The sequence below is a fragment of the Pseudomonas floridensis genome (assembly GCF_002087235.1).
GTDB classification, from domain to species: Bacteria; Pseudomonadota; Gammaproteobacteria; order Pseudomonadales; family Pseudomonadaceae; genus Aquipseudomonas; species Aquipseudomonas floridensis.
The window spans coordinates 1-115,343 of sequence record NZ_MUIO01000012.1; the positions used below are offsets into that span (position 1 = coordinate 1).

96 protein-coding genes and 9 pseudogenes (1 of these 105 running past the window's edge) are annotated in these 115,343 nt (G+C 60.1%); 49 read left to right on the forward strand and 56 right to left on the reverse strand.

All coding sequences use genetic code 11. The features are described from left to right. Window positions 1-303 precede the first annotated feature (303 nt). Together BZK31_RS03865 and BZK31_RS29670 are read left to right on the forward strand one after the other, a co-directional pair. Window positions 304-978, forward strand: a complete 675-nt coding sequence (locus tag BZK31_RS03865) for a hypothetical protein (RefSeq protein ID WP_083181387.1) — start codon at window positions 304-306, stop codon at window positions 976-978. After that, window positions 972-1,364 (forward strand): hypothetical protein, encoded by a 393-nt coding sequence (locus BZK31_RS29670; RefSeq protein ID WP_167377837.1) that lies wholly within the window; start codon window positions 972-974, stop codon window positions 1,362-1,364. Before BZK31_RS03865 ends, BZK31_RS29670 begins: the two co-directional genes overlap by 7 nt. On the opposite strand, the pseudogene tnpC reads toward BZK31_RS29670, so the two are convergent. The 14 genes and pseudogenes from tnpC to BZK31_RS03930 form a co-directional block, all read right to left on the reverse strand. Beyond that, window positions 1,364-2,515, reverse strand: a pseudogene (gene tnpC / locus BZK31_RS30455) (IS66 family transposase); the annotation flags it as partial. The gene BZK31_RS29670 and the pseudogene tnpC overlap by 1 nt on opposite strands. Before the next feature lie 61 nt (window positions 2,516-2,576). Beyond that, window positions 2,577-2,765 carry an IS66 family insertion sequence element accessory protein TnpB gene (tnpB, locus tag BZK31_RS30460; RefSeq protein ID WP_208617174.1) on the reverse strand — a complete coding sequence of 63 codons (189 nt, stop codon included), beginning with the start codon at window positions 2,763-2,765 and terminating at the stop codon, window positions 2,577-2,579. After that, window positions 2,746-2,934: a hypothetical protein gene (locus BZK31_RS29675; RefSeq protein WP_167377839.1), complete on the reverse strand. Its 189-nt coding sequence runs from the start codon at window positions 2,932-2,934 to the stop codon at window positions 2,746-2,748. Before BZK31_RS29675 ends, tnpB begins: the two co-directional genes overlap by 20 nt. A gap of 61 nt (window positions 2,935-2,995) precedes the next feature. Beyond that, on the reverse strand, window positions 2,996-3,223 hold the full coding sequence (locus BZK31_RS29155; RefSeq protein WP_102136503.1) for a transposase: 228 nt from the start codon (window positions 3,221-3,223) through the stop codon (window positions 2,996-2,998). A gap of 230 nt (window positions 3,224-3,453) precedes the next feature. Continuing rightward, window positions 3,454-4,428 carry a peptide ABC transporter ATP-binding protein gene (locus tag BZK31_RS03885; RefSeq protein ID WP_083181388.1) on the reverse strand — a complete coding sequence of 325 codons (975 nt, stop codon included), beginning with the start codon at window positions 4,426-4,428 and terminating at the stop codon, window positions 3,454-3,456. Continuing rightward, window positions 4,428-5,396: an ABC transporter ATP-binding protein gene (locus BZK31_RS03890; RefSeq protein WP_083181390.1), complete on the reverse strand. Its 969-nt coding sequence runs from the start codon at window positions 5,394-5,396 to the stop codon at window positions 4,428-4,430. The genes BZK31_RS03885 and BZK31_RS03890 overlap by 1 nt, the downstream gene beginning before the upstream one ends. Window positions 5,397-5,406: 10 nt before the next feature. Next, window positions 5,407-6,318, reverse strand: a complete 912-nt coding sequence (locus BZK31_RS03895) for an ABC transporter permease subunit (RefSeq protein ID WP_083181391.1) — start codon at window positions 6,316-6,318, stop codon at window positions 5,407-5,409. A gap of 10 nt (window positions 6,319-6,328) precedes the next feature. Continuing rightward, complete coding sequence (locus tag BZK31_RS03900) at window positions 6,329-7,339, reverse strand: ABC transporter permease subunit (protein ID WP_083181393.1); 1,011 nt, start codon at window positions 7,337-7,339, stop codon at window positions 6,329-6,331. A 71-nt stretch (window positions 7,340-7,410) separates the two neighbouring features. Next, on the reverse strand, window positions 7,411-9,006 hold the full coding sequence (locus BZK31_RS03905; RefSeq protein ID WP_083181394.1) for an ABC transporter substrate-binding protein: 1,596 nt from the start codon (window positions 9,004-9,006) through the stop codon (window positions 7,411-7,413). A 66-nt stretch (window positions 9,007-9,072) separates the two neighbouring features. Next, window positions 9,073-10,452: an OprD family porin gene (locus BZK31_RS03910; protein WP_083181396.1), complete on the reverse strand. Its 1,380-nt coding sequence runs from the start codon at window positions 10,450-10,452 to the stop codon at window positions 9,073-9,075. 156 nt (window positions 10,453-10,608) lie between these two features. Then, a complete protein-coding gene (locus BZK31_RS03915; RefSeq protein WP_083181397.1) occupies window positions 10,609-12,207 on the reverse strand; it encodes an ABC transporter substrate-binding protein in 1,599 nt (532 codons plus the stop codon). A 311-nt stretch (window positions 12,208-12,518) separates the two neighbouring features. Beyond that, window positions 12,519-14,141: an ABC transporter substrate-binding protein gene (locus tag BZK31_RS03920; RefSeq protein WP_083181399.1), complete on the reverse strand. Its 1,623-nt coding sequence runs from the start codon at window positions 14,139-14,141 to the stop codon at window positions 12,519-12,521. A 263-nt stretch (window positions 14,142-14,404) separates the two neighbouring features. After that, the gene (locus BZK31_RS03925; protein ID WP_083181400.1) at window positions 14,405-16,006 is read right to left on the reverse strand and encodes an ABC transporter substrate-binding protein; all 1,602 of its coding nucleotides are present in this window, start codon (window positions 16,004-16,006) and stop codon (window positions 14,405-14,407) included. Between the two features lie 284 nt (window positions 16,007-16,290). Continuing rightward, the gene (locus BZK31_RS03930; RefSeq protein ID WP_083181402.1) at window positions 16,291-17,004 is read right to left on the reverse strand and encodes an SIMPL domain-containing protein; all 714 of its coding nucleotides are present in this window, start codon (window positions 17,002-17,004) and stop codon (window positions 16,291-16,293) included. 192 nt (window positions 17,005-17,196) lie between these two features. On the opposite strand from BZK31_RS03930, the gene BZK31_RS03935 reads away from it, so the two are divergent. From BZK31_RS03935 to garD, 7 genes are all read left to right on the forward strand, one after another. Further along, window positions 17,197-18,456, forward strand: coding sequence for an ATP-binding protein (locus tag BZK31_RS03935; RefSeq protein WP_083181403.1), 1,260 nt, complete (start codon window positions 17,197-17,199; stop codon window positions 18,454-18,456). Then, complete coding sequence (locus BZK31_RS03940) at window positions 18,453-19,016, forward strand: response regulator transcription factor (RefSeq protein ID WP_083181405.1); 564 nt, start codon at window positions 18,453-18,455, stop codon at window positions 19,014-19,016. Before BZK31_RS03935 ends, BZK31_RS03940 begins: the two co-directional genes overlap by 4 nt. An 89-nt stretch (window positions 19,017-19,105) precedes the next feature. Beyond that, a complete protein-coding gene (locus BZK31_RS03945) occupies window positions 19,106-20,839 on the forward strand; it encodes an ABC transporter ATP-binding protein/permease (RefSeq protein WP_083181406.1) in 1,734 nt (577 codons plus the stop codon). A 100-nt stretch (window positions 20,840-20,939) separates the two neighbouring features. Further along, window positions 20,940-21,689, forward strand: coding sequence for a FadR/GntR family transcriptional regulator (locus BZK31_RS03950; RefSeq protein ID WP_083181408.1), 750 nt, complete (start codon window positions 20,940-20,942; stop codon window positions 21,687-21,689). A 353-nt stretch (window positions 21,690-22,042) separates the two neighbouring features. Next, on the forward strand, window positions 22,043-22,954 hold the full coding sequence (gene kdgD / locus BZK31_RS03955) for a 5-dehydro-4-deoxyglucarate dehydratase (RefSeq protein WP_083181410.1): 912 nt from the start codon (window positions 22,043-22,045) through the stop codon (window positions 22,952-22,954). Window positions 22,955-23,119: 165 nt separating this feature from the next. Next, on the forward strand, window positions 23,120-24,505 hold the full coding sequence (locus tag BZK31_RS03960) for an MFS transporter (protein WP_083181411.1): 1,386 nt from the start codon (window positions 23,120-23,122) through the stop codon (window positions 24,503-24,505). A 10-nt stretch (window positions 24,506-24,515) separates the two neighbouring features. Continuing rightward, complete coding sequence (garD, locus tag BZK31_RS03965; protein ID WP_083181413.1) at window positions 24,516-26,069, forward strand: galactarate dehydratase; 1,554 nt, start codon at window positions 24,516-24,518, stop codon at window positions 26,067-26,069. A gap of 195 nt (window positions 26,070-26,264) precedes the next feature. Here the strand turns inward: garD and BZK31_RS03970 are convergent, their stop codons facing one another. Continuing rightward, the gene (locus BZK31_RS03970) at window positions 26,265-26,891 is read right to left on the reverse strand and encodes a Yip1 family protein (protein WP_083181414.1); all 627 of its coding nucleotides are present in this window, start codon (window positions 26,889-26,891) and stop codon (window positions 26,265-26,267) included. Between the two features lie 224 nt (window positions 26,892-27,115). Here BZK31_RS03970 and BZK31_RS03975 point away from each other — a divergent pair, with 224 nt between their 5' ends. Further along, window positions 27,116-27,355 (forward strand): PLD nuclease N-terminal domain-containing protein, encoded by a 240-nt coding sequence (locus tag BZK31_RS03975; RefSeq protein ID WP_083181416.1) that lies wholly within the window; start codon window positions 27,116-27,118, stop codon window positions 27,353-27,355. Window positions 27,356-27,361: 6 nt separating this feature from the next. Here the strand turns inward: BZK31_RS03975 and BZK31_RS03980 are convergent, their stop codons facing one another. From BZK31_RS03980 to BZK31_RS03990, 3 genes are read right to left on the reverse strand one after another with little or no spacing between them, the layout of a single operon-like run. Then, on the reverse strand, window positions 27,362-28,132 hold the full coding sequence (locus BZK31_RS03980; protein WP_083181417.1) for an alpha/beta hydrolase family protein: 771 nt from the start codon (window positions 28,130-28,132) through the stop codon (window positions 27,362-27,364). Beyond that, the gene (locus tag BZK31_RS03985; RefSeq protein ID WP_083181418.1) at window positions 28,116-29,234 is read right to left on the reverse strand and encodes a DUF3182 family protein; all 1,119 of its coding nucleotides are present in this window, start codon (window positions 29,232-29,234) and stop codon (window positions 28,116-28,118) included. The genes BZK31_RS03980 and BZK31_RS03985 overlap by 17 nt, the downstream gene beginning before the upstream one ends. Window positions 29,235-29,271: 37 nt before the next feature. Continuing rightward, window positions 29,272-29,655 carry a Rho termination factor N-terminal domain-containing protein gene (locus BZK31_RS03990; RefSeq protein ID WP_083181419.1) on the reverse strand — a complete coding sequence of 128 codons (384 nt, stop codon included), beginning with the start codon at window positions 29,653-29,655 and terminating at the stop codon, window positions 29,272-29,274. Between the two features lie 193 nt (window positions 29,656-29,848). Between BZK31_RS03990 and BZK31_RS03995 the strand changes: the two genes are divergently transcribed. Next, window positions 29,849-30,052 carry a hypothetical protein gene (locus tag BZK31_RS03995; protein WP_083181420.1) on the forward strand — a complete coding sequence of 68 codons (204 nt, stop codon included), beginning with the start codon at window positions 29,849-29,851 and terminating at the stop codon, window positions 30,050-30,052. Window positions 30,053-30,311: 259 nt separating this feature from the next. Here the strand turns inward: BZK31_RS03995 and BZK31_RS04000 are convergent, their stop codons facing one another. The 3 genes from BZK31_RS04000 to BZK31_RS04010 all read right to left on the reverse strand — a co-directional run bounded on the left by BZK31_RS04000 (window position 30,312) and on the right by BZK31_RS04010 (window position 33,447). Next, window positions 30,312-30,527 carry a hypothetical protein gene (locus BZK31_RS04000; RefSeq protein ID WP_083181421.1) on the reverse strand — a complete coding sequence of 72 codons (216 nt, stop codon included), beginning with the start codon at window positions 30,525-30,527 and terminating at the stop codon, window positions 30,312-30,314. Between the two features lie 219 nt (window positions 30,528-30,746). Then, window positions 30,747-31,532, reverse strand: coding sequence for a sulfite exporter TauE/SafE family protein (locus tag BZK31_RS04005; RefSeq protein WP_083181422.1), 786 nt, complete (start codon window positions 31,530-31,532; stop codon window positions 30,747-30,749). 91 nt (window positions 31,533-31,623) lie between these two features. Next, window positions 31,624-33,447 (reverse strand): sensor domain-containing phosphodiesterase, encoded by a 1,824-nt coding sequence (locus BZK31_RS04010; RefSeq protein ID WP_083181423.1) that lies wholly within the window; start codon window positions 33,445-33,447, stop codon window positions 31,624-31,626. Between the two features lie 303 nt (window positions 33,448-33,750). Between BZK31_RS04010 and BZK31_RS29965 the strand changes: the two are divergent. The 3 pseudogenes from BZK31_RS29965 to BZK31_RS04020 all read left to right on the forward strand — a co-directional run. Further along, window positions 33,751-33,915, forward strand: a pseudogene (locus BZK31_RS29965) (con-10 family general stress protein); the annotation flags it as partial. Beyond that, window positions 33,916-34,026 (forward strand): annotated as a pseudogene (locus BZK31_RS29970) (KGG domain-containing protein); the annotation flags it as partial. Between the two features lie 137 nt (window positions 34,027-34,163). Beyond that, window positions 34,164-34,418: pseudogene (locus BZK31_RS04020) on the forward strand (GNAT family N-acetyltransferase); the annotation flags it as partial. On the opposite strand, the gene BZK31_RS04025 reads toward BZK31_RS04020, so the two are convergent. Beyond that, window positions 34,408-34,935 carry a GAF domain-containing protein gene (locus BZK31_RS04025; protein ID WP_083181533.1) on the reverse strand — a complete coding sequence of 176 codons (528 nt, stop codon included), beginning with the start codon at window positions 34,933-34,935 and terminating at the stop codon, window positions 34,408-34,410. The pseudogene BZK31_RS04020 and the gene BZK31_RS04025 overlap by 11 nt on opposite strands. A gap of 546 nt (window positions 34,936-35,481) precedes the next feature. Here BZK31_RS04025 and BZK31_RS04030 point away from each other — a divergent pair. Beyond that, complete coding sequence (locus BZK31_RS04030) at window positions 35,482-36,750, forward strand: OmpP1/FadL family transporter (RefSeq protein WP_083181426.1); 1,269 nt, start codon at window positions 35,482-35,484, stop codon at window positions 36,748-36,750. Window positions 36,751-37,000: 250 nt separating this feature from the next. After that, window positions 37,001-37,501: a hypothetical protein gene (locus BZK31_RS04035; RefSeq protein ID WP_083181427.1), complete on the forward strand. Its 501-nt coding sequence runs from the start codon at window positions 37,001-37,003 to the stop codon at window positions 37,499-37,501. Window positions 37,502-37,532: 31 nt separating this feature from the next. Here BZK31_RS04035 and BZK31_RS04040 read toward each other — a convergent pair whose 3' ends face one another. From BZK31_RS04040 to BZK31_RS04060, 6 genes and pseudogenes are all read right to left on the reverse strand, one after another. Then, window positions 37,533-39,134, reverse strand: coding sequence for an ATP-binding response regulator (locus BZK31_RS04040; RefSeq protein WP_167377840.1), 1,602 nt, complete (start codon window positions 39,132-39,134; stop codon window positions 37,533-37,535). Between the two features lie 38 nt (window positions 39,135-39,172). Next, a complete protein-coding gene (locus tag BZK31_RS04045) occupies window positions 39,173-39,796 on the reverse strand; it encodes a response regulator transcription factor (protein WP_083181429.1) in 624 nt (207 codons plus the stop codon). Window positions 39,797-40,113: 317 nt separating this feature from the next. Beyond that, on the reverse strand, window positions 40,114-40,995 hold the full coding sequence (locus BZK31_RS30465) for a methyl-accepting chemotaxis protein (RefSeq protein ID WP_415639663.1): 882 nt from the start codon (window positions 40,993-40,995) through the stop codon (window positions 40,114-40,116). Continuing rightward, a pseudogene (locus BZK31_RS30470) lies at window positions 40,969-41,739 on the reverse strand (MCP four helix bundle domain-containing protein); the annotation flags it as partial. The gene BZK31_RS30465 and the pseudogene BZK31_RS30470, both read right to left, overlap by 27 nt. A 233-nt stretch (window positions 41,740-41,972) precedes the next feature. Then, window positions 41,973-42,899, reverse strand: coding sequence for a proline iminopeptidase-family hydrolase (locus BZK31_RS04055; protein WP_083181431.1), 927 nt, complete (start codon window positions 42,897-42,899; stop codon window positions 41,973-41,975). A 93-nt stretch (window positions 42,900-42,992) separates the two neighbouring features. After that, window positions 42,993-43,757 (reverse strand): LuxR family transcriptional regulator, encoded by a 765-nt coding sequence (locus tag BZK31_RS04060; RefSeq protein ID WP_083181432.1) that lies wholly within the window; start codon window positions 43,755-43,757, stop codon window positions 42,993-42,995. 306 nt (window positions 43,758-44,063) lie between these two features. Here BZK31_RS04060 and BZK31_RS04065 point away from each other — a divergent pair, with 306 nt between their 5' ends. From BZK31_RS04065 to BZK31_RS04085, 5 genes are read left to right on the forward strand one after another with little or no spacing between them, the layout of a single operon-like run. After that, on the forward strand, window positions 44,064-45,011 hold the full coding sequence (locus BZK31_RS04065; RefSeq protein ID WP_083181433.1) for an ABC transporter permease: 948 nt from the start codon (window positions 44,064-44,066) through the stop codon (window positions 45,009-45,011). Continuing rightward, complete coding sequence (locus tag BZK31_RS04070) at window positions 45,008-45,871, forward strand: ABC transporter permease (protein WP_083181434.1); 864 nt, start codon at window positions 45,008-45,010, stop codon at window positions 45,869-45,871. Before BZK31_RS04065 ends, BZK31_RS04070 begins: the two co-directional genes overlap by 4 nt. Further along, window positions 45,868-46,872 (forward strand): ABC transporter ATP-binding protein, encoded by a 1,005-nt coding sequence (locus tag BZK31_RS04075; protein ID WP_083181435.1) that lies wholly within the window; start codon window positions 45,868-45,870, stop codon window positions 46,870-46,872. The genes BZK31_RS04070 and BZK31_RS04075 overlap by 4 nt, the downstream gene beginning before the upstream one ends. Further along, window positions 46,869-47,849 carry an ABC transporter ATP-binding protein gene (locus tag BZK31_RS04080; RefSeq protein ID WP_083181437.1) on the forward strand — a complete coding sequence of 327 codons (981 nt, stop codon included), beginning with the start codon at window positions 46,869-46,871 and terminating at the stop codon, window positions 47,847-47,849. The genes BZK31_RS04075 and BZK31_RS04080 overlap by 4 nt, the downstream gene beginning before the upstream one ends. Window positions 47,850-47,896: 47 nt before the next feature. Continuing rightward, window positions 47,897-49,411, forward strand: coding sequence for an ABC transporter substrate-binding protein (locus tag BZK31_RS04085; protein WP_083181439.1), 1,515 nt, complete (start codon window positions 47,897-47,899; stop codon window positions 49,409-49,411). Between the two features lie 220 nt (window positions 49,412-49,631). On the opposite strand, the gene BZK31_RS04090 is transcribed toward BZK31_RS04085, so the two are convergent. Genes BZK31_RS04090 through atzF form a run of 10 tightly spaced genes read right to left on the reverse strand, consistent with a single transcriptional unit; the run spans window position 49,632 to window position 59,619 of the window. Continuing rightward, window positions 49,632-50,318, reverse strand: a complete 687-nt coding sequence (locus BZK31_RS04090) for a GntR family transcriptional regulator (RefSeq protein WP_083181535.1) — start codon at window positions 50,316-50,318, stop codon at window positions 49,632-49,634. A 5-nt stretch (window positions 50,319-50,323) separates the two neighbouring features. Beyond that, a complete protein-coding gene (hpxZ, locus tag BZK31_RS04095; RefSeq protein ID WP_083181441.1) occupies window positions 50,324-50,710 on the reverse strand; it encodes an oxalurate catabolism protein HpxZ in 387 nt (128 codons plus the stop codon). Then, entirely contained in the window at window positions 50,710-51,387 is a 678-nt protein-coding gene (locus tag BZK31_RS04100; RefSeq protein WP_083181443.1) for a cysteine hydrolase family protein, read from the reverse strand. The genes hpxZ and BZK31_RS04100 overlap by 1 nt, the downstream gene beginning before the upstream one ends. Continuing rightward, window positions 51,384-52,919: an ABC transporter ATP-binding protein gene (locus BZK31_RS04105; protein ID WP_083181445.1), complete on the reverse strand. Its 1,536-nt coding sequence runs from the start codon at window positions 52,917-52,919 to the stop codon at window positions 51,384-51,386. The genes BZK31_RS04100 and BZK31_RS04105 overlap by 4 nt, the downstream gene beginning before the upstream one ends. Before the next feature lie 2 nt (window positions 52,920-52,921). Then, entirely contained in the window at window positions 52,922-53,608 is a 687-nt protein-coding gene (biuH, locus tag BZK31_RS04110; RefSeq protein WP_083181447.1) for a biuret amidohydrolase, read from the reverse strand. 3 nt (window positions 53,609-53,611) lie between these two features. After that, window positions 53,612-54,628 carry a formamidase gene (locus BZK31_RS04115; protein ID WP_083181448.1) on the reverse strand — a complete coding sequence of 339 codons (1,017 nt, stop codon included), beginning with the start codon at window positions 54,626-54,628 and terminating at the stop codon, window positions 53,612-53,614. A gap of 24 nt (window positions 54,629-54,652) precedes the next feature. Next, window positions 54,653-55,573 (reverse strand): ABC transporter permease, encoded by a 921-nt coding sequence (locus BZK31_RS04120; RefSeq protein WP_083181450.1) that lies wholly within the window; start codon window positions 55,571-55,573, stop codon window positions 54,653-54,655. After that, window positions 55,566-56,675, reverse strand: coding sequence for an ABC transporter permease (locus BZK31_RS04125; protein WP_083181451.1), 1,110 nt, complete (start codon window positions 56,673-56,675; stop codon window positions 55,566-55,568). Before BZK31_RS04125 ends, BZK31_RS04120 begins: the two co-directional genes overlap by 8 nt. A gap of 10 nt (window positions 56,676-56,685) precedes the next feature. Then, entirely contained in the window at window positions 56,686-57,795 is a 1,110-nt protein-coding gene (locus tag BZK31_RS04130) for a BMP family ABC transporter substrate-binding protein (protein ID WP_083181453.1), read from the reverse strand. A 15-nt stretch (window positions 57,796-57,810) separates the two neighbouring features. Then, window positions 57,811-59,619: an allophanate hydrolase gene (gene atzF, locus BZK31_RS04135; protein WP_083181454.1), complete on the reverse strand. Its 1,809-nt coding sequence runs from the start codon at window positions 59,617-59,619 to the stop codon at window positions 57,811-57,813. Between the two features lie 351 nt (window positions 59,620-59,970). Here atzF and BZK31_RS04140 point away from each other — a divergent pair, with 351 nt between their 5' ends. After that, a complete protein-coding gene (locus BZK31_RS04140) occupies window positions 59,971-60,834 on the forward strand; it encodes a DUF6694 family lipoprotein (RefSeq protein WP_244182627.1) in 864 nt (287 codons plus the stop codon). Window positions 60,835-60,928: 94 nt separating this feature from the next. Here BZK31_RS04140 and BZK31_RS04145 read toward each other — a convergent pair whose 3' ends face one another. Continuing rightward, window positions 60,929-61,825 (reverse strand): GDP-mannose 4,6-dehydratase, encoded by an 897-nt coding sequence (locus BZK31_RS04145; protein ID WP_083181458.1) that lies wholly within the window; start codon window positions 61,823-61,825, stop codon window positions 60,929-60,931. Continuing rightward, entirely contained in the window at window positions 61,825-62,856 is a 1,032-nt protein-coding gene (gene gmd / locus BZK31_RS04150) for a GDP-mannose 4,6-dehydratase (protein WP_083181459.1), read from the reverse strand. The genes BZK31_RS04145 and gmd overlap by 1 nt, the downstream gene beginning before the upstream one ends. Window positions 62,857-63,311: 455 nt before the next feature. On the opposite strand from gmd, the pseudogene BZK31_RS30475 reads away from it, so the two are divergent. Together BZK31_RS30475 and BZK31_RS30480 are read left to right on the forward strand one after the other, a co-directional pair. After that, window positions 63,312-63,947, forward strand: a pseudogene (locus tag BZK31_RS30475) (PAS domain-containing protein); the annotation flags it as partial. Window positions 63,948-64,100: 153 nt separating this feature from the next. Further along, window positions 64,101-64,535: pseudogene (locus BZK31_RS30480) on the forward strand (methyl-accepting chemotaxis protein); the annotation flags it as partial. Window positions 64,536-64,627: 92 nt separating this feature from the next. On the opposite strand, the gene BZK31_RS04160 reads toward BZK31_RS30480, so the two are convergent. Further along, the gene (locus BZK31_RS04160; protein WP_083181462.1) at window positions 64,628-66,199 is read right to left on the reverse strand and encodes an alkaline phosphatase D family protein; all 1,572 of its coding nucleotides are present in this window, start codon (window positions 66,197-66,199) and stop codon (window positions 64,628-64,630) included. Window positions 66,200-66,442: 243 nt separating this feature from the next. Here BZK31_RS04160 and BZK31_RS04165 point away from each other — a divergent pair, with 243 nt between their 5' ends. Genes BZK31_RS04165 through BZK31_RS04185 form a run of 5 tightly spaced genes read left to right on the forward strand, consistent with a single transcriptional unit; the run spans window position 66,443 to window position 71,924 of the window. Then, on the forward strand, window positions 66,443-66,850 hold the full coding sequence (locus BZK31_RS04165) for an ExbD/TolR family protein (RefSeq protein ID WP_083181464.1): 408 nt from the start codon (window positions 66,443-66,445) through the stop codon (window positions 66,848-66,850). Window positions 66,851-66,852: 2 nt separating this feature from the next. After that, window positions 66,853-67,632: an energy transducer TonB family protein gene (locus BZK31_RS04170; RefSeq protein WP_083181465.1), complete on the forward strand. Its 780-nt coding sequence runs from the start codon at window positions 66,853-66,855 to the stop codon at window positions 67,630-67,632. Between the two features lie 20 nt (window positions 67,633-67,652). After that, window positions 67,653-69,935 (forward strand): TonB-dependent receptor, encoded by a 2,283-nt coding sequence (locus BZK31_RS04175; RefSeq protein WP_083181467.1) that lies wholly within the window; start codon window positions 67,653-67,655, stop codon window positions 69,933-69,935. A 25-nt stretch (window positions 69,936-69,960) separates the two neighbouring features. Beyond that, complete coding sequence (locus BZK31_RS04180) at window positions 69,961-70,611, forward strand: MotA/TolQ/ExbB proton channel family protein (protein WP_083181468.1); 651 nt, start codon at window positions 69,961-69,963, stop codon at window positions 70,609-70,611. Window positions 70,612-70,667: 56 nt separating this feature from the next. Further along, complete coding sequence (locus BZK31_RS04185) at window positions 70,668-71,924, forward strand: phospholipase D-like domain-containing protein (protein WP_083181470.1); 1,257 nt, start codon at window positions 70,668-70,670, stop codon at window positions 71,922-71,924. A gap of 52 nt (window positions 71,925-71,976) precedes the next feature. Here BZK31_RS04185 and BZK31_RS04190 read toward each other — a convergent pair whose 3' ends face one another. Next, the gene (locus BZK31_RS04190) at window positions 71,977-72,450 is read right to left on the reverse strand and encodes a Dps family protein (RefSeq protein WP_083181471.1); all 474 of its coding nucleotides are present in this window, start codon (window positions 72,448-72,450) and stop codon (window positions 71,977-71,979) included. A 246-nt stretch (window positions 72,451-72,696) separates the two neighbouring features. On the opposite strand from BZK31_RS04190, the gene mltA reads away from it, so the two are divergent. The 10 genes from mltA to BZK31_RS04240 all read left to right on the forward strand — a co-directional run bounded on the left by mltA (window position 72,697) and on the right by BZK31_RS04240 (window position 88,761). Further along, a complete protein-coding gene (mltA, locus tag BZK31_RS04195) occupies window positions 72,697-73,869 on the forward strand; it encodes a murein transglycosylase A (protein ID WP_083181473.1) in 1,173 nt (390 codons plus the stop codon). Window positions 73,870-74,159: 290 nt separating this feature from the next. Next, window positions 74,160-75,263 carry a cellulose biosynthesis protein BcsQ gene (gene bcsQ, locus BZK31_RS04200; RefSeq protein ID WP_083181474.1) on the forward strand — a complete coding sequence of 368 codons (1,104 nt, stop codon included), beginning with the start codon at window positions 74,160-74,162 and terminating at the stop codon, window positions 75,261-75,263. Further along, complete coding sequence (bcsA, locus tag BZK31_RS04205) at window positions 75,260-77,479, forward strand: UDP-forming cellulose synthase catalytic subunit (RefSeq protein ID WP_083181476.1); 2,220 nt, start codon at window positions 75,260-75,262, stop codon at window positions 77,477-77,479. Before bcsQ ends, bcsA begins: the two co-directional genes overlap by 4 nt. A 13-nt stretch (window positions 77,480-77,492) precedes the next feature. Continuing rightward, window positions 77,493-79,739: a cellulose biosynthesis cyclic di-GMP-binding regulatory protein BcsB gene (gene bcsB, locus BZK31_RS04210; RefSeq protein ID WP_083181477.1), complete on the forward strand. Its 2,247-nt coding sequence runs from the start codon at window positions 77,493-77,495 to the stop codon at window positions 79,737-79,739. After that, on the forward strand, window positions 79,736-80,929 hold the full coding sequence (bcsZ, locus tag BZK31_RS04215; protein ID WP_083181479.1) for a cellulose synthase complex periplasmic endoglucanase BcsZ: 1,194 nt from the start codon (window positions 79,736-79,738) through the stop codon (window positions 80,927-80,929). The genes bcsB and bcsZ overlap by 4 nt, the downstream gene beginning before the upstream one ends. Further along, window positions 80,908-84,834, forward strand: a complete 3,927-nt coding sequence (locus tag BZK31_RS04220) for a cellulose synthase subunit BcsC-related outer membrane protein (protein ID WP_083181480.1) — start codon at window positions 80,908-80,910, stop codon at window positions 84,832-84,834. Before bcsZ ends, BZK31_RS04220 begins: the two co-directional genes overlap by 22 nt. 41 nt (window positions 84,835-84,875) lie before the next feature. Further along, on the forward strand, window positions 84,876-85,511 hold the full coding sequence (locus BZK31_RS04225; protein ID WP_083181537.1) for an SGNH/GDSL hydrolase family protein: 636 nt from the start codon (window positions 84,876-84,878) through the stop codon (window positions 85,509-85,511). Then, window positions 85,508-86,176, forward strand: a complete 669-nt coding sequence (locus BZK31_RS04230; protein ID WP_083181482.1) for an alginate O-acetyltransferase AlgF — start codon at window positions 85,508-85,510, stop codon at window positions 86,174-86,176. The genes BZK31_RS04225 and BZK31_RS04230 overlap by 4 nt, the downstream gene beginning before the upstream one ends. Before the next feature lie 18 nt (window positions 86,177-86,194). Next, window positions 86,195-87,610, forward strand: coding sequence for an MBOAT family O-acyltransferase (locus BZK31_RS04235; protein ID WP_083181484.1), 1,416 nt, complete (start codon window positions 86,195-86,197; stop codon window positions 87,608-87,610). An 11-nt stretch (window positions 87,611-87,621) separates the two neighbouring features. Further along, complete coding sequence (locus tag BZK31_RS04240) at window positions 87,622-88,761, forward strand: alginate O-acetyltransferase AlgX-related protein (RefSeq protein WP_083181485.1); 1,140 nt, start codon at window positions 87,622-87,624, stop codon at window positions 88,759-88,761. A gap of 24 nt (window positions 88,762-88,785) precedes the next feature. On the opposite strand, the gene BZK31_RS04245 is transcribed toward BZK31_RS04240, so the two are convergent. Further along, window positions 88,786-89,250 (reverse strand): RES family NAD+ phosphorylase, encoded by a 465-nt coding sequence (locus tag BZK31_RS04245; protein WP_083181487.1) that lies wholly within the window; start codon window positions 89,248-89,250, stop codon window positions 88,786-88,788. Further along, the gene (parS, locus tag BZK31_RS04250; RefSeq protein ID WP_083181488.1) at window positions 89,247-89,696 is read right to left on the reverse strand and encodes a type II RES/Xre toxin-antitoxin system antitoxin; all 450 of its coding nucleotides are present in this window, start codon (window positions 89,694-89,696) and stop codon (window positions 89,247-89,249) included. The genes BZK31_RS04245 and parS overlap by 4 nt, the downstream gene beginning before the upstream one ends. Window positions 89,697-90,011: 315 nt before the next feature. Here parS and BZK31_RS04255 point away from each other — a divergent pair, with 315 nt between their 5' ends. From BZK31_RS04255 to aroA, 3 genes are all read left to right on the forward strand, one after another. Then, window positions 90,012-91,025 carry a response regulator gene (locus BZK31_RS04255; protein ID WP_083181490.1) on the forward strand — a complete coding sequence of 338 codons (1,014 nt, stop codon included), beginning with the start codon at window positions 90,012-90,014 and terminating at the stop codon, window positions 91,023-91,025. A gap of 5 nt (window positions 91,026-91,030) precedes the next feature. After that, complete coding sequence (locus tag BZK31_RS04260) at window positions 91,031-91,510, forward strand: PAS domain-containing protein (RefSeq protein WP_083181491.1); 480 nt, start codon at window positions 91,031-91,033, stop codon at window positions 91,508-91,510. Between the two features lie 112 nt (window positions 91,511-91,622). Further along, the gene (gene aroA, locus BZK31_RS04265) at window positions 91,623-92,879 is read left to right on the forward strand and encodes a 3-phosphoshikimate 1-carboxyvinyltransferase (RefSeq protein WP_083181493.1); all 1,257 of its coding nucleotides are present in this window, start codon (window positions 91,623-91,625) and stop codon (window positions 92,877-92,879) included. Window positions 92,880-92,900: 21 nt separating this feature from the next. Here aroA and BZK31_RS04270 read toward each other — a convergent pair whose 3' ends face one another. Beyond that, entirely contained in the window at window positions 92,901-93,557 is a 657-nt protein-coding gene (locus tag BZK31_RS04270; protein ID WP_083181494.1) for a ChrR family anti-sigma-E factor, read from the reverse strand. Continuing rightward, complete coding sequence (locus BZK31_RS04275) at window positions 93,557-94,069, reverse strand: sigma-70 family RNA polymerase sigma factor (RefSeq protein ID WP_167377841.1); 513 nt, start codon at window positions 94,067-94,069, stop codon at window positions 93,557-93,559. Before BZK31_RS04275 ends, BZK31_RS04270 begins: the two co-directional genes overlap by 1 nt. A 365-nt stretch (window positions 94,070-94,434) precedes the next feature. Between BZK31_RS04275 and BZK31_RS04280 the strand changes: the two genes are divergently transcribed. Further along, window positions 94,435-95,007 (forward strand): hypothetical protein, encoded by a 573-nt coding sequence (locus BZK31_RS04280; RefSeq protein ID WP_083181497.1) that lies wholly within the window; start codon window positions 94,435-94,437, stop codon window positions 95,005-95,007. A 9-nt stretch (window positions 95,008-95,016) separates the two neighbouring features. Here the strand turns inward: BZK31_RS04280 and BZK31_RS04285 are convergent, their stop codons facing one another. From BZK31_RS04285 to BZK31_RS04320, 8 genes are all read right to left on the reverse strand, one after another. Beyond that, the gene (locus tag BZK31_RS04285; RefSeq protein ID WP_083181499.1) at window positions 95,017-95,886 is read right to left on the reverse strand and encodes an aldose 1-epimerase; all 870 of its coding nucleotides are present in this window, start codon (window positions 95,884-95,886) and stop codon (window positions 95,017-95,019) included. Further along, complete coding sequence (locus BZK31_RS04290; protein WP_083181500.1) at window positions 95,861-96,850, reverse strand: EamA family transporter; 990 nt, start codon at window positions 96,848-96,850, stop codon at window positions 95,861-95,863. The genes BZK31_RS04285 and BZK31_RS04290 overlap by 26 nt, the downstream gene beginning before the upstream one ends. A 90-nt stretch (window positions 96,851-96,940) precedes the next feature. Further along, a complete protein-coding gene (locus BZK31_RS04295; RefSeq protein ID WP_083181502.1) occupies window positions 96,941-98,221 on the reverse strand; it encodes a TRAP transporter large permease in 1,281 nt (426 codons plus the stop codon). Further along, window positions 98,222-98,749, reverse strand: a complete 528-nt coding sequence (locus BZK31_RS04300) for a TRAP transporter small permease (RefSeq protein ID WP_083181503.1) — start codon at window positions 98,747-98,749, stop codon at window positions 98,222-98,224. A gap of 63 nt (window positions 98,750-98,812) precedes the next feature. After that, window positions 98,813-99,835, reverse strand: coding sequence for a TRAP transporter substrate-binding protein (locus BZK31_RS04305; protein WP_083181505.1), 1,023 nt, complete (start codon window positions 99,833-99,835; stop codon window positions 98,813-98,815). A 56-nt stretch (window positions 99,836-99,891) separates the two neighbouring features. Next, window positions 99,892-100,776 (reverse strand): glucurono-1,5-lactonase, encoded by an 885-nt coding sequence (locus BZK31_RS04310; RefSeq protein ID WP_083181506.1) that lies wholly within the window; start codon window positions 100,774-100,776, stop codon window positions 99,892-99,894. Between the two features lie 45 nt (window positions 100,777-100,821). Next, entirely contained in the window at window positions 100,822-101,649 is an 828-nt protein-coding gene (locus BZK31_RS04315) for an NAD-dependent epimerase/dehydratase family protein (protein WP_083181508.1), read from the reverse strand. Window positions 101,650-101,828: 179 nt separating this feature from the next. After that, complete coding sequence (locus BZK31_RS04320; protein WP_083181509.1) at window positions 101,829-103,097, reverse strand: OprD family porin; 1,269 nt, start codon at window positions 103,095-103,097, stop codon at window positions 101,829-101,831. 480 nt (window positions 103,098-103,577) lie between these two features. Here BZK31_RS04320 and budC point away from each other — a divergent pair, with 480 nt between their 5' ends. From budC to BZK31_RS04355, 5 genes are all read left to right on the forward strand, one after another. Beyond that, window positions 103,578-104,342 (forward strand): meso-2,3-butanediol dehydrogenase, encoded by a 765-nt coding sequence (gene budC, locus BZK31_RS04325; RefSeq protein ID WP_083181511.1) that lies wholly within the window; start codon window positions 103,578-103,580, stop codon window positions 104,340-104,342. A 330-nt stretch (window positions 104,343-104,672) separates the two neighbouring features. Continuing rightward, window positions 104,673-105,503, forward strand: a complete 831-nt coding sequence (locus BZK31_RS04335; RefSeq protein WP_083181514.1) for an ABC transporter permease — start codon at window positions 104,673-104,675, stop codon at window positions 105,501-105,503. Then, the gene (locus tag BZK31_RS04340) at window positions 105,493-106,863 is read left to right on the forward strand and encodes an ABC transporter ATP-binding protein (RefSeq protein ID WP_083181515.1); all 1,371 of its coding nucleotides are present in this window, start codon (window positions 105,493-105,495) and stop codon (window positions 106,861-106,863) included. Before BZK31_RS04335 ends, BZK31_RS04340 begins: the two co-directional genes overlap by 11 nt. Then, on the forward strand, window positions 106,850-111,241 hold the full coding sequence (locus BZK31_RS04345; protein WP_083181517.1) for a glycosyltransferase: 4,392 nt from the start codon (window positions 106,850-106,852) through the stop codon (window positions 111,239-111,241). Before BZK31_RS04340 ends, BZK31_RS04345 begins: the two co-directional genes overlap by 14 nt. Window positions 111,242-111,599: 358 nt before the next feature. Beyond that, window positions 111,600-112,289 carry a hypothetical protein gene (locus tag BZK31_RS04355; RefSeq protein ID WP_244182628.1) on the forward strand — a complete coding sequence of 230 codons (690 nt, stop codon included), beginning with the start codon at window positions 111,600-111,602 and terminating at the stop codon, window positions 112,287-112,289. Window positions 112,290-112,404: 115 nt separating this feature from the next. Here BZK31_RS04355 and BZK31_RS30485 read toward each other — a convergent pair whose 3' ends face one another. Both BZK31_RS30485 and BZK31_RS30490 read right to left on the reverse strand, forming a co-directional pair. After that, complete coding sequence (locus BZK31_RS30485; RefSeq protein ID WP_415639664.1) at window positions 112,405-113,322, reverse strand: methyl-accepting chemotaxis protein; 918 nt, start codon at window positions 113,320-113,322, stop codon at window positions 112,405-112,407. After that, a pseudogene (locus tag BZK31_RS30490) lies at window positions 113,308-114,192 on the reverse strand (methyl-accepting chemotaxis protein); the annotation flags it as partial. The pseudogene BZK31_RS30490 and the gene BZK31_RS30485, both read right to left, overlap by 15 nt. 511 nt (window positions 114,193-114,703) lie before the next feature. Between BZK31_RS30490 and BZK31_RS30495 the strand changes: the two are divergent. Next, window positions 114,704-115,343, forward strand: a pseudogene (locus BZK31_RS30495) (cache domain-containing protein) (its annotated part continues 335 nt past the right edge of the window); the annotation flags it as partial.

Below are 115,343 nucleotides of genomic sequence, written 5' to 3' on the forward strand. Positions count from 1 at the left end.
GTCCGCGAAGACGGTGTATCGAACGCCGGATTCTGGTAAGCGTCTGCCGAGCTCACCTTGCATAAGCTAGAAGCTCATCACAAAGGGATTTGCCTGCTTGTAGTTTTCCCATCGCTTCGAGAGTCCAACGTGGTTCGATGTATTGAGTGATGAGTTGGCGTTAGCGATGGCGTTGCTCGTATCACTGCTCTCCACGGATGATTCAATAGCACACGTGTACTATTGAGAGTCGTCATCAAATAAAATACGGTCTTCAATTAGGCTTACGAAATTCAGTGGCCGAACTTCTTCAGGTTTTAATTGATGATTGCGAACATATTCAAAACTGTAGCGACTGTCGCTGTGTTTGGTTTTCTCTCCGCATGCGCAGGTGTACCGCCAAAGCCCTCTAGTGGTGCTGTGCCCTACGCCCCTACGCAGTGCGGAGGGGTCAAAACCGATACCGTTGCGTTTCTGACCAAGGCTTGCGACAGTCAACTGCAATCCGGCGCCAAGCCTCTGGCCTGCGGTTCTTTGCGCGAGGAGATTGCCAAGGTGATCGTTGAGATGCAGCAGGAGCCCGCTCGCATAATGGCCGCACAGCGTAGCAATGCTTGCCGCGAGACAGTGATGGAGAACATCAGCGGTGACATGGACAAAGCCATGCAGACGTTGAACAGGTTCCAGGCTGCGCAACTCGATGAGCTTATACCGGAACAGTGCGCTCGCGTTGACTTCAGGAAGCTCGATGCACTCGGCAAACAGTGCAAAGAGCAACTGGCCGAGCCGGGTGATACGAGCACAAAGACCGCGTGCGCAAACCTGTCAAAAGAATTCGACGTGATGGGTCCTGTGCTTGACCGGGCACACGCACAAAACGATCTGGATCCAGAGGCGTGCAGCAATTCCTTAAAGATGATAAACGCCCACGTTGGAGCGGCGCTGAAGCCTGCGAGTGAGTACCGCGCCCGCAAATTTGATGAGAATCCGACATGGTAATTCGTGCGCTCAAGCCTTTATTGCTCGCGAGCATAACGTTGACCAGTGCCTGCGCTTCTGTTCCTGAGCTGATGGCTAGATCAGCTTGGGAGGGCCGTAATGTCAGTGAAGCGTACAAGATGTGGGGCGGGCCACATCAGATTAATCAGAATTCAGACGGTGTATTTACCCTCGTCTGGTTTGAATCACATTTTAAAACCGATACGGTCTACAAAGGCAGCAGTGAGAACGTAAGTGGTGGTGTTCGAAACATCACCAATTATTACGCCGACGAAACGAGAAATGTGGAGTGCAAGATCACACTCTACGTCGCGCCAGATCAAACCATCCTTAAAGCCGACTCCGAAGGTGGTTGTGGCCCACATATGGCTCCCCCCCCTAAGTGAATCGCCGCAGCCCGTTTTCCGCTGCGTAACGATCCTGCGAAGAGCCAGTTCGTACGTCCAGGCGCCCATGGCCTTATTTGGTCTTCTGCCCAGTTGTTGTCTATGGGGACGGCCCCGTCATCGAGGTAGCGCGACAACGCTGCCCAGCGTTTCAGGCGGTAATCAAGTGTTTTGCTGATGGCCGAGCCCTCGGGCACGAGGTCACGCTGGGCAAGCATCCAGGCATGCGGCATGTTCATTACCGGCACGGCTTTTTCTTGCCGTATTCGGCGCCGTAAATACGGCTCCAGATCGCGAACTTCGCTTTCGATTTCGTGCAGCAACTGGATATAACGCAGGGCTTGCTCCGCAAGCGTGCTTGTATTCGTAGCGTGCAGTTCAAAGAACTTACGTCACGCATGAGCCATGCACCCGATCTGCGTCACGCTTAGTTCGAAGTTGGCTTTGCAACCGCCAAAATCATCGCAGACCAGCTTGCCCTTCCAGTCATTCAGGAAGTTGCGAGCGTGCTCTCCGGCGCGGCTAGGGCTGAAGTCGTAAACCACCGCTGCCACATCTGAGAACTGGCTGGTGGCGTAGGCCCAAACATAGGAGGCGGTGAGTCTTCTTCGTTTCCGGCATGAGCATTTGCTCGGGTATTTCATCAGCATGAACAACCTGCTGCCCTAGTACCACGTCGCGCAGCGCATCGACCAGCGGCTGCAACTGAACTCCAGTCAGTAAATACGCCGGGCGTGTAATCCAGCTTCTCGCTGACGTCCTCGCCGATGCGCTTGAGCGCGCAGCCGCATATCCGGTTCGTGATGGATCAACGTGCGAGGAAATTCAGCCGGTAATGCAGTGCGCTTAGGCTTCTGCTTTTTTTTGGTCGCCGCTGGCACTGTTTGCAAGGCCCGAAACTCTGCTTCAATCGCTGAGATATCGGTATTGATCAGGCCATCGGGTCAACTGGTCTGCTCAGGATTCATCTGCTCGCTGCGCTTGGCAAACTTCAAACGTTTGAGTTGCGCGATCTTGTGGGTCAGTTTCTCGATGACTGTTTGATCACGGTTGATTTTCTTGCCCATCGTGCCAGCCTGCGACAGCAACTGTGCTGCCAAAGCACGCAGTTGGTCGGGGGACATTTGGTTGAGATTGGGAGAAGACGTCATGCGCCGGATTTTGCCAGAGCAGGCGCCTCGCGACGATAGACCGATAGGTTAATGGCAGCCGTTAAAGCAGTGTGATCAAGCCTTCAGAACCTGCGCGTTGCCATGGCAGACCCAGCACCAATGCCTGAAGTTGCTCAGTATCCAGTTCTATCTCAGAGCCATGGCGAATGCCAGGCCAGTGGAACTTGCCTTGGTTCAATCGGCGCGCCACCAGCCATATTCCCAAGCCGTCATGCACTAGCACTTTCATGCGATTGGCGCGGCGGTTGGTGAACAGATAAGCACAGTGTGGCCGCACCGAACACCGCGATTACCTTGGCCAATGCGGCGCGCATGTCCATCGGCTCGGTGGCGAGCCAGGTGGAGTCGATGCGAATCATCGCAAAGGTCTCGAAGAAAGGTCGCGCAGGCAGGCGCATTTTCAGTTGGCCAGTTCACTTTGACGGTGTCGCGCGGGTGCTATATTTCAACGCAGATATTCTATGATGATGGGGGCGAGTTGGCCCCGGCCAGCAGCATGGGTAACGGAATAAATGCAGGTTGCATCGCTGTGTTTTTCTGCGCTTGCAGGCGAATCCATTTGTGGACGAGGTTGGAGTTGAGGCTATGGCTGAGCGCGATGCTGGCAATCGAACCACCGGGCTGGGCACACTCCTGAATGACTTGGGCTTTGAGGGACTTGGAATAGGAGCGGCGTGTTGGCTGCATGAAATACCCGCTTAAAAGGCTAGAGCTGGTGCCCACTTAAATTTAAGTGCACACCATGTATTGGCTTTGCGGGCCCGGGTAGACGACTTGGCTGGACGCTTACGGATTCTTGTCGGATGCACTGGCCTGTTCGTGGACAAGTCCACTCCAACAGCGGTCCATCCTTCAGGTTCAGGCGCCCGAGCGAATGGACATGTCCACTCGCTCGGGGCTGTATCCGTTCAACCCGATCAGGCGGCGACGAATTGCTCGGCGTAGTGGCAGGCCACTTGACGGTTATCCACCAGACGCAGTTCCGGTATGTCGGTTGCGCAACGCTCGGTCGCATACGGGCAACGCTTGTGGAAAGCGCAGCCGCTTGGCGGGTTGAGCGGGTTGGGCAGTTCACCGACGATCTTGATCTTGGGTTTCAGTGGATCAGGATGAATGGTCGGAGTCGCTGACAGCAGTGCCTGGGTGTACGGGTGCAGCGGACGGCTGTAGATTTCTTCCTTGGGACCCATTTCCGCAGGCCGGCCCAGATACATCACCAGCACGGTATCGGCAACGTGACGCACCACCGACAGGTTGTGAGAAATGAACACATAGGCTGTGTTGAATTCCTGCTGCAGATCCATGAACAGGTTGAGCACCTGTGCCTGAATCGACACGTCCAGCGCCGAGGTCGGTTCATCCGCCACCAGCACCTTGGGCTGCAGCATCATGGCCCGGGCCAGCGCGATACGCTGACGCTGACCACCGGAGAACATGTGCGGGTAGCGCTGATAGTGTTCAGGGCGCAAGCCGACCTGAGCCATCATCGCCTGCACTTTCTCGCGGCGTTCCGCGGCAGACAGCTGGGTGTTGATCAGCAACGGTTCGCCAAGCTGATCACCAATCTTCTGCCGTGGGTTGAGCGACGCGTAGGGGCTCTGAAACACCATCTGCACATCCTTGCGCAACTGCTTGCGCTCGGACTTGCTGGCGCCTGCCACTTCCTGACCGGCGATTTTCAGCGAGCCGGACGAGGGTTCTTCGATCAGGGTCAGTGCGCGTGCCAGGGTGGACTTGCCGCAACCGGATTCACCCACCACAGCCAGGGTCTTGCCCGCTTCCAGTTCGAACGAGACGCCGTTGAGGGCACGCACCAGCGCCGTGCCTTTGAACAGGCCACGCGAGACTTCATAGTGACGGGTAAGGTCGCGGGCGGTAAGTACGACGCTCATCACGCCACCTCCTGATTCAAGGGATAGAAGCAACGCGCCAGGCTATGAGCCTTGGGGTCCAGCGCCGGACGCTGAACGCGGCAGTTGTCCTGCACGTACGGGCAGCGTGGCGACAGCAGGCAACCCTGCGGACGGTCATAACGGCCAGGAACCATGCCCGGCAGAGTCGCCAGACGCTCGGCGCCCATGCTGTGTTCCGGAATCGCGGCCAGCAGCGCTTCGCTGTACGGATGCGCCGGAACGTCGAACAGACCGGGCACCTGGCCCACTTCAACGGCCTGACCTGCGTACATCACGCAGACCCGCTGGGCGGTTTCAGCCACCACCGCCAGGTCGTGGGTGATCAGCACCAGTGCCATGTCCTGCTCTTTCTGCAGGCTGAGCAGCAATTCCATGATCTGCGCCTGAATCGTCACGTCCAGTGCGGTGGTCGGTTCGTCGGCGATCAGCAGTTTCGGCTCGCCGGCAATCGCCATGGCAATTGCAACGCGCTGACTCATGCCGCCGGACAGTTGGTGCGGGTAAGCATTCAGGCGTGCGGCAGCGCCGGGGATCTCGACCTTTTCCAGCAATTCCAGCGCACGCTGACGCGCCGCCTTGCCGGACATTCCCAAGTGTTGACGCAGCACTTCTTCGATCTGGAAGCCCACGGTATAGCTGGGGTTCAGTGCGGTCATCGGGTCCTGGAAGACCATCGCCAGGTCTTTGCCGACAATGCGCCGACGTTGGCGTGAGCTGAGTTTGGTCAGGTCCTTGCCGTCGAAGTTGAGTGCGTCGGCGGTGATGATGCCGGGTGCGTCGATCAGGCCCATCAGCGCCATCATGGTCACGGATTTACCCGAACCCGACTCGCCCACAATGGCCAGCACTTCACCTCGGTCAACGCTCAGGGACAGACCGTCCACGACGGGTACGGCCTTGGCGTCGCCGAAGCGGACGTTGAGATTCTTGATTTCAAGCAGTGACATACGAATCTCCTCAGGCGGCGTTCTTGAGTTTCGGGTCCAGCGCATCGCGCAGGCCGTCGCCCATCAGGTTGATTGCCAGCACGCTGAGCAAAATGGTCAGGCCGGGCAGGCTGACGACCCACCAGGCGCGTTCGATGTAATCGCGGGCCGAGGCAAGCATGGTGCCCCACTCAGGCGTCGGCGGTTGTACGCCAAGGCCCAGGAAGCCCAGTGCGGCGGCATCGAGAATCGCCGACGAGAAACTCAGGGTCGCCTGAACGATCAGCGGCGCCATGCAGTTGGGCAGCACGGTGATGAACATCAGACGCGGCAGGGTAGCGCCAGCCAGACGGGCAGCAGTCACGTAGTCGCGGTTCAGTTCGCCCATCACCGCAGCGCGGGTCAGACGGACATAGGACGGCAGCGAGACGATCGCGATGGCGATCACGGTGTTGATCAGGCCAGGGCCGAGAATCGCCACGATGGCTACGGCCAGCAGCAGCGAGGGCAGGGCGAGCATGATGTCCATCAGGCGCATGACCGACGGGCCCAGAACGCGTGGGAAGAAACCCGCCAGCAGGCCCAGCAGAATGCCGGGGATCAGCGACATGACCACCGAGGACAGGCCGATCAGCAATGACAGGCGCGAGCCCTGAATCAGGCGCGACAGCAGGTCGCGGCCCAGTTCGTCGGTGCCGAGGATGAACTGCCATTGGCCGCCTTCCAGCCAGACCGGCGGAGTCAGCAGGAAATCACGGTATTGCTCGCTGGGGTCGTGCGGTGCCACCCAGGGGGCGAACAGCGCGCAGAACACGATGACGATCATGAAGATCAGGCCGGCAACGGCGCCTTTGTTCTTGGCGAACGCTTGCCAGAATTCTTTGTACGGAGACGGATAAAGCAGGCTTTGATCGACTGCTACCGCAGGAGTAGGTGTGCTCATATCGATGATCTCAGCGCTGGTGACGGATGCGTGGGTTGGCAAAGCCGTAGAGGATGTCCACCACGAAGTTGACCAGGATCACCAGGCAGGCGATCAGCAGGATGCCGTTTTGCACGACCGGATAATCACGGGCGCCGATGGCTTCGATCAGCCACTTGCCGATGCCCGGCCAGGAGAAGATCGTTTCGGTCAGTACCGCACCGGCCAGCAAGGTGCCGATCTGCAAGCCGAACACGGTCAGGACCGGAATCAGGGCGTTGCGCAGGCCGTGAACGAATACCACGCGTGCAGGCGACAGGCCCTTGGCTCTGGCGGTCCGCACGTAGTCTTCACGCAACACTTCGAGCATCGAGGAGCGGGTCATCCGGGCGATGACCGCCAGTGGAATGGTGCCCAGCACGATGGCCGGAAGAATCAGGTGATGCAGGGCGTCGAGAAACGCGCCTTCTTCATCGCTTAACAGGGTGTCGATCAGCATGAAGCCGGTCACCGGCTGAATGTCGTAGAGCAAATCGATACGCCCGGAAACCGGGGTCCAGCCCAGCGACACCGAGAAGAACATGATGAGAATCAGGCCCCACCAGAAGATTGGCATCGAGTACCCGGCGAGGGAAATCCCCATCACCCCATGGTCGAACAGGGACCCTCGCTTGAGGGCTGCGATCACACCGGCAAGCAGCCCGATGACGCCAGCGAAAATCAGCGCTGCCAGCGACAACTCAAGGGTTGCCGGGAACAGCGAGGTGAATTCGGTCCAGACGCTGGTGCGCGTACGCAGCGATTCACCGAGGTCGCCCTGGGCGAGCTTGCCGATGTAATCGATGTACTGCGCATACAGCGGCTTGTTCAGGCCAAGGCGTTCCATGGCCTGGGCGTGCATTTCCGGGTCGACCCGGCGCTCGCCCATCATGACTTCCACAGGGTCGCCTGGAATCAGGCGAATCAGCGCGAACGTCAGCAGGGTAATGCCGAAGAAGGTAGGGATCAGTAACCCCACCCGGCGGGCAATAAAACTAAACATCTTGTGGTGTACCTCATCAGCCGGTCAGGCATACCGCCCTTGCTCTTGTGGAGCGCAGGCGGTGGTTTTTTCTACTTCACCCCGGTCGTGGTGAAGTTGTTATTGGTCAGCGGGCTGATATGAAAGCCTTCGACATTTTTGCGCATTGCCACGAACAGCTTTGGATAAGCCAGGCTGATCCAGGGCTGTTCCTGATTGAACACTTTTTGAGCCTGCTTATAGAGGGCAGCCCGTTCGCTCGGTTCGGTAATTTTCCGGGCTTCGGTGATTGCCGCTTCAAACTCCTTGTTGCACCAGCGGGCATAGTTTTCGCCATTCTTCGCTGCATCGCAGCTCAGGTTGGGGGTCAGGAAGTTGTCCGGGTCGCCGTTGTCGCCAGCCCATCCTGCGAAGACCATGTCATGTTCACCCTTCTTGGCACGCTTGAGCATTTCGCCCCATTCCATGATGCGAATGTCGAGCTTGATGCCTACCTTGGCCAGGTCCGACTGGAGCATCTGGGCGCCTACCATCGGATTGGGGTTGGTCACCGCGCCGCCATTGCGGGCGAAGAGGGTAAACACCTGACCGTCGGGTACGCCAGCTTCCTTAAGCAAAGCGCGGGCCTTTTCCGGATCATAAGGCGTTGCCTGACTCTCGGTGTCGTAGCCCATCATGGTCGGTGGGTACGGACCTACGCCCTCAGTGGCCTTGCCTTCGCCAAACAGCGCCCTGATGTAGGACTTCTTGTCGAACGCCAGATTGATCGCCTGTCGCACGCGAGCGTCGCTCAGGTATTTGTGCGAGGTGTTGATCGCCACATAGCTGGTCATCATGGACTCCATCTCGTCGATCTTGAGATTGGGGTCCGCTTTGATGTTGGCAATATCGTCAGGTTTTGGATAAAGCGCAACCTGACATTCATTGGCCTTGAGCTTTTGCAGGCGTGTGTTGTTGTCCAGAGTGATCGCGAAAATCAGCGCCTCACTCGGAACCTTGCCTTTCCAGTAATCCGGGTTGGCTTTATAGCGGACCTGAGCATCCTTGGCATAGCGTGTCAGGATGAACGGACCGGTGCCGATGGGCTTGCTGTTGAATTCGCCGGTCTTGTTGCTCTTGAGCAACTGGTCGGCGTACTCGGCGGAGTAGATCGAGGTGAACGGCATGGCCAGGTCACGCAGGAACGGTGACTCGGGGCGCGTCAGGGTGAACTTCACCGTGGAGTCGTCGACTTTCTCGACACTTTGGAGCAGGTTCTGGAAGTCCATGCTCTCGAAATAAGGGTAGCCGACCAGCGAGAGTGCGTGCCACGGGTGCTTCGGGTCCAGCTGGCGCTGGAAGCTCCAGACCACGTCGTCGGCGTTCATTTCGCGGGTGGGTTTGAAATAGTCGGTGGTCTGAAACTTTACACCTTTACGAAGCTTGAAGGTGTAGGTCAGGCCATCCTCACTGATGTCCCAGCTCTCGGCGAGGCCTGGAACCGTGTCAGTCGTGCCGGGGGTGAAGGCGACCAGACGTTCGAGAATGGTTTCTGCCGAGGCGTCTGCCGTGACGGCGGTCGTGTACTGCGCGATATCGAAACCTTCAGGGCTGGCCTCTGTGCAGACCACCAGCGGCTTGGCCGAGACGGATGCAGCAGCGCTGAGCAGCGCAATGGCGATCGAAGCGCGGAGCGATAGCAGTTTCAATAGAAGCCTCCTTGATGCAATGCGAAACGGCGGCTGACGTCATGTCGGCCGCCGTTTCATCATCATTTACAGAATGTTGAACGGAATGGTGGTGACCAGACGGAACTCGTTGATGTTGCCATCAGCCTGGTTTTCGCTGGCGCGGTGCGTGGTGTAGGTCGCACGGATGGCCGTGGCCTTGAGTGGACCGGATTGTACGGAGTAAGACGTGCCGATGCCGTACTCGTAGTGGGTTTCGCCGTCCATTGCCAGCACATCGGTATAACCGGTGCCTTTGTAATGGGTACCGTCGATGTCCCAGCCACGGGCCTGGTAGATGTTGAATTTCAGGCCTGGTACACCGTACGAGGCCATGTTCAGCACGTAGGCGATCTGCAGGGATTTCTCGTTCGGGCCGTTGAAGTCCGAGAGCAGGGAGTTGGCCAGGAAGATGGCGTTGGTGTCGTGGGCGTAATCGAAGTACTCATTACCGGCGACTTCCTGGTAGGCGATGCTCACGCTGTGGGCGTTGTGCGTACCGGTGAACGACAGGCTGTAGGTGTCGTTGTCGATCGCGCCCAGTTTGCTTTGACCGGAATCTTTGGTCTTGTAGTAGTTCAGGTTGCTGCTCAGGGCAAACACCTTGCTGTCACCCAGTTCATGGGTGAAGCCGAAGTAGTACTGATGCCAGAAGTCTTCCAGGTTCGAAGCGTAGAAGCTGGCGGTCAGGCTTTCGGATGGCTTGTAGTCGCCGCCGAACATGTCCAGACGGTCAGCGGTCTGGCTGCGGTCGCCGTACTCGGAGCGGAATTTGTCCAGGCTCTGTTCCATACGTGGCGATACGCGATCGAAGCTGCCAGCCTGCAGAGACAGGTTGTTGAACTCGTCGCTCTGTACCGCGAAACCCTGGAAGCTGGACGGCAGTGCACGGTTGCCGATGAAAGCGATCACCGGAGTGTTCACCGACTGGCGACCCATGGTCAGCGTGGTGTTGGAAACACGGGCCTTGACGTTGCCCAGACCCATCTTGCTCCACTGGCCTACCGCGTCACCGTCGCTGTCAGCCAGCGTACGGTTGGAGTTGCCAGCGAAGTCACCGGTATCGCGATCCAGCGCGACAGCGTTGTAAAGCGCGAGTTCGGTAGAGAAGCCAACGACGCCCTGAGTGAATCCCGAGGTGTAGTTGACGATGGTGCCCTGTTGCCAGTTGATACGGCGCGGAGTCTGTTTCCGGACACCGTCATCGGTATACGAGAACGTGCTGTCACGACGTCGCAACTCGTTGGCATACCAGTTACGAGTGGTGCCGGTCAGGTGTTGGTCTTCAAAGAAGCCGTTGGCGTCGGCCTGGGCGTTTTTCGAACTCAGTTCGGTTGGCACGAATGCCTGGCTTGCGGGCTCTGCCTGAACCATCGCGCCGAACGACGAGAGGGATAAAGCCAGTAACGCAGTGCTGGTTGTTTTCACGATGTACAGCTCCCTTTACTACTTTTATAAACGCCAGTTTTTTGAGTTCTGGCTTTGGTGATGCAGGGTTTAAGGCCCCGCCTTGTTATAGATTCTGGGCACAGCCGAATCGCTCGCCGCTAGACAGTGCGGCGAGCGATATCGCTGTTTATCGGGTTACTCGGCGACGCTGACGCCCGAAAAATTGTTACGACCAAACGGGCTGACGTGGAAACCTTCCACTTCCTTGCGCAACGGCTGATTGACCGTCGAGTGGGCAATGGGCGTGATCGGCACCTGCTCTTTCAGATAACGCTGAGCCTGCTTGTACAGATCGGTGCGTTGCTCCCGGTCGGTCGTCGCGATGGCGGCCTTGATGAGCGCGTCGTATTTCTCGTCGCACCACATCGAGTAGTTGTTACCACCAATGGCGGCACAGCTGTACAGCGTGCCCAGCCAATTGTCCGGGTCACCGTTGTCACCGGTCCAGCCGATCAGCGAAATATCGTGTTCGCCGTTCTTGGTGCGCTTGAGGTACTCGCCCCATTCGTAACTGACGATCTTCACCTTGATACCGACCTTCGCCCAATCCGACTGGAGCATCTCGGCCATCAATTTGGCGTTGGGGTTGTAAGGACGCTGCACCGGCATCGCCCACAGCGTCAGCTCGGTGCCTTCCTTGATACCGGCATCGCGCAGCATCTGCTTCGCCTTTTCCGGATCGTAGGCGGCGTCCTTGATGGTGTCGTCATAGGACCATTGGGTCGGCGGCATGGCGTTGACCGCCAGTTGACCTGCACCCTGATACACGGCGTTGATGATGGCTTTCTTGTTGACGGCCATGTCCAGCGCCTGACGCACCTGCAGGTTGCCCAGGGGTTCGTGGCGCACGTTGTAGGAGATGTAGCCGAGGTTGAAGCCCGGACGCTCCATGACCTTCAACTGCTTGTCAGCCCTGAGCGCTTCGAGGTCGGCCGGCCGCGGGTTGAGGGTGACCTGACACTCGTTCTTGCGCAGCTTCTGCATGCGCACTGACGCATCGGTGTTGATCGCGAAAATCAGTTGGTCGATCTTCACCCGGCTTGGGTCCCAGTATTCCTTGTTGCCGCGGTAGCGAATCTGCGAGTCCTTCTGATAACGCTGGAACACGAACGGGCCGGTGCCGATCGGTTGCTGATTGATGTCGCGCACATCGCCGCGGGCCATCAACTGCTCGGCATATTCGGCCGAGAGAATGCCGGCAAAATTCATTGCGATGTTCTGAATGAATGCGGCATCGACGGTGTTCAGGGTGAAGACCACGGTCAGCGGATCAGTCTTTTCGACCGACTTGATCTTCTTGTTCAGCCCCATCCCGGTGAAGTACGGAAACTCGGTCGGGTAGGCGATACGAAATGGATGATCGGCCTTGAGCATGCGATTGAAAGTGAACAGCACGTCATCGGCATTGAAATCACGGCTGGGCTTGAAGTCCTTGTTGCTGTGGAACTTCACACCTTCGCGCAGGTGAAAGGTGTAGACCAGACCGTCCGGCGAGACGTCCCATGAGGTCGCAAGCCCAGGCACCACAGTGGTGTCGCCTTGCTTGAATTCGGTAAGACGGTTGTAGATCGGTTCCGAGGCATCGTTGTCGGTGGCCGACGTGTACTGCGCGCTGTCGAAACCAGCCGGGCTCGCTTCGGAGCAGAACACCAGATTGCTCGCTGCGTTGGCCATGGGTGCCAGCGCAAGCAGACCCAGACCCAGGCAAGACGTCATCGCAAGAGTTTTACGCATGATGATCCCTATCCTTCAAGGACGAGCACTCAGGCTCGATAACTAACAGGCCCTTAGGCAATAACCTGAATACATACGGTACTTGCAGTTCCCGGGCCATTGATGGCGGGCTTCCTGCCTGCCATCACCTTCTGACGGTATGTCGCTGAAGGCGTCTGGTAAATAGGCTAAGAGGCTGCAAGACGTGTAGGAAAACTCCTCCGGCTAGATGGCTAAGTGCTTCTAGTTACACTTGGTCAACTAACCGGACGAGTGTTTCGATTCAGATAGAGCAATGACTGTGCTGCCTTAACAGCACAGTCGGAGCGCGTTTACTTCACGCTTACACCATAGAAGGAATTCAGACCGAAGGGGCTGATCTTGAAGTCCTGTACCTTGGTGCTCATGGGCTGATAGACCGTCGAGTGCGCGATAGGCGTCATCGGCACTGCGTCCTTGAGGAGGTGTTGCGCCTGTTTGTACAGTTCGGTGCGCTTGGCCTGATCAGGTGTCGATTTGGCCTGCTTGATGATGGCGTCGTAAGGCTTGTCACACCACTTGGCGAAGTTGTTGCCATTGAGGGCGTCACAGCCGAACAGGGTGCCGAGCCAGTTGTCCGGGTCACCGTTGTCACCGCTCCAGCCAATCAGCATGGCACCGTTTTCGCCGTTCTTGGCGCGCTTGATGTACTCGCCCCACTCGTAGCTGACGATGCGTGCGTTGATACCGATCTTCTTCCAGTCGGACTGGAGCATTTCGGCCATCAGCTTGGCATTCGGGTTGTACGGACGCTGTACAGGCATGGCCCACAGGGTGATTTCGGTGCCTTCCTTGATGCCGGCTTCCTTGAGCAGGGCCTTGGCTTTCTCGGGATCGTACTGGGCATCCTTGATCGTGGTGTCATAGGACCACTGGGTCGGCGGCATGGCGTTGACGGCCAGTTGGCCTGCGCCCTGATAGACCGAGTCAATGATCTGCTGCTTGTTGACAGCCATGTCCAGGGCCTGACGCACCTTGAGCTGGGACAGCGGGTTCTCGCGGTCCTCGCCTTTGATCTTGTCCATCACGTTGTAGGCGATGTAACCCAGGTTGAAGCCAGCCTGGTCAGGCATTTTCAGATTCTTGTCGGCCTTGAGCGGCTCGAGGTCCGCCGGGCGCGGATAGGCGGTGATCTGGCATTCGCCTTTCTTGAGCTTCTGGATGCGCACCGACGGGTCGGTGGTGATGGCGAAGATCAGGTTGTCGATCTTGACGTCTTCAGGCTTCCAGTAATCCTTGTTGCCGGTAAAGCGGATGTTGGAATCCTTCTGGTAGCTCTTGAACACGAACGGACCAGTGCCGACCGGCCTCTGGTTGATGTCCGCTGCCTTGCCTTCCTTGAGGAGCTGGTCGCCATACTCGGCAGACTGGATCGAGGCGAAGCTCATCGCCAGGTTCTGAATGAACGCGGCATCAACGGTGTTCAGCACGAACTTGACGGTGTAGTCGTCGACTTTCTCGATCTTGGCGATGTTCTTGTCCATGCCCATATCGGTGAAGTACGGGAATTCCGTCGGCGCTGCTTTGCGGAACGGCATCTCCGGATTGATCATGCGGTTGAACGTGAACAGCACGTCGTCGGCGTTGAATTCGCGAGTCGGCTTGAAGTACGGGGTAGTGTGGAACTTGACGCCCTTGCGCAGATGAAAGGTGTACGTCAGCACGTCGTCGGAGATGTCCCAACTGGTCGCCAGGCCCGGCTGAACGGCAGTGCCGCCACGCTCGAACTGGGCCAGACGGTTGAACATGGTCTCTGCCGACGCATCGAAATCGGTGCCGGTGGTGTACTGGGCCGGGTCAAAGCCCGCGGGGCTGCCTTCGGAGCAAAACACCAGATTCGATGCTGCGTGAGCGAAAGGTGCACTTGCGAGCAGGGTAGCGCCGACTAGAAACGGAATGACCGCGTGTTTGAGCATGGTGGCCTCAGTTGTTGTCATTTTTTGATTAGAGGGACCGACCTCGTGAGCCGATCCATCCGATACTTATGCAGGGGCCATACCCAAAGCAAGATGCTGACGCCAAAGAAGCCACAAAGAGTGGCACGATCGTACAGGAATGTCGCGAAAGTGTAATTTTCCGGGTATTTGATCGTTTGCGAGGTCGGTTTCGAACCTTTGTTCGCACCATTAAGGCGCAACCGGGTGAGATAAATGCACCCGGTTGGGGCTGTGTTGTTACCTCACTTGCCCAGGCTGACGCCGTAGAAGGGAGTCAGGCCGAAGGGGCTGATCTTGAAGTCCTGCACTTCCTTGCGCATCGGCTGGAACACCTTGGAGTTTGCGATCGGGGTGATTGGCACTTGGGCCTTGAGGATGTGCTGGGCCTGTTGGTACAGCTTGATGCGCTCGTCGCGGTTGGTGGTGAGCTTGGCCTGTTGCACCAGCTTGTCGTACGCCGGATCGCACCACTTGGCGTAGTTGCTGCCCTTCACGGCAGCGCAGCTGTACAGCACGCCCAGCCAGTTGTCCGGGTCACCGTTGTCGCCAGTCCAGCCGTAGATCATCGCGTCATGCTCGCCGGCCTTGGCGCGCTTGATGTACTCGCCCCACTCATAGCTGACGATGTTGGCCTTGATGCCGATCTTGTCCCAGTCAGACTGGATCATCTGCGCCGACATGCGTGCATTCGGGTTGGAGGCGCGCTGAACCGTCATGGCCCACAGATTGATCGTGGTGCCCGGCGCCACACCGGCTTCTTTCAGTAACTGCCTGGCTTTGGTCAGATCGCGGGGAGCGTCCTTGATGGTCGGATCGTAGCTCCACTGGCCCGGCGGCAGAGCGTTTTCGGCCAGTTGCCCGGCGCTCTGGTAAACCGCCTTGATGATGGCCGGTTTGTCGATGGCCATGTCCAGCGCCTGACGCACCTTGAGTTGATCGAGCGGCGCATGAGTCACGTTGTACGCCAGAAAGCCCAGGTTGAAACCGGGCTGGCTGAGCACCTTAAGCTTGGGGTCCTTCTGTACTTCTTCAATGTCCTGCGGGCGCGGGTAGCCGCTGACCTGACATTCACCGGCCTTGAGCTTCTGCAGGCGCACCGCTGCGTCACTGTTGATCGAGAAAATCAGGTTGTCGATTTTCACGTCCTCGGGTTTCCAGTATTCGGTGTTACCGACGTAACGGATCTGCGAGTCCTTCTGGTAACGCTTGAACACGAATGGCCCGGTGCCGATCGGTTTCTGGTTCAGGTCCTGCGCGTTGCCTTCCTTGAGCAGTTGATCGGCGTATTCAGCCGACTGGATCGACGCAAAGCTCATGGCCAGGTTCTGCACGAACGCGGCATCGATGTTGTTCAGCGTGAATTTGACGGTATTGGCGTCGACCTTCTCGACCTGCTTGATGGTGGTGTTGAGGCCCATGTCGGTGAAATACGGCGATTCGGACGGGTAGGCCTTGCGGAACGGGTGGTTCGGGTCCAACAGACGGTTGAAGGTAAACAGCACATCGTCGGCATTGAAGGTGCGGCCCGGCTTGAAATAGTCGGTGGTGTGAAACTTCACGCCCTCACGCAAGTGAAAGGTGTACGTCAGCCCGTCCGCAGAGACGTCCCATTTAGTGGCAAGGCCCGGTTCCACTTCCGTGCCGCCACGCTTGAACTGGGTCAGGCGGTTGAAGACGGTTTCAGCCGAAGCATCGAAGTCGGTGCCGCTGGTGTATTGACTGGGGTCGAATCCCGCCGGGCTTGCTTCCGAGCAGTACACCAGGGTGCTGGCTGCCTGCGCCAGAGGCGCGCAGGCCAGCAGCGCGGTGGTCAGGAGCAGCGGTTTGAAGATGGTTTGTCCCATGAAGGCCTCGCGATGTGCGGCAATAATCGTGCTTGAGTGTCGACAAGCGAATAGACACCGATAGTGCCGCACTTGATCGGAGTCGGACAAATCTTACTTGCCGATAATTTGCCTCTGCTGACCGCTTGCTCGGTAGCGCGCGGCCATACCGGAGGCACGGCTGACCAGCGATGAGAGCAGCCGGGTCGCTAACAGGCGCAGGAGAGAATGGAGCGGGGCGTCTGATCGTGTCCCGGCGGACACGATCAGACGGGCCGGATCAGTCAGGTGCGACGATCAGGCATTCAGGGAATGGCGACTTCGATCACGCCATCGGCCGCGACACTGACCTGGCTGGTGCCAGCCTCGACATCGGGCGTCGGCGCGGCGTCTTCACGTGACGCTTTCATCATCATGACCGGTGCACGCAGGTAAGGCTGCGGATAGCCGGAGGTGTTGAGGTTCAGGTTGATCAGTTTGTAACCAGTGCCGCCCAGCGCTTCGGTGACCAGTTGTGCGCGTGCCTTGAAGGCGGTCACGGCATCCTTGAGCAGGGCGTCTTCACTGGCCTTGCGCGTCGACGGCGAGATCGAGAAGTCCATGCCACCCATTTTCAGATCACCCAGCAGCTCACCGGTGAGTTTGGACAGTGCAGCGAAGTCGGCGCTCTCCAGACGTACTTCGGCGCGCTCACGCCAGCCCGTGATCTTCTGGCCCTTGTCGTCGTAGATTGGATAACTGTTGCGGCTGCCCTGACGAATCTTCACGTCCTTGGCCTGGCGCGCCTGGCCCAGCGCCTTGTTCACCGTCTCGGTGATCTGCGCAGCCAGCTTGGCAGGGTCGCTGTCCTGCGCTTCGGTGTAGAGCGTCACCAGCATCAGGTCGCGCTGCACTTCCTGATGGACTTCGGCACGCAGTGAGATCTGGTTGTAACGGGCTTCTTCGGCCAGGGTCGGCAGGCTGAACAGGGTGGCGGCGGCCAGCGCCAATAACGTGGTGGCAGGGCGAAGGGGGAACATGAGCACTCCTTGTTATCAGACGGCCGCCAACCACTGTCGAACGGCGCAGACTCATGAGACTCTAGCCTTTGATTGTGGTTCCTGCGTAGGCGAGGCGTCGGTTGATGCGGCGCGTTGACGCACTTTTCCAGTTTTGTGTCGTGCTTGGTTATACTCGTCGCGATCCGCCTGGAGCGCTCATCAGGAGAGCTCATGCTCGCCCCCGTTCAAATGCTTTCAGCCACGCGCCAGAACCTGTGGCGCCTGACATTCATCCGCATCCTTGTGCTGGCCGCCCAGGCCGGTTCGGTCGGTATCGCGTGGCTGTTCGACTTTCTGCCGCTGCCGTGGATGCAGTTGTCGATCACCCTGGGGTGTTCGCTGGTGCTGTGCCTGCTGACCGTCATCCGCCTGCGTACTTCGCTGCCGCTGACCGAACTGGAATACGCCTTGCAACTGGCGCTGGACCTGTTGATCCACAGTGCCTTGCTGTATTACTCGGGCGGTTCGACCAATCCCTTCGTTTCCTATTACCTGGTGCCGCTGACCATTGCCGCCGCGACCTTGCCGTGGCGTTATTCGCTGATTCTGTCCGGCTTCGCGCTGGGGCTCTACACCTTCCTCATGGTGCAGTCCTACCCGCTGGAAACCTACCCGATTGCCCGTGAAAACATGCAGATCTATGGCATGTGGTTGAGCTTCGCGCTGGCGGCCGGGGTGATCACCTTCTTTGCTGCGAAGATGGCCGAGGAGTTGCGCCGCCAGGATCAACTGCGCGCCGAGCGCCGCGAGGAAGGTCTGCGTGATCAGCAGCTATTGGCCGTTGCCACGCAGGCCGCTGGTGCCGCTCATGAACTGGGCACGCCGCTGGCGACCATGAGCGTGCTGCTCAAGGAGATGCGTCAGGATCACAGCGATCCAGCCTTGCAGGACGATTTGTCGGTGCTGCAGGAACAGGTCAAACAGTGCAAGCAGACGCTGCAACAGTTGGTGCGCGCCGCCGAGGCCAATCGGCGAATGGCAGTGGAGTATCAGCCCGCAACGCAATGGCTGGACGAGTCGCTCAACCGCTGGCACCTGATGCGCCCCGAGGTGAGTTATCGTTTCCAGAAACTGGGCAAGAACGAAGTGCCCATGCTGGCGCCGCCGCCGGACCTGACCCAGGCGCTGCTCAACCTGCTCAACAACGCCGCCGATGCCTGCCCCGATGGCCTGGAAGTCAATCTGGACTGGGACAATGCGGAAGTCTGTATCAGCATTCGTGACCACGGTGCCGGTGTACCGCTGGCCATCGCCGAGCAGATCGGCAAACCGTTCTTTACTACCAAGGGCAAAGGCTTCGGCCTGGGTCTGTTCCTGAGCAAGGCCAGCGTCACCCGCGCGGGTGGCTCGGTAAAGCTCTACAGTCATGAAGAAGGCGGTACGCTCACCGAGCTGCGACTGCCCCGTGACACGCGAGGAGAAGAAACATGAGTGACGAAGAGATCCAGGTGGAAGGCGAAGAGTTGCCGCACCTGCTGCTGGTCGACGACGACGCGACCTTTACGCGCGTCATGGCCCGCGCCATGAGCCGTCGCGGTTTTCGGGTCAGCACCGCCGGTTCCGCCGAGGAGGGCTTGTTGCTCGCGCAACAGGACATTCCCGAGTATGCCGCGCTGGACCTGAAAATGGACGGCGATTCAGGCCTGGTGCTGCTGCCCAAGCTGCTGGAAATGGACCCGGACATGCGCGTGGTAATCCTCACCGGTTACTCGAGCATCGCCACAGCGGTCGAAGCCATTAAGCGCGGCGCCTGCAATTACCTGTGCAAACCGGCCGACGCCGACGATGTGCTGGCGGCCTTGCTGTCCGAGCACGCCAACCTCGACACGCTGGTGCCGGAAAATCCCATGTCGGTGGATCGCCTGCAGTGGGAGCACATTCAGCGCGTGCTGACCGAGCACGAAGGCAATATTTCGGCGACGGCCCGAGCGTTGGGCATGCACCGCCGGACCTTGCAGCGCAAATTGCAGAAACGCCCCGTGCGGCGTTGATGAAGCTTTTTTCATTGTGACCGTTTAGATGTTTTTTTGCTTCATTGTGGTCAGGCATCGTTCTTTTATAGACAGCGGGCCTGACTCACATGAAACGCAATGCCGAATACTCCATCGTCAACGACACCGTGAACGGGGCGTTCTTTTCCCGGGTCTGGAGGCTGATCACGCCGTACTGGCGCAGTGAAGACAAGACCATGGCCTGGTTGCTGCTGGTCGCCGTGGTGGCTTTGTCACTGTTCAGTGTGCAGATGTCGGTGCTGTTCAACAGCTGGTATCGAGAGTTCTACAACGCGCTGCAAAACAAGGACACCGGCGCGTTCACGCACTTGATTCTGTACTTCAGCGGCCTGGCCGCCATCGCGATCTTTGCCGCGGTGTACCGGCTCTACCTGACCCAGATGCTCAAGATTCGCTGGCGGCGCTGGCTGACCGAGCAGCATTTCGCCCGCTGGCTGGCGCACAAGAATTACTACCACCTGGAGCAGGGCGGTTACACCGACAACCCCGACCAGCGTTTGTCCGAAGACCTCAACGAATTCACTTCCAGCACCTTGAGTCTCGGGCTTGGCCTGATGAGCGCAGTGGTCAGTCTGGTGTCGTTCTCGGTGATTCTGTGGGGCGTGTCGGGCAGCATCGAACTGTTCGGCATCAACATCCCCGGTTACATGTTCTGGGCGGCGATGCTGTACGCAATCGTCGGCAGCCTGCTGACGCACTGGATCGGTCGGCGTCTGATTCCGCTCAACAACCAACAGGAACGCTACGAAGCGGACCTGCGTTATGCACTGGTGCGAGTGCGGGAAAACGCCGAAAGCATCGCGCTGTCCGACGGCGAGCGTAACGAAAACCAGCGTCTGAGTGGCCGGTTCTCGATGATCTGGAACAACGTCCTGACGTCGATGAAGGTGCAGAAGCGCCTGACGTTCTTCACATCGGGTTATGGGCAGATCGCGATTATCTTTCCATTCGTCGTCGCCGCGCCCCGCTACTTCGCGGGCAAGATCGAACTGGGCGATCTGATGCAGATCAACTCGGCGTTTGGCAACGTGCAGGAGAACTTCAGCTGGTTCATCAGTGCGTACGACACGCTGGCGTCCTGGCGCGCCACCAGTGATCGTCTGCTGAGCTTCCGCCAGGCCATGACCGATCATGAGAGCCAGGTGCCAGCCATTGAAATGGTGCACGCCGACAATGCGCTGGACCTGCAGAATCTGGGGCTGACCCTCGCCGGTGGCCGACAATTGCTGCGCAACGCCCAATTGCACATCGAGCCGGGTGAGCGGGTCATGCTCAGCGGTCGTTCGGGCAGTGGCAAAAGCTCCCTGCTCAGGGCGCTCGGCGGCTTATGGCCGCAAGGCGCAGGCAGAATCAGCCTGCCTGCCGGGCAAGCATTGTTTCTGCCGCAGCGGCCTTATCTGCCGATTGGCACGTTACGCGAAGTGCTGAGTTATCCACAGCCGGGCGACAAATACCCGGCCGAATGGTACGTCGAGGCGCTGCAGAAATGCCGTCTTGAAACGCTGGTGCCGCGTCTTGACGAGAGTGACCACTGGCAACGCGTGTTGTCGCCCGGCGAGCAGCAACGGGTAGCCTTCGCACGCGCGTTGTTGCTGGCGCCACGCTGGCTGTATATGGATGAAGCGACTTCAGCTATGGACGAGGAAGACGAGGCGGCGATGCACCACGCCCTTATCGAGCAGATTCCTGGCCTGACGCTCCTGAGCGTGGGACATCGCAGCACGATCAAGCGTTTTCATGGCCGGCATGTGCAGGTCGAGGATGGCCAACTGGTCGAACGCAAGGCCTCCGAGCCCGCCTGACAAGGTCTTCGGATGATAGGGCTCAGCTTTTGAGGTGTGATCATACAACCGCTGAGCTATGATTGACGCTTGTTTAACTGTCCAGAGATCGATGTTGGATATGGAAAATCAAAGCGCTGCGCCCCGCGCCCGTAGAAAACACCGCAGTCTTGCGCAGGAGCTGGTGACTGAACTGTCCGAGCGTATCCGCAGCGGGCAGCTCAAGCGCGGCGATAAACTGCCTACCGAATCGGCAATCATGGAAGAGCAGGGCGTCAGTCGCACCGTGGTGCGCGAAGCGATTTCGCGCCTGCAGGCGTCCGGTCTGGTGGAAACCCGGCACGGGATCGGCACCTTCGTGCTGGACACGCCAAGCCCCAGCGGCTTCCGGATCGATCCGGCGACCATCGTCACCTTGCGCGATGTGCTGGCGATTCTCGAGTTGCGCATCAGCCTGGAGGTCGAGTCCGCCGGGCTGGCCGCGCAGCGCCGTAGTGCCGAAGAGCTGGCTTCCATGCGTGCAGCGCTGGATGCCCTGAACGAAAGCGCCGCCCATGCGACCGATGCCGTGGCGTCCGACTTCCAGTTCCACCTTCAGATCGCGTTGTCGACCGGTAATCGCTACTTCACGGACATCATGACTCACCTGGGCACCAGCATCATTCCGCGTACCCGCCTCAATTCCGCCCGTCTGGCCCACGATGACCAGCAGCATTACATGGACCGGCTCAGCCGCGAGCACGAGGAAATCTACGACGCCATCGCCCGCCAGGATTCCGATGCCGCTCGCGCCGCTATGCGTCTGCACCTGACCAACAGCCGCGAACGCTTGCGCCATGCTCATGAAGAGGCTGAATCGCAGCGGGCCTGATCGCCTGTCGTCAGGTTGTTCCCCGCCCTGCCTGATAATAATGCTCTCTGCCCGCTGTTAAAGTGGGGCAGAGCGTCTCGGGCCGACAGGGCGCTTACCCGAGTCAGGTACGATCAGCGCCCCACGTACGCGCACTCAGCATGAACCGCTCGGTAGTCATCGTATAACTTTCCGCAATTCTCAATCCCACCAAACCCCCGCCCGCCAAGGCCTGTGGCCCCACTCATCGCCCCGTCAGAGAAAAACCCGCAAATCCCTGTTGAGGGAATTTATTTTCAGTTGTACGATGACTTACGACATCGGCGCTGCCCCGGTGATCCATTCACATTTATGTCCCACAGGGTGTTCGAATAATGAATCCACAAGAACTGAAGTCCATCCTCTCTTCCGGTCTGCTGTCCTTCCCGGTTACCGATTTCAATGCCCAGGGCGACTTCCATCGCGCTGGCTACATCAAGCGTCTCGAGTGGCTGGCCCCGTATGGCGCCAGCGCTCTGTTCGCAGCAGGCGGCACAGGTGAGTTCTTCTCGCTGGCAGCCAGCGAATACTCCGAAATCATCAAGACTGCCGTCGATACCTGCGCCACCAGCGTGCCGATCCTTGCAGGCGTGGGCGGTCCGACTCGCCAAGCCATCGAATACGCTCAGGAAGCCGAGCGCCTGGGCGCCAAAGGCCTGCTGTTGCTGCCGCACTACCTGACCGAAGCCAGCCAGGACGGCGTTGCCGCTCACGTTGAAGCGGTCTGCAAGTCGGTCAAGATCGGTGTCGTGGTCTACAACCGTAACGTTTGCCGCCTGACCCCGACTCTGCTGGAAAAACTGGCCGAGCGCTGCCCGAATCTGATCGGCTATAAGGATGGTCTGGGCGATATCGAACTGATGGTTTCGATCCGCCGTCGTCTGGGCGATCGTTTTTCGTACCTGGGTGGTCTGCCGACCGCTGAAGTCTACGCCGCGGCTTACAAGGCATTGGGCGTACCGGTCTATTCGTCGGCAGTGTTCAACTTCGTTCCGAAACTGGCGATGGACTTCTACCACGCCATTGCCCGTGACGATCACGAGGCTGTCGGCAAATACATCGATGACTTCTTCCTGCCTTATCTGGAGATTCGCAACCGCAAGGCGGGCTATGCCGTGAGCATCGTCAAGGCCGGCGCGAAGATCGCAGGCTACGACGCAGGTCCGGTCCGCGCGCCGTTGACCGACCTGACCCCGGAAGAATGCGACATGCTCGCAGCCCTGATGGACAAGCAGGGCCAGCAGTAACACCTCCGAAGACCGAACCGCTGAGCGATCAGCGGTTTTGTCGTTGGAATGCATGACCCGTGCAGGTAGAAGCTGGCGTCGCCGCGACACTTCTAAGGGGCCTGCAGCGCTACACCCAAAAACAGTATTACCCGCGTAAAAAAATAACTAGTGGGAGTTCAACCGATGCAAACGTCCAAGCCGACGCACGTCCGCTATTTGATCCTGTTGATGCTGTTCCTTGTCACCACGATCAACTACGCCGACCGTGCCACCATCGCAATCGCTGGTTCCAGCATCCAGAAAGACCTGGGCATCACTGCCGTCACTCTGGGCTACATTTTCTCTGCATTCGGCTGGGCCTACGTGGCCGGTCAGATCCCCGGAGGCTGGCTGCTCGACCGTTTCGGGTCGAAGAAAGTCTACGCCGCCAGCATTTTCACCTGGTCGCTGTTCACGCTGCTGCAAGGCTATGTCGGCGAATTCGGCATCTCCACCGCCATCGTTGCGCTGTTTATGCTGCGTTTTCTGGTGGGCCTGGCCGAAGCGCCTTCGTTTCCCGGCAACGCCCGCATTGTAGCGGCTTGGTTCCCGACCGCGGAGCGCGGCACGGCCTCGGCGATCTTCAACTCCGCGCAGTACTTCGCGACTGTGCTGTTCGCACCGTTGATGGGCTGGATCGTCTACACCTACGGCTGGCAGCATGTGTTCATCGTGATGGGCTCGATCGGCATTCTGTTCTCGGCGATCTGGATGAAGATCATCTACGGTCCGCGCAATCACCCGATGATCAACGAGGCCGAGTTCAACCACATCGCCAGTAATGGCGGCCTGGTCGATCTGGATCAGGACAAGGGTAAAGGCAAGGACAAGGTCGCCAACAGCGGTCCGAAGTGGGACTACATCAAGCAGTTGCTGACCAACCGCATGATGCTGGGTATCTACCTGAGCCAGTACTGCATCAACGGCATCACCTACTTCTTCCTGACCTGGTTCCCGGTGTACCTGGTTCAGGAGCGCGGCATGACCATCCTCAAGGCCGGTATCATCGCGTCCTTGCCAGCCATCTGCGGCTTCATCGGCGGGGTGTTGGGCGGGATCATTTCCGACTACCTGCTGCGCAAAGGCCATTCGCTGACCTTCGCCCGCAAAGCACCGATCATCGGCGGCCTGCTGCTGTCGACCACCATCGTGACCTGCAACTACGTCGACATTGAGTGGATGGTCGTAGGCTTCATGGCACTGGCGTTCTTCGGCAAAGGCGTGGGCGCACTGGGCTGGGCCGTCATGTCCGACGTTTCGCCCAAGCAGATCGCCGGTCTGAGCGGCGGGCTGTTCAACACCTTCGGTAACATTGCATCGATCACCACCCCTATCGTGATCGGCTACATCATCAGCAGCACCGGCTCGTTCAAATGGGCGCTGGTGTTCGTCGGCGCCAACGCGCTGCTGGCGGTGATCAGTTACATTTTCATCGTGGGTGAAATCAAGCGTGTGGAATTGATAGAGCCGCCTGTAAAGGGGCCATTGCCGACCGATCCGGCCAGCAACCTTTCCGAAGCAAAATCCTGAGGAAACCGTGATGAACCTGATTCAACATGCCGATTCGCCACGTTACATCCGGCTTCATCCGCTGGATAACGTGGTCGTCGTGGTCAACGACCAGGGTGTGCCGGCCGGAACCGAATTCGATAACGGCCTGGTGACTGTCGATAACGTACCGCAGAGCCACAAGGTCAGCACCGTTGACCTGGCCGAGGGCGACGCCGTGATTCGTTACGGCCACACCATCGGCTACGCCCTGCAACCGATTCCACGTGGCAGTTGGGTCAGGGAAGACCAGTTGCGCATGCCGTCAGCGCCCGCGCTCGACAGCCTGCCGATGTCCGATGCCGTGCCTGAAAAGGGCGAGCCGCTGGACGGCTATACCTTCGAAGGCTATCGCAACGCCGATGGCACCGTCGGCACCCGCAACATTCTGGGCATCACTACCACCGTGCAGTGCGTAACCGGCGTACTCGACTTCGCCGTCAAGCGCATCCGCGACGAGCTGCTGCCCAAATACCCGAACGTCGATGATGTGGTGGCGCTGACCCACAGCTACGGCTGTGGCGTGGCGATCACTGCCACCGACGCATACATTCCGATTCGCACCGTGCGCAACCTGGCGCGCAACCCCAATCTGGGTGGCGAGGCGCTGGTGATCAGCCTGGGCTGTGAAAAGCTGCAGGCCGGTCAAGTGATGCACGAGGGCGACAGCTCGGTCGATCTGAGCGAGCCATGGCTGTACAAACTTCAGGATTCGAGCCACGGCTTCAATGAAATGATCGAGCAGATCATGGAACTGGCCGAGGTCCGCCTGAAGAAGCTGGATTTGCGCCGTCGCGAGACCGTTCCGGCGTCCGAGTTGATTCTGGGCATGCAGTGCGGCGGCAGCGATGCGTTTTCCGGCATCACGGCCAACCCGGCGCTGGGGTACGCCTCGGACCTGCTGCTGCGTGCGGGTGCAACGGTGATGTTTTCCGAAGTGACCGAAGTGCGTGATGCCATTTATTTACTGACATCGCGTGCCCAGGATCAGGACGTCGCGCAAGCGCTGGTCCGCGAGATGGACTGGTACGACCGTTATCTGGCCAAAGGCGAGGCGGATCGTAGCGCCAACACCACGCCGGGCAATAAGAAGGGCGGGCTGTCGAACATTGTCGAGAAGTCCCTCGGGTCGATCGTCAAGTCCGGCAGCAGCGCCATCAACGGCGTGCTTGGCCCTGGCGAACGGGTCAACGGCAAAGGGCTGATTTTCTGCGCCACACCGGCCAGCGACTTCGTGTGCGGCACGCTGCAACTGGCGGCCGGGATGAACCTGCATGTGTTCACCACCGGACGTGGAACGCCGTATGGTTTGGCGATGGCGCCGGTGGTGAAGGTCTCGACCCGTACCGAACTGGCCCAGCGCTGGCCGGACCTGATTGATATCGATGCGGGGCGCATCGCTACTGGACGCGCCAGTATTGAGGACCTGGGCTGGGAGCTGTTCCACTACTACCTGGATGTGGCCAGCGGCAAGAAAAAGACCTGGACCGAGCACTATCGCCTGCACAACGACATCACCCTGTTCAACCCGGCACCGATCACCTGACAGCACCGCTCTACAGGTTGTGCTCCAGCCAGTGGGTGCGAACAGTGGGAGCGGACTTGTCCGCGAAAAGATTTGCCCAACGCGTCCATCAGCAGCGCCTGACGCCTGGCTTTCGTGGACAAGTCCACTCCTACAGGTTTGTGCCCGGCAGTGGGTGCAGATCAGGCTGTGGGAGCGGACTTGTCCGCGAACGGATCAGGTTTCCGGCACTTCGCCCAGTACGGTACGGACGTAGTCCGGCGTCAGGACGTTGTACCAAAGCAGCAGCGTTGAAACCAGAATCGTCACGAACACCAGCACGCCGACGGTCCACACCGCCGCCGCGTAGAGCGGTGCGTTGCCTTCTGGCTGGCGCAGGAAGGTGCCGATACCGCTGATCAGCAGCAATGTGGCATGAATCGCCGCCAGGCCCAGCACCGGAATCATCAGCCAGCGGCTCGGGTACAGACCTGCAAGGCCTGCGATGAAAAACGGCGTGATGGTGTAGGTGGCAAAGCCGATGCACTGGTTGAGCGTCGGTCGCGTGCTGGAGGTGCGTGACAGCCAGTGAACGAACGTACCCATCAGCGCCGTGCCGATCAGAATCGCGACGTAGAGCAGGGCGCATAGCTGCAGCGCGCTTTTGGTGCTTAGCCAGACACGGTCTTCCAGCGTCATGTTCCAGCCCACCTGCGTGGTGCCAATGTAAAGACAGACCACTGGAATCAGCCCTAACAGTACCAGATGGGGCACGTACTGACGCGGGCTGTGGTCTTCCTCTTCGCGTATGTCTCGCCACGCATGCCTGGGGCGGGTGAACAGTTTGACGATAAATACGTTCATGGCACTTCCCTCCGAGAGTGAACGGGACTGCAGGTCCTTGCGAGTCCCTTTCGGATTGAATAGCCCATGGCGCAATGGTTTCGCCAGACTGGACCGGCGGTGGCTGGACGTCTGGAAAAAAGCCGATTTTTCCTACTTCTCTGAACTTTAGGACGCTCTCAAGCCTCTTCTACTGTAAGGGTGGCCGGTTCGGCTGCCTTCGTTGAATGTGCAGGAGATTTCAAATGCCTTGGATGTCGGAAAATCATTTGTGGCTGTTCGCGGCGATCACGGCGTTAATCGTGATTTCGGATATATGGGCCGTGATGCGCGTTCGTAAAAGCGTCACAGAGTCCAGCAACAAGCTGATGTGGATCATCGTCATCGTGGCCGTACCGATTCTCGGTGTACTGGCATTGGTGCTTGCCGGTCCGCGCCATGTCGATACGTCCGCCAAGCCTGAGCAGCAAAGCACCAAATACTGACACCACTCACGAGTACTTTGCCGAGTGGTGAGGGTAATTGACCAGTCGGGCGCCAATGACCATTTCGCTGATCCAGTTGGTCAGCATCGAGCTGTAAACGCTCTGACTGATGTCACTGCTCAGCGCATGGTCGGCGCCGTCCACCAGCCGGTAGGTCAGTGAGTGCGCCAGCTCGAAGGCACCGCGATAACTCATCAGCGTGGCATGTGGTACATAGTCGTCGCGCTCTGATTCGATCAACAGCACGTCTCCCCTGAACTCCTTGCAGGCCGCCAGCGCACGATTGTCCGCCGCCGTGACGGCCGAGCGGCGATAGTGGGCCAGCCTGTCGCGATCCAGTTCCTGTTTGGGCATATCCCAGTCGGCATCCCAATACAGGGCGGGTACTCGCAACGCCATCCATTTTACCGTGCGCATCGCACTCAGGATGGTCGCCAGATAGCCGCCGTAACTGGTGCCAATCACGGCGATGGCCTCCGGATCCACCGAGGGATGGCTGACAAGGCGATCGTAGGCGGCCAGCAGGTCTTCCAGGCTGTGTTCGCGTGAGACCTTGCCGCGCAGGCCTTCGGTACGCTCATGGCCACGCAGATCGAAGGTCAGACACACACAGCCCAACCCCGTTATGTTCTTGGCCCGCGCCAGGTCGCGTTGCTGACTGCCGCCCCAGCCGTGGACGAACAGGATGCCGGGAAACTTCTCGCACGGCGTAACGATCGATCCGGAGATGGACTGGCTATTGACCTGAATCTCGATGGTTTCACTGCGAACGCTCATAAGGCTCAACCTGAATGAATTTGGTGATGAAGCCGACTTGAGGGTCATCGCCCTCGTAAAGCACTTGAGCATCGGCCGGCAGCGTTGTCTGGCCATAGATCTCGTGGCTGGAAACCTCGGCCTGATACCTGGCCGGGTCGGCATCGAACAGCAGCAGCGCCTCGATTTCCGCAGGACTGGCCCCGCCAATCCGCCACGACTGCTCCAGCACGCCCGAGCGTTGCCGGCCCTGCGCGTTGCGGCCCTGAGCGATGTCATAGTTGCGTCGCGACGCGATGAAGCCCGGAAAACAAGCGAACGCGGCGTTCTCGTAGGCCAGCGCCTGCTGCACGGCACATCGGACGGCGTCGTCCAGCGGCAGGCCAAGCAGTGTCTGATAATCGCCGCGCACGATATGCAGGCGCGAGCCGCCATAAACAGTTTCGCCCTGATTGTCCCGAGTCAGATCCTGAGTGCCGTAATAGCTGGCCGTGAGCCCTGCCACCTGAACCTGGCCCACGCTGAGGGTCACCACGTCGTGCAGGTTTTCTTCCAGCACAAGGCCATACTCCCGAACCTCATTCTCGTCTTGAAGGGCAATGGCCGCGCTCAACTCTGTCTCCGATGTCACCACCGCCTGGCCGCGTCCCGCTGTTGCCAACACAGGCTTTAGACGCAGCGGGCCGTCAGCAAGCATCTGTTTGCCGACAGCCAGCGCATCCTGTGCGTCGAATACCGAAAATCCGCCGAGCACGGCGTTTTGTGCCTGACGATGAAAATCATCGGACCAGCCTGGCGGTCGGTATATCGCGTTGTCGGGCAGCGGATGCGACAGGGCTTTGGTGGACATGAATGGCGCTGCGATGACCCCGCCAAACAGATCATCGGTCGATCGAATGTCGGGATAGGTGCAGGCGTCCCGGTCGATCAGCGTGTCGGACGGCACGAAGTACAACCCCGGCCCTTGGTGGATGGCGCTGTCGTAAAGCCCGACGAATTCTGCACCGAGCAGACCCGCGAGCTTTTGCGCCAACGCTTGATGAACCACGACCTCGTGTGTCGAAAGCTTCCGGTGCGTAGGTAGCAGAACGACTTCGGTCTTGCCTGTTCTCGTCCCGATCATGAGCAACTCCTGTTGGCAGCAGATCGCGGTGATGGACTCACGAAGCCTTTTTCAGCGCCGTGATCAGTTCCTGCTTGCTCATGGTCGAGCGTCCTGAGATGTTCAAACCACGCGCGCGCTGCAGCAAATCCACTTTGGTCTGTGATTCCAGCGGCTGGTCGTTGCGGGGCTCGCCACGCTTGGTGGCGACGGCGCGTCTGGCCGAATCTTTGCGGGCTGCCGTCTTACTGGACGCCGGCGTCTTGCTGCCCGATCCGCCTTTGCGATCGCCGCCACCGGACTGTTTATTCACTGTGGCCCAGGCTCTGGCTTCTGCCTCACCCTTGGAAACGCCTTTGTCTTCGTAGCCCTGTTCGATGTGCTCGGCTTTGCGTTTTTGCTTGTCGGTGTAGTTGTCTTTATTCGAGTTCGCGGCAGGCATGGCTCATATCCTCTCGGTCCTGAATGACATTCGGGCCGGAAACGGCCCATGAAATTAGGAAGGATTCACAGGCGCGGGAGTTCAGCGAAAAAGGATGAGCGGCATGCTGGCAAAAAACTGAAACTCTGCAATTCTTCTGCAATGACGAGGTGTTTACATGCTCGCCATCCACACCCGATTAAGGAGAGAGCGCATGTCGATCATTACCAAATGGGCGTTGCAGGCTGTTGTGCTGTTTTTGCTGGGATGGATGGCGACGGTGGTCGCGCACTGGAGCAGCGCGGTCGTCAGCGGGACGGGCAGTGATCGTCTTGCGGAGCTGAGCAGTGGTGCACTGAGTAACCCGGCTGCGCTTGCGAGCAAGGATTCAGGGCAGGCTCGCAGCGACGTCGAGTGACGCTTCCCAACTGAGACAGCGCGGCATGTCGGGGCTTTTTCACAGGCAAAAAAATGGCCCACAACAGGGTGGGCCAAATGGGATTCATCAAAGGAGTGGGTTCAATTTACCCAGACCGAGGTGAAGAAGATGTGAAATGAATGTCACGGAAACGAGAACGTTTTTCAGTGTTCGTTCAGACCGGATCATGAAAAACGCCGCTGGCAGGGCAGCGGCGTTTTGGGTGTTGCCGATATCGGTTTTCGCGGGGGATTGCGGCTCAGCGGGCCATGGCGCGGGAACGTGTTTCGGGCGCTGCACGCTCAGGCATGGCGTTCAATGTCGAAAGCGGCAGAGAATGAGGGGCATCGATTCTGGATTTCATGCGATCTGCAAATTCTTTGGCTTCCTGCCAGCTCCGGCACGTCACCGGGTAATCGTCCAGCTTCACGACCCAGTGGGCCCCGTAAACACCTTCTTCAATTCGGATAAGCATTGTTGGCATCTCCAGTCAGCAAGGATGAGTCTGTGCCGAGCACCGGCGCGAAAGCAGACCGGCGAAATCCTGCGCCGAAAACCTTCGTTGGGCTACAAAAAAATGCAAATCCCGACCAATGTGCCTGCACGGCACAACGTGCTGCCCGGCAGGCCGTTCGACACGTGTTTTCAGGGCCGAGACTGACTCATGCATGTGACAGATTGAGGTGGGCTGGAATCAGAACGCCAGTTTGAAGCCGATCATCCCCAGCATGATCGCCAGAAACGGGCGCAACAGGTCGTCGGAGACACGCCCGGCCATATGGCTGCCGAGGTAAATGCCAGGCAACGAGCCCATCAGCAGCCAGCCGAGCAATTCCCAATTCATGTTGCCCATGCTCGCGTGGCCCAGCCCTGCCACCAGTGTGAGTGGCACCGCGTGAGCGATTTCCGTGCCCACCAGTCGGCGGGTCGGCAACAGCGGATACAGAATGAACAGCGCCACCGTGCCCAGTGCGCCAGCTCCGATGGAGGTCAGCGCGACCATGGTGCCGAGAATCAGGCCCGTCACCACGGTGAGTACCGTCAGGCTGCTGCCGGAGAAAAACGAATGCCCGTCGCCGCGACCATGGGCGAAGGCCATCAGCTTTTTCTTGAACAGCACCGCCAGCGCCGTCAACAGCAGCACGAAGCCCAACGCTTGCTTGATGATGGCGTTCAACGCGTCGGGTGCGGTGTGCAGGGTGCTCAGGAACCACAGCGTCAGCAGCACCGCGGGCACGCTGCCCAGGGTCAGCAGACCGGTGATTTTCCAGTCGATGTTGTCGTTTTTTCTGTGAACCAGCACGCCGCCGGATTTGGTGATCGCCGCGTACAGCAGGTCAGTGCCCACAGCCGTTGCCGGATTGATACCGAACCACAGCAGGATAGGCGTCATTAAAGAACCACCGCCGACACCGGTCATGCCCACGATGAAGCCGACCACCAGACCTGCAACCACAAACCCCAAACCACCCGCGTCCATATCCAACCCTGTCAAGCAAACGTATCAGGCAAAAAGTGGCGGGCAGCATAGCGGCTTATGTTATGAGTGGTTATGAAGATGTGTTCTAAGGTTATAACCGTTTGTCCCGTGAGGCGGCCGCAAGGGAGGCTTCTTCGACACTCTGCAGGCGATGCGTGGGGCTGAGCCAGCTCACCAGCGCCTCGGCTTCGATGGGCTTGGCGATCAGGTAACCCTGACCTTCATCGCAACCCCATTGCTTGACCAGTCTGCGGATATCGTCTGTTTCGATACCTTCCGCTACCACGCAATAGCCGAGCTTCTTCGCCAGACCGATCAGCGCTTTCACCAGACGCTGATCGGTTTCGTCCGACGCCAGATTGCGAATCAACGACTGGTCGAGCTTGACGGTGGTCGCTGGCAACTGGCGCAAATAGTTCCAGTTGCTATAGCCAGTGCCGAAATCGTCAATGGCCACGTCCATGCCCATTTCACGCATGCGCTCCAGCTGGCTGCGCACTTCAGCCGGGTTCTGCATCAGCGCGCTTTCGGTGAACTCGAGTTCGAAGCGGGTCGGGTGAATGTCGTGCTCGCTCAACAGACGGATCATCGTGTCCGTAAAGGCCGGGCCGGTCAGGTCTTCAGGAGTGACATTGATCGCGATGCGGAAATCGAAACCTTCACGCTGCCACCGGGCGGCCTGTTCGATGGCCGTCCTCAGCACCCAAAGGCTCAATGGGCGCATGAGAGCGGTCTTTTCCGCCAATGGCACGAATTCGGCCGGACCGATCGGCCCCATGGTCGGGTGATTCCAGCGCAGCAAGGCTTCCACGGACGTGCAGTGGCCCGAGGTCAGGTCGATACGCGGCTGATAGACCAGACGCAACTGATCGTCCGCGTGCACGGCATTGGTCAGCGAGCTGAGCAGCTTGAACGCACGTTGCTGGGCCGCGTCGGAATGAGGTTCGTACATGGCCCAGCCGACGTTGCGGTCGCGAGCGTTGTCAGCAGCACTGATGACCAGGCGCATCCAGTCCTGCTCGGTGTTGGTGTCGTTATCCAGCGCGACTACGCCAAGACCGACCTGCATCTGCACCGGAATGCCCCGGCACTCGACCGGTGTTTCGAAGTCTCTGAGGATAGCGCGAAACATGTGTTCATTCGCTGCATCGCCCGGCAACAAAAAACCAAAACGCGTCGGGCTGACTTTATACAGCGAGCAGTCGGACGGCAGCAGACGCTGCAGGCGCTTTTTAATCGCCATCACCATGTCCTGCGAAAAACTGTAGCCCAGCGCCTTGACGATATCGTTGAGGAATTCCGGGGTTATCATGTCCACGGCAACCAGTCGATGCTGCTGCTTCGACGCCAGTGCCTGGGTGATGTCTTCCTGCAGACGCGAGCGGTTATACAGGCCGGTGGGCTGATCGATGAAGCAGCTCAGCCTCAGACCCACGATGCGCTTCATCACCAGCGAGGCGAAGCGTTTGAGCATCGACGCTTGCTTGTCGCTCATCGGTTCGCGTGGCTGGGTGTCGATCACACACAGACTGCCCAGTGCGATGCCGTCGTCCGTGATCAGCGGCGCGCCAGCGTAATACCGAATACCGGGATGTCCGGTGACCAGATTATTGCCCATAAATCGCTCGTCGCGGGTGGCATCGATCACCTCGAACGGTTCGTCAGCCAAGATCGTATAGGCGCAAAACGATACATCGCGAGGGGTTTCCTGAGCCTGCAGACCCACTCTGGCGCGGAACCACTGGCGATGCTCATCCACGATGGAGATCAGCGCGATAGGGGCATCGAAGAACTCGGCGGCCATCGCCACGATTTCATCGAAGACATCGTCCGCCGTGTTTTCGAGCACGCACAGCTCCGCTATACGCAACAGGCGTTGCGATTCGTTGAGCGGGAGGGGGGCGCAAGCGTTCATGGGTATCTCGAGGGGCGGTATTTGAATGATGACTATATGACATCACAAAGTTCAGTTTATTAGCCCGCTATTTTTATCTATCGCCTCCCGTCGCCTGTCAAATCGCTGAAAAGGCCGTGCCAGATGCTTCCAATTGAGCGCAGGACCCTTTGAAATCGGGACGTTCAGCGCTTCTTGAACGAGATTGAACGATTTTTGCCATTCGTCGTCCCGCCTCCAGATTCCCGGATCGACCGTGCCGGATCCGTTCTCCAATCTGGACGAGCGCAATAAAGCGGTCGGCCGATAACGGAGGACACAACAATGGCTAGCACTGGGGAAAACAATCCCGGCAACTTCGCCAATGACCCGGAACGGGCATCCGAAGCAGGCAAGAAGGGCGGTCAGGCATCAGGCGGCAATTTTGCCAACGACCCTGAGCGTGCGTCAGAAGCAGGTAAAAAGGGTGGCCAGGCATCCGGTGGAAATTTCGCCAATGATCCTGAACGCGCATCCGAAGCGGGACGTAAAGGCGGTCAGGCTTCAGGTGGTCAGCGCGCAGACAGTGCCGAGCAAGGTTCTGACGAAGACGAGCAATAAGGCTACGCTTGAGGGCGTTAATGCCTGAATCACTAAGGGTGATCGAACCCTGATCGACTGCAGCCAGCGTAACCCGTCGCAGTCCGTATTTTTACGTTGGCTTGCCGGGTTGAAGAGAGATCCCGATGCACTGCCACATCCGCACCGCGAGCCTGGACGGGCATGCGGTGCGTTCAGTGTTCGTCGATCCAGTCTGGCATGGGCGCGGTGTCGGGCGTCACTTGATGAGCCGGATCGAGCGCGCGGCGAGGGAAAGCGGGGTCAGTGCACTGGTCGTGCCGTCGTCGCTGACGGCACAGGGTTTTTACATCACTCTGGGATTCATCACCGTGCGCGAACAACTGGACGGCGATGAACGGACACTGATCATGGAGCGGGCGCTCACGCCGTAGTCCGCTCTGGGTGCGATTCGCCCATTTGAGCCTGCAATTGCGTCAGTTGCTGATGGGCATAGAGCGAGTTGGCGATCAGCGTGCAGAACACCTTGAGGGTGTCGAGCAGTTGCTCGTCATCGAGCTTTTTCGGGAGCAGATCCAGGCCACACAGCGTGCCGAAAAAATCCCCGGTGGGAAAAATGATGGGCAGCGAAAAATAGCTCTGAAAGCTGAACATTTTGGGAATGAAGTGATCGGCATACACGGGATCTGTAGCGACTTCATTGATCACGATAGGACGATGATTCAGTCTCAATTCGTTGCAGAACGTGTTTTCCAGTTTGAGTTCGTGGCCGGCTTCCAGTCCGAAATTGATCTCGTCATACACCGCACATGCCGTCCAGCTGGCGTCGGTCACTTTGGCGATTGCGGCAAACCTGAGCCCGGTGAGTCGCGTCACCAGCCTCAGCAAGCTTGAGGTGGTTTCGATTTCACTGATGACGGCCAGTTCTGCGGAAGTCAATGTGGTGTTCAATTGCGTTGCCCCGACCTGATCGTTGAGAAGCCGGCATGGCATCCGACACGCTTCGAGCTGTCATCAACCTGTAGCCGTTGGTGATCCTGCCATACCTGACCGAGGCTTACATGAAATATTCCTGGAATATTACGCAACGGCGTAATACTGACGGGGCGCTGACGCCAATAAGTTAGTTGCGCGGTTATTGCACTAACAAAATCGCCGACCGAAAAAGTCGGCATTTTTTTGCGCGGCCGATCAGGTAACGACGCGACTCAAGGCCCCAGGCGACATGGTTTTCCGTGTGCTCGTCACGCATCGAGATTGCCGGGAGATCCATGCTGGGCAATGGGCCATTAGTACACCTGTACTATGGCTGGCGTTTTTTCGCGCTGATACTCTCGCCGATCAGCCATTGAATCGGGCAGGACAGCGCGTCTGTCGTGCACGTCAGGGCTGGAGCCGTACCAGGATTGATGTTCCCGGACGCCATGTGTCACCGGGCGTATACCCACGGTCAGGTCAGCAGTATTGAATGTTCACCCGCCGCGAGTATCGGGAATCATGCAGAAAATCACATTGGGTTTTACCGTGGCCGTTGCGTCCACGCAGCTTTTTGCGGGCGGCTTTGCGCTCAATGAGCAGAGCGTCAGCAATGCAGGTACGGCGTTTGCCGGACGCGCTTCGGCTGCCGAAGATGCCAGCACCGTCTATGGCAATCCGGCAGGCATGGCGCGTCTGGACGGGCAACAGATCACCGGCGGTGTGTCCTTCATCGACGCCTCCACCGACATCAGTCGTGCAAGCGGTCGGTCCAGTGGCACGAACAAGGGTGACATGGTGCCGTTCAAAGCCGTGCCGTCCGGTTTTTACACCTACAAGATGGACGAGCACTGGGCGTTCGGAATGGGGGTTTATGCCCCGTTTGGCCTGGCTACCGATTACGAGTCGGGCTTCCAGGGGCGCGCGTTTGCCAGCAGAAGCGACGCCAGGGTCATCACGTTGCAGCCGACGGTCAGCTACGCCTTCAACGATCGCCTGTCCATCGGTTTGGGACCGACCATCAACCGGTTTGCGGGCACGCTGGAATCCGACCTGACGCTGAACCCGGCGATTGCCGACACCAATGTAAAGGTGAAAGGTGACGATGTCGCGCTGGGTTTCAATGTCGGCCTGCTCGCCACGCTTACCGATACGACCCGTGCCGGCGTGGCGTATCACTCTCGGGTCCGCTACGACCTCGATTGCCACACGCAGGTGGCCACGGGTGCCGGAACACCGCCTCAGCTCCTCACCAGCAATCGTTATGACTGTTCATTGCAGATAGACACGCCAGAATCTCTCGACCTGTCGGTGACGCAAGACCTGACCGATGCCTGGAAGCTCTATGCCGGGGCGACCTGGACCCGCTGGAGTCGCATGAAGGACCTGAGCTTCAGCACCGAAAGCATCAGTCCGGCGGTCGGTGGCGTGCTGGCTTCGTCGTTGTCGAACGCCGTCGCCGGGGGATTGGACTGGCATGACACCTGGGCTCATGCGCTAGGCACTTCCTATCAATTGAACGAGCAATGGATCCTGCGTGCCGGCGTTCGCCTGGACCAGTCGCCCACCAGCAATACCAATCGCTCGCCTCGCACGCCGACGGGGGATCGCACGATTGTCAGCGTCGGGGCCGGTTATGACGTGAGTAAGGAGTTGACCATCGATCTTGCGTACTCCTGGCTTAAAGAAGAAAGCGTGAACGTCAGTCGCTCGAATGCATTGGCCAGCTACAGCGCCCGTTATGAAAACAGTGCGAGCTATTTTGGCGTGGGCGCCAGTTACCGATTCTGACGCTCCCCACCACAGGGCCTAGTACATGTGTACTATCGCCGTATCAAGTACCGTGCTCTTAAACTGATCGGGTTGCGAGCATCGCCTGGCAACCAGACCGCTTGTTGCAAATGAACGGTGGGGACTTTCAGGTCTTTCCATTGCAGCGCTCATTTATCTGAAAAACATGAAGTTTCAGATCGCGTGCCTGTTCTTTTTCTGCAAGCCCCTGCCATTGCGCGCCTGATCGTTATCAAGGGTAAAGATGAACATGTCATTCAACAGTGTCAACCATGTGCGTAGGGGTTTTATGCTGTGCCTGTTAGTGGGTACATTGAGTGGTTGTGCAGGCTCCAATGATCTTCTGGGCTCGCTCAACGACTCGCTCAATGGCGGGGCTAAAAAGTATGAGTTGAATTACCTCAAGCAAAACCTTATTCCGGGGAAGACCACCAAGGAGCAGGTCAGGCAGCTTTTTGGTGAACCTTATTCGGAATCGCTGGATGTTGTCAGCGGCAGCAACGACTCGAATTGGGAGTACCGCAAGAGCGAAGAGGGGCTGTCGAAGTACACTGATCTGGCACACAAGTATGTGTCCACTGAAACCAGTCTGAAAATGTACTCCTTATCGGCACAAACCTCGAGAGGGCAGGACGTTTTGTCGGATGCCGCCAACGTTGCGGGCGTCAGAAAAGGCGCCAGCAAAGTTCAGGGTTCGACGCTGTATATCTACTTCAAGAACGATGTGATTGATTATTACCGCCTGCAATGACATGACAGTTTTACTGAATCATCACCGTGGATCAGCTTCTGACCGGCTCTGCCGTCGCGTCGACCTTGAAACTGAGCAGCAATGAGCGAAGCTCGGCAGGCCTGACCGGTTTTGCAAGCACCGGAATTTCAGGATCGTTCAAGGTCTGGCGCACATGCTGGAGTTCATGCCCGGTGATTACGATGGCCGGAATGCGTCGGCCTTGCAGCCTGCTGAGGTAAGCGATGCAGTCGGCGCCCGATGCGGTGCGGTCCAGATCGAAGTCGGTCACCACAAGATCGCAATCAACGTGTGCGTCCGGAATCCGGGTAGAGGTCTGGACTTCGCAGCCCCACTTGCGCAGTAGCATCGCGGTGGCCTGCAACACGCTGTGATTGTCCTCGATCAGCATGACTCGCAGGCCGCCCAGCAGGCGCGTGTTCCAGTCGATTGCCTGAATCGGCGCCACGCGGCTGGCAGCGACGACCGGCAGTCCGGCAATGGTCACGGCGGTCCCGCGTTCCGGGGTCGAGCGGATGGAAACCCGCAGACTCATGAGCCGGGCGATGCGGCTGACGATGCTAAGGCCGAGCCCGACGCCTTCGATGTCCCGGTCGCGCTTCTCGCGCACCCGATAGAACTCGTTGCACAGATGTGGCAGGTGCTCGGCGGAAATACCGCGTCCCTGGTCGTAGACGCCGATATCAAGTTTACCCTTGCGACGTCGGCAGCCGATCAATACCGGTTTGCCGGGCGCGTACTTGAAGGTGTTGGAAATGAGGTTCTGCAGTAACGTACTGAGCAACACCGGGTCGGTGCGCACGTGATGATTGCCGCTGCGGACCCGAATATCCACGCCAGCCCAACTGGCGGCCTCGCTGTTCTGGCTCGCCAGGCCTTTGAGCAGCGCATCCAGATCGACTGTTTCCAGGCGCGGTGTCACCTCGCCCCGGTTCAGGGTGTAAATGTCCAGCAGTGAGCGGAACAGTTGTTCAACGGAGCCCAGGGCTCGGTCGATGTTGTCCACCAGACGCCGTTCGTTGTCGCCCAGGCTGGCGTCGCGCAGGCAGGCGGTGAACAGGCTGATGGAATGAATGGGCTGTCGCAGGTCATGACTGGCCTGAGCCAGAAAGCGCGACTTGGCCTGGTTGGCTGCCTCGGTTTCTTTCAGTGCCAGATGCAGTCGGCCGAGCAGGAAGTAGACGAACAGCGGCAGTACCAGCATGGTTAGAATCATCAGCACCGCAACCGCGTGGTGCTCGCGCAGGAAGGGCGTGAGGGCAATGATGATCAGCAACGAAATCATCGAGAATCCGGTTGCCAGCAACAGATAATTGCGCCCGTAGCGCATGCCGTAACCCACCGTCATGCTCAGCATTACCGAATACACCGGAAGCAGCCCCTCGCCCCCAACCGTGATCGTGACGATGCCCGCCATATTGTCCGTGACCAGCGCGAACAGTCGTCGTCTGCCGGAGGCGCCGGGACGCTGTGCAATGCGTATCACCAGACCCACCGTCACCACGCCGAACGCCAGGCAATAACCCAGAATGATGAACATGCGTTCTTCGGATATTTCATCCAGCGCGTAGGTAATAAGCGTGTAACAGGTTGATGTGGCAATGACTGCAAGGCGTAACAGCGCCTGAGTCATTTCCAGGTCAATGCGTTTGGGCAATAGCGACATGGCAATTACTTGCTGGAAAGACTTGAAAATTGCGCCGCCGCGGCAGAACGCGTTGAAACGCCCAGCGTCTTGAGCAGACTGGAAACATGGATGCGCACCGTGAAGGGCGAGATGCCCAACGCCTTGGCTATTTCCTTGTTGGTCTTGCCGGACGCAACAAGACCAAGCACTTCTTTCTGGCGGCACGTCAGATGGCCGAGCGTCGCCAACTCTGCATCACCCAGAATCGAACCTTCGGGTTTGTACTTGACCACGACATCACCATTGCGAATGGCAATAAAGGCTTCGGCAATTTCCTGAGGATCGATGTTCTTGCCGATGAAACCATCGGCGCCATGGGACATGACTTCTGAAATGGTATCCAGATCATCGACCATGGACACCACGATGATCGAGGTGCGCCTGAACTCATTGCGAAGTTCGGCAATCGTCTGAACGGAAGTAAGGCCCGGAAAACGAAGGTCCAGTACCAAGGTATCGACTTCGTCACCCGATCGCGCCAGCTCGAGAACTTCATCGAGATTGCCGGCCTGTTCGATGACCGCCTCTGGCACCAGGCGTTCAACAGTACGCAGCATCCCTTCACGAAATAACGGATGATCGTCAGCCACGATAATTCTGCAAGGCATACCGCATACGTCCACTACTTTGAGTAGTGCGCATCATACCTGATACCGCATGACTGTATCGTAGATGATACAAGTCATATGCAGACTTTAATTAACAAGTGATGGCAATTTGTTATTGTTTTTTGCACGCTTATAGTGCAACTAGTGATATGGCCCGGCCTTTATAGAATAAGTGACCTGTGAAACCTGTACGTTCGGTGCGAACACGTGCTGTGGGTCGACCGTTGTCTGGTGACGCGAGCATTGGACTGCCTGATGACGAGCGCACCGTTAACATCAGTATTCACAGTGCGCTCGCGTTTCCTCAGCGTCCGGACTCACGTCCTGAATCGCAACACCAGATCATTCATATTCACGGCGAGGCGGGACAGTTCGTTGCTGGCAATCAGCGTCTGGCGTGTGCCTTCGCTGCTTTGCACGGCCAGGTCTCGAATGCTGATCAGGCTGCGGTCGACGTCACGGGCAACGTGCGCCTGTTGTTCCGAGGCGGTGGCGATCTGCAGGTTGCGCTCGTTGATTTCGAGCACCGAGTCGGTGATCTGTCGCAGCGACTGGCCTGCGTCTTCGGCGGTCTGGCGTGTGCTGTGCACTTCCTGCGTGCTCTTTTGCATCGAGTCTACCGTGGCGGAGGAACCTGCCTGAATCGCGGAAATCATCTGCTCGATTTCCTGAGTGGAGGTCTGCGTGCGGTGTGCCAGGGCACGAACTTCATCAGCCACCACGGCAAAGCCACGTCCTTGCTCGCCAGCACGCGCCGCTTCAATGGCGGCGTTCAGCGCCAGCAGATTGGTCTGCTCGGCAATTGCCCGGATGACGCTGAGCACTTTGCTGATGTCCTGTGCCTGACTGGCGAGCGCCGTGACCTGTGCGGACGAACCCTCGACCAGGCGAGTCAGGCCCTGCATGGCGGTCAGCGTTTCAGCGACCCGCTTGTTGCCCAGGTCGGCGGCGACGCTGGAGTTTTGGGCAGCCTGCGAGGTTGAGGTCGCGTTGCGTGCGACTTCTTCAACCGCGGCACTCATCTGGTTCACGGCGGTGGCGGCCTGTTCGATTTCACTGTTCTGTTGTTGCAGGGTACGGTCGGCGCTTTCGGTGATGGAGGTCATTTCGACCGCTGCGGTGCTCAGTTGCGTCGAGGCGCCGGATATCTGTTGAATGGTATCGCGCAGGTTTTTCGACATCAGGTTCAAGGCGTTCATCAGGCGCGAGGCTTCGTCCTCGCCGGTCACCTCGAGTTGCCGGGTCAGATCGCCCGCGGCAATGTCTTCAGCCAGTTTCAGAGAAGAGCCAATCGGGTCGACGATACTGCGCGTCAGGGCGATGGCCAGAAATACCGTCAATATCGAGGCGACGATAACGACGGCAATCAGCACTTTGACGCTGTGGTCATAAACCGCCGTTGCATCGTCACCCGAGTGCTTGGCTTCTTTGGCATTCTGTTCCCGCAGAGCAGTCAGTTTTTCCTGATAGACAGTGGCTCGTTGTGCTTGCTCAGTGTTGGCAAACGCAAGCGCTTGTTCATGATTTGAGGTGTCCAGTGCAATGACCTGTTTTACGCCATCGATATAGTTCGCCATTTTGGCGCCTGCCTCATTGAAGTTAAGCCGGTCCTGGTCACCGGAAATCAGGTTCTTGCGATAAAAGTCACTGCTCGACTGCAATGCGCTGACCGCCTCGTTGGTCTTGGCGACTGCGGCCTGATGGACTGTCGGCTCACTGTTGGCCAGCATCCGGATGCTTTCCAGGCGCGCATGCAGCAGGGCGACCTGGATGTCGTCGATCACCTGAATGCTGGGAAGCGAATTCATTGCGATATTTTGTTCGGAGGCACGCAGGTTGCCCATCTGAACGTAGGAAAAGACACCCAGCCCGACCAGCAGGACGGTGATGATGCCAAAGCAGAGCGACGCCCTGCGGGAAATATTGAGTGACCTGAGATTCATGTTTGCCTCCGGCGGCAAAGTGTTCAGGAGGGGCAAGAACTCCCATCCAATGAACAGTTTTTCTGCCGAAGAAGGCCGGGCTTTAATGTCTGAATAATGAAAGTTTCTTCACTTTTTATATACACCGTTCAGCGAGTTATTCAGTATTTTAATGGCGTAAGAACTCGCTGATCCGCTGGGATGGGCGTCCTGTCAGGTCTCGATACGTTTTATCTATAATCGCGTATTTAGGGTTACGGGAAGTTATAGGCTGTTACCTGATCGGTTTTTTCATCCAGAAAGTTCGCCACCACGCCCATGCAGGCCATGCGCTCTTCCACATGGGGCATGTGGCTGGATTCCTCGAAAATCGACCAACTGATGTCCGGCACATTGTCGATATAGGGCTTCACCACCAGCGGCGTAGCCTCGTCGTACCGCCCGGAGATCAGCAGCGTCGGCACCTTGATCCGGTGCAGGCGTTCGACAATGGTCCAGTCCTTCATCGTGCCGATCACATGAAACTCGGTCGGGCCATTCATGGCGTGGTACACGGTCGGATCGGCATCGATCTGGTCGAACGTACGTTTCACCTCTTCCGGCCATGGGATCACACGGCATACGTGGCGGTTATAGAAGAGGCGAGAGGCTTCTACATACTCTTGCGCCTGCAGGGTGCCGGCCTCTTCATGGCGCAGCAGTGTTTTCTGAACGGCTTCCGGCAGTTCCCGGCGCAGGCGGTTGGCTTCGCTGACCCAGGTGTGCATGTCGGCCGGGGAGTTGGCGATGATCAGCGCCTTCAGCCCCTTCGGTTGAAGAACGGCATGTTCGGAGGCCAGCATGCCACCCCAGGACTGGCCGAGCAGGGCGTATTTGTTGGCGATATCCAGATGCAACAGCAGATTGTCCAATTCTTTCAGGAACAGTTCGACTGTCCAGAAATCGGCTTTTTCATCTGGCAGATGGGTCGACTTTCCGTTGCCCAGCTGATCGTAGTGAATAACGGCACGACCGGTATTGGCGATGTCCTTGAACGCATCCACGTAATCATGGGTGCAGCCAGGGCCGCCGTGCAGAATGACCAGCGGCGTGTGAGGACCGTACAGATCGCCTGTAACGCGATACCAGGTCTGGTAGGGACCAAAGGGTGCGTAACCTTCCTGGATCGTGATCTCTGACATGCTGTCGGTCTCTCGTTATGGATCGCGACACCATAGCGCCACTTTTCGGCGGCGATAACTGGAAGAAATGATAGGTTTTGCCGGTTTTTCGGGTCAGCTGTCGAGTAATCGGTAGTGCACGGCGCGTACCACGGCCTGCACACGGTTCTTCGCGCCGAGCTTCTGCATGGCGGAATTGAGGTGCAGTGTCACGGTGGCAACGGAGCGGTTGAGGTGCTGGGCGATTTCCTTGGCGGTCAGGCCTTCGGCGGACCAGCGCAGACATTCACGTTCGCGGCGAGTGAGTTTGATTGCCGTGCATGAATGCATGGCCTTGTCGAACAACGGGTAGGCCACTTCCTGAAAGGCATGGGCAAGCAGACCGAACTCGGCCAGGCTGTGCCGGGCGTCTTCCAGCGTCGCGTCGCTGCTGTCCGAGCAGATGCCGGTCAGCGTCGCAAAGCCGCCCTTGGGCATATGAATGGGTACGGTAACGCCGCAGGTCATGTGGAATTCGTGCAGATAGCGCACTACGGGTGTGTGCAGGTCCTTGATCATCGTGCGCAACACCGTTTCAGCCTTGGGCTGATAAGACCACACGAAAGGCGAGACGCTGTTCACCGCCAGTTGCTGAACCGGGTCGATCTGGTAATAGCCTTTACTGCACCACAGTGTGTGCCAGTCTTCGGGGGCGTTGCGCAACGTCAGCAACGAAGGGGTGATCAGTGCACCATCATGGGACACGGGCACGGGACTATAGTCGTAAACCACCGAGTCGAAGCCGAGTCCTGAAGCGAGCATCCATGCGCAATCCATCTGCTGGTCCAGCGTGGCCGCAGACTGTAGGCGTGTATTGAAATCCGACAACCTCACGTGCATAGCATGACTTCCTTTGTCATTCGAACGAGCAAGGGTCAACTATAGCAATGATCCAAGCAAGGACGGTGCCACGGCCCGGTTTGCAGACGGATTGCACGGCAAAACCTATAAGAATTGCTAGCTGTCCAGTCGCTATACACCGCGTTAGGGTTCGGGTCATGACCGAGCGTCCGGATTGGGAACTATGATGTTATGTGAAACCGGGCCTGAAGAGTGCAGCCGCGTTGAAGTCTGCGATCATGAAATGCAGCGTTGTCCGCAGTGTCCGGATGCGCCGTGCTTTGCTCAACAACCTCGGGGCATGTGATGAATCTGGGTCGTTATCGCTTCATTCTCCAGCGTCCGTTGCAACTGCTGCCTGTGTTGTTCGGTATCAGTCTGGTGACCTTCATTCTGGTGCGTTCGATACCCGGCGACCCGGCGCGCATCCTGCTGGGCGCGCGCAGCACGCCGGAAGGCCTGGCCAGCATTCGTGCGCAGTTCGGGCTCGATCAGCCGATGTGGATGCAATACCTGTATTTCATGAAAAACCTTGCTCAGGGCGACATGGGCAAGTCGCTGTTGTACCGGATCGATGTGCTGAAACTGATCGGTACACGCCTGGAGCCCACGCTGTTCCTGGTGCTGGGCAGCGTTTTGCTGGCGCTGTTGATCGCAGTTCCGCTGGCCGCGGTTGCCGCCCGCAACAAAGGCAGTTGGGGCGATAACCTGATTCGGGTGTTCACCACCACCGGGCTGGGCATGCCGGCCTTCTGGCTGGGCATCATGATGATCCTGCTGTTCAGCGTGAAGCTGGGCTGGTTTCCGGTGTCAGGCTACGGCAACGACTGGCTGGACAAGCTGCATCACATGGTGCTGCCGTGCCTGACCATCGCGCTGGCGTTGTCGGCGGTGCTGGTGCGCAATCTGCGCGCCAGCATGTTGATGGAGCTACAGGCCGACCATGTCACGGCAGCCCGAGCCAGAGGCGTGAGCGAGGGCGCGTTGTTCCGGCGACACGTGTTGCCCAACTCGCTGGTGCCATCGATCAACCTGCTGGCGGTGAATATCGGCTGGCTGATCAGTGGCACCGTGGTCATCGAAAGCCTGTTCGCCATTCCCGGTATCGGCCAGTTGCTGGTGCGCGGCATCTTCAGTCGCGACTACATGGTGGTGCAGGGCGTCGCGATGGTGCTGGCCTGCGCGACCGTCACGGTGAACTTCCTGGCGGACGTTGCCACGGTGGCCATCGACCCACGGATAAACATCAAATGACCATTGCCCAGGCCCACGCCCCCGCTCATTGGCGCTCGCGACTGCGTCTACGCCTGCGCAATGGACGCCTGGCCATGCTGCTCGGCGGTTCGTTGCTGGGTCTGTGGCTGCTGCTGGCGATTTTCGCGCCGTGGCTGGCGCCATACGACCCGATCTGGCAGAACACTGAGTTACGCCTGATGGGGCCGCATCTGACGCACCCGTTCGGCACTGACAATTTTGGTCGCGACATCCTGTCCCGGGTCATCTGGGCCGCTCGCGTCGACCTGCAGATCTGCGTACTCGGCGTGGTGTTCCCGTTCCTGATCGGCACCTTCGTCGGCGCGCTGTCCGGCTACATCGGCGGGCGCTTCGACGACCTCTGCATGCGGGTGATCGACATTGTCCTGGCGTTCCCGTTTCTGGTGCTGATGCTGGCCATCATCGCGATTCTTGGTCCCGGTCTGACCAGTTTCTACATCGCCATGGCGCTGGTGGGCTGGGTGTCCTACGCGCGCCTGATCCGCTCGCAGATCCTGGTGCTCAAGGAAAGCGACTTCGCACTGGCGGCCAAAAGCCTGGGCTTCGGTCACCTGCGGATTCTGTTTCGCCATCTACTGCCCAACGCGCTGTTCGGCTCTATCGTGTTTTCGATGTCCGACGCGGTGCTGGTGCTGCTCAGCGGCGCTTCGGTCAGCTATCTGGGGCTGGGCGTGCAACCGCCGCTGGCCGAGTGGGGCACGATGGTCGCCGAAGGTCAGGCGTTTCTGACTTCCGCCTGGTGGATCTGCCTGTTTCCAGGCCTGGCCATCGTCACCCTCGCCATGGGTTTCAGCCTGTTGGCCGATGGCGTGGCTGAAACGCTGGGAGAACGCCGATGAGCGCACCGATATTGAAGGTCAACGACATGAGCGTGGTGGCCAGCAGCCGTGGCCGCGAGGTGACGCTGGTCGACCGGCTGTCGTTCGATCTGCATCAGGGCGAGATACTCGGTCTGGTCGGCGAGAGCGGTTCGGGCAAGACCATGGCCTGCCGGGCGCTGATGCAACTGATGCCGTCGCCGGACCTGCACGTACGCGGCGGTTCGGTGCTGCTCAATGACATCGACCTGCTTACGCTCGACGCCGCAGGCATGCGCGCAGTACGCGGGCGGCGTATCGGCATGATCTTCCAGAATCCCAGCAGTCACCTCGATCCGCTGATGCGTATCGGCGAGCAAATTGCCGAAGGGTTTCGCTTGCACCAAGGGGCCTCCAGGCGCGAGGCGCGTGCGCAATCCATTGACCTGCTGCGCCAGGTCGGGATCCCCGATCCCGCCTCCAGAGTGGACAACTATCCGCATGAGTTTTCCGGCGGGATGCGCCAACGCGCCATGATCGCCGTTGCGCTGGGCTGCGGTCCGCAGGTGCTGATCGCCGATGAGCCGACCACCGCGCTGGATGTCACCGTTCAGGCGCAGATCCTGCGTCTGCTGCTGGACCTGCGCGACCGTCATGGCCTGTCGCTGATCATGATCACCCACGACCTGGGCGTGGTCGCGCAAACCTGTGATTCCATCGCTGTCATGTACGCCGGTCGCCTGTGCGAGCACGGCGGCAAGCGCGAAGTGCTCGCACAGGCGCGGCATCCTTACACGCGTGGCCTCATCGACTGTCAACCTGCGAGCAGCGCGGGCACGGCATTATTGCGCACGATCCCCGGTCAGCCGCCGTTGCTGGACGCCCTGCCGCAAGGCTGCCGGTTCCATGCCCGCTGTCCCCAGGCGGCAGAGGGCTGCGCGGAGCGTCTGCCGTTGATGCGTGCGATGGGCCAGGGGCATGCGGCCGCCTGTCATTACCCCTTGTCGATGACTCGGGCCGACGCGCAGGAGGTGTTCTCATGAGTGGCTCGCCGCTGTTGAGTGTCAACGACCTGGTGGTACGTTTTCCGGCGTCCGGAAGCGGCTTTCTGGGCATGCACAAGCAATGGGTACAGGCCGTCAATGGCGTGTCGCTGACCATCGGGGCTGGCGAAACGCTGGGCCTGGTCGGTGAGTCAGGCAGCGGTAAAAGCACGCTGGGGCGCGCCATTCTGCGTCTCAACGACGTGACGTCCGGGCAGATCGTGTTCGACGATGTCGATGTGGCGCAGGGCAGCGGCATTCATCTGCAGCGGCTGCGCAGCGAGACGGCGATGATCTTTCAGGACCCGTTTTCGTCGCTCAATCCGCGCATGACCATCGGAGCGACGCTGGCCGAGGTGCTGCGCGTACAACGCAAAGTTGCCCCGCAGGCTATTGCCGCTCGGGTCATTGAGCTGCTGGACATGGTCGGTCTGCGTCCGGAGTTCGCCGAGCGCAAGCCCGGCGCCCTGAGCGGCGGGCAATGTCAGCGGGTCGGTATCGCCCGCGCCCTGGCCATCGAGCCGCGACTGATCATCGCCGATGAGTGCGTGGCGGCGCTGGACGTTTCGATTCAGGGCCAGATCATCAACCTGCTGCTGGAACTGCGTGAGCGCATGAATCTGGCTATCCTGTTCATCGCTCACGACCTGGCCATCGTGCGGCGGCTGTGTGATCGGGTGGCCGTGATGTACCTGGGCAGAATCGTCGAAGAAGGACCGGTCGAATCGGTGTTTTGCAGCCCGCGTCATCCGTACACCGCAGCCCTGATCCAGGCCATTCCGGAGATCGACCCGGATCGTCCGCTACCCGGCGAGCCGCTGCAGGGCGAGCCGCCCAGCCCGCTGCATCTTCCGGACGGCTGCGCCTTTCATCCGCGCTGCCGCTTTGCCAGGCCCACCTGCTCAAGCGTAGCGCCGGCCACGCGTCACGTGGACCGCCAACGCTACGACTGTGTGCTCGAAGACCCCGTGTTCTGACCCTTCCATCACTATCCTTTCTCGATACCAACAAGGAGTTTCCGTATATGAAAGCACGACCTGTGAAGTTGCTGACCGTCGCCATGCTGGCGGCCTGTTCTCTGGCTGCGGGGGTTGCGGAAGCGGCTGGCGTGCTGACCATCGGTCGCCGCGAAGACGGCACCACGTTCGACCCGATCAAGAGCGCGCAGAACATTGATAACTGGGTGTTCTCCAACGTCTATGACGTGCTGATCCGGGTCGATAACAAGGGCACGAAACTGGTGCCGGGGCTGGCGGAAAGCTGGACGATTTCGCCGGACGGGCTGACCTACACCTTGAAGATGCGCCCGTCGAAATTCTCCGACGGCTCCGAGCTGACCGCAAGCGATGCGGTGTTCAGTCTGCTGCGCATTCGTGATGACAAAGGCTCGCTGTGGAGCGACTCCTACAAAATCATCGACACCGCCGTTGCGAGCGATCCGCACACGCTGGTGATCACCCTGAAACACCCGTCGGCCGCGTTCCTCTCGCAACTGGCGTTGCCCAATGTGTCGATCCTGTCTGAAAAGGCCATGAAAAGCCTGGGCGAAGAGGCGTATGCCGAAAAGCCGGTCGGCTCCGGTGCATTTACTGTCAAGGAATGGCGTCGCGGCGACCGGGTGATTCTGGAGAAGAACCCCAACTTCTGGGAAGCCTCCACGGTCAGCCTGGATGGCGTTGAGTGGATCTCCGTGCCGGACGACAACACACGTATGCTCAAGGTGCAGGCCGGCGAACTGGACGCTGCGATCTACGTGCCGTTTTCCCGCGTTGAGAACCTCAAGAAAGACACCAGTCTGACCGTCCACCTCGATCCGTCCACCCGTGAGGATCACCTGCTGATCAACCACGAGCACGGTGCACTGGCGAAAGTGGAAGTGCGTCAGGCGCTGGACATGGCCATCGATAAGAAATCCCTCGTCGAAGCTGCGACTTTCGGGCTCGGCACCGTCGCTAATTCCTACATTCCAAAAGGGGCGCTGTACCACTACGCCGATAACCTGCAACGCCCGTACGACCCGGAAAAAGCCAAAAAAATGCTGGCCGACGCAGGCGCTTCCGGCCTGAAGCTCAACTACGTGGTCAACGCCGGCAACGAAGTCGACGAACAGATCGCCGTGATGCTGCAACAGCAACTGGCCAAGGTCGGCGTCACCACTACCTTGCAGAAAGTCGACCCGAGTCAGAGCTGGGACATGCTGATTGCCGGTGACTACGACATCTCCGTGATGTACTGGACCAACGACATTCTCGACCCGGATCAGAAGACCACGTTCGTGCTCGGCCATGACACCAACATGAACTACATGACGCGTTACAAAAACGACAAGGTCAAGGAACTGGTCGCTGCCGCGCGCGTGGAAATGGACCCGAAAAAACGCGAGCAGATGTACATCGATCTGCAGAAAATGGCCAAGGCCGACGTGAACTGGATCGACTTGTACTACAGCCCGTACATCAGTGTGTCGCGCAAGAACATCGAGCACTTCGGCCAGAACCCGCTGGGCCGTTTCACGCTGGAAGAGACGGTCAAACGCTGACCTGAAAGATGAACGATCCCACGCCCCGACGCCGCGCGTGGGATCGCCCGACACCCTGAACGTGCCGATGCCCTGCGTCAGACATCGCGCGGCTTTCTACATGACGCGTGGGAGCCCGGCTTGCTGGCGAGGAGGGCGGTACATCCAGTGGAGAGGCTGCATTTCCAGGTAGCATTTTCAGCGCGATCAGCCTTGGCGATCGATGGCACCACCCGCCAGCTCACGCTTTATGTTGACGCCGCGCATCGCTGAGCATCGAGATTGTCAACTTGCGAACTTCCAGCTTGCTGATCTCGACATGAGAGCGCAGCAGCAACAGTGCTTCATCACGCTTGCGGGCGTGGAGGGCGTTGAGGATGGCGGCGTGTTCGAGGTAGGTGTGTTCGATGCGTGCGCTCTTGAAGAAGTCCAGACGCCTGACAATGCGGATGCGCTCGGTCACTTCATGGTGCACACGGGCCATTTCCTGATTGCCTGATGCGGCCACCAGTTGGGTATGAAACTGTTCGTCCAGGTCGGCGACCACTTGCATGTCGGTGTGCCACTGGCTTTTATCCACCAGCCAGTGCCCGCGCAACACGCTGAGTTCGGGGTGAACCTCGGCGGACGCGCAGATGCGTTCAACCGCCGCGCACTCCAGCACGATACGCAAATCATAGAGCTGGTCGATCTGGGTGAAGTCCAGCGGCCTGACCGACCAGCCCCGGCGAAACTCCACGTCCAGATAACCTTCACGCTGCAGGCGATAAAGCGCGTCGCGAACCGGTGTGCGTGACACCTGATAACGGTCGGCCAGCTGGTTTTCGGTGAAGCGGTCGTAGGGCAGCAGGTAGAAATCAAAGATTTCCTGCTTCAGCCGACGGTACACGTCCTCAGCCAGTGCATTGGTGGAATGCGGTGCGTTCACGGCATTCACTCCAGGCTGCTCAGGTCGATGCTGACGTGCGCGGCGACGACCCTCCAGGCGCCCTCGAAGCGAACCCAGGTCTGCATCTGTCGGCCAAGGCGCTCGGTTACGCCATCGCGAAACTCGGTGCTGACGGTGGCAAAATCCTCGCCGAATGTACTCACCACCGTGCGTACCAATTGCCGTCCGGGCCCCACCGGCTGGCAGTGACGTCGATAGCGGGCAATGGCATCGGCACCGTGCAGGTTCTCTGCAACGCCGTAACGTACGGTGTGTTCCGAATTCCAGAAATAGTCATCCAGCGTGGTCAACTCATTGGCCAGCAAGGCGCGTTCGTAATCGACGAACGCGTCGGTGACGGCGGCCACTACATGGGGCAGGTTGATATCCATCAGTGTGTATTCCTTTTCTGTAGTGCCTGCTCCAGGGCGGACAGCGGCGCGATCCGACCGACAATGCCGCCTTGGGCGGTGATCATGTCGAGCGTCGCTTGCTTGAAGGCGGGAAAGTAACTCTCGGTGGCGTCTTCGATCAACAGGCAGCGATAACCACGGTCGTTGGCCTCGCGCATGCTGGTCTGCACGCACACTTCGGTGGTCACGCCCGCGAAGATCAGATGGGTGATGCCTGCTGCGCTCAGGTGGCCGTGCAGACCGGTCGAAAAGAACATCCCCTTGCCGGGTTTGTCGACGACCCACTCGCCGCGAATCGGCGCCAGTGCGTCGATGATCTGGTTGCCCGGTTCGCCCCGCACCAGAATCCGGCCCATCGGCCCGCTATCGCCAATGCGCAGACCCGGCAGGCCATGTTCGAGCTTGGCGGGCGGGCAATCCGAGAGGTCATCAAGGTGAGACTCCCGGGTGTGAATCACGGTCATGCCCTGAGCACGCGCCAGGGCCAGCAGCCGTTGCACGGTGGGCACGATGGCCTGTAGCGGCAGCACGTCGTTGCCCAGTGCCGCGCCGAACCCGCCGGGTTCGAGAAAGTCGCGCTGCATGTCGATGATCACCAGCGCGGTTCTGGCCGGTTCGAAGGCGAAGCGTTCTGGATTGGCCTGCACGTCGATCATGCCGACTCCTTTTGCGGATGCTCAGCGCCGGCCATGTGTCGGCCCAATTCAGTACGGTTTGCATCGCGTGCCGACGTTTCGAATACCAGCTCGCCGTCATGGATCACCGTGATGCGGTCTGCCAGGGCCAGCAGCTCGTCCAGGTCTTCGCTCAGCAACAGCACGGCCGCGCCACTGTTTCGGGCATCGATCAGGCGTTGATGGATCAGCGCCACGGACGAGAAATCCAGACCGAACACTGGGTTGGCAACGATCAGCACGGCGATGTCCGAAGTCAGCTCACGGGCCAGCACTGCACGTTGCACGTTGCCGCCGGACAGCGTGCCGATTGGGCGGTCGGGATCGTTGGGCGTGACCTGAAAACGTTCGATCAGCGTGCGTGCCTGAGTGGCGACAGCGCGGCGGTCGATGCGCCAGCCCTGACGACACAGAGGCGGACGGTCAAAATTACGCAGGGCCAGATTGTCAGCGACGCTCAGTCCGCCGATGCAGGCATTGCGCAGTGGCTCTTCCGGCAGACTGAATACGCGTAGACGCTGCATCTGCTCGCGGCTGGCGTGATAAGGCTGCCCATCGATCAGGACTTGCCCGCCACTGAAAGGACGCTGCCCCAGCAGGGCTTCGGTCAGTTCGCGCTGGCCGTTGCCGGAGATCCCCGCGATACCGAGGATCTCACCGGGACGCACCGCCAGACTCAACTGCCGGACTGCCAGCGTACCCTTGTCACCCGGAACATCCAGCGCCTTTACCTGCAACTGTGGCGAATCCTCGGGCACGGGCGGGCGATCATGGCTCACATGGGTGGCCTGGGCGTGGCCCATCATCCAGGTGGCCATTTCCTGAGTCGACGTATCAGCGACCGCGCTGCTCGCCACCCAACGTCCCTTGCGCAATACCGTCAAGTCGTCGGCGTAGGTGCTGACCTCGCGAAACTTGTGGGTGATCATCAGCACCGTCAGTTCGCCGCGATGCGCCATCTGCTGCATCAGGCCCAGCACTTCATCAGCCTCCTGAGGCGTGAGCACCGAAGTCGGTTCGTCGAGAATCACCAGCCGACGTTCCAGATACAGCTGTTTGAGAATCTCCAGCTTCTGCTTTTCACCGGCCGCCAGACTGCTGACCGGCCGCTGGATATCGAGGCGAAACGGCATGCGGGCCATGAATGCGTCAAGGCGATCATGCTCGGCCACCCAATCGATGCGCCACGGCAGGTCGCCTCGCGACAGCACCAGGTTCTCAGCCACGCTCAGACCCGGCGCGACGGTGAAGTGCTGATACACCATGCCGATCTGCAACTGATGGGAATCACGCGGGTTGCGAATGTCGTGTTCGCGGTTATTGACCAGGATGCTGCCCGACTGCAACGGGCCATAGCCGATGATGCCTTTGACCAGCGTGCTCTTGCCGGCACCGTTCTCGCCCAGCAGCGCGTGGACCGTTCCGGCTCGGACCTTGAACGACACGTCGTCCAGTGCGCGGAAGGCGCCGAAGCTTTTACTGGCACCGATGGTTTCCAGGCTCAGGGCACGCATGTTCAAGCTCCCAGCACATCGTGGAGCAGCGACGAATGCCCGACCGCGCCGAACACACCGCCCTGCATTTTGATCATGCTCAACGCAGCGGCATGGTTGGCCGCATCGGTCGCGCCGCAGCAGTCTTCGAGCAGGATGCACTCGAAGCCGCGATCATTGGCGTCGCGCATCGTAGTATGCACGCAGACGTCGGTGGTGATGCCGGTGAGGATCAGGTTTTCAATGCCTCGGGTGCGCAGCACCAGTTCCAGATCGGTGGCGTAGAAAGAGCCCTTGCCGGGCTTGTCGATGATGATTTCGCCGGGCAGCGGTGCGAGTTCTTCGATCAGTTCCCAGCCGGGCTCGCCGCGCACCAGAATCTTGCCACAAGGGCCCGGATCGCCAATCCCCGCGCCAATGCGCTGCGAGCGCCAGCGCTTGTTGGCGGGCAGGTCGCTGAGGTCCGGGCGATGGCCTTCGCGGGTATGAATGATGGTGAAGCCCAGCGGGCGCATCAGCGCGAGCAGCGCCTTGATCGGTTCGATGGGCGCGCGCGTCAGAGCCAGGTCGTAGCCCATGCTGTCCACGTAACCGCCAACGCCGCAGAAGTCGGTCTGCATGTCGATCACGATCAAGGCGGTGTTGTGCGCGTTGAACTTGCCGTTCCACGGCCACGGATAGGGTTCGCAAGCCAGGTAGCGTTCGCTCATGGGTCATTTCTTCCAGGTGGTCGGGGTGGGCTTGAAGTCGCGCTCGGGTGCCGCGAAGCCGCAGGCGCTGCCGTCGGTGTGCACCACCTCGGCTTCCCATGGCAGGCGATAGCGCCCGGCGGCCAGATCGTGCATGTAAGTGTAGGGGCTGTCCTGAGCGCCACCTTTGACGGCGACGTAACCGCGATGGCCGAACTGATAGATGTTGTTCTCCACGCCCCAGTTGAGGCGTGCTTCGCGGACCAGATCCGGGCGCAGTTCGCAGCAGACGATCTCATCGGCGCGCCCGCCGCCTTCGGCCATCACTGTGCCGTCGAAGTCGACGAACATGGCTTCGCCCATTGAATCGAAGGTGCCATCGGAGCCGCACATGCAGACGCTGGCGGTCTGCATCAGGTTGGTGAAGGCATTGCTCTGATTGGTGATCTTCCACGAATGACGAATCGGCGCGGTATAGCCTGCGGTGCGCAGCATGATGTCCGCGCCTTTGTAAGCGCACTCTCGGGCCATTTCCGGAAACATGCCGTCGTGACAGATGATCAGCGCCAGCGTGCTGCCACGCGGCCCTTTACACACCGGGATGCCCAGATCGCCAGGCTCCCAGGGCTCGACGGGCACCCATGGGTGCAGCTTGCGGTAGTACAACTGAATCTCACCCAGGTCATCGACGATCAGCCCGCTGTTGAACGGGTTGCCGTGAGGGTTGGCTTCCATGATCGAGAAGCAGCCCCAGATCTGGTGATCCCGACACGCCTGGCGCAGCGCTGCGACTTCCGGGCCGTCCAGGCTGCACATGATCTCCGGCGCAGTGCTCATTGACAGGCCGTGCAGCGAGTATTCGGGAAACACGATCAGGTCCATGCCGGGGTTGCTGCGTCTGGCTTTGGCGACCATCGACACCACATTCTGCGTTTGCGCCCACAACGCCTCGCGGGTATGCGGATCGGGCAGAGCCAGTTGCGCCAGACCGATCACCACGCCATTGGGCGACTTGTTCAAACCACCAAGACCACTGGCCATGTCATGCCTCCTTTAACAATGAGTTCATCGGGTCATGCTCAATTCACCGGGCGCGCCGTTCAGCGTGCGGCCGCGTCGACAGGTTGCGTACATCACGCCAAGGGTCAAGGCGTAGGGTGCGGCGGCGAACAGGTAATAACCGCTGCTGATGCCCACTGCCTGTAACGCCGGGCCAATCGCCCCCGCCGCGCCAAACAGCAGCGATGCCCACAGGCACGCGAGCGGCCGCCAGCGGGCGAAAATCACCAGCGCGACGGCCATCAGGCCCTGTCCGCTGGACAAGCCTTCGTTCCAACTGCCGGGGTAATACAGCGACAGGTACGCACCGCCGACACCGGCCAGCGCGCCACCGATGGCCGTGGCAACGATGCGCACCTTGATGGGCCGATAGCCCAGCGCCTGTGCGGTTTCGGCATGGTCACCCACCAGCCGCACCATCAGGCCCCAGCGCGTACTGCACAGACCCCAATGCAGCGCAAAGGCCAGTGCGACGCCGATGAAAAACAGCACGTTGATGTTCAGGGCCGAGCGCAGACGTTCTTCATCGCTCCACGCACCCAGCGCCAGTGAAGGCAGCATCGGCGCCTGCGGTTGAATGAACGGTTTGCCAAGAAAGAACGCCAGGCCGGTGCCGAGCAGGATCAGCGCAATACCAAACGCGATGTCGTTGACCCGAGGCAGCGAGCAAGCGATGCCGTGCAACAGGCCCAGCATCAGGCCGACTCCGGCTGCCGCGCCAACGCCCAGCCAGGCAGAACCCGTCAGGCACGCAGCGGCGTATCCGGACATCGCCCCGGCGACCAGAATGCCTTCCAGTCCCAGGTTGATGCGGCCGCTTTTTTCGGTCAGGCATTCGCCCAGACTGACGAACAGGAACGGCGTACCGACGCGGATCGATCCGGCCAGCAACGCCAGCAAAAAAGTGCTCAGGTCGAGATCAGCCACGTTGCAGCGCTCCGTTTTCGAGGGTGCCCGGTGCTTGCGCGAGCCTGATTTTCCATGCCGAGAGACGCCCGCTCAGCGCTTCCCAGAGCAGCAGGTTGGTGAACAGCAGCCCTTCCAGAATCAGCGTGGTCGCGTCCGGCAAGCCGAGACGGCGCTGCAACAGGCCGCCGCTGGCCTCAAGACCACCCAGCAGAATCGCGCAGACGATGATCGCCAACGGATGATGGCGAGCAGCGAAGGCCACGAGGATGCCGCTGGTGCCATACCCCGCGATCAGCGCCACGTTGGCGCTGCCTTGCACGGCAGTGACTTCGAACATACCCGCCAGCCCGGCCGCTGCGCCTCCGAGCAGACAGCTCAGCAGAATCAGCCGGTCCACCGGCAAGCCGATCATCAGTGCCGTACGCACATTGCCGCCGACCACCGCGAGGGCAAAACCCTTGACGCTGTGACGCACCAGTACATAGGCCAGCAAACAGGCAACCACACCCGCCACCAACCCCCAATGCACTTCGAAGCTGTCACTGATGGTGCCGACCAGATAGGCATCGTCCAGCGGCGGCGTGGACGGTTTATTGAGGCTGGCCGGATCGCGTAGCGGCCCTTCGACCATCTGCCTGAACAGCGCCAGCGCGATGTACGACAGCAACAGGCTGCTGATGGTCTCGTTGACGCCCCGGTGCTGGCGCATCCAGCCGCTCAGGCCGATCCACAGCGCACCCGTCAGCATGGCGACGATGCCCATGCAGCCGAGCATTAGCCAGGGCGCCACGGGTGGCAGCCAGAGCGGCGTGACCGCAGCGGCCAGACCGCCGAGCACCAGCGCGCCTTCGCCCCCGATGATGATCAGCCCGGCGCGCGCCGGGAGTGCCACGCACAGCGCGGTCAGCATCAACGGTGCGGCACGTTGCAAGGTGTTTTCCAGTGCGAACCACGAGCCGAACGCGCCTTCGCCGACCAAGTGCAAGGCCTGCCAGGCGGGCTTACCCTGAACGGCGAGAAACAGCAGAAACAGCGCGCACGAGGACAGCACTGCCAATAGCGTCGGCAGGCCGGGCAGCAGCGCGCCAGCCACTCGACGCAGGGTTCGCGAAACCAACATCGGGCGCTCCTCAGATCTGGCCAACAACGCCTTCCACCAGATAATTCATGCTTTCCAGCGCAATATCGGTCTGGGCTTGAGCTACGCCGTCAGCGATCACCACGTTGCCCTTGTTGTCTTTGAGCGGGCCTCGGAAGATCACGAAACTGCCCGCCAGCATTTGCGCCTTGATGGCATCGGCTTTCTGCTTCGCTTCGGCAGTGACCGACGCGCCGTAGGCCGACGTTTTGACGAAGCCTTCCTTGAGGCCGCCCCGCAGGAAGTTGATCATCGGCGCGCCGCTCTGGATCGCCGCGACATGGGCGCGGTAGGGCGTTTCCCAGTTCCATTCGGCACCGGTCAGATAGCCTTTGGGCGCCAACGCGGCCTGGCTGGCGTGATAGCCGCAGGTCATCGCGCCGCGCTTTTCGGCGGTCTCGACGATCACCTTGGGACCGTCGACGTGACAGGTGAGCACGTCGCAACCCTGATCGATCAGGCTGTTGGCGGCTTCTGCTTCCTTGACCGGCAATGACCAGTCACCGGTGAAAATGACGGTGGTTACGATGCTTGGGTCCACCGAGCGGGCACCCATGGCAAATGCATTGAGGTTGCGCAGCACTTGCGGCACCGGTTTGGCGGCGACGAAGCCGAGCTTCCTGGACTTGCTCATGTGTCCGGCAATCACCCCGTTCAGGTACTGGGCTTCGTCGATATAACCGAAGAAGCTGCCAGCGTTCATCGGGTCGCGGCCTTCTTTCCACAGACCACCGCAGTGGGCGAAGCGCACGTCCGGGTATTTTTTCGCCACCTTGACCACATGCGGATCGAAGTAACCGAACGAGGTCGGGAAGATCAGCGTCGCGCCGTCCTGGCGGATCATGGCCTCCATGGTCTTTTGCACGGCCACGGTTTCCGGGACGTTTTCTTCCTCGATCACTTTGACGTTGGGCAGCGTCTTGATGATGGCGGCCGCCTGCGCGTGGGCCTGGTTGTACCCGAAGTCGTCGCGGGCTCCCACATAGATGAAACCCACCACCAACGGTGCATCGGCCGCATACACACGGCTGAACGGCAACGCCGCGCTGAGCCCGATAATGCCCGCCAGTTTGATGAAGCTGCGACGATCGACATTCGACATTGGTGCTACCCCTGATCAATGAGCCGTGGAAGAAGTGTTTTGAGCGGCGCGATAGGCGCGCCAGCCTTTGAATTCGGTGATGTCCAGCGCGCCCGCGAGCCCGTCGGGCTCGCAGATGAAACCCTTGACCCACTGACCGTCAGCCAACTGCAGCGAGCCGATGCCCAGTGGCGCGGGAATGGCGGCGACGAATGCGCCGAACAGGCTGAGGGGCATTTCCCAGACTTCCACCTCGATCTGCGCCCCATGCGCCGACACGCGCACCAGTCCGGGTTTTGCGGGCGTGGTGTTTGCCAGCGCATACAGGCGATAGTCCGCGCAGGTGTGGGTCAGGTTGCACAGACGAGCGCCGCCTTCCAGCAACTGCCAGTTGAGCGGTTGCCCCTGAAGATGCGCGCCGACCACGGCAACCCGCACGGTGGGAACAGTGAAGGGCAGAGGTGCCAGCGCCACGCTGTCGCGTTGATCGACCGTGCCGAAGTGGGCCTGCCAACCCGCCGCGATCTCGGCAAGACGCTGGTCAGCGCCCGCCGGACCGATCAGCGTGATACCCGCAGGCAGCCCGTCATCACGCCGATGCGCCGGAATAGCCAACGCACTCATGTTCATCAGGTTGACGAAGTTGGTGTAGTAACCGAGTTGCGAGTTGAGTTCGACCGGATTGGCCAGCACCGCCTCAATGGTCGGCATGCACGGCGCGGTCGGGACCACCAGCACATCGACATCGGCCAGCAACTCAGTGGCCGACCGGGTCAATTCGGCGAGTCGATAACGCGCCTTGAAGCCATCCACTGCATCGTACTGATCGGCGCTCTGCAGAATATTTCGCACCACCGGATGAATGTCCGCGGCACGGGTTTTGAAAAACTCACCGACCGCAGACCGCCGCTCGGCCACCCACGGGCCCTGATAGAGCAGGGCGGCTGCCTCTATAAAGACGTCGAAAGCCACGTAAGTCAGTTCGACCTGTGGGTCGCGCTCGAGCGATTCCAATGCCTTGTCGAACGCAGCGGCTGCCTGGGTATCGCCAAAAAACTCGCAGCGCTGCGGCACCGCGACCCGTCGCGTCCGACGCAGTACCGGCAAGGCCTGCACCGCCACGCTGCTGGAATCCAGAGCATCGAAATCTGCCATCACCTGCGCAACCTGCCAGGCCTGCGCCACATCGTTGGCAAAGATCGACGGGCAATCCAGCGTCCGACAGGCCGGCACCACGCCGCGACTGCTGAATAGCCCAAGGCTCGGTTTGAGCCCGACCACGCCGTTGAATCCCGCAGGCACCCGACCCGAGCCCGCCGTGTCCGTGCCCAGCGCAAAACACACATAACCTCGCGCCACAGCAACCGCGGAGCCCGAACTTGAGCCGCCGCTGACGTAGGCCGGATCACAGGCATTGCGCACTGCGCCATAAGGCGAGCGAACCCCCACCAGCCCGGTGGCGAACTGATCCAGATTGGTCTTGCCGATCAGAATCGCGCCGCTGTCCAGCAAGCGCTGCACCACATGCGCCGTGCCAGCGGCCTGATAGGCAAACGAAGGACAGGCAGCCGTGGTTGGCAAACCCGCGACATCGAAATTGTCCTTTACCGCAAAAGGGATGCCGAACAGCGGCAGCGTTTCATACAGCGAATCGCCCAGCTCTTCGGCAAGGCGATCCAGCACCTGCGCTCGTTCCAGCAGGCGAGCCAGTGGTTCCCGGTGAATCCAGACTTCCGGGCGGCCGTCGGCATCGATATACGAATGCACATCTTGCAGGAAGGCTGACAGGGTGATCTGACCAGAGCGTAATGACGTCTGAAGCGCGGCGATATCGAGAGCAGTCATGGGCGTGTTCATTCATGTATACAAGATTGAATGTGCCAGAGCAGGTTTCGTGCCGGGGAGTGTGAAAGCTTTGTTTTAGAGCGGGTCGTGTGTGTTTTTCCGTCGAAAGCCTGGAGGCGCTGCGCGCCATTGCCGGGCGCATTCATGAGGGGGTGCACAAAAAAGGAACGTGCTGGTGCGATCAAGCCCTAGGCTCTGTACGAAAGGTGGCTGCGCTCGGTGATGCTGCGTTAGAAACAGGCACGAAATGCGCATTTACAACACGTAGACTCCGCTTCCTTGCCTGTTTTTACCTTGCCTGACCTTCGCTCGCCCACTTTTCGTACAGAGCCTAAGACGCTTGAAGGGGGAATGATCTTTGTATTCCGTGCCGGCGTTTTGATATTCTGCGCGCCTATCAAGGAGGCAAGACTTATGCGCAGGACGGCGGTACTACTTTTATCGGCACTTATTTTGTCCGGCTGCGGAAAGCCAAAGCTTGATGGAAGCTCGAATGAGGCCTTGCAACAATCGATTTCCAAGGTCGTTGCAGGTATGTCGGAGGAGGAAAAAAACCAGTTCAAGGAAGACCTCCAGGTTGTCGCAATGACCAATCTGGATTTGCGTGCGGTGTTCACCGGGCAGAGCAGCACAGACCTCGCAAAGCAGAACATGCTCACCAGTCTTGACGGCAAAACTGCTGCCGAAGTCGGCGTCGAGGCGAAAAGAATTCTTGTCGAGCGTGCCAATCGAGAGCACGAACAAGCGGTTTCAGAAATAAACGCGTTGATGGAAAAGCAGAAGAACGCGCAAATCGCCAAGAATCACCTGTCGAAGTTCGCAGTTCCCAAGTCGGCTTTCTACATGAAGAAAGACAAATACTATGTGAAGCCTTACATCGATCTGTCTGTCGTCAACGGCACCGATCAGGTCATCTCCCGAGTTTATTTTATTGGCACCATCGCGACGCCAGGGCGCCCGGTTCCGTGGTTTAGTGAGCGGTTCAACTATGAAATCAGCGGTGGCCTGCAGCCTGGCGAAAGCGCCGACTGGACATTGGAAATGAACATGTTCAGCGATTGGGCCAAGATTCAGGCACCTGCCGGTGCGTTTTTCAGTGTCGAGGCTTACAGAATCGATGGCGCAGACAAGCAGCCAATCTATAACGCGGCAGGCTTGACCGAAAAGGAGCGCAATCGGCTGCAGGAGCTTCGGACTAAATTTGCAGCAAAATGACCGCGTCTCGCCAGCTCAGACAGGCGTCTGGCGGTATGACAAGCGAACGGTGCCTGCCCGACTGCCAGGGCAGGCCTGTGCGCAGACACCGAATTCAGTGAGCCGACAGCATCCAGCTCAACGTGTCATGCAGGTCCGGCGTGGTCCATCCCGGTACTGATGTTTTGAGACGGGCATTGCTTCCACACAACGTCTTCACTTCATTGTCCCGAATGAAATCAGGATTAACGCGAACCTCAATGTCGTGCCCGGTAATGCTCTTGCACATCTCGATCACTTCGCGCAGCGAATGAGTCACCCCTGAACACACGTTGATGGTCTGAGCCAGCGGCCGGGCCTCCAGCAAACCCCGATAAGCGCTGACGACAGCGCGCACGTCGCTGAAATCACGCCATACATCCAGGTTGCCCAGTTCGATGGTGCTTTCTCTTCTGACAAAGTGCGAGACGATCTTGGGCAGCAGAAAGTTTTCAGCCTGTCCGACACCTGTGTAGTTGAACGGACGGGTGATGACGAGCGGAAGCCTTGCGTGCCAGAGGCCCGCCATGTGTTCCATGGCCAGTTTGCTCACGGCATAGTCGTTGGCGGGCGCGGGTGGGGTGGTTTCATCCAGTACACCGGAAGACGCATTGCCGTAGACATTTGCACTGCTGGCGAGCAACACGCAGTCGGGCGTTTTACCGCTTGCCTCAATGGCCTCCAGCAAGTTTCGCGTCCCGATCAGGTTGACCTGATAGAAGGCTTCCGGAGACCCGTGACCTACGAATGCCAGTGCAGCGAGGTGTACGACGATGTCGGGCTGGATGTCGGCAAGCAGCGTGCAAAGCCCGTCGATGTCCTGTAGATCGACCTGATAATAGTTGTCGCTGTCCGACGGCTGACTGCCCATGCCGACTACCTCGCAACCCTGGGCGGCGAGTTCTGCGGCCATGAAGCTTCCCGTAAAACCGTGGATGCCCGTTATCAATGCGCGTTTACCGGCGATGCTCATCAGAAGGAAAAGCCCTTTTCATTTCGACGAAGATCCGCTTCAACCATCATGCGGCACAGTTCTTCCAGATTGGTCTTCGGTTCCCAACCCAACACTTCACGGGCTTTGGCAGGATTGCCGATCAACAGTTCCACTTCGGTAGGCCGATAGAACTTTGGATTGACCGAAACCAGGACCTTGCCGGTCGCCGCATCGATGCCGCGCTCGGTTTCCGCTTCGCCTTCCCACTGGATAGTCACGCCTGTGGCCTTGAACGCCATGCTCACGAAACTGCGCACGGTCTCGGTGCGGTTGGTGGCCAGAACGAAGCTGTCCGGGGTGTCCGCCTGCAGCATGCGCCACATGCCCTCGACGTATTCCTTGGCAAATCCCCAGTCGCGCTTGGCGTCCATATTGCCCAGTTCGAAGGACTCCATGAGCCCCATGTTTATCTTGGCGACCGAGTCGGTGATCTTGCGGGTCACGAATTCGCGACCGCGCAGCGGCGATTCGTGGTTGAAGAGAATGCCGCTGGCGCCAAAGATGCCGTAAGACTCGCGGTAATTGATGGTCATCCAGTGCGCATAAAGCTTGGCTACGCCATACGGGCTGCGCGGATAGAACGGCGTGCTCTCGACCTGAGGAATAGCCTGAACCTTGCCGAACATCTCCGAGGTGGACGCCTGATAAAAGCGGATTTTCGGATTCACGATCCGGATGGCCTCCAGCAGGTTGAGTGCGCCAATGCCGGTAATCTGCGCCGTCGTCAGAGGTTGCTCGAACGAAACGCCGACAAAACTCTGTGCCGCCAGGTTGTAGACCTCGGTGGCTTCGGTGTTCTGCAGCAGCCGTATGCTGGCGGACAGATCGGTCAGATCGTATTCGACCAGATGAAGGTTGGCGTTGTCCTGGATCCCCAATTCCTCTATGCGCCAGAAGTTGACGGAACTGGTCCGGCGGTAGGTGCCGTAAACGGTGTAGCCTTTTTCAAGGAGCAATTGCGCAAGGTAGGCGCCGTCCTGACCTGTGATGCCGGTAATGATCGCTTTCATAGGATGTGTTTTAACTCCAGCAAATAACGTATGTCCCGACGCTTTCGAGGTTGCCTGCGCGTCAAGCGAAGGGGCGGTTTCAGGGCGGAAGGCGTAGATACGATTTGCCTTGCCCAGTGGCCATCATGGCCATGCCGGTACAGGTTAGCCGGTGTAACGAGAATTTGCCGTGCTCACTCGAAGTGAAGAAACACGCCGTTCCTTCCGCTCATCGCAGACGCGTGGTTTCGCTTGCGATAGAAAATCGTGAGAATTCGTTACAGATGTGTTTGCCGTATCACAAAAAGCAAAATGCCTGACGGACTGCACTCATCCTGACTACGCTTATGCCGATAAGGTCGTACAACCCACGTATCGGTGCAGTCATGTTCAATACCCGCTTGAAAAAGGAATTACAGGCTCAACAGGCCGAGTTGTCGGTTTTTCGGCAGATGCAGAAGGGTATCGATGCCTGCATGGTGGGACTGGTACTTGATGCCAATAACCGCGTTGCTCACGCCAATGACAACTTTCTCAAGATGCTCGGCTACAGCAATGAGCAATTGGTAGGCAGGAATCTGGACGATCTGGTCCCGCCTTACGTCAAGCAGCTCGAGTGTTACCGAAACCTCAAGGCCGCCGTGCAGAAAGGCGAATCGGTCATCGACAATTACCGCTTTTTGCGCGCCGACGGCAGCCTGGCGTGGATACGGGCCATGTGGCAGCCGGTTCTCGATGAGACCGGCAAGTTGATGACGTTACAGTGCTATGGCTCCGACATCACCCAGACCGTCGAAACCGCCGCGGAAAACTCTGCCTTCATTCAGGCCTTGCTGCGCTCCACCGCAGTGATCGAGTTCGATCTGGGTGGGCATGTCCTGACGGCCAACGAACAGTTTCTGCGTGGGATGGGCTACAACCTGGGGCAGATCAGGGGCAAGCATCACAGCATGTTTTGCGACCCTCATGAGACGTCACAAACGGCATATAAGGATTTCTGGGCGACCCTGAACCGTGGCGAATTCGTTGCCAGCCGATTCAAGCGCGTTGACAGCAATGGCCGCGATGTCTGGCTTGAGGCCACTTACAACCCGGTCCATGATGCCCAGGGCAAACTCTATAAGGTGGTCAAGTTCGCAACCGTGGTGACCGATCAGGTCGCTCGCGAAGAAGACGTCAGCCAGGCGGCAAGCGTGGCCTTCGAAATTTCCCAGCAGACAGACGTCAGCGCTCAGCGCGGTGCCGACGTGGTGCAGAACACCGTGCAGACCATGCGCAAGATTTCCCAGGAAATGGAATCGGCGTCATCCGGCATCGAAGCGCTGGGCAAGCAGTCGCTGCTGATCAGCTCCATTGTGCAGACCATTGGCGGTATCGCCCAGCAGACCAACCTTCTGGCCCTCAACGCAGCCATCGAAGCGGCGCGTGCCGGCGAACAGGGCAGGGGCTTTGCGGTAGTGGCCGATGAAGTGCGGCAACTGGCAGGCCGAACCAGCGCCGCCACCGAAGAGATCGTCAGTGTCGTGCAGCAGAACCAGGCACTGGCAGACGAGGCCGTACGTGGCATGGCTAACAGCCGAACCCAGGCCGAACAGGGCTTGATGCTGGCTAACGAAGCCGGGTCGGTGATCGTCGAGATTCAGGAAGGGGCGAAACAGGTGGTGGGCGCGGTCGGGCGGTTTGCCAATCAGTTGAAGTAGTGGCGCAGTGTTTAGATCTTGCAACGCCGCTAAACGATAAGCCCCTTGTCTGCGGACAAAAGCGGGGGCGTTCACCGGGTTGGCGCAAAGCCCTAGACTTGCACCGCCCCGGTCTTTCCCGCGTCCACAACAAAGCGCTTGAGCGTCGATACGGTAGCCGCCGGGTCGAGCACGTCCGAGATCACTTGAAACCGTGTCTGCATCTGTCGCTCGCTCAGGTCCACCGATACATACCCGCGTTGACGGCTGTCGAAGAACTTGATGTGTGGGTTAAGCCCTAGTACCGAGTTGAAGGCTTCGAACGATGGTCCGCTGGAGGTCACCGAAGTGCCGACAAACTCGGTGGCGACGATTCTGGAGTCCGGATTGTTGGCGTCGGCATGCAGGTCGGTGGTCCAGAATGAATGGATGTCTCCGCCCCAGAACACCGGGTTGCGGGTCTGATGACGCTCCAAGGAGGCCAGCATGCGCTCGCGCGTTGCGATGTAGCCGTCCCAGCCGTCGGTCCAGCGGCCCAGTGCTTGAGTGTTCGGATTGCGCTGCGTCAGGGGCGCGACCAGCAGGTCCTGCGCGATGACATTCCATTGCCCTGGCGAGCGCGCAAAGCTGCGGTCCAGCCAGGTTTCCTGCTCCCAGCCGAGCATGGTGCGTTTCGGGTCGCGCAGGTCCGGGCAGTCATTACTCACGACGCGGCCTCCTCGGGTGACATTGGCCTGAAGGCAAGGTTGCTCGGAGCGGTACTGTCGACCGTCCAGCACGTTAAAACGTGCCAGCCGTCCGTAGTCGAGATGTCGATAAATACGCATGTCAGCACCTTTTGGCAGACTGCTGGCGCGCAAGGGCATGTGCTCGTAAAACGCCTGGTAGGCGGCGGCTCTGCGACGCAGAAAGCTTCCTGTCGAGACGCGTGGATCCTGCGACCACTGGGCGGCGTAGTCATTCTGCACTTCATGATCATCCCAGGTGGCTACACATGGCGCGCAGGCATGCAGCGCCTGCAGGTCCGGGTCGGTCTTGTACTGGGCATAGCGGTTGCGGTATCCGGCCAGATCGATCGGTTCCGACGTTAGATGACGGCGTGGAACATTGGCGTTTTGCGGAGCAACGCCTGACTCGTAAATGTAGTCGCCCAAAAAGAACACCAGGTCCGGACGCTCATTGGCCAGATGTCGGTACGCGCTGAAATACCCGGCCTCCCAGTGCGAGCAGGAAACGAACCCGAACCGGGCCGTTGGCATGGCTGCCAATGGCGGTAACGTGCAGGCTTGGCCTACCATGCTTTGCGCCCCCAGGCTTTCGAACTGATACCAGTAATGCCGACCGGGCTGCAAGCCGCTCACTTCCACATGCACCGAATGCGCAAAACGCGGTTGAGCCGTGGCCTGCCCGGTGCGAACGATCCGGGTCATTGCCGCGTCGCTGGCAATTTTCCAGCGGACCGCCACTGGTTTGTGCAGACCGCCGTCACCCGGGGCGGTCGTCACCTGCGGGGCCAACCGGGTCCAGATCACGAAGCCATCCGGCAGCGGATCCCCGGATGCCACGCCCAGCGTGAACGGATAATCGACACCCGCACTGCGGGCAAACGGGCTGAGGATCGAGAACAGGGCGGCACCGGCCACACCGGTGATGATGCGACGACGATCCGGATCGAAATCAGTCATGACGCGCCTCCGAAGATTCGTACTGCGAGCGCAATAGCCCGAACACCAGCATGTCCTTGAACACGCCGTCTAATTAAATGCCCGAATCTGCCCAGCTTGAATGTCGGTTTCGTGACAGATGCAAGAATCCTTCAAGTGTCACGAAATGTGCGATTCAGAGACACGCAACGGTCATTGAAAACTAACCGGTCGGACATATTCGGTTGCTAGATTCTCGGCCTCTGACAAGTGGCGGATGACGGCATGAGAACGTGGGACGAACCCAGGAAACGCAAGGCGCACATCGAACTGATCCCGATGATCGACGTGATGATGTTTCTGCTGGTGTTTTTTGTACTGGTGAGCCTGAACGTGATTCCGGCGCTGGGCATGAAGACTCAGTTGCCCAGCGCCAGCAGTGCCCAGCAGCTCAAGCCGCAGAACAAGTCGATTCTCACGTTGGGGCTTAACGGCGAGCTGCAACTCGACGGCAAGGCAACCACGGTCGACGCCCTTGTGCCTGCGTTGAAAGCGCTGGAAAAACCCGACACCAAAACCACCATCATCGTTAACAGCGACAAGGGCGTTGAAGTGGCGCGTCTGGTCGAAATCATGGACACCCTGCGCCTGGGTGGTTTCACGTCCGTGTCCATCGCCACGCGTAAATCCTGATCATGTACGTCCTGTTTCGCATGCGTCAGTGGCTGGGCGGCTTGCCTGCCCTGCTGGCGCTCGTCGCAATCGTGATGGGCATGCAGACCCGGCCTTTGAAAGTGGAACCGGTCTACGACGAGTCGGCCGTAGAGCTGGCATTGGTCGAACCGCAGCCGCCTGAACCTGCGCCTGAGCCTGTCGTGCCGCCAGAGGTTCAACCCTTACAGCCCGATGAGTCGCCGCCGCCTCTGCCTGTCGTTGACAGCGAAGAGGCCGAGCCGCCGCCTCCGCCGCCCAGACCCGTTCCTAAACCTGAGCCCAAGCCGAAACCTGAGCCCAAGCCAGAACCCAAACCTCGTCCGAAACCCGTGCCCAAGCCAGCGCCTGCGGCAGCCAAACCGGTCGAGCCGATGCCCGCGCCGCGCCCGGCGGTGGCCAGCGCGCCTGCTGCGGTGGCGCCGCCTGCGCCACCTTCACCGCCCAAGGTCGACACGCAAGGGCTGGAAGGCGGTTACCTCAAAGGTTTGCGCAACGAACTGGACGGCTACAAGCAGTACCCCACCGGACGCCAGGCATCGCTGGAGCGCCCGAGCGGTGAGGTGGTCGTCTGGCTGCTGGTTGATCGTCAGGGACGCGTGCTGGATTCCGGCATTCAGAGTCAGGCCTCCAGCATGCTGCTCAACCGTGCAGCGACCAGCAGCCTGCGACGCATCAAACAGGTCAAGCCATTTCCCGAACAAGCTTTTTGCGGACGCAGCGAGCAGCGCTTCACCGCTACCTTCAACTACAGCGTGCAGTAGTACTGACAAGGAACAATGTGATGAAGCTTTCCAGGATTCACCTTGCGTTGGTCGCCGCCGGTATGAGCCACGGCATGGTCATGGCTGACACGGATGCCAGTGATGTCGGCACCATTGGCGTACAAGGCAGAGCGACCGCAGGCGGCGGCTACATGGTCCAGGAGGACAGCATCAAGGCGCGCTCCACGGTGACCAAAGAAGCACTCGACAAGCAGACGGCGACAGGCAACGCGATCGACAAGCTCAAATATACGCCCGGATTGAACATATCGAGCGAAGACGCCACAGGCCTCTCCGGCTTCCGCTTCACGATGCGGGGTCTTAATTCCGATCAGGTCGGGATGTCGGTAGACGGCATGCCGATCAACGACTCCGGCAACTACGCGCTGTATTCAAACCTGCTGGGCGACCCGGAAAATATCGATCAGATTTTCGTGACTCAGGGCTCTGCCGAAAGCGACGGACCGCACATTGGCTCGAGCGGCGGCAATATCGGCATCGTAACGATCCGGCCGACCAGGGAGACTGGCGCATTCGTCAAACAGACGGCAGGCAGCAATGGTACCTACAAGACCTTCGCCAGGCTGAATACCGGCGAGGTCAACGGGCTGAGCAACTGGCTGTCGCTGTCGCACACCGAGGGCGAGAAGTGGCGTGGTGACGGTGCGGTTCGCGCTGACAAGGTCGAATGGAACAGCTTTTTTGACATGGGCTCGGGCAATACCGCCAACCTGATCCTCAAGTACCACGAGCAGGACAACAACAGTTACAGCCAGTTAACCAAAAGCCAGTTTCAGCAGAACGGTCGCAAGTTCGACCCGTACCCCTCCACGCCGACATTGGGCAGCAATGGCAAACTGTCCAGCTATTACGAGTTGGCACAGAACCCGTTCCAGACGTTTACCAGCGTGCTCAATACCCAGTTCAAACTGGCCGATAACGTCTCGCTGTCGGTCATCCCGTATTATTTCTGGGGCAACGGCAGCGGCGTGGCGAGTTCTTCCTTTGCGCTCAACCGAGGCTCCAGTCAAGGTGGCGTCTTCGACCTGAGCAACCTGCCGACCGCCGCAGCCTACAACGCCGATGGTTCGTCGACGACGGGCGTTTACTACCGGCCTTCGCGCACGCAAACCTGGCGTCCAGGCATCACCACCAAGCTGAACTGGGACGTCAACGACGAGCACAGCGTGCAGGTCGGCTATTGGTACGAGCGCGCGCGTCAGTTGCAGACTCAGCCCTTCATACGGCTGAAGAGCAATGGCAAGCCGGAGAGCATCTGGCCTGATTCGGACTACATGGTCGATGCCAACGGCAACGAGATTCAGGGCCGTGACCGCTACACCGTGACGCCCGCGCAAAAAGTCTGGGCGCAGGACACCTGGTACTTCGCCCCTGACTGGACCCTGATCGGCGGGCTGGCCTACATGAATGTCGAACGGGAAGGGGATAACCACGGCAGCCTGACCGAGCGCCCGGAAAAACGCGATCAGACCTATAACAAGCTGTTGCCCAACGTCGGCCTCAAATACCAGCTGGATGAGCGCGATCAGTTGTTCTATAGCCTGTCGCGCAATATGCGGGTGCCACAGAACTACGTGCTTTACGATCAGGGTGCAGGCTCGATCGACAGCAAGCCGGAAACCAGCTGGAACCATGAGCTGGGCTGGCGCTTTACCGATCAGGACATGACCCTGGCAGCGACGCTGTTCTACATGCAGTTCAAGGATCGGCAAGTGTCGTCTCGGGACATCAATGGTGATTTCGCGGACATCAACGCCGGTGCCGTGGACAACAGCGGTCTGGAGCTGGAATGGAGCGGCCTGTTACCCCATCACTTCAACTACTACACCTCTTATACCTATACCCGCGCCAGACAGAAGGATGACCTGACGGTTTTCAATAACGGCGCGGCCATTGACCTGCCGACCAGCGGCAAGCAATTCGCCAACGTGCCGAAGAACATGCTGGCGGCCAACCTGGGTTACGACGACGGCAGCTACTACGGCACCTTCGGCGGCAAGCTGACCAGCAAGCTCTATGGTGACCTGACCAACGATGAAAGCATCCCCGGCCGCGCCATTTTCAATCTGGGTGCCGGTATCTACCTGCCCGTAGACAAGAAAGTCGTCAAGGACGCGACCCTGCGACTGAACGTCGACAACCTGTTCGACAAGAAATACCTGGACGGCGTGTACACCACCAAGACCAACGCGGCGACCTACAGCGGTTTCCGCGATGGCGACCCGGCCTACATCGTCGGCGTGGAGCGTACGGTCACCGTCTCTCTGGAAGCCAACTTTTAACGATCATCGACCCGAGGTCTGCGTCATGGATATGAATCAGCTGCACGACATCACGTTCTATGTGATGTACGCCGCCATCGCGATCGCGATTTTCGTCGCCATCGAACGGGGCATTTATTTCGCCTATGTACGCCGTCAGGTTCGCGATCTGCAAGCCGCGCTGAAGGCGTCCGTGCACAGTGAAAAGGATCTGCCCGAAACACTGACGCGTCGGTCCGGCCTGCCGCTTGAGATGGTCTTGCCGGTCCTGGCGCAAAAAAATGCGCAGGGTTCTCGCAGGGATCTGGATGACGTCATCGAAACCCAGTACCTGAGCACTCGGGCGCCGCTGTCCCGTAGCCTGTGGCTGATCGAAACCATTACCACCGCCGCTCCGTTACTGGGCCTGCTGGGGACCATTCTGGGAATCATCGACACGTTCAAGGCCTTGGCCAGCGCGGGTGTATCGGATCCGGGGCAGATTTCCGCCGGCATCGGTACGGCGCTTTACGCCACGGGACTGGGCATTGCCATCGCATTATTCTGCGTGGTGTTTCACAACTTCTTTCAGAACAGCCTGGAGCGTATCAACGATCAGCTCAAGATTCTGCTGATCCGTGCTGCCAGCGGCGCGCGGGTTCAGGATGAAACGGCCCATCCGGTCGCTGCAGCCCCGCTGAACTACCGGACGGCCTGAACGCACGCGGCGTGCGTCTCTGATGCGCGTCGGTGGATACCAGCAACGGGATACTTATGGCCTTCACATTCTTTTTTCGCGACCGGCAGCGTCTGCGCCACGTCAGTCTGACGGTCGCGTTCTGGTTGTTGAGTTCGGTTGCTCACGCCGGGTTTGCTATCAAGGGCTTCGAACTGGTCCACACCGTTCCGGTAGGCACCGATCTTCAAACGCCCGATCTGCGTACGCCGGGCGAGGTATGGTGCGAGCTGTTCGACAGCGCACGACAGCGCATCGACATCGAGCAGTTCTACGTGGCCGACCAGTCCGGCTCGGTCATGGAGAAGGTTATCGAAAGTCTGCGGGCTGCCGGGCAGCGCGGCGTTCATATCCGCTTTCTTCTTGAAGAGAAAGGCTTGAAGCTTTCCGATCCGGCAACGCTTGAACGGCTGCGCGCCATTCCTAACCTCACATTGCAGGTGCTGCCTTACGCCAGGCTGACGGGCAGTGGCATCATTCACGCCAAGTTTTTTGTGGTGGATAGCCAGCAGGCGTTCATCGGGAGCCAGAACTTCGACTGGCGCTCGCTCGAACACATCCATGAAACGGGGCTGCGCGTGAGTGAGCCGAGTCTGGTGCGACAGGTCCAGGCCATCTTCGATCAGGATTGGCGTGCGCAGGCGGCGCTTGCCGAGGGTAGAACGGTGCCGATGCCTGCGGGCACTGCTTCGCCTGTGGATAATCATGTGCCTGTGGGTAACTACCTGGTCGCCAGCCCGCAACGCTACAACCCGCACGGCGTTGTCGATTCGCAAATCGAGCTGCCGCGTTTGCTGGCCGAAGCCAGGCGCGAGGTGCGCGTGCAACTGCTGGACTACGCCCCGTTGTCCTACGGGCCGGACGAGAGCCGACCCTATTATCCGGTGATCGACAACGCCATCCGCAGTGCGGCGGCCCGCGGCGTGTCGATCAAACTGATGGTTTCAGACTGGAACACCGGCATGCCGGAGGTGGCATACCTGAAGAGCCTGGCGCTGGTGCCCAACGTGCAAGTACGGATCGTCACGCTGCCCATCGCCGCACAAGGTTTCATTCCCTACGCGCGGGTGATTCACAGCAAAACGATGGAGATCGATGATCAGGTCGCGTGGGTCGGGACCAGCAACTGGCTCGGTGGTTACCTCGACAATTCGCGCAATCTGGAAGTGGTGATGCATGACAGTGGCATGGCCAAACGTATTGGCGAGTTGCACCGCCAGCTGTGGGACGGGCCGTATGCGAGTCCGCTGGATATCAATCGTGATTATCCCACGCCGCACCCCGGCCAGCCGTGACGGTGATGCACATCTGGCACCCTTCAATGAGCGGATGCCAGACGCACAACCATCAATTTCCTTCCAGCAACGTACGCAGCATCCACGCGGCCTTTTCGTGCACTTGCATGCGTTGGGTCAGCAGGTCGGCGGTAGGTTCGTCGCTGACTTTTTCCAGCAGAGGGAACAGACCGCGTGCGGTGCGGACCACGGCTTCCTGGCCTTCCACCAGTTGTTTGATCATTTCAGCAGCGTCCGGGACGCCGGGCTCTTCCTTGATTGAAGACAAGCGAGCGTAGGTTGCATAAGTGCCGGGTGCCGGGAAGCCCAGTGCGCGGATTCGCTCGGCGATGGAGTCCACCGCAGTGGCCAGTTCCGTGTACTGCTCTTCGAACAGCAAGTGCAAGGTGCGGAACATCGGGCCGGTGACGTTCCAGTGAAAGTTATGGGTTTTCAGGTACAGCACATAGGTGTCGGAAAGCAGGTGCGACAAACCGTCGACGATCTGTTGGCGATCCTGTTCGTTGATGCCGATTTCAATACGCATATCAGTCCTCAATGGGTCAGATGATTCAAAAGTTGGGTTCATTCTAGAAAGGGCAGGCTTGCGGCGGAAATCACCGTTGCCAATGACGGTCATCCACACAACCTATGGGATGAACAGGGCCGCGCCCTGTCCATCAAGCCTCGATGGGATGTTTCAGAAATACCCCACTAGGTGACAGCGCTCGCTTGGGCCACAATGACGCTTTTTACCCTCATGCCTGCTGCGGCTGTATAAGGATTCGCGCTGATGACGATCTCTTTCAAACCCTGGCAACGCCGTTTGACGCTGGCTTTGCCGCTGCTTGCAATGCTGGCGGCGTGTGACAAATCCGACAAGCCCGCCCCCGCACCCAAACCGCCGCACACCACTTACGTTCAGGCCGACTGGGACGCGCTGCCCGCGGTGTCCGATGCCGACTTGCAGGCTGGATTCGCATCGTGGCGCAGCGCCTGCACGCGGCTGAAGGCGGATGCGGTCTGGGGACCGACCTGTGGCGCCGCGAACGGCCTGGCGACTGCGCCGGGGCCTGAAGAGATTCGTACCTTTCTGCACGATCAACTGCAGGTCTACAGCCTGCGCGCCGACAATGGCAGCGCCGACGGTTTGATCACCGGCTATTACGAACCGGTCTACCCCGGCAGCCTTACGCAGACCGAGACCGCCAACGTGCCGGTGTATGGCGTTCCGGACGATCTGATTGTGGTCAATCTGGACAGTGTCTATCCCGAGCTCAAAGGCAAGCGTCTGCGTGGACGTCTTGAAGGTCGCGTGCTCAAGCCCTATGACGATGCCGCCACCATCGGCGCGCAGGGGCTGAATGCACCGATCGTGGCCTGGTTGACCGATCCGATGGACTTGCAGTTTCTGCAGATTCAGGGCTCGGGCCGCGTGCGGCTGGACGATGGCTCGCAACTTCGGCTGGCGTATGCCGACCAGAACGGCCGCCCTTATCGCGCCATCGGGCGATGGCTGGTGGAGCAGGGCCAGTTGAAGAAGGAAGAGGTGACCATGGGCGCCATTGCCGCCTGGGCCAAGGCGAACCCGCAACGTGTTCCCGAGTTGTTGGGCAGCAATCCGAGCTATGTGTTCTTCGGCCGTAACCCGGACAGCAATGAAGGCCCACGCGGCTCGCTCAACGTGCCGCTGACGGCTGGCTATAGCGTGGCGATCGACCGTAAGGTGATTCCGTTGGGCAGTCTGCTGTGGTTGTCCACGACGCGTCCGGATGGCAGCAGTGTGGTCCGTCCGGTGGCCGCCCAGGACACTGGCGGTGCCATTGCCGGTGAAGTCCGGGCGGATCTGTTCTGGGGAACGGGCGAGGAGGCGGGCAAGCTGGCTGGCGACATGAAGCAGAAAGGTAATATCTGGCTGCTATGGCCCAAGAATATGCCGCTTCCTCAAGTGGCTGAAACCCCATAAAACAAGCAAATTATTGAGTTTGCTATCAACCTTTCCGTGCGGATGAATGGCGCCCATCAGGTCATTTATCCGTACGCGACATGTCACTTGCCTCGCGCTCCTTTCAAGTCATTCAAAACCACGGTTTTTCAGCGCCAATAATATGACTTATGTTCGCCAATTTACCGCTCGTCGGTGGATTGTAGTTGTCATATAGCATTTTATTGACACCATCATAGTGATATTACACATTAGTATTAATGCTTTTCAGCTGGGTCTGTGGTTGAGGACCTTCATCGAGGTTTTACTGAATGAATCGTGCTGATGATGTGGCTAGTTTGTTTCAGCGTTTTGGCGCGAGTTCTGACAGTTACTTTGAGATCGAAAACGACCTGGATTACCAGGAAACACCCGCTGCTCCAAAGCCAGTCGTGGCGCTGCAACGCGTGATCAATCCGGTGGTGTTGCAAGCGCCGCTGCCGCAACCGCCCGTTGAAAAACCGTTGCCGCCTCAAGCTGCGCCTCTGGCCCACCTGCTGACCGAAGTCGCCCAGGCGCGCCAGGCAGAAGCGCTGGCGCGCAACCATGAAGCCCTGACGCAATCGCTGCCCAAGGACGAGCCGTTGAAGACGCCGGCACACGTGATCGCTGTGATCGCGGCCAAAGGCGGGGTTGGCAAAAGTACCGTATGTGCCGCGCTGACCAGTTCGATGAAGTTGCCAGGTGGCATGACCCTGGCCATCGACCTCGACCCGCAGAACGCGCTGCGTCATCACCTCAATGTCAGTCCGGATATCGCGGGGCTGGGGGATGCCAGTCTGAGCGGGGAAAACTGGCGTGAATTGTTGCTGCCAGGTTCAGCCGACACGCACGTGCTGCCCTACGGTTCGCTCAAGCCGGACGAGCGTCGCGCCCTGCAGCATTTTCAGGAAAACGACCCCGACTGGCTGACGCGCCAGATCGCCCGCATGCAATTGAGCGCCCGCGATGTGGTGCTGCTCGATGTGCCGTGTGGCGATTCACAAGCACTGCAGCAGGCCCTGAAAGTAGCCAGCCAGATTCTGGTGGTGCTCACCGCCGACGCCGCTTGCTACCTGACCCTCGATCAGGTGCAAGGGTGGGTCGAGCCGACGCTGGCGAACCGACAGCCGCCCGCTTGCGATTACGTCATCAACCAGTTCGATGCCTCGCGCACGTTCTGCCGCGACATGCGTGAAGTGATGTCGCGTCGTCTGGGTGAGCGTCTGCTGGGCACCGTACACAAGGACGATGCGCTCGCAGAAGCCCTGGCGTACGGCCATAACCCGGTGCTCGCGCCGGGTGCCGCTCAAGGCACTCAGGACCTGCTGATGCTGGGCCACACGTTGATTTCCCGTCTGCTCGATCAGGATATTCAAGGGACTGCAGTGTCATGACCGACCTGTCACTCGACGTGTCCGCACCCCGGACACGCACTTCGCTGTGGCTGAATGCCTGGCGAACCGGCTTCGTCAGTCTGCCGAACCGCCTGCAGCGAATCCTCAAAACCACAGCGGCGGTCGTCGGTCTGCTGCTGATGGCGCTGGTCATCACCGTGCCGCTGGACCTCTACGCCCAGTGCATCTTCGGGCTCGCGTGCTTCGCCGCGATGCTGATGATTCGCAGGCTGCCCGGCCGCATTCCGGTGCTGGCGCTGGTCGTCCTGTCACTGCTCGCTTCGTTGCGCTACATGTACTGGCGTCTGACCTCGACCCTGGATTTCGAGAACTGGCTGGACAGCCTGCTGGGCTACGGCCTGGTCGTGGCCGAGTTCTATACGCTGGTGGTGATCGTGCTGGGCTACGTGCAGACCGCATGGCCGCTGCACCGCAAGCCGGTGATCATGCCCAGCGACATCCGTGAGTGGCCGACGGTGGACGTGTTCATTCCGTCCTACAACGAAGCGCTGAGCATTGTGAAACTGACGATCTTTGCGGCGCAGTCCATGGACTGGCCGAAAGACAAGCTGCGGGTTCATGTCCTGGATGACGGTCGGCGTGAAGACTTTCGCGAGTTCTGCGAGCAGATCGGCGTGGGCTACGTGACGCGTGACAACAATCGGCACGCCAAGGCCGGCAACCTGAACGAAGCGCTCAAGGTTACCGATGGCGAATACGTCGCCATGTTCGATGCCGACCACGTGCCGACCCGCTCCTTTCTGCAAGTCACCATGGGCTGGTTTCTCAAGGACCCGAAGCTTGCGATGCTGCAGACGCCACACTTCTTTTTCTCTCCGGATCCGTTCGAAAAGAACCTCGACACCTTCCGCACCGTGCCCAACGAAGGCGAGCTGTTCTACGGCTTGCTGCAGGACGGCAACGACCTGTGGAACGCTACGTTTTTCTGTGGCTCCTGTGCCGTTCTGCGTCGCTCCTCGCTGCTGGAAATCGGCGGCGTCGCCACCGAAACCGTGACCGAAGACGCGCACACCGCGCTCAAGCTCAACCGTGCCGGTTACAACACCGCTTACCTGGCGATCCCGCAGGCGGCGGGCCTGGCCACTGAAAGCCTGTCGCGTCACGTGGCCCAGCGCATCCGTTGGGCGCGGGGCATGGCGCAGATTTTTCGCACCGACAATCCGTTTCTGGGCAAGGGCCTGTCGCTGGGCCAGCGGCTCTGTTACGCCAACTCCATGCTGCACTTTTTCTACGGCCTGCCGCGTCTGGTGTTTCTGACCGCGCCGCTGGCCTATCTGCTATTCGGCGCGCAGATCATGCACGCCTCGGCGCTGATGATCACCGCCTACGTCATCCCGCACATCCTGCATGCGAGCCTGACCAACTCGGCGATTCAGGGCCGCTTCCGGCATTCTTTCTGGAACGAGGTCTACGAGGCAGTGCTGGCCTGGTACATCATGGGCCCGGTTCTGATGGCGCTGGTCAATCCGAAATTCGGTGGTTTCAACGTCACCGACAAGGGCGGCGTGATCGAGGAGCAGTTCTTCGACTGGAAGCTGGCGCGGCCTTACATCGTGCTGCTGACCCTGAACGTAGTGGTCTTCGGCATCGGCCTGATGACCCTCTATGAGCTGGGCTGGAACAACGATGCGATCACGCTGACGATCGTGATCAACATGGCCTGGACGATCTACAACATCATCATCACCAGCGCGGCAATTGCCGTGGCCAGCGAGATTCGGCAGGTGCGCGCCGAACCCCGCGTGCAGGCCAAACTGCCGATCCGCATTACGCGGGCCGACGGCGTGGCGTTCGACAGCACCACCCAGGATTTCTCGCAGACCGGGCTGGGCCTGGTGTTGCCCGCCAATGCCGGAATCCAGAGCGGCGACACCATCACGGTTTCGCTGTTTCGCGGCGCGCAGAGCAACGATTTTCCGGCCAGGGTGATGTTCTGCCGCGACGGCTATCTGGGCGCCCGTTTCGACGATTTATCGCTGCGCCAGCAGAGCGAACTGGTGCGCCTGACCTTCGGGCGTGCCGACACCTGGGCGTCGACCTGGGGGCATGGCAAGCGGGATACGCCGCTGATGGCGTTGCGCGAAGTCAGCCATATCGGCGTTCGCGGCATCGTCGAGCTGCTCAAGGCCACCCGCAAAGACTTCGCCAGGCTATTGCCGTTACGCAAAAGACCTTCTTCCCCTCCCGCTAACTGATGGACAGGCTGTAATGACTAAACGGTATTTTCTCGGCGCCGAGCGCTTTACTGCGCGGCGCCCATGGGCGCTGTTGGCGTGCGCACTGTCTCTGCTGTCCAGTGGCGGGATCGCGATGGCCGAAACGGCCGCTGCGGACGATGGCTACAGCGTGTCGCTCAAACAGCTGGGGCGTAACTACCCCATGACGCTGCGTGGTGTCGAAGCCACCGACAGCGTCAACTTCAACGTGCGCGCCGATCAGGTGGTGACCGGCGCCAGCCTGCAACTGAGCTACAGCTATTCGCCTTCGCTGTTGGCTGATCTGTCGCAGATCAACGTGATGATCAACGATGAAGTGGCCGCCACGCTGGCGCTGCCCAAGGACGGCGCGGGCAAGCCTCAGACCCAAGTGATTGAAATCCCGCCGCAGATGATCACCGAGTTCAACCGTCTGAGCCTGCAATTCATCGGTCACTACACGATGAGTTGCGAAGACCCCAAGCATTCCAGCCTGTGGGCGCGCATCAACAACGACACGCGCCTGGATATCCGGGTCACGCCATTCGTGTTGCCAAATGACCTGTCGATCCTGCCGCTGCCGTTTTTCGACCGCCGCGATGATCGTGACGTGACCCTGCCGGTGGTGATGGGCGCATCGCCCGACAACGCCACGCTGGAAGCGGCGGGCGCGCTGGCCTCGTGGATCGGCGCGGCCAAGACACGTTCGCGCATGGCCACGTTCCCGGCGCACTTCGACGAATTGCCCGCCAAAGGCAATGCGCTGGTCCTGCTCAACGGTGACGGCCCGCTGCAGCTTGGCGCGCTGAATATGCCTGCGGCCAAAGGCCCGACCCTGACGATGATGGCCCATCCGGGCGACCCGAACAGCAAGTTGCTGGTCATCACCGGTCGCGATTCGGCCGAACTCAAGCAGGCCGTCAATGCCTTGGTGGTCGGAGGCCAGAGCCTGGTCGGCAGCAGCGCGCTGATCAATAGCCTCGATACGCTCAAGCCGCGCAAGCCCTATGACGCCCCGAACTGGCTGCCCAGCGATCGTCCGGTCAAACTGGGCGAGCTGATGCCGGTCAACAAACTCAACGTGGCCGGTTACGATCCGGGTGACATCACCGTGCCGTTGAACCTGCCGCCAGACCTGTTCAACTGGCGCGAAGACGGCGTGCCATTGAACCTCAAATACCGCTACACGCCGCAGGAGCGCTCCAACAACTCCTCGATCATGGTCAGTCTCAACGACACCCTGATCAAGGCCGAGCCGCTGCCATCGGTTGAAAACCTGGGCAGTTCGATCGTCGCCAGACTCACCGGCGGCAACGACACGATCAGCCGCGAAGCGCGCCTGTACTTGCCGCTCAATGCTGCAGCGCTGCAATCGCGCCTGCAGTTGCGCTACATGTTCGATTACCTCAAGCAGGGCGAATGTGGCGACATCATCATCGACAACATGCGCGGCAGCATCGACCCGGAATCGAGCCTGGATTTCAGCGGCTATGACCATTTCATCGCGATGCCGAATCTGGGTGTATTCAAGGATTCGGGCTTCCCGTTCACGCGCATGGCCGATCTTTCTCAGACGGCTGTGGTGCTGGATGACAACGCTACTGCGGCAGACGTCACGGCGTACCTGAGCGTGCTCGGCCGCTTTGGCGAGTCCACCGGTTACCCGGCGACGAATGTTTCGGTGATTCAGGCGGCGCAGATCGCCAGTGCCGCCGACAAGGACATTCTGGTCATCTCTTCATCCGCCAGCCAGCCGTTGCTCAAGCAATGGGCCGACCGTCTGCCGATGGCCGGCGAGGGCCAACAGGGTTTCGAACTGTCGGACCTGTCGTTCCGCCTGCGTGAGTGGATGAGCCCCGACCCTGATGAAAATCAGCGACGCGCGCGGGTGGCGATGACGTTCTCCAGCGACAAGCGCAACACCTTCCTGACCGGCTTCGAATCGCCGCTTCAGAAAGGGCGCAGCGTGGTGCTGATCTCCAGCGGCCAACCGGACGAACTGGCGAGTGTCACCCGAGCGCTGAGCACCAGCGATAAGGTGCAGGGCAGTCTGGTGGTGGTGCATGGCGACTCGGTCGAGGCGCTGGTGGCCGAGCAGCGGTATTACGTTGGCGATCTGAACCCGATCAAATACCTGCAATGGCTGATGTCGCGCAATGTGCTGTGGCTGCTGCTGATCGTGGCGGTCGGTGTGTCTCTGGTGACAGCTGTGACTTACCTGACCCTGCGTTCGCTGGCCCGACGCAGGCTCGAGCAATGATCGTTCTGCCTCGCTGGGCCCGTCGGGCCCTGAGCCTGATCACGCTGCTGAGTGCCTCGAGTCTCGCTGCGGCCGAGCACTGCGAGCAGACGCAGTGGCCGCTCTGGCGGACGTTTCACGAGCATTTCGTTCAGGCTGACGGACGCGTGCTGGACGCCAGTACGCCGCAACAGCACAGCTCTTCGGAAGGCCAGTCCTATGCGATGTTCTTCGCCCTGGTGGCCAATGATCAGGCGGCGTTCGAGGCTTTGTGGCGCTGGACGCAGAACAACCTGAGTCAGGGCGATGCGGCGACGCATCTGCCCGGCTGGTTGTGGGGGCGTGACGAAAAAGGCGCGTGGCGCCTGCTGGATGACAACTCCGCGTCCGATGCCGACCTCTGGTTCGCCTACGCGCTGCTGGAAGCCGGACGGCTTTGGCACCGCGATGACTACACGCGTTCAGCCCGACAGCTTTTGCGCAATGTCGTCGCGCAGGAAGTCGCCGACCTGCCGGGCCTGGGCAAGATGCTGATGCCGGGCTTTCGCAGCTTCATCAAACCGGGCCTGTGGCAGCTTAACCCCAGCTACATGCCGGTCCCGCTGCTGCGCCGTTTCGCCAGTGTCGACCCGACAGGACCCTGGAACGAAATCGCTCGCAACACCGCGACGCTGCTCAAGTCGGTTGGCAAAAAAGGTTTCGTGGCCGATTGGGTGTCTTACCGCGAGACCGGAACCGGCAAGGGCGAATTCATCGTTGACCCGGTCAAGGATGATCTGGGCAGCTATGACGCCATCCGGGTGTACCTGTGGGCCGGCTTGATGCCGCGTCACGATCCGTTGACCAGACCGATACTGAGCAGCGTGATCGGCATGTTGAACGCCACCGCCGACAGCGGCCAGCCGCCGGAGAAGGTTCAGACCCGGACGGGCGTTTCGAGCGGCACCACCGGATTCGGTTTTTCCGCCGCGCTGCTGCCGTACCTGGACGCGCTTGGGCAACCGGCCCTGCGTGACGCGCAGGCGCAGCGCGTGCGCGAAGGCATGGCCCAGAGCCTCACGGCCGATGCGCTCAAAGTCGCCCAGCCGCCGTATTACCACTTCGTGCTGAGCCTTTTCGCCCTCGGCTTCATGGACCAGCGTTATCACTTCTTCGATAACGGCCAATTGCACACTGCCTGGGAGGCGACATGCGCGCACATCGCTCAGTAATCGTTTCAAGCGTATTCGCGGCATTGTTCAGCTCCTCGGGCATCGCTGCGCCGGACAGCGCCGCCCAGGCGTTGCTGGAGCAGGGGCGCTACTGGCAGAACCAGAACGATTCGGCGCGGGCCACGCAGGTCTGGAAAAAGCTGCTGGTGCTCGACCCGCAGCAGATCGACGCGATCTACAACCTGGGCCTGCTGGAACTCAAGGCCAAGCGCCTGCCGGGCGCCAAGGGTTATCTGGATCAATTGCGCGCGATTTACCCTGGCGCGCCGCAGACCCTGCAACTGGAGCAGGCTATTGCCTTGCAGACCGGCGATGCGCCGCAACGTCTGGAAGATGCGCGATTGGCGGCTGAGTCCGGCGAGCTGGACAAGGCCATCGTGCTGTATCGCCAGTTGCTGGCAGGCAAGCCGCCGCAGGGCGATCTGGCGCTGGAGTTCTACGGTTATCTGGGTTACGCCAGCAATGGCTGGAACGAGTCGCGCCAGGGCCTGGAGCGTTTGCTGCAGCAACAGCCGGATGATGCCAAGGTCCGGCTGGTGCTGGCCAAGCTGCTGATCCGCAACGAAGCCACGCGTATCGAAGGCATTCGGCGGCTGGCGCAATTGTCGACGCTGCCGGAGCTGGGCGGTGAAGCCACCGAAAGCTGGCGTCAGGCACTGCTCTGGCTGGGTCCGCCGCGTCCTGCCGAGGTTGCTCTGTTCGAGGGCTATCTGAAGGCGCATCCGGACGACAGTGAAATTCGTACCCAACTGACCCTTCGCGCCGCCGGTGCTAACGCGCCCACGCAACAGAGCCCACTGTTGAGCCGCGGCTTCAAGGCGCTGCAGGACAATCAACTGGACAGCGCCGAGCAGGCGTTCCAGGCACGCCTCAAGGAGCAGCCGCAGGACGCCGACGCTATGGGCGGGCTGGGCGTGGTGCGTCAGCGTCAGGGGCGATTCGGTGATGCCAACGAGTTGCTCGGTCGCGCCGTTGGCCGTGGCGGCAATCCACGCTGGCAGCAGGCGCTGGACGCCAACCGTTATTGGGCTTTGCTTGCCGAGGCCGGTGATGCGCGTGCCGGTCAGGATCTGCCCGGTGCCAGCCGCCTGTTGCAGCGGGCTATCGCGATGAAGCCACGCCAGATCGAAGGGCTTCTCGCCCTCGCCAGCCTGCAGGCTGAACAAGGTCAACCGGACAGTGCGCAGGCGGGTTACCGGCAGGCGCTGAACCTTGATCCGGACAATGCCGAGGCCGTTGAAGGGTTGGTCACGCTCATGGCCCGCAATGGTCAGGCGAGCGAGGCCATGCGCATGGTTGAAAGTCTGAGCGCCGCTCAACGGCAGCGTCTGGGCGATTTGCGTCCGCTGCGGGCGGCGGTGGCCGTCGGCCAGGCCCAAAACGCTGAGCGCGCCGGTAACTTGAAGGGCGCGATTGCCGCCCAGCAGGACGCGGTGCGCAATGATCCGCAGAACCCCTGGACTCGCTACGATCTGGCGCGTCTGTATGTACTGACGCGGGCCGACGATCAGGCGCGCAAGACAGTCGATGAGTTGCTCAAGGTCAACCCGCGAGACCCGCAGGCGTTGTATGTCAGTGCCTTGCTGGCCAGCCAGTTGAATGACTGGGCGGCCGCGCAACGTTCGCTCGCCGCCATTCCGGCTGCGCAGCGCACACCCGTGATGAAGGCCCTGGCGCGGGATGTTCAGGTTCAGTCCCTGGCGCAACAGGCCTCGACGCTGGTCCGTCAGGGTGAGCGTCAGCAGGCGGTCGCGCTGTTGCGCCAGGGCGAGGCCAGCGCCAGCGATGATCAGGTGGGCGTTGTGGCGCAGGGGTATGTCGAGGCCGGTCAGGCCGAATACGCCCTGGCGATGCTGCGCAAGACGATGGCCCAGAGCAGCGCGCCGTCGCCGTCTTTGCGCCTGGCTTATGTCGGCCTGTTGCTCAAGACCGGCGACGACGTCCAGGCCAGCCAGATTCTCCATGAACTGCAAGGCCAGCCCTTGCAACCCGGCGAGCAGCGTCGCTACGAAGACGCGGTGTTTCAGTACAGCGTCCGTCAGGCCGATCAGTTGCGCGAGAAGGGCGATCTGGTCGCGGCCTACGACACACTGGCGCCGTCACTGGCCCAGCGTCCCAAGGACCCTCAGGCGGTGGCCGCACTGGCGCGCATGCACCTGGCCAACAACGATCCGCGTAAAGCCATCACGCTGTATCAACCGCTGGTGAGCGCCAACCCTCAGGACCCCGACCTGCAATCAGGTCTGGCTCAGGCGCTGAGCAAGGCAGGCGAACGTCGTCAGGCTGAAGAGGCGATGGACAAGGCGTTGCAACTGGCACCGAACGACCCACAGATTCTGACGACGGCCGCCGGGCTGTATCGCGCCCACGGCAAGAGCGCCAGAGCGGCTGAACTGTATTCACGTGCGGTGGCTTTGCAGGCACCTGTCAGTCAGCCCGAGACCAATCCATTTGCCGGTGCGGTGGCGGCCAACCCGTTCGTGGGGTTGCCCGGTCAGCGTAGCCAGTCGCGTCTGGCGCAAAGCAGCCTGTCGCAGATCCCGGAACCGGCGCAGGTCCAGCTCGAGACCGCACGCGAAGCCGAACAGCCTGCCGCAGCCGGTCCGGGCTTGGCTTCGCGGACGTTGATGGGTTCAGATAACGCTGAACGTTCTGCATCGTCCGCAGCTAATCAGCGCAGCCGCCAGCAGGCCGATCCGGCACTCGACGAACGTCAGGCGGCGCAGCAGGCGCTGGCGCAGATCCGGCAGGAACGCAGCCCGCAGGTGACCCAGGGCGTGGCGGTGCGCAGCAATAACAGTGAGTCTGGCCTGAGCAAACTCACCGATGTGCAGGCACCGCTGGAAGTCAGCCTGCCGGTGGGGGATGACCGTCTGGCGCTGCGGGTCACGCCGGTCTGGCTCAACGCGGGCGGCATTGGTGACCAAGCGCAGACCCGCTTTGGTTCCGGCCAGCTCAACGCCTCGAACAGTGGCTCGCCCGGTGCCCAGAAAGACGACGGCATCGGTCTGGCCGTGGCCTATGAAAATCCTGAGCTGGGCCTCAAAGGCGATGTCGGCACCAGCCCCATGGGCTTTCTGTACAGCACCGTGGTGGGCGGCATCAGCCTGGATCGCTCGTTCGCCGAAGGCAGCAACTGGCGTTACGGGCTGAACCTGTCGCGCCGCTCGGTGACCGACAGCCTGGTGTCTTTCGCCGGGGCGCGGGATGCGCGCAGCGGCCTCGAGTGGGGCGGTGTCACGGCCAACGGCGCACGGCTGCAAGTGGGCTATGACAATGGAGACTTCGGTGTCTACGGCGGCGGGGCCGTGCACAAACTGGTCGGCAATAACGTCGAAGACAACAGCCGTGTCGAGGCGGGGGCCGGAAGCTACTGGTACCTGCTCAACGACGACAGCACGCAGGCGACGGCGGGCATCAACGCGACCGCCGTCAGTTACGACAAGAACCAGAGTTTCTTCACCTACGGCAACGGTGGTTACTTCAGCCCGCAGAACTTCTTCTCGATCGGCTTTCCGGTCAGTTGGTCGCAGCGCACCGATCGTTTGAGTTACTCGCTGCGCGGTTCGGTGGGCCTGCAACACATCGAGCAGGATTCGGTGCCGTATTTCCCCAACGACAACGACATGCAAAGTGCCTTGCAACAGACCGTCACCGCGTCGGGCGCCAGCGTGCCGTCCCGGTACGCCAGCCAGAACAAGACCGGTCTGGGTTACAACCTGTCCGCCGCGGCCGAGTACCGCATGGGCAGCAATTTCTTTCTGGGGGGCAATTTCGGGCTGGATAACGCCCGGGATTACAAGCAGTGGAGCGGCGGCGTGTACCTGCGCTACATGTTCGAGGATTTCGCCGGGCTGATGGCCCTGCCGGTCAGTCCTTATCGCTCCCCGTATTCCAATCAGTAGCAGGAGTTTTCAGCGTGGCAACAGCATCGATTATTGCGGGCATGACGATTTTGATCATCGGGGATAGCCATCTGGCAACGCCTGATTACCTGATCCATACCTTGCACGACAACCTGGTCCAGCAAGGCGCCAAGGTTCACTCGCTGGGCATCTGCGGGGCCAACGCCGGAGACTGGCTCAAAGCCACGCCAGGCACCTGCGGCGGAGCCGAGCGCCGTGACGCGCAAAAGACCGAGGTGCTGGGCAGCAAGGCGTCGACCCTGCCGATCGGTGAACTGCTGGCCAGCGACAAACCGGATCTGGTTCTGATCGTGATGGGCGACACCATGGCCAGCTACACCAAACCGGCGTTTCCGAAAGCCTGGCTGTGGCAGCAGACCACCGCGTTGACCAAGGAAATCGCCGCCAGCGGTACACGTTGCGCCTGGGTCGGTCCCAATTGGGGCACCGAAGGTGGCAAGTACGGCAAAACCTTTGCACGAGTGGAACTGACTTCCAAATTCCTCGCTGCCAACGTTGCGCCGTGCAGCTACATCGATTCATTGCAGTTTTCCAAACCCGGCCAGTGGGCCACGGTGGACGGCCAGCATCTGACCGGTCCGGGCTACAAGACCTGGAGTGACAGCATTAGCAAGGCACTGCTCGAAACGCCGGCTGTGAAGGATGCGCATAAATGATCGCTCGTTTCGGTGCACTGCTGATCTGCCCTGTTCTGAGTCTCAACGCGTTGGCGGCTGAGGTGGCGTTGTACCCCACCGGCCCCGCGCAGGATTCGGCGTTCATTCGTTTCATCAATGCCGCTGCCGCGCCGCTGCAAGTGCAGGCCAGCGAAGGGCAGGCGCCGTTGACGCTTGCGCCTGCGCAGCCGGTCTCGACGTTCTTCCCGGTGCAGGCGAGCCGTTCGCTCAAGGGCCTGCTGACCAGCGGCCAGCAAGCGCTGCCCATGGATGTTGGCGTCGAACCCGGCGAGTTCGCCACGGTGGTGGTGATCCCGCAGAGCGAAGGCGGCGTGAGTCAGGTGACCGTGCGTGAGCAGCCGGACGACTTTAACGGACTGAAGGCGTCACTGGCGTTCTTCAGCCTCGACGCCGGGTGTGCCGATGCCAGCCTGCGTCCTGCCGGGCGCACGGCCGATCTGTTCAAGGCCGTGGCGACCGGCACTCTGCAGCGGCGCTCGATCAACCCGGTGAACCTGTCGGTGCAACTGGTCTGCGCCAACGCGAACGTCGGCGCGCCGCTGGTGCTGGGAGACCTCAAGGCCGGTGAGCGCTACAGCGTGCTGCTGGTGCCTTCCGCCACGGGGCCGCGCCTGATGTCGGCGATGGACACGCTGTCTAACTGATCGAGCCTCGTCGTCGTCATGGTATTTGCCTCGCTTGAGTTTCTGATGGTGTTCCTGCCAGCGTTTGTGCTGGTGTATGCGCTGGCGCCCGCCGCTTGGCGCAACGTCATCCTGCTGATGGGCAGCTGGCTGTTCTACGGCTGGCTGAGCCCGCTGTTTCTGTCGCTGCACATCGTGCTGACCATCGTTGCGTGGGTCGGCGGTCTGCTGGTGGACCGGGCGCGGCAAGGTTCGCGGGGGCGGGTGCGCCTGCTGGCGGCGTTGATCGTGTTCAATACGGCGGTGCTTTGCTGGTACAAGTACGCGAACATCGTGGCCGGGAGCTGGAATGAGCTGGTGACCTGGTATGGGGCGATGCCAATGGAATGGCAGCGTGTGGCGCTGCCGGCCGGGTTGTCGTTCATTGTGTTGCAGGCGATTTCCTACCTGGTGGACGTGCATCGGCGCACGGTGCCGGTCGAGCGCAGCTTCATCAACTATGCGACCTATATCTCGATGTTCGGCCATTCGATTGCCGGTCCCATCATCCGCTATGACTGGGTACGCCGCGAGCTGGTGCAGCGCTCCTTCAACCGGCAGAATTTCGCCTTGGGCGCGCGGCGTTTTATGGTCGGCATGAGCATGAAAGTGCTGGTCGCCGATACCCTGTCGCCGCTGGTGGACGTGGCGTTTCATCTGCCGAACCCGTCGCTCGTCGATGCCTGGATCGGTTGCCTGGCGTACTCGCTGCAGCTGTTCTTCGACTTCGCCGGTTACAGCGCCATGGCCATCGGTCTGGGCCTGATGCTGGGCTTTCACTTTCCGGAAAACTTCAACCGGCCTTATCTGGCCAGCAGCATTCAGGACTTCTGGCGTCGCTGGCACCTGTCGCTGTCCAGCTGGTTGCGGGACTACCTGTACATCGCGCTGGGCGGCAATCGGCATGGGGTCTGGAACACCTATCGCAACCTGTTCCTGACCATGGCCATCGCCGGGCTGTGGCATGGCGGGGACAGCTGGAATTACCTGCTATGGGGCGCGGCGCACGGTGTTGCCTTGTGTGTCGATCGTGCCTGGTCGCGCTCCCGTCTGCCGGGTATCCCGAGACCTTTGGCGCACTTGCTGACGCTGCTGTTCGTGTGCCTGGCCTGGACCCTGTTCCGTGCGCCTGACTTTGCGACCGCGATGGCGATGTATGCCGGTCAGTTCGGCCTGCACGATCTGGGACTGGGTGACGCGCTGGCTGTGACGCTGCGTCCGGCGCATGGCATGGCAGCGTTGCTGGGCGTGGCCTGTGTGATCGCGCCGGTGTGGCAGGCGCGTTGCGAACAGCGGTTTGGCCGTCATTCGGCCTTTGTGGCGGGCGCTGCGTGGTGGCCGGTCGCAGGGTTCCTGTTGTCGTTCGCGCTGATCGCCAGCCGCGAAACGGTTCCGTTTCTGTACTTCCAATTCTGAGGCCGGTGCCCATGACTCCGTCATCTGCTGTACCTCCTGCGCCGACAGAACGGGCGGTGCGCACTGCTGGCGCTGCGGGCGTAACGCTGGCGGTGTTCATGGGGGCTGGCTTGCTGGCGTCGGTGCTGCTGCTAGCCAGTGGCAAGGTCGAACTGCTGCCCAAAAACCTGACCCTCGACGGAGCGCTGCACGGTGAGGTCACCCATGCACTCGCCCAGCAATTGTCCGCGACCTTTCTGGCACGGCAAGCGGCCGATCTGGAACGCGGCGCCAGCTGGCTGCTGTTCCACGATACCGGGCCGCGAGTGCGTGAAGGCTGTCCGGGCTGGCTGTTTCTGGCCGATGAGTTCAAGCTCAATCGCAACGCCCAAGCCAATGCGCAACGCAAGGCTCAGGCGGTGATCGACGTGCAGCGCAATCTCGCCGGTCGCGGCATCCAATTGCTGGTGGCCGTGGTGCCGGACAAGAGCCGAATCGCTGCGACGCGGTTATGTACGCTCTATCGTCCCGGCGTTCTGCAGACACGTATCACGGACTGGACCCGCAACCTGCAAGCCGCAGGCGTCGACGCTCTGGACCTGAGCGCCTCGTTGCAGCCGTTGCACGCGCTGGCGTATCTGCGTACCGACACCCACTGGAGCGAAAGCGGTGCCAATGTTGCGGCCAGGGCCGTTGCGCTGAGTGTGCGGCAGATCGGCGTCGAGGCCACTCCGCGCAAACAGTTCGAGACAGCCATAGCCCCGGCAGCGGTACGCCCCGGCGATCTCGTGCGGCTGGCCGGCCTCGATTGGCTGCCGCAGTCGCTGCAACCGCCCGCCGAAAGCGTGGCCGCGACGCAGATCAGTGAGCAGGCCAGCGAAGCGGCCGCCAGTGGCGATAATCTGGACGACCTGTTCGGCGATAGCAACCTGCCCAACGTCGCGCTGATCGGTACGTCGTTCTCACGCAACTCGGGGTTCGTCGGTTTTCTGCAACGCGCACTCGGTGCACCGATCGGTAATTTCGCCAAGGATGGCGGCGAGTTCTCGGGCGCGGCCAATGCCTACTTCGACAACCCGGCGTTCCGCCAGACTCCACCGCGACTGCTGATCTGGGAAATTCCCGAGCGCGACCTGCAAACACCGTATGAGGCCGTCAGACTGGATCGCTAGGCATCGTCATTCGCAGCGCCCGTGTCAGCTTTTCAAGCGTGGATCCACGGCAAATTCCAGCGCTCTGGCGGTCGCTACCACGGCGGCGAACGCGGGGTGGTGCACGTTGAGCAGGTAGTTGGACTCGCGTGGAATGATCACACTGGGCACGGCCAGCGCCAGACTCTGGCCGGAGGCAAGCCAGGCATCGCCAAACGAAGCGGTGGCGGGCGGGGCCGGTTCCTCGCGCCAGTCCGTCGGCAAGGTGTCGGGGCGCGCATTGAGGATATGTTCTTCTTCGATCTGCAGTTCCAGCATCGCGTAGTGCTGAGCGACCGCTGCGTTGCCCAGATGGACCAGCACTTCCAGCAGCGCCAGCGACTCGCTGCCTGCGCAATACACACATGCGTTGCCCTTGCTGTTCCAGCGTCCGCCGTAGAGTTTTGCGCCTTCGCCGTCGAATGCCTGGGCCAGCCACTTGCGCTTGACCAGGCGATAGACCGGAATCAAGCCACGACCCCGTGCTCGAGACGACCGATCAGATCAAGCACCGCCTGGGACTCTGCGGACGTGGCGAGCATTTCCAGTGGACGACGATTGCCGAGGCCGTAGACCGGGTTCGCCAGCCAGCGGCGAGTGGCCTCGGTGTCGTCTTCGAACAGGTCCAGCGTGGCCTTGTAGACCGCCGCCAGACGGAACAGACGGTCGCTTTCTTCGGCATTGAACTGACGCACTTTCAGGCGCCGTTGCAGGGTCGCGGGCGCAATGCCCAAGTGTTCGGCCAGGGCCGAGCGGTTCAAATCGGTGTAATGCGCCAGGCGCTCGAATACTTCGTACGGCAAGCCATCATGCAGCGCAGCGTACAAGCGGTCACCGCGTGGCGGAATGCCCAACTGTTGCCAGAAATCCTGCTTCTGCAGAACCGCTGGCTGGTAGTCGCGGATGGCGAGAGACATACGTCACCTCTACTATCGATTGATTATTCAGAAATCTATCATTTGATCATAGGCTGAATGCCCGCGCAGCGGTAGCGTCCTGGGTGGGAAATCCTTGCTGCAGATCAATGTTGGCTACGATTGGTTTCAAAACGTGGCGCCTTATGAAACTCTTCTACTATTGCTAAGCCAATGATTGCCATGAGTGGCAGGAGTGATATCAATATGATATGTGTCTGTCTGGTCTGGAACGTTGCCAAGTGCTGAGATGCGACGACGGTCGTGCCGATGCGATCTGCCAGTGGCAGCCTGATTTTTTGCAGTGAGAATTACTCGATGTCCACTCTAGCGCTATTGATATGCGACGACTCCAACATGGCGCGCAAGCAGTTGATGCGGGCTCTGCCTGCCGACTGGGATGTGTCAGTAACCATGGCGACGCAGGGGCAGGAAGGCCTTGAAGCGATTCGCAAGGGTCTGGGAAAGGTGGTGCTGCTGGACCTGACGATGCCGGTGATGGATGGCTATCAGACGCTGGCGGCGATTCGTGCCGAGCAGCTGGATGCCAAAGTCATCGTGGTCTCCGGCGACGTGCAGGACGAAGCCGTGCGGCGGGTCATGGAACTGGGCGCGCTGGCATTCCTGAAAAAGCCTGCCGACCCGGACGAACTCAAGCGCACGCTCGAACGCCTTGACCTGCTCGGGACACCTGCCGCCTCGCCAGTACCTGCGGTGGTCTCTGCCCAGAAAGCGACGGGGCAGGGGATCATCAGTTTCCAGGATGCGTTTCGCGAAACCGTCAACGTGGCGATGGGCCGTGCCGCTGCACTACTGGCCAAGGTGCTGGGCGTGTTCGTGCAGTTGCCGGTGCCCAACGTGAACATGCTTGAAGTGGGCGAGTTGCACATGGCGTTGGCCGATGCGCACAGCGATCAGCGTCTGACGGCGGTCTGTCAGGGTTATATTGGCGGCGGCATCGCCGGTGAAGCGCTGTTGATCTTCCACGATTCGGAAATTTCCGGTGTTTCGAAACTGATGGGCGGCAATTCGCCTGACGCCTCCAACATGGAAATGCTGCTGGACCTGTCGACGATTCTGATCGGTGCCTGCCTGAGCGGCATCGCCGAGCAGATCGACATCGCCTTCTCTCAAGGCCATCCGCAATTGCTGGGCGCTCAAGGCGGCATCGACGAGCTGATCCGGATCAATCGTCAGCGCTGGAAAAAGACCTTGGCGGTCGAGATCAGTTACACCGTGGAAGGCCACAACATTCACTTCGATCTGCTGATGCTGTTCACCGAGGACTCGGTTGAACTGCTGACGAAAAAACTCGCCTACCTGATGAGCTGACTCCCATGAGCAACGCTATCGAAATCAACGAGCTGCATTGGTTGCTCGCCGTCACGCAAAACATCGACGTGGGCATCGTGGTGCTCGACCTGAACTATCAGGTGTCGGTCTGGAACACCTTCATGGAGAACCGTTCCGGCGTGGTGCCCTACGTGGCCATCGGCAAGACGTTCTTCGAACTGTTTCCCGACGTGAATCAGGCCTGGTTCAGCAAGAAGATCGACAACGTCGTGACCCTCGGCACGCCGGCGTTCACGATCTGGGAACAGCGGCCTTACCTGGTACGGTTCAAGAACTACCAGCCCATCACCGGGCAGGAAGAGTTCATGTACCAGAACACTACGCTGTTTCCGTTGCGCTCGACCACCGGCGCAATCAGTCATGTCTGCCTGGTGATCTACGACGTCACGGACGTAGCCACCAACCGCCATCAGTTGCAGGCGGCCAACGCCGAACTGCAGAAGCTCTCTGGTAGCCAGGGCTAAGACCCGGTCCGTTTTTTGTGGGCGATGCCTTGTCTTTTACGCGAGCAAGCCCACGCCCTCGGACCCGTGCTCGTGCTAGGATCGCGATTTTCCGCTGACGCTCAGGGACATCATGCGACCTCAATCCACTCTCACTGTTTTGCCTGTCGAGCGCCCGCTGATCGGGCGCGTCAGCCCGCCCGGTTCCAAGTCGATCACCAACCGCGCCCTGCTGCTGGCGGGGCTGGCCAAAGGCACCAGCCGCCTGACCGGCGCGCTGAAAAGTGACGACACCCGGGTGATGTCCGAGGCCCTGCGCCTGATGGGCGTGCAGGTCGATGAGCCGGATGACAGCACCTTCGTGGTCACCAGTTCCGGGCACTGGCACGCTGTTCAGCAGCCGCTGTTTCTGGGTAATGCCGGCACCGCAACGCGTTTTCTGACCGCCGCACTGGCCAACTTCGAAGGCGACTTCGTGGTCGATGGCGACGAATACATGCGCAAGCGCCCGATCGGTCCGCTGGTCGATGCCCTGCAACGCATGGGCGTCGAAGTCACGGCGCCCACCGGCTGCCCGCCAGTGGCGATCAAGGGCAAGGGTGGTCTGGCTGCCGGGCGCATCGAGATCGACGGCAATCTGTCCAGCCAATACGTTTCGGCGTTGCTGATGGCGGGCGCGTGTGGCAAGGGTCCGCTGGAAGTCGCCCTGACCGGCAGCGAGATCGGCGCGCGCGGTTACGTGGACCTGACGCTGGCGGCGATGCGGGCGTTCGGTGCCCAGGTCGAGGCCATCGGCGATGCAGCCTGGAAAGTCTCGGCCTCCGGCTACAAAGCCACCGATTTCCATATCGAACCCGACGCCTCTGCGGCCACTTACCTGTGGGCCGCCCAGGCGCTGACCCAGGGCAATATCGATCTGGGCGTAGCGACCGACGCGTTCACCCAGCCTGATGCACTGGCCAGCCACGTCATCGAGCGTTTCCCGAACATGCCTGCCGTGATCGACGGTTCGCAGATGCAGGACGCGATTCCGACACTGGCCGTGCTGGCTGCATTCAACCGGCAGCCGGTGCGGTTCGTCGGCATCGCCAACCTGCGGGTCAAGGAGTGTGATCGAATTTCGGCGCTGTCACAGGGCTTGTGCGCCATCGCGCCGGGCCTGGCCGTCGAAGAAGGCGATGATCTGCTGGTCAACGCCAATCCCGCGCTGGCGGGCACCACGGTGGATGCGTTGATCGACACGCACGCCGATCACCGCATCGCCATGTGTTTTGCGCTGGCCGGGCTCAAGATCGGCGGTATTCGTATTCTGGACCCCGATTGCGTCGGCAAGACCTACCCCGGCTACTGGGACGCGCTCGCCTCGCTGGGCGTGACCATTCAGCGCTGAGAACGCCGTGCAGCCGCTCGCTCAGATCCTGATGAACGGCTGCATCATCCGCGCCAGCAGACCGTGGAAGCGCAGCGGCGAGTCGGTAGCCAGCAGGCAGATGCATTCGCCATAGGCGATGGGTTGGTGCTGCACGTCGCTGTCCAGATCGGCTACGTCGCCCGGGCGGAAATCGCCCAGTTCATCGTGATACGAGCCCTTCAGCACCATGGTCATCTCACTGCCGCGATGGCTGTGCATCGGCATGCTGACGCCCGGGGCGATCTTCAGCAGCAACAGATTGCCGTGCTCGATGCCCTGCGCCTGGACACGCTGTACGCCCGGAATCAGCGTCTTCCACTTCAACCCACTCAGGGACTGACCGAAGTGCGCCTGCATGCAGGCGGGCAACAGATCGGGATCCTGATTGGACGCCAGCAGCGGGTTGATCGCCTGAGCCCGTGACGGCGAGGTTTCAGCCAGGCGGTCGAGCATCGCAGTCCGGCCGCGCAGCGGCACCACGGTGCTGCTGTATTGTTCCATCAGCACGCCACCAATCTGTTCAGCCTGCCTCAGCCGCGACCTGCACGCCGGACAGCGTTCCAGGTGCGCGGTCGTGACCAGCGCAATGCCTTGTGACAGCGCGCCTGCGGCATAGCTGACCAGCGTGGCTTCGTCGGGGTGTCGTAATGTGTTCATCAGGACTCCTCGATGCGCGAGCGCAGTTTTTGAAAGGCCAGGCGCAGGCAGGACTTCACGGTGCCCAGCGGCATGTCGAGACGTTCGGAGATTTCACGATGGCTCAGCGCCTCGAAATAGGACATGCGTAACACCCGGGCCTGATCGGCCGGCAGGTTCTGAATGGCCACCGCCAGTTGTTGTTCCTGACGCTGGCTGTATTCGAGCGTCCGGTCCTGTGGCGCTTCGAGGCGTTCAAGTTGCTCCAGCGAATTCTGCACCTGCACCCAGCCGCGATCCTTGCGCACGCTGTCGATGTAGAGGTTGCGCGCGATCCTGAACAGCCAGGTGCCCAGACTCGCTTTGCTTGGATCGAACGTATCAGCCTTGTGCCACAGCCTCAGCAACACTTCCTGCACCAGCTCCTCGGCCTGACCTTCAGGCACATTCAACCCGGTCAGGTAACGCAGCAGGCGCGGGGCGAAGTGATCGTAAATGCGCATGAAACTGTCGCGGTCCTGTTGGCGGGCCACGGCATTGACTTCATTGACCCAAAGTCGGTTTATCGGTAAATCGCTGGGAGTGGTGGACAAGTGACAGAAGGTCCTGAGACTGGCGGTTATGCTCATGATCCACCTTCTGATCGCTATTGTCTGGTGTTGGTTCGGTACGCAAGAGTATTACGCGTGCGTTCAGCGAACGGATCACAAGGAAACGACAAGGAAAGCGGGCGGTGTCCAGAGGGCGCGAGCGGGAAGCCCGTTCTTGTCTCGGGTATCAGAGCGACTCAAACAGTTGAGCGACGAATTGCGCTCGCACTGTCATTTCTGACAGTAGCCGCCACGGGCGCAAGCTGATTAATCTGGGACTGGACAGGGTTACGGTCACGGAGACGATCATGCAGCCCATCGCCAAGCAACCTTTGCCAGGTCTGATCCTGCTTTTCGTATCGCTTGTGGCGAGCGTTCTGTTACTTCTGCTCAGTGCACCCGAACGCGCGCGGGCTGAAACCGGCAACCAGATCACCTGCCTGTCGGGCGTGCATACCGCGACATGGTCGCCGGGACTGACCAATACCGCTCAACGGGTCGATGTCTCGACCAAGAGTCATTGGGGGCCGTGTTACTCGCCGTCCTCGGATCTGGGCGTCCTCGCTTCGGCGGAACAGCGGTTTCAGGCGACATTTTCCTGCCGGGACCTGCGTAATCTGGCCTCTCCCATTACCTGGGAGATCAGGTGGGATGACCAGACCACCAGCCTCTACACATTCAATACGACCCTGCAGGAAATGGACAATCAGGACACTGCAGTCGTGGGTGTCGGGTACATCGAGAAAGGCCGTTATGAAGGCGCCAGAGCGATCACCGTGTTCGTGCTGGGTAACCTCGATTCGATGTCGAACAATGACTGCGCCAGCCCCTCTGGCATGAGTAGGTTGAGTGGCCACTCGATGCTGTTCATATCGGATTGAACGTTCGGTCTACAGCGCCCGGTAACGCAGACTGAGCGTCAGCGTCATTGATTCCCCACGCTGTAACAGTTTCAACCCCGGATGCCCCGGCAGATGATGGGCGTTGACCGGATGGCTGACCGGTTCGAAGCAGAAGAAGTCCAGACCCGGCGGGCAAAACACCAGAAAGTACTCACTGCCGCTGGCCTGGCAGTGCAGCTCATAGCCCAGGTCCGGCTGGCGGATGACGCTGCGGCCATCCCAGCCGGTGAAACCGTTGTCCAGCGTTGAGTGAGGCAAGGTGTTGCCGTGACGGAAATCCCATTCGGCGGGCAGTTCCCGTAATTCGGAGGGCAGACCCGCTTCGTCGCACAGCCATACCTGCGTGGCGCTGGCCTTCAGGCGCGTGCCCGGCGTGCGCGGCAGATAAGGGTGCAGGCCCAGTCCGTGCCAGGCGGCGCGGCGGTCCAGATGGGTGGTGCGCAACTCGATGTTTAATTGGCCATCGATCAGCGTGTAACGCAACTGCGCCTGATAGACGAAGGGCGTCTGGCTGTCGAGTTGCAGGCAGACGTGCGTGTCGGTCTGTTCGATGACGTCCCACGGTTGTTGCCAGGCACTGCCGTGAATGGGCAGCGCATCGTTGGCGCTGTTGGGCGACAGGGCCAGCCAGCCCTCGGGCGTGTCGAAACCGCCGCTGCCGATGCGGTTTGACCACGGCGCCAGCGGATACATCGCCAGTTTGCGAGGCGTACCGGCCGCCAGCGCGTCTTCATGACTGGGCCGCAGCAACGGCTGGCCGCTTTGCAGCACGGTCCAGTTGACGATACTGCCGCCGATGTCGGGTGCCAGGGTCAGCCGGGTCAGGCTGTCTTCAAGGGTCAGGACGTTCGCGGGCATGGTGCGTTACCTCTTCCGGACGCGATGAATGTGAGGGGCTGGAAGGCGAGAGCGGCGTGGCGCGACGCCAGGTCAACAGCACAATGCCACTGACCACGATCAACCCGCCGATGACCTGGCCGCTGCTGAGCAACTGGTCCAGAATCAGCCAGCCAAACAACAGGCTGGCCACCGGCTCGATGTTCATGACCGGCGCGTTGCGGGCGATGTCCAGACGCGCCATGCAGATGAACAGCAATGAGAAACCCACGCCGTACAGCAATACCAGACTGGCCAGCGCGGTCCAGCCGACGCGGCTGGCGGGCAGATCGACGCCGCCGGGCAACAGACCGCTGGCACCGGCCACGGCAGCGGCGATGAACACCACGACCATGGTCAACATGCTGCGCACGGTGCCACGCATGCTCGACAGCTTGTTGTCGGTGATCCATAGCGCGAAAGCAAACACCACGGCGGCGGTAAAGGCGTAGGCAATGCCTTCCAGCCACTGCGGCTCGCTGTTGCCGGGGTTGGACAGCCGGTGCGGCACATCCAGCGCCAGCACCAGCCCGAACAGAATCAGGCCCATCAACGCAGCCGCCCGACGCGTGGGCGCAGCGCCGCCGAGCGCCCAGGTCAGCAGCGCCAGCAGGATCGGCGAGACGTTGACCACCAGCAACGCCAGCGCGACCGGAATGCGCGCCACGGCCGAGTAGATACAGAAACTCTGGGTCGCGATCAGCAGCCCCAGCAGCAATTGCCAGCGCCAGGTGCTGGCAGGCAGGTTGAGTCGTTCGCGCTGCAACAGCACCAGACTGACCAAAACCAACAGGGTCACGCCGGAGCGGCACAGAATGGCCAGCAGCAGGCCAGTGTCATGGTCGAAGGCAATGCGCGCGGCGATGTGGTTGCCGGCAAAGGAACAGGCCAGCAGCGCCAGTATCAGGACGGCGATGTGGCGGGGGAACAGGGCAGGGGCGGACATGCGGGACCAGCCTCCTTGGCTGGAAAAAGCAGGGCTGTCATGACCCTCGCGAGCAGACGCTCGCGAGGGCCGACAGTCAATCGAATGGACTTAAAGCACAGCGCCCGGCAGCCACAGCGAGATAGCCGGAATGTAGGTCACCAGCATCAGCACCATGAACAGTGCCAGATAGAACGGCAGCAGCGCTTTGACGGTGGCTTCGATGGTGACTTTGCCCACCGCAGCACCGACGAACAGCACCGCGCCGACCGGCGGCGTGATCAGGCCGATACCCAGGTTGACCAGCATGATCATGCCGAAGTGCACCGGATCGACACCGACGCTGGTGATCACCGGCAACAGGATCGGGGTGAGGATCAGGATCAGTGGTGCCATGTCCATGATGGTGCCCAGCAGCAGCAACATCACGTTGATGCACATCAGGATCACATAGCGGTTATCCGACAGGGTCAGAAACGCCGTGGTGATCTTCATCGGGATTTCCATCAGCGTCAGGATGTAACCGAAGCTGGCCGCAAAACCGATCAGGATCATCACGATGGAAATGGTCCGCGCCGCCCGGTGCATCAGCTTGGGCAGGTCGCGCCACTTATAGTCGCGGTAGATGAACATGGTCACGAAGAATGACCAGACCACGGCGATGGACGCCGACTCGGTCGCGGTGAACACGCCGGACAGGATGCCGCCGAGAATGATCACCAGCGCCATCAGTCCCCACAATGCCTCGGCGGCGATCCTCAATGCCTGACGCATTGGGATCACTTCACCCTTGGGGTAGTTGCGCTTGCGGGCGAAGATCATGCACAGACCCATCATCACCGCGCTGAGCAGCAGGCCCGGCATGATCCCGGCCATGAACAGCGACGCGATGGACACCGTGCCGCCTGCGGCCAGCGAGTAAAGCACCGAGTTGTGGCTGGGCGGAGTCAGCAAAGCCTGCACCGAGCCGCTCACAGTCACGGCAGTGGAGAAGTCGCGAGGGTAGCCGTTGCGCTCCATTTCCGGGATCAGCACCGAACCCACTGATGCGGTGTCGGCCACCGAAGAACCCGAGATTGCGCCGAAGAACGTCGAAGCGACGATATTGACCAGCGACAGGCCGCCACGCACGAAGCCCACCAGCACCCCGGCAAAGGCCACCAGCCGTCGGGACATACCGCCTTCGGCCATGATGGCCCCGGCCAGCACGAAAAACGGAATCGCCAGCAGCGAGAATTTGTTCACCCCGCCTGCGATCTGGATCATCAGGGCATCGGCCGGAATCTCGATCCACCAAGCCCCGATCAGTGCCGACAGCCCCAGCGCATAAGCCACCGGCATGCCGAGAAGGATCAGCCCTATGAAGCTGCCCAACAGTATCAATGCGTCCATTTATGCGGCACCTTCGCTTTCTTCAATGACGTCGAACCGCATGACGGAGCGGTGACTCTGGTCACCCAGGAACATCCTTTCCAGTACGAAAATCAGGGTCACGATGCCGCCGATGGGGATTGGCAGGTACGAGATGCCCACGCGCAGGCCCGGCAGTTCGCCGAGGAACTGGTTCCAGGTGGTGGCGCACAGCTTGAAACCCTTGAAGATCATGAACAGCGCGACAATGGCCATCAGGACCTGTACGGCCACGCTGGCCACTTTGCGCAACTGCACCGGCATGCGATCCACCGCCATGGAAACGGCCATGTGCGCGCCTGCGCGATAACTGGCTGCCGCGCCGAAGAAGGTGAATACCACCATCAACAGAATGGCCACCGGTTCCGGCCAACTGGAGCCGCTGCCCAGTACGTAACGGGCGAAGATGCCCCAAGGAATGATCAGGGTCATGGTCAGTACCGACAGACCGGCAATGCCGATACAACCCCGATAAAGCGTGTCGTTGAGGCGCAATAACGTATTTTTCATGAAGGCTCACCACAGCGGCGGCGAACGAGCTGGCGCTCGCCCCCGCGGCGTTATCGGACTGTGTTATTGGGCTGCCTGGGTTTTCGCGACCAGGGCGGGATCGGTCTGGACCGCTTCGATACGGCTGATCAGATCCTTATAAGGCGCGCCGTACTTGTCGCGCACCGGCTGGGTCGCGTCATAGAAGGCTTTTTTCTGCTCAGGCGTCAGGGTGATGAATTCCACACCCGCAGCCTTGAGCTTGGCCTCGTCAGCGGCCGACGCCTTGTCCCACAGGGCGCGTTCTTCCAGCTGCGCTTCGCGTGCCACTTTCTTCACCAGCGCCTGTTGCTCTGCAGACAGCTTGTTCCAGGTGGTTTTGGCCATCACCACCGGCTCTGGCAGGATCAGGTGCTCGGTCATGGTGTAGAACTTGGCGTTCTGGTAGTGGTTGTGCTGGAAGTAGGTCGGCGGGTTGTTTTCCGCGCCATCGATCACGCCAGTCTGCAGGGCGCTGAAAATCTCCCCGGTAGCCATGGCGATGCCGTTGCCGCCCATGTCGTTGATGGTGTCGATGAACACCGGGTTGCCCTGGACGCGAATCTTCATGCCCTTGAGGTCGGCGATGCTGCGCACCGGCTTCTTGGTGTAAAGGTTGCGCGTGCCGCCGTCCATCCAGGCCAGTGCGACCATGTTGAAGTTGGAGTTGCTGATCTTGTCGAGCATCTCCTGGCCGATTTCACCGTCGATGATGGTGCGCATGTGTGCCTGGTCGCGGAACACGAACGGCAGGTTGAAGGCGTTGACGTCCGGCACGACCGGCCCGACGATCCCGAGGCTGACGCGGGTCATCTGGATGGCGCCGGACTGCACCTGCTCGACGACTTCCTTTTCAGAGCCCAGCACGCCACCGGCGAACATCTTGAAGCTGATCTCGCCCTTGCTTTGTTCTTCCAGCTTTTTGCCCATGTTCTGCTCGGCCACCACGGGTGGGTAGCCGGCAGGGTGCACTTCGGCGAACTTGATTCTGACGTCCGCCTGGGCCAGGCCTGCCATGCAGAACGCGAGCGGAAGTGCAGCGGTGAGGAGTGTGCGTTTGAAGTCCATGGATATCTCCGATTTTCTTGTTTTTGGTCGGTGTCGACAGATTCAGTCTGGTTGTATCAGTCCCGGAACTGTGGCTCCTCCAGGCCTTTGACGCCGGGTCGCAAGGCGAACACACCACCGGCGAGTGGCTGATCGCTCAGGTCGCCACCAGGGCGGATCGACGTCACGAACAGGGTGTCCAGGTTCGGGCCGCCGAAAGCGCACATGGCAGGTTTTTTTACGGGCACGACCAGCGAACGGTCAAGCTTGCCCTGTGGGGTGAAACGGTGGATCAGACCGGCGTCGTTGCCGCAGATCCAGTAACAGCCGTCGGTGTCGATGGCTGCACCATCCGGGCGCCCCAGATGATGGTTCATGTCCACGAACAGGCGGCGGTTGTGGGGTGTGCCGCTGTCGGTGTCGTAATCGAACGCCCAGATCTTCTGCACGCTGGGGTGCGAGTCGGACAGGTACATGGTCTTGCCGTCCGGGCTGAACGCCAGGCCGTTGGGCACGATGAAATCCTTGAGCACTGGTTCCAGTGTCTCTTGCCCGGCGCTGTAGCGATACATCGCGCCGACCACTGCGCCAGCGTTCATGTCCATCAGCATGGTGCCGGCCCAGAAACGACCCTGACGGTCACAACGACCATCATTGAAGCGCATGCCGGATTGAGCATGCTGCACGTCGACCAGCGGCGTGCTGCTCAGGGTTTCACCTTCGCCGGGGTGCAGGTGGAACAGGCCGCTTTCCATACCGGCGACCCAGCCACCTTTGCCGTCGGCCGCGATGCAGGCCAGCATCTGCGGGGCTTTCCAGTGGCGGGTACTGCCATCGCCCGGGTTCCAGCAATGCAGATGACCTGCGGGGATGTCCACCCAGTAAAGCGCTTGGTCACGCGCGCTCCAGACAGGGCTTTCACCGGTGGCGTTCTGTGCATCGAGAATCAGTTCGGCATCCATGGCGGCGAGTGTCTCCAGGGCTGTTCAGAAAGGGTTGAGCAATGCTTACTCGTCGCCGAACGGCCCGGACGCCACGAAAGCGCCGCCCTGATAGACCATCGCCGGGTCATCGGCGGCCGGCATTGGCTGGGCTTCGACTTTGTCGCGAAACACTTCCGAACTGTCCTTGGGGGTGTAGCCCAGATGGCTGGCCAGACGGTTGTCCCACCACACGGTCTTGTTGTCCGAGACGCCGTAAACCACGGTGTGGCCGACGTTCGGCGTGTACAGGGAGCGCTCGAGCAATTGGGTCAGGTCGTCGAAGCTGAGCCAGGTGCTCATCATTCTGCGGTTCTGCGGTTCTGGAAACGAAGAGCCGATGCGGATGCTGACGGTTTCGATGCCGTAGCGATCGAAGTAAAAGCTGGCCATGTCCTCGCCGTAGGATTTGGACAGACCGTAATAGCTGTCCGGACGGCGCGGCGAGTGCGCGTCGATGGTCTCGTCCTGCTTGTAGAAACCGATCACGTGGTTGGAACTGGCGAAAATTACGCGCTTGACGCCATGACGGCGGGCAGCTTCGTAAATGTGGAAAACGCCGCAGATGTTGGCACCGAGGATTTCTTCGAAGGGACGCTCAACCGACACGCCGCCGAAATGCAGAATCGCGTCCACGCCTTCTACCAGGCGATGAACGGCGTCCTTGTCGGAGAGATCACAGATCTGGATTTCTTCATGGCTGCCTGCCGCCGGTGCCATCTCGGCGATATCGGACAGCCGCAGGATGTTTGCATAAGGGCGCAGGGTTTCGCGCAGTACCTTGCCCAGGCCACCTGCCGCGCCTGTCAGCAGGAGGCGATTGAAGGGAGTTTGGGGGGTGTGAGCCGATGCCATGGGGACGCTTCCTGATTGTTATTTTTTGTCATCTGTTGTCGTATGACTTGCCTGATTATCGGCACCGCATACGCTGATTGTCAACGCGGCCAAGGTATAAAGTCGTCGCTGCGCGAGCCGCTGCTTAGACGCCTCAACGCGACCGGGCTCACGCTGAAAAATGAGCCCGGTGCGCTGCTTCAGAGCAACGAAAGCGGGTAGCTGATGAAGATCCGGTTTTCATCGAATTCGTTGGTGCTGAAGTCGCGACGCAGGCTTGAATTGCGCCACTTGACGTTCAGGTTCTTGAACGTGCCGCTTTGTATGGTGTAAGCCAGTTCAGACTCGCGCCCCCATTCCTTGCCGTCGGTGATGTTGCCGGTGTGCACGTTGTCGCCGCTGATGTAACGGTTCATCAGGGTCAGGCCGGGCACGCCCAACACGGCAAAATTATAGTCGTGACGCAACTGCCAGGATTTTTCCTTGGCGTTATCGTAGCTGGAGTTATAGCTGTCGTTGGCCAGCGTGCCACCACTGGTGCCGTTGACGCGCATCCAGGCGGTGTCGCCGCTGAGTTTCTGCAGACCGACGTAAAAGGTGCTGCCGCCGTAACGAGCCGACAGCAACGCGTAGGCGGTCTTGTTGTCCAGATCGCCGGCCAGCTTGTTGCCGTCCTCTTTGCCGATGAAGTAGCCCAGGTTGGCGCCGAGGGTCCAGTCGCCGAACGTCTGGGTGTGCAGCAGATTGAAGAACTGCTGCTGGTAGATGTCCTGCAGTTCCGAGTACCAGACGCCTACTTGCGTACGTTTTTCATTGAACACGTACTCACCACCGCCGAAGTTGAAACGGTCCGAGGTGAAGGCCCCGCGACCGTTCATCGACATGTCTTCCATGCTGGCGTCGTTGCGCGGGCTGTTGCCGCGGAACTGGCCGCCGTACAGCGTCAGGCCGTCGATTTCCTTGGAGGTGATCTGCCCGCCCTGGAAGGTTTGCGGCAGTGAGCGACCGTCATCGGAACGCAGTATCGGCAGTACCGGCATCCATTCGCCGACCTTGAGTTCGGTCTTCGAGACGCGTGCCTTGCCCGCCACGCCCAGACGACCGAAGTCATCCGCCGGACGACCATCGCTGTGGATCGGCAGCAACTGCGTGCCGCCGGTGCCGCGCCCGCCGTCCAGCTTGATTGAATACAGCCCCAGCACATCGACACCGAAACCGACGGTGCCCTGCGTGAAGCCGGACTTGGCGTCGAGGATGAAGTTCTGCGTCCACTCTTCGGCTTTGCCCTGCGGCGCAGCGCTGCTGGGATAGGCCGGGTTGGTGAAGTTACGGTTGAAGTAGGCGTTGCGCAGCGTGAGTGTGGCTTTGGTGTCGTCCACAAAACCTTCTGCCATGCCGAGCATCGGGCAGAGCAGCGTCATGCTGCCCACGCCCATAAGGACGCGTGAACGGGTGGTGTGAGATGTCATTGTTATTAAGCTCCCTTGCTTGACGAAACTGTCCCTCTTTCTCTGACTGTGCGCAGGCAACAGCCGACAACTGCGAGGATTATGTGATGCCTGTTCAAGGCATGATCCCGACCGAAATGCAGCCGGATACCGTTCGCTGGCGATCAGCGAGCGCTATAAAACACGAGTGTCATCGGGTGTTGCGAAAGGACTGCTCCCTGCCGCGGCGACGGCGATCCAGGGCGTAACGCAAGGTAAGACGGATGTGCAGACGAAGGTCTTCATCGGATGGGCCTCAGCATTGTTTTTATTGTTTTGGCGTCATAGGTTGTCGTACAACCGCGCTGATTATTTACAGGCTGCGTAAGGTTTGTCAACGCGCGTTTGGTCGAAGATTTGCCATTCTGACGGGCCTTGAAAGGCCGTGCATGAATGAGAGTGAACGCTGGCACGGGCTGCACAGTCCACCAGACACGTATTCACTTTTCAGGAGCGCATTACATGAATCGTTTCACCGAAAAAGTCGTGTTGGTCACAGGAGCCGGTTCCGGCATCGGCGAAGCCACGGCCAAGCGTTTTGCCCGGGAAGGCGCCAAGGTCGTACTGGTTGGCCGCAATGAAGAAAAGCTGAACAAGGTGGTCGCGCAACTGGAAGGCGAGGGGCATCTGGTGCGCGCCACGGATGTCGCCGACCTCAGCGACGTCGAGGCGCTTTTCAAGCAAGTGGCCAGTCAGTTCGGCCGACTGGACGTACTGGTCAACAACGCCGGTATCGTGAAGTCCGGCAAGGTCACCGAGCTTGAAGTGCAGGACTGGAAAGAGCTGATGTCGGTGGACCTGGACGGCGTGTTCTATTGCACTCGCACCGCCATGCCTGCATTGATCGCCAGCAAGGGCAATATCGTCAACGTATCGTCGGTGTCCGGTCTGGGCGGCGATTGGGGCATGAGTTTCTACAACGCGGCCAAGGGCGCAATCACCAACTTCACCCGAGCGCTGGCGATGGATCACGGCGCTGACGGTGTTCGCGTCAACGCAGTGTGCCCTTCGCTGACGCGCAGTGAACTGACCGAAGACATGCTCGATAACCAGGCGCTGATGGCCAAGTTCAAGGAGCGTATCGCGCTGGGCCGTGCTGCCGAGCCGGAAGACATCGGCGACGTGATTGCCTTCCTGGCCAGTGACGATGCGCGTTTCGTGACCGGCGTCAATCTGCCGGTGGACGGCGGCCTTTCGGCCTCCAATGGTCAGCCACCGCAGGCCTGAGTCAGATCTGTTCGGTCATGCCCATGCAGGGGCATGACCGATCGGTGACGCGTTTTCGTGCCTGCACCGCCCTGTAAATCTGCTGAAACGCCCGTTACCACCCATCGCCAAACGCCGCTGGCCTGCGAATTGGCTGCCACACTGACCTTCAGAAAACCCTGACCGCTCGCCGCGCCATCGGCTTGCGAAAGCGTCAGGCGTTCAGCCACGACTCCGACCTTTCGATCCGTTCAACGCCTGCGAGCCTGCCTCTCGGGCGGTAGCCATGCCTGTGGCGAGCCTGGCGTCCTGATCACCGATCCCCTTCTCATCCAACACGCTGGAACCCTCATGTTGAGCGCTCACCTTGCGCCGGCTGCTGGTCCCCTGGATCTGCTGCGCAGTCTCTGGCGCCACCGACAATTGATCATCACCATGACCCGGCGCGAAGTCATTGGCCGCTATCGCGGTTCGGTGATTGGTATCGCCTGGTCATTCTTCAATCCGCTGCTGATGCTGGCGGTTTACACCTTCGTATTTTCCGAAGTGTTTCAAGCTCGCTGGGTCGGCCAGGACACCAGCAAAAGCGGCTTCGCGGTGCTGCTGTTCGTGGGCATGATCGTGCACGGGTTGTTTGCCGAATGCGCGACCCGTTCGCCGTCGCTGATCATGAGCAACGGCAATTACGTGAAGAAGGTGCTGTTTCCGCTCGAAGTGCTGTCGGTGGTGACGCTGGGGGCGGCGCTGTTCCACACCGGGGTCAGCCTGATCGTGCTGTTGCTGGCGCAGTGGGTGCTGACCCATACCCTTTACTGGACCGCATTTCTGTTGCCGCTGGTGTTGCTGCCACTGGCGATCGCGACACTGGGTTTCAGCTGGTTGCTGGCGGCGCTCGGCGTCTATCTGCGCGACGTCGGCCAGGTGATTGGCGTGTTGACCACCGTGCTGCTGTTTATCTCGCCAGTGCTCTACCCGGTGGCCGCCTTGCCGCCAGCGTATCGGCCGTGGCTACAGCTCAACCCGCTGACCTACATCATTGAAGAAAGCCGCAACGTGCTGCTGTTCGGGCGTTGGCCGGACTGGCAAAGCCTGGCGCTGGCGATGCTGATCGCCTGTGCGATCGCCGTCGCGGGCTTTGGACTCTTTCAGAAAGCCCGCAAGGGGTTTGCCGATGTCCTCTGACGAGATCGCGATCAGCGTGCGCGACATTTCCAAATGCTATTACACCTACGAGCGGCCCGTGGACCGGCTGCTGCATTCACTCGTGCCCAGGCTGCAGCGGCGTCTGGGAAGGCCGGTCAGCGCCTACGGTCAGGAATTCTGGGCGCTGCGCAACGTCGACTTCGAGATCCGGCGCGGTGAAACGGTCGGCATCGTCGGGCGTAACGGCTCGGGGAAATCGACGCTGCTGCAAATCATCTGCGGCACCATGCGTCCGTCCGGCGGTTCGGTACACACCGAGGGCCGTGTCGGGGCATTGCTAGAGCTGGGCTCGGGGTTCAATCCCGAGTTCACCGGCCGGGAGAATGTTTACCTCAACGCATCGGTACTAGGCCTGAGCCGAGAGGAAGTCGATCAGCGGTTCAGCGCCATCGCCGGGTTTGCCGACATCGGCGATTTCATCGATCAACCGGTCAAGACCTACTCCAGCGGCATGGTGGTGCGGCTGGCGTTTGCCGTTCAGGCACAGGTCGATCCGCACATCCTGATCGTCGACGAAGCGCTGTCGGTCGGCGACGCAAAATTTCAGGCCAAATGCTTCGAGCGACTGCGGCAACTCAAGCACAACGGCATCAGCATTCTGTTGGTTACTCATGCCAGCGAACAGGTGGTCACGCACTGCAACCGGGCGATTCTGCTGGAAGGCGGCCGCGTGGAAATGAGCGGGCCTCCGCGCGCGGTCGTCAATCGCTACATGGACCTGCTGTTCGGTCGTGATCGACGCATGACGCCAGCGGTGCCAAATGCTGCGACGAATGACCCTGTCCCGTCAGCGCCGGTATTCCCCGAGCAAGGCCCGGCCCTGAATTTTGAGCAGGATGCCTTCGATGTCCGGCCTGGTTTCAATCGCCACGAGTACCGCTGGGGCGATGGCGCTGCCTGCTTGATGGACTTTCATCTGGCGGTCCGCGACGAGGCGTTTCCCCCGAGCATCGAGTCAGGCAGCGAGGTGCGTCTGTACGTGGCCATCCGCTTCAACCAGCGGGTCAGCCATCCGGTGTTGGGCTTCACGATCAAGACCAAGGAAGGGGTGACGGTCTACGGCACCAACTCCTACCTGCTGGACTGTGAAGCCAGCCGACACTTATACGAACCGGGCGCGCAGCTCAGGGCCTGTCTGCGGTTCAGGAACCGACTGGCCACTGGCGATTACTTCATTTCGCTGGGTGTCGCTTCCCGCCACGGTGAAGACATCGTGCCTCACGACCGGCGTTACGACGCCATTCACTTTATTGTTGCCCCGACCCCCACGCTGTTCGGGCTGGTCGATCTGGCCCTCACCATGGACTTCGATCAGGTACAGCACAATGATCCAGCTTGAACAGCGCGGCTACCGTCTGGACCGGCGGACTCGCGTATGGGCGCGTCCAGAGTATGAAGGGCTGGCCTACAGCGATGGCGATGAAAACGAAGAACGGCTGGCCAGGATCGTGCGCGAGGCCCAAGACCTGAGCGTGCTGTCGCCCGAACTGAGTCGGCGCTGCAACGACTGGGTCTCGCTCTATCACCTGGGCCGTGCGCGGGGCAACCTGTTGCGGCCTTTCGAGCATTGCCTGACCGGCAGCGTGCTGGAAATCGGTGCCGGTTGCGGGGCGATCAGCCGTTACCTGGGAGAATGCGGTGCAACGGTGCTGAGCCTGGAAGGCAGCCTGCGTCGGGCCCGCATCGCGGCGAGCCGAACCCGTGACCTGGACAATGTCACCGTGGTGGCCGAGCGTTTCGAGCAGTTTCAGTCGCCGCGTCTCTTTGACGTCATCACCCTGATCGGCGTGCTTGAATATGCCAGTCTGTTCAATCAGGGCGACGACCCGGCGCTGGACATGCTCGTCCGGGTTCGCGAGTTGCTGGAGCCCGACGGCATTCTGCTGCTGGCCATTGAGAACCAGTTAGGCCTGAAATACTTTGCCGGCGCACCCGAAGATCATTTGGGCACGGCGATGGCGGGCGTCGAAGGGCGGTATCCGGAAAACGGCCCGCAGACCTTCGGACGCAAACGGCTGACTGCTCTGCTGGAGAACGCCGGGTTCAGCCGTTCGGAGTTTCTGTTCCCCGCGCCCGATTACAAGCTGCCCAACTCCATCGTCAGCGAACGGGGGTTTCAGCACCCGGACTTCGACGCCGCGGCGCTGCTCTGGCAGAACGTGCGCAAGGACCCGCAACTGCCCGGTGCCACGCTGTTCAATCTGGAGCGCGTATGGCCGGTGGTGGTGGATAACGGTCTGGGCATGGAACTGGCCAACTCGTTCTTGATTGCGGCGTCCCGTTCGCTGACGCCTGTCGTGATGCCGAACTTTCTGGCGGGGCATTACAACGTCACGCGCAAGCCCGGTTACTGCAAGCAGACCCTGTTCATCGACACACCGGACGGCATTGAGGTGCGGCATGAACCGCTGCGCACCGACACGTCCCCGCACAAAGACTTTCGCCATGTGCTCTCGCGGGTCGATGCGTACCAGCGCGGCTGGGTGCTCAGTCAGCAGTTCCTCGACATCGCCAGCACGCCGAACTGGACCGTCAGGCAGTTCGGCGAATTCGTGGCCCGCTATTGTCAGGCGTTGAAGCACTTGCTGGCAGAACAGGGCCACGACCTGCCGCTGATGCATCTGGATGAGCGACTGCCCGGCGCGCTGATCGATGCCGTACCGCAGAACATCATCCTCGATGCCGAAGATCGCCCGGCATTGATCGACATCGAATGGGAGGCTGCTGCGGGCATCGAGCTGGGGCATCTGCTGATTCGCTCGTTGCTGGTGCTGATCGCCAGTGCCACGCCGTTCTGCACCAGCGTGATGCCGCTGACGCGCCGCCAGTTCGTCACCGAAACGCTGTTTCACGCCGGGCTGGCTATCACGCCTTCGCAGCTGGACGGCTTCATCGAAAAAGAGGCGCACTTCCAGGCATTCGTGACGGGGATGGACGCGAGTCATTTTCTGAACTGGGAAGCCGATCAGATCATCAACCAGCGGGTGTCGCCGACCGCACCGAAAATGGAGGCCAAGCTGTATTACAGCGACGAAACCGGCCACTTCAAGGAAGAAGCGGCGTTGAGCCTTGAGGTGCTGCCCGGTCACCAGCGTCTGCAGTTTCCCCTGAGCCGTCTGGACACCCGACCCCTGGCGTTGCGCCTCGATCCGGTCGACCGGCGCATGACGTTTTCACTGGATAATCTGCGCCTGGTGAAGCGCGGCGTCGATGTCTGGAAGTGGGACGGAGAGATCAGTGGTCTGGGTCCGCTGTCAGGGCTGCGGGAGGTGGAGGAAAGCGGATCCGCCATGCTTTTTGTCTGCCTCGACGACGACCCTTATCTGCAACTGCCGGTCGATCTTTCGCAACGCGACGATGTTCACGACCTGGCGCTGACCCTGGACCTGGTGCTGTACACCGATGAAGTGATCGCCCGCCGCCTCAGTCAGGGCCTGAGCTGGAGCGAGCAGCATGAGGCCTCGTTGCGCATCACCGTGCAGCCCTTGTCCGATCAGATAAAGGCCCTGACGCAACGGGTCAGTCAACTGGACACCGTCACCCAACTGATCGAAAAGCACGTGATCGAGGGCGAGATCGGCACTATCCAGACCGTCGAGCGCCTGTTGCAGGAGAACGGCCACGACCTGCGCGAACGTGAGGCGCTCATAAAGCAGTTGCAAGACGCCTTGCTCGGCCTGCAAGTTGAAAAGGACACCCGCATTCATGAGTTGAACCTGCGCATTCGGGAGCTTGAAAATTCGTACAGCCGCAGGTTGGCAGCACCGTTTCGGCACTCGGTGCTGACCACGCACCGGCTAGCGAAAGCCTCGCGACGCCTGCCAGCACTGATTCGTCGGGGCGGCGGCTTCAAGGCTACCGCCCGTCGCGCCGCCACTGTGTTGCGAGAGCACGGCGTGCGCGGCCTGATCGAACGCGTGCGTTGGTTCAACGACATCGGACACGTGACGGTCGCGCAGGACACTGCGCCGGAAATCGACGTGCCTGATCGCCATGATTACAGCGCCTGGATCAAACGCTACGACACGCTCAGCGACGGTGATCGTCAGGCGATGCTTGACGACATCGTTACCTGGGACAGCCCGCCATTCATCTCGGTGATCATGCCGGTCTTCGCCCCGCCGCTGGACCTGTTGCGCGACGCCATCGACAGCATTCGGCAACAGGTGTATCCGCACTGGGAGCTGTGCATTGCCGACGACGCCTCGCGCCAGCCCGCCGTGCGCGATTTCCTCAAGAAGGTGCAGCGCCAGCATGCGCAGATCAAAGTCGTGCTGCGCAGTGAGAACGGGCACATCTCGGCGGCCAGCAACTCCGCCCTGGAGCTGGCTCGCGGACGCTACGTCGCCCTGATGGATCACGATGACCTGCTGCCGGAACACGCCCTGTACTGGGTAGCGCGCACTATCGTTCGGCATCCGGAGGCGGGGGTGATTTACTCGGACGAAGACAAGATCGATCAGCAGGGGCGACGCAGCGATCCTTACTTCAAGTCTGACTGGAACGCCTTTCTGTTTCGCTCGCAGAACATGATTTCCCACCTTGGGGTCTATCAGCGAGATCTGGTCAATCGCGTGGGCCGCTTCCGGACGGGGTTCGAAGGTTCGCAGGATTACGATCTGGCCTTGCGCTGCATTGAAAAACTCAACCCCGCGCAAATCATCCATATCCCGCGCGTGCTGTATCACTGGCGCATTCATGCGGGCAGCACCGCCGTTGCGCCGGAAGAAAAACCCTACGCCGTGCATGCGGCGGTCAAGGCGCTGAACGACCATCTGCACCGCACCGGGCGCAAAGCCGAAACCGAACTGTTGCCGTTCGGCATGTACCGGGTGCACTACGCATTGCCTGAGGCCCTGCCGCTGGTCAGCCTGATCATTCCGACACGCAATGCCTGGGCGCTGCTCAAGCAGTGCATCGACAGCATCCAGCGTCTGACGACTTACCCGAACTACGAAATCATCGTGATCGACAATGGCTCCGACGAAGCCGAGTCGCTGATGTACTTCGCGCAGATCGACCAGCAGTCGAACATTCGTGTGCTGAGGGGCGATGGTCCGTTCAACTATTCCGCCTTGAACAACCGGGCGGTCAGCCAGGCGCACGGTCAACTGGTCGGTCTGATCAATAACGACATCGAAATCGCCTCGCCGGACTGGCTGGAAAATATGGTCTCCCTGGCGCTGCAACCGGAGGTCGGCGCCGTGGGCGCGCGGTTGTGGTTTCCCGATGATCGTCTGCAGCACGGTGGCGTCATCCTCGGCATTGGCGGCATCGCCAACCATGCGCACAAGTTTCTGCCTAAAGGCCAGTACGGCTACTTCGGCCGTGCGATGCTGATTCAGGAGTTTTCCGCCGTCACCGCGGCCTGCCTGGTGATCCGTAAATCGGTGTTCGAGCAAGTGGGCGGACTGGATGAGGTCAATCTGAAAATCGCATTCAACGATGTCGACTTTTGTCTACGCGTTCAGGAAGCCGGTTACGTCAACGTCTGGACACCTTATGCCGAGCTGTATCACTACGAGTCGGCTACGCGAGGCTTTGAGGATTCGCCGGAAAAACAGGCGCGCTTCAATACAGAAGTCGCCTACATGGCCCGACGCTGGCCGGGCATCAAGAGCGATTACGCCTACAACCCGAACCTGACACTGGATCACGTGGACTTCGGCCTGGCCTGGCCGCCGCGCATTGAGGGAGCAAGCGGCTCAGGGGGCTGAACGGACCTGCGCATCGCGGCAGTTGCCCTGAGCCTCCCGCCCGGAACCCTCCGGACAGCAGTCATCCACCACATAGATACGGTCGACTTCTTTTCCGATACCGACGATGACGTTGTTTATAAGCTTTCTTACGTTGCAACAGGGAATGACCACTGCAATGTTTAACGCACCTGGTGTCATCGTATTCGCCATCATGACAGTAGCCTGACTGTTCAGATGGTCTTATCGGGAACGGCTGATGGGCTACAGTTAAGTACAGATAAAGATGAAGTTCCAGAATCGAAAAAGTTTCAGGGAGTCGATGCCCGGTTAACAGAGTCAACATTGAAACAGTGTCCACTTATATGACAGCGCACGGATGACGTTGCCGTTTTATCTGCATCACCTTCATGCGTGGGACCTTTTAATTTTCAAGTCGAATCTACTCATGAATACACCGTCTGAAATCGATATTTCAGGTCTGAGGTGTTACGACAAGATTGTCGATGATGTCACCTATAGCGTCCCGCGCGGTATCACGCGCGAGGCCCGCGGTCGTGTCTGGATCGTGCGTGTCCTGAAAAACAAACAGGTTCAGGTCTACGGCCGTTTCCCGGACCTGCGCTTCGCGGGCACGCGGCGTGCACTGAATGCGGCCATCATTCACTTGATCCACAGCGGCCATGCCTGGCGGCGCGATGATGTGCTTCAGCTCAATGAGCAGGCTGCAGTGCATTGGCGCAAGCGCAGCGGCGTCGGACTGTGCGCCGTGGCGTATGTCACCCGGCAAGGGCCGGGAAGGGGCGAGACCTTTTTTCTGTCCACCTACAAACGCGTGGCGAGCGGGCGCGGACTGGAGAAGTTCAGATCCCGTCTGGTGGACGTTCTGGAAAACGCTTATGAGATGCACCACGCCGGCCCGGGCATTCCTTATTCAACTCAGAAGAGGATCCGTCAGGACATAGATCAATTAATGGAGGGTGATGCGTTTCAGGCATTTATCGAGGCAGGCAAACGAAAAGCCGACCATATTGCAGTGGTGGAATATGTCGAGCGACTGTCGCATTAAAGCGAAACGGGAAGAGACAGCGGAATAGCGAAGTAGAGCGTTTGAACGATAAACGGCTGGCTTGCCATGAACATCAAGCCCGGTTTCCCCGGGCTCGATCCAGGTGCACTAATCGTCAGATCTTGAAGTGGCTGACCATGGTCTGCAACTGTCCACCCAGGCGGGCAAGTTCGACGCTGGAGGCGGCGGTTTCTTCGCTGGCAGATGCCGTCTGTTCCGACACATCGCGCACGTTGACGATGCTGCGGCTGATCTCTTCGGCCACGGCGCTTTGCTCTTCGGCGGCCGCTGCGATCTGCTGGTTCATTGCCTGAATGTTGGAGACCGTCTGGGTGATGCTGTTCAGCGATGTGCCGGCCTTGCGGCTCAGTTGTACGCTGCTGACGGTCAACTCACGGCTGCTGAGCATGATGCTCGACACCTGACGCGTACCGTTCTGCAAGGCCGCGACCAGGTTTTCGATCTCTTCGGTGGACTGCTGGGTACGTTGCGCCAGGCCACGTACTTCGTCCGCCACCACCGCAAAACCACGTCCGGCTTCACCGGCGCGCGCCGCCTCGATGGCCGCGTTGAGCGCCAGCAGGTTGGTCTGTTCGGCCACGGCCTTGATCACGTCCATCACCTTGCCGATCTTGTCGCTTTCCTGCTCGAGCACGCTCATGGCATCGGAAGAGCGCACCACTTCAGCGGCCAGGCGCTCGATCTGCACGATCGCCTCGCCCACCACCTGATCACCGGCGCGGGCTTCCTTGTCAGCGGTCGAGGCGGCCTCGGAAGCTTGCTCGGCGTTGCGCGCCACTTCAGCCACGGTGGCCGACATTTCGTGCATCGCGGTGGCCACCTGGTCGGTTTCGACTTTCTGGCTGTTGACGCCGGCGCTGGTCTGCTCAGTGACGGCCGACAGTTCTTCGGCGGCGCTGGCAATCTGCACCACGCTGTCGCGGATACCGCCAATCAGCTCGCGCAAGGTCGTGCCCATGCGCTGGATGCCCTGTTGCAGCACGCCCAGTTCGTCGCGACGGGTCACCACCATGGTCTGCGACAGGTCGCCCGAGGCGATCCGGTCGACCACCGCCATGGTTTCCTGCAGCGGACGGGTAATCTGGCGGGTGATGATTACTGCGGCAATGATGCCCAGGATCATCGCCAGCAGGGTGCAGCCGATCTGCATCTTGCGGGCCTGTGCGCTTTCCAGATCACGACGATCCAGTTGCAACTGGTACATGGCTTCACTGAGCTTGACGATGTCCTGGCCTTGCGCGGTCATTTCCTTGCGCGCCTGGGCAATGTCGCCGCTCGCCGTCTTGAAGTTCTGCAGGGTGGTGCGATAAGCCAGCATGGACGTTTCCAGCTGGCTGAGCGCGTCGGCCTGAGTGGCGCTGAACGTGGTCTTGAGCTGATCCACATCCTGGATGGCTTCGTTCAGCTTGCCAGCCGCTGACTGTTCATTTTCAGGGTTGATTTCCGTGAGGTAACCACGCACCTCGTAACGTGCCTGCATCAGGTCTTCTTTGGCGTCTACGATGAGTTCGTATTGTGCGAAACGGTTTTCATCCATGCCGTCCAGTTTCTTCACGTCCGCCAGAATCCGGTCAAGCATCTCGGTGGCTTTGGTGGCATTGACAGTCAGTTCCTTGCGCAACGCGACGCTGGACTTGTAGCCACTGCGCATGTTGTTCAGGGATTTCTGGTAGTCGGCGATCACCGCGCCCAGCTGCTGCAGCATTTTCACGTTCTCGGGGCTCTTGAACGAGGTCAGCAGCTTCTCCTGATACGCCTTGAAACCGTCCAGCGAAACCTGGACGGTTTCGGCGACCTTTTCATCGCCGTCGGCGACCATGTATTGCAGGCGTGTTACCCGTAACTTGGTCAGCTGTGCATTGAGCGAGGTAATGTCGCTCATCCAGTTGCTTCGGTCGATCAGCCCACTCAGGCTGCTCCATCCGGTGAGCGCAAGAATGGCAGTAAAAACAAGTACTAGCCCGAATCCGAGGGCCAGCTTCATATTCACGCTGATGTTTGCGAACCAGCTGTTCATGAGTTACTCCAGGTACATCATTCAAAAAGATCAGGCTGCGGGAGGCGTCTTTGATCATCACCGCCCAGGCATTGGTTACGAACACTATCGGCCGCGTCTCGCCAAGCTGAAACGGTAAAAGCCAATAAAATTAAAAAAAGCCTGTCCCCCTTTCACAGGCTTTCATTCAGCGCAGGCCACGGTTATAAAGGGCGTACCGAGAAACATTGAAACAGTGCGGTACTGTCATTAAACAGTCGCCAGAATCCCGCCTGCACACACGCCACGGACTTCATGTTCATAAATGAACACTGCGCGTTCGTAAAGTCTCAACTTTTCTTGAATAACCAATTAACAATCCCTGGACCTGCCCGCAACCTAATAGAGATGCTTTGTAATGACTTTGAAGTTTCGTCATAAAATTCTGCTGGCTGCATCGGGCGTCGTCGTCCTGGCGTTCGCCCTGTTCACGTTGTACAACGATTACCTGCAACGCACGACCATCAATCAGAACCTTCAATCTTCAGTGGGGCAGGCCGGCCAGTTGACGGCCAGCAGTGTGCAGAACTGGTTGAGCGGCCGCATTCTGGTTCTGGAAAACCTGGCACAGGACGTGGCCTTTCAGGGCGTGAACTCCGACCTGAGCGGTCTGGTGTCCCAGTCCTCGCTGGTCTCGACGTTCCAGTTCACCTACGTGGGCGACAGCAAGGGCACCTTCACTCAGCGTCCCGACGCCGAGATGCCCGCCGGTTACGATCCGCGCCAGCGCCCTTGGTACAAATCGACCGTCGACGCCGGCAAGACCATCCTGAGCGCGCCTTACCTGGCCTCGGTCGGTGGTCTGGTAGTAACGATCGCCAGCCCGATCAAGGTCAATGGCCAGGTGGCGGGTGTCGCGGGCGGTGACCTGAGCCTCGATACACTGGTGAAGATCATCAACTCGGTGGAGTTCGGCGGTATCGGCTACGCGTTTCTGGTCAGCGGCGATGGCCAAGTGATCGTCAGCCCCGACAAGGATCAGGTCATGAAGAACCTGA

Bases quoted from the DNA above. Each gene is read 5' to 3' on its own strand.
- BZK31_RS03865 (WP_083181387.1), top strand. From the start codon at position 304: ATGATTGCGAACATATTCAAAACTGTAGCGACTGTCGCTGTGTTTGGT.
- BZK31_RS29670 (WP_167377837.1), top strand. From the start codon at position 972: ATGGTAATTCGTGCGCTCAAGCCTTTATTGCTCGCGAGCATAACGTTG.
- tnpB (WP_208617174.1), bottom strand. From the start codon at position 2,765: ATGAAAGTGCTAGTGCATGACGGCTTGGGAATATGGCTGGTGGCGCGC.
- BZK31_RS29675 (WP_167377839.1), bottom strand. From the start codon at position 2,934: ATGCGCCTGCCTGCGCGACCTTTCTTCGAGACCTTTGCGATGATTCGC.
- BZK31_RS29155 (WP_102136503.1), bottom strand. From the start codon at position 3,223: ATGCAGCCAACACGCCGCTCCTATTCCAAGTCCCTCAAAGCCCAAGTC.
- BZK31_RS03885 (WP_083181388.1), bottom strand. From the start codon at position 4,428: ATGAGCGTCGTACTTACCGCCCGCGACCTTACCCGTCACTATGAAGTC.
- BZK31_RS03890 (WP_083181390.1), bottom strand. From the start codon at position 5,396: ATGTCACTGCTTGAAATCAAGAATCTCAACGTCCGCTTCGGCGACGCC.
- BZK31_RS03895 (WP_083181391.1), bottom strand. From the start codon at position 6,318: ATGAGCACACCTACTCCTGCGGTAGCAGTCGATCAAAGCCTGCTTTAT.
- BZK31_RS03900 (WP_083181393.1), bottom strand. From the start codon at position 7,339: ATGTTTAGTTTTATTGCCCGCCGGGTGGGGTTACTGATCCCTACCTTC.
- BZK31_RS03915 (WP_083181397.1), bottom strand. From the start codon at position 12,207: ATGCGTAAAACTCTTGCGATGACGTCTTGCCTGGGTCTGGGTCTGCTT.
- BZK31_RS03920 (WP_083181399.1), bottom strand. From the start codon at position 14,141: ATGCTCAAACACGCGGTCATTCCGTTTCTAGTCGGCGCTACCCTGCTC.
- BZK31_RS03925 (WP_083181400.1), bottom strand. From the start codon at position 16,006: ATGGGACAAACCATCTTCAAACCGCTGCTCCTGACCACCGCGCTGCTG.
- BZK31_RS03930 (WP_083181402.1), bottom strand. From the start codon at position 17,004: ATGTTCCCCCTTCGCCCTGCCACCACGTTATTGGCGCTGGCCGCCGCC.
- BZK31_RS03935 (WP_083181403.1), top strand. From the start codon at position 17,197: ATGCTCGCCCCCGTTCAAATGCTTTCAGCCACGCGCCAGAACCTGTGG.
- BZK31_RS03940 (WP_083181405.1), top strand. From the start codon at position 18,453: ATGAGTGACGAAGAGATCCAGGTGGAAGGCGAAGAGTTGCCGCACCTG.
- BZK31_RS03945 (WP_083181406.1), top strand. From the start codon at position 19,106: ATGAAACGCAATGCCGAATACTCCATCGTCAACGACACCGTGAACGGG.
- BZK31_RS03950 (WP_083181408.1), top strand. From the start codon at position 20,940: ATGGAAAATCAAAGCGCTGCGCCCCGCGCCCGTAGAAAACACCGCAGT.
- kdgD (WP_083181410.1), top strand. From the start codon at position 22,043: ATGAATCCACAAGAACTGAAGTCCATCCTCTCTTCCGGTCTGCTGTCC.
- BZK31_RS03960 (WP_083181411.1), top strand. From the start codon at position 23,120: ATGCAAACGTCCAAGCCGACGCACGTCCGCTATTTGATCCTGTTGATG.
- garD (WP_083181413.1), top strand. From the start codon at position 24,516: ATGAACCTGATTCAACATGCCGATTCGCCACGTTACATCCGGCTTCAT.
- BZK31_RS03970 (WP_083181414.1), bottom strand. From the start codon at position 26,891: ATGAACGTATTTATCGTCAAACTGTTCACCCGCCCCAGGCATGCGTGG.
- BZK31_RS03975 (WP_083181416.1), top strand. From the start codon at position 27,116: ATGCCTTGGATGTCGGAAAATCATTTGTGGCTGTTCGCGGCGATCACG.
- BZK31_RS03980 (WP_083181417.1), bottom strand. From the start codon at position 28,132: ATGAGCGTTCGCAGTGAAACCATCGAGATTCAGGTCAATAGCCAGTCC.
- BZK31_RS03985 (WP_083181418.1), bottom strand. From the start codon at position 29,234: ATGATCGGGACGAGAACAGGCAAGACCGAAGTCGTTCTGCTACCTACG.
- BZK31_RS03990 (WP_083181419.1), bottom strand. From the start codon at position 29,655: ATGCCTGCCGCGAACTCGAATAAAGACAACTACACCGACAAGCAAAAA.
- BZK31_RS03995 (WP_083181420.1), top strand. From the start codon at position 29,849: ATGTCGATCATTACCAAATGGGCGTTGCAGGCTGTTGTGCTGTTTTTG.
- BZK31_RS04000 (WP_083181421.1), bottom strand. From the start codon at position 30,527: ATGCTTATCCGAATTGAAGAAGGTGTTTACGGGGCCCACTGGGTCGTG.
- BZK31_RS04005 (WP_083181422.1), bottom strand. From the start codon at position 31,532: ATGGACGCGGGTGGTTTGGGGTTTGTGGTTGCAGGTCTGGTGGTCGGC.
- BZK31_RS04010 (WP_083181423.1), bottom strand. From the start codon at position 33,447: ATGAACGCTTGCGCCCCCCTCCCGCTCAACGAATCGCAACGCCTGTTG.
- BZK31_RS04030 (WP_083181426.1), top strand. From the start codon at position 35,482: ATGCAGAAAATCACATTGGGTTTTACCGTGGCCGTTGCGTCCACGCAG.
- BZK31_RS04035 (WP_083181427.1), top strand. From the start codon at position 37,001: ATGTCATTCAACAGTGTCAACCATGTGCGTAGGGGTTTTATGCTGTGC.
- BZK31_RS04040 (WP_167377840.1), bottom strand. From the start codon at position 39,134: ATGACTCAGGCGCTGTTACGCCTTGCAGTCATTGCCACATCAACCTGT.
- BZK31_RS04045 (WP_083181429.1), bottom strand. From the start codon at position 39,796: ATGCCTTGCAGAATTATCGTGGCTGACGATCATCCGTTATTTCGTGAA.
- BZK31_RS30465 (WP_415639663.1), bottom strand. From the start codon at position 40,995: ATGAACGCCTTGAACCTGATGTCGAAAAACCTGCGCGATACCATTCAA.
- BZK31_RS04055 (WP_083181431.1), bottom strand. From the start codon at position 42,899: ATGTCAGAGATCACGATCCAGGAAGGTTACGCACCCTTTGGTCCCTAC.
- BZK31_RS04060 (WP_083181432.1), bottom strand. From the start codon at position 43,757: ATGCACGTGAGGTTGTCGGATTTCAATACACGCCTACAGTCTGCGGCC.
- BZK31_RS04065 (WP_083181433.1), top strand. From the start codon at position 44,064: ATGAATCTGGGTCGTTATCGCTTCATTCTCCAGCGTCCGTTGCAACTG.
- BZK31_RS04070 (WP_083181434.1), top strand. From the start codon at position 45,008: ATGACCATTGCCCAGGCCCACGCCCCCGCTCATTGGCGCTCGCGACTG.
- BZK31_RS04075 (WP_083181435.1), top strand. From the start codon at position 45,868: ATGAGCGCACCGATATTGAAGGTCAACGACATGAGCGTGGTGGCCAGC.
- BZK31_RS04080 (WP_083181437.1), top strand. From the start codon at position 46,869: ATGAGTGGCTCGCCGCTGTTGAGTGTCAACGACCTGGTGGTACGTTTT.
- BZK31_RS04085 (WP_083181439.1), top strand. From the start codon at position 47,897: ATGAAAGCACGACCTGTGAAGTTGCTGACCGTCGCCATGCTGGCGGCC.
- hpxZ (WP_083181441.1), bottom strand. From the start codon at position 50,710: ATGGATATCAACCTGCCCCATGTAGTGGCCGCCGTCACCGACGCGTTC.
- BZK31_RS04100 (WP_083181443.1), bottom strand. From the start codon at position 51,387: ATGATCGACGTGCAGGCCAATCCAGAACGCTTCGCCTTCGAACCGGCC.
- BZK31_RS04105 (WP_083181445.1), bottom strand. From the start codon at position 52,919: ATGCGTGCCCTGAGCCTGGAAACCATCGGTGCCAGTAAAAGCTTCGGC.
- biuH (WP_083181447.1), bottom strand. From the start codon at position 53,608: ATGAGCGAACGCTACCTGGCTTGCGAACCCTATCCGTGGCCGTGGAAC.
- BZK31_RS04115 (WP_083181448.1), bottom strand. From the start codon at position 54,628: ATGGCCAGTGGTCTTGGTGGTTTGAACAAGTCGCCCAATGGCGTGGTG.
- BZK31_RS04125 (WP_083181451.1), bottom strand. From the start codon at position 56,675: ATGTTGGTTTCGCGAACCCTGCGTCGAGTGGCTGGCGCGCTGCTGCCC.
- BZK31_RS04130 (WP_083181453.1), bottom strand. From the start codon at position 57,795: ATGTCGAATGTCGATCGTCGCAGCTTCATCAAACTGGCGGGCATTATC.
- atzF (WP_083181454.1), bottom strand. From the start codon at position 59,619: ATGACTGCTCTCGATATCGCCGCGCTTCAGACGTCATTACGCTCTGGT.
- BZK31_RS04140 (WP_244182627.1), top strand. From the start codon at position 59,971: ATGATCTTTGTATTCCGTGCCGGCGTTTTGATATTCTGCGCGCCTATC.
- BZK31_RS04145 (WP_083181458.1), bottom strand. From the start codon at position 61,825: ATGAGCATCGCCGGTAAACGCGCATTGATAACGGGCATCCACGGTTTT.
- gmd (WP_083181459.1), bottom strand. From the start codon at position 62,856: ATGAAAGCGATCATTACCGGCATCACAGGTCAGGACGGCGCCTACCTT.
- BZK31_RS04160 (WP_083181462.1), bottom strand. From the start codon at position 66,199: ATGACTGATTTCGATCCGGATCGTCGTCGCATCATCACCGGTGTGGCC.
- BZK31_RS04165 (WP_083181464.1), top strand. From the start codon at position 66,443: ATGAGAACGTGGGACGAACCCAGGAAACGCAAGGCGCACATCGAACTG.
- BZK31_RS04170 (WP_083181465.1), top strand. From the start codon at position 66,853: ATGTACGTCCTGTTTCGCATGCGTCAGTGGCTGGGCGGCTTGCCTGCC.
- BZK31_RS04175 (WP_083181467.1), top strand. From the start codon at position 67,653: ATGAAGCTTTCCAGGATTCACCTTGCGTTGGTCGCCGCCGGTATGAGC.
- BZK31_RS04180 (WP_083181468.1), top strand. From the start codon at position 69,961: ATGGATATGAATCAGCTGCACGACATCACGTTCTATGTGATGTACGCC.
- BZK31_RS04185 (WP_083181470.1), top strand. From the start codon at position 70,668: ATGGCCTTCACATTCTTTTTTCGCGACCGGCAGCGTCTGCGCCACGTC.
- BZK31_RS04190 (WP_083181471.1), bottom strand. From the start codon at position 72,450: ATGCGTATTGAAATCGGCATCAACGAACAGGATCGCCAACAGATCGTC.
- mltA (WP_083181473.1), top strand. From the start codon at position 72,697: ATGACGATCTCTTTCAAACCCTGGCAACGCCGTTTGACGCTGGCTTTG.
- bcsQ (WP_083181474.1), top strand. From the start codon at position 74,160: ATGAATCGTGCTGATGATGTGGCTAGTTTGTTTCAGCGTTTTGGCGCG.
- bcsA (WP_083181476.1), top strand. From the start codon at position 75,260: ATGACCGACCTGTCACTCGACGTGTCCGCACCCCGGACACGCACTTCG.
- bcsB (WP_083181477.1), top strand. From the start codon at position 77,493: ATGACTAAACGGTATTTTCTCGGCGCCGAGCGCTTTACTGCGCGGCGC.
- bcsZ (WP_083181479.1), top strand. From the start codon at position 79,736: ATGATCGTTCTGCCTCGCTGGGCCCGTCGGGCCCTGAGCCTGATCACG.
- BZK31_RS04220 (WP_083181480.1), top strand. From the start codon at position 80,908: ATGCGCGCACATCGCTCAGTAATCGTTTCAAGCGTATTCGCGGCATTG.
- BZK31_RS04225 (WP_083181537.1), top strand. From the start codon at position 84,876: ATGACGATTTTGATCATCGGGGATAGCCATCTGGCAACGCCTGATTAC.
- BZK31_RS04230 (WP_083181482.1), top strand. From the start codon at position 85,508: ATGATCGCTCGTTTCGGTGCACTGCTGATCTGCCCTGTTCTGAGTCTC.
- BZK31_RS04235 (WP_083181484.1), top strand. From the start codon at position 86,195: ATGGTATTTGCCTCGCTTGAGTTTCTGATGGTGTTCCTGCCAGCGTTT.
- BZK31_RS04240 (WP_083181485.1), top strand. From the start codon at position 87,622: ATGACTCCGTCATCTGCTGTACCTCCTGCGCCGACAGAACGGGCGGTG.
- parS (WP_083181488.1), bottom strand. From the start codon at position 89,696: ATGTCTCTCGCCATCCGCGACTACCAGCCAGCGGTTCTGCAGAAGCAG.
- BZK31_RS04255 (WP_083181490.1), top strand. From the start codon at position 90,012: ATGTCCACTCTAGCGCTATTGATATGCGACGACTCCAACATGGCGCGC.
- BZK31_RS04260 (WP_083181491.1), top strand. From the start codon at position 91,031: ATGAGCAACGCTATCGAAATCAACGAGCTGCATTGGTTGCTCGCCGTC.
- aroA (WP_083181493.1), top strand. From the start codon at position 91,623: ATGCGACCTCAATCCACTCTCACTGTTTTGCCTGTCGAGCGCCCGCTG.
- BZK31_RS04270 (WP_083181494.1), bottom strand. From the start codon at position 93,557: ATGAACACATTACGACACCCCGACGAAGCCACGCTGGTCAGCTATGCC.
- BZK31_RS04280 (WP_083181497.1), top strand. From the start codon at position 94,435: ATGCAGCCCATCGCCAAGCAACCTTTGCCAGGTCTGATCCTGCTTTTC.
- BZK31_RS04285 (WP_083181499.1), bottom strand. From the start codon at position 95,886: ATGCCCGCGAACGTCCTGACCCTTGAAGACAGCCTGACCCGGCTGACC.
- BZK31_RS04290 (WP_083181500.1), bottom strand. From the start codon at position 96,850: ATGTCCGCCCCTGCCCTGTTCCCCCGCCACATCGCCGTCCTGATACTG.
- BZK31_RS04295 (WP_083181502.1), bottom strand. From the start codon at position 98,221: ATGGACGCATTGATACTGTTGGGCAGCTTCATAGGGCTGATCCTTCTC.
- BZK31_RS04300 (WP_083181503.1), bottom strand. From the start codon at position 98,749: ATGAAAAATACGTTATTGCGCCTCAACGACACGCTTTATCGGGGTTGT.
- BZK31_RS04305 (WP_083181505.1), bottom strand. From the start codon at position 99,835: ATGGACTTCAAACGCACACTCCTCACCGCTGCACTTCCGCTCGCGTTC.
- BZK31_RS04310 (WP_083181506.1), bottom strand. From the start codon at position 100,776: ATGGATGCCGAACTGATTCTCGATGCACAGAACGCCACCGGTGAAAGC.
- BZK31_RS04315 (WP_083181508.1), bottom strand. From the start codon at position 101,649: ATGGCATCGGCTCACACCCCCCAAACTCCCTTCAATCGCCTCCTGCTG.
- BZK31_RS04320 (WP_083181509.1), bottom strand. From the start codon at position 103,097: ATGACATCTCACACCACCCGTTCACGCGTCCTTATGGGCGTGGGCAGC.
- budC (WP_083181511.1), top strand. From the start codon at position 103,578: ATGAATCGTTTCACCGAAAAAGTCGTGTTGGTCACAGGAGCCGGTTCC.
- BZK31_RS04335 (WP_083181514.1), top strand. From the start codon at position 104,673: ATGTTGAGCGCTCACCTTGCGCCGGCTGCTGGTCCCCTGGATCTGCTG.
- BZK31_RS04340 (WP_083181515.1), top strand. From the start codon at position 105,493: ATGTCCTCTGACGAGATCGCGATCAGCGTGCGCGACATTTCCAAATGC.
- BZK31_RS04345 (WP_083181517.1), top strand. From the start codon at position 106,850: ATGATCCAGCTTGAACAGCGCGGCTACCGTCTGGACCGGCGGACTCGC.
- BZK31_RS04355 (WP_244182628.1), top strand. From the start codon at position 111,600: ATGACGTTGCCGTTTTATCTGCATCACCTTCATGCGTGGGACCTTTTA.
- BZK31_RS30485 (WP_415639664.1), bottom strand. From the start codon at position 113,322: ATGGTGGTGACCCGTCGCGACGAACTGGGCGTGCTGCAACAGGGCATC.